Below are 91,327 nucleotides of genomic sequence, written 5' to 3'. Positions count from 1 at the left end.
TCCTCGCGGCACTGGTGGTGATCATGCTGCTGATGCCGCTGGTGCTGGGCAGCCACATCGGCGCCGCCATCGCCTTGCTGGTGTGGGGCATGTTCACTTTCGCCGTGGTACCGCCGCTGCAAATGCGGGTGATGATCGCCGCCATCGAAGCACCGGGGCTGGCCTCATCGATCAACGTCGGCGCGTTCAACCTGGGCAATGCCGTGGGCGCGGCGCTGGGTGGTGCGGTGATCAGCCTGGACCTGGGCTATGCGGCAGTGCCGATGGCAGGTGGCGTGCTGGCGGCTGCCGGGCTGCTGCTGGTGTGGCTGGGCGGGCGTAGCAAGGCCGCCGGGAAGACCGCAGCCGACGCAGCCTGATAAAGCCCCCCCTGTGGGAGCGGCCTTGTGTCGCGAAAGGGCCGCAACGCGGCCCCGGGATTTCAGCTGTGATGCATAGGTTGCCGGGGCTGCGATGCAGCCCTTTCGCGACACAAGGCCGCTCCCACAGGGATTGCGCAAGCCTTCAGATTTGAGCAAGACAGTTGCCTCATCTCGAGCGGTCTCTATTGTTCCACACACTGCAATTATGATGTGCCAGGCACACCCATTCTCTGTTCGGCCAGCGGCTACTACTCTCCTACAGGCCAATCGAACTGAGGAGTACCCCGATGTCCCGCCCACCCCTGCCGCCCTTCACCCGCGAAAGCGCCATCGAAAAGGTCCGCCTGGCCGAGGATGGCTGGAACGGCCGCGACCCGGCCAAGGTCGCGCTTGCCTATACCGTCGATACCGTCTGGCGTAACCGCGTCGAGTTCCCGCGCGGCCGTACCGAGGTCGAGGCGTTCCTGACCCGTAAATGGAACCATGAACTGGAGTACCGCCTGATCAAGGAACTGTGGGCTTTCACAGGCAACCGCATTGCCGTGCGCTATGCCTACGAGTACCACGACGACAGCGGCCAGTGGTACCGCGCCTATGGCAACGAGAACTGGGAATTTGCCGACGACGGGCTGATGCAGAACCGCCACTCGAGCATCAACGAGCACCCTATCAGCGAAGCGGAGCGCAAGTTCCACTGGCCGTTGGGCCGGCGCCCGGATGATCACCCCGGGCTCAGCGAACTGGGGCTGTGATCAGCCCGGCGGCAGCATGACCTTGACTTCCAGCCCGCCACCCGGGCGGTTGGCCAGGGTCACGCTGCCCCCCTGCTCCAGCACGATGGCCCGTGCTGCGGGCAGGCCCAGCCCCACGCCACCGGTATTGCGGTTGCGTGAACCTTCGATACGGTAGAACGGCGCGAATACCTGCTCATGCAGCTCCGGCGCGATGCCCGGCCCGCGGTCCTGCACGGTAATCTCGATCTGCCTGGCGCTTGCTGCCAACACAACCATGGGCTCACGGCCGTACTTCGCCGCATTGTCGATCAAGTTCACCAGCACACGCTTGATACCCACTGGCCGCCCCGTGTATACACAGCGGCGCGGCCCGCTGAGGCCGACCTCGACCCCCGCGTCCTTGAAGTCGTCCACCACGGTCAGCAGCAGCTCGCCCAGGTCGAATACGGTCGTCTGTTCCAGCCGTGCGTCATCACGGAAGAACTCCAACGCCGCGTCGACCATCGCCTGCATCTCGTCGACGTCCTTGAACAACTTGGCCTGTAGCTGGGCATCGTCGATGAATTCGGCGCGCAAGCGCATGCGCGTCAGCGGTGCACGCAAGTCGTGGGAAATGGCCGCAAGCATCTGGGTACGGTCGTTGAGAAAATGCTTGAGCTGCGCCTGGGTGGCATTGAACGCGAGAATGGCCTGGCGCAGGTCGTGCGGGCCGACCACGGGAATGGGCGGGGCGTTGAAGTCCTTGCCAAAACGCCGCGCACCTTCGGCAAAGCGCTGCAGCGGCTTGGCCAAGTAGCGCGTGGCCAGCAGCGCGACGACAAGGCTGGAAATCAGCATCAGCCCGAAGATGATCAGGTTGCGCGGCAGTTCATCCAGGCCCCAGCTACGGCTGGTGGCACGGAACAGCACCCAGGACTTGTCACTCAGCTCGATCATCAGCGCATAGCCACGTTCAGGTGCGTACTGCGGCATGTCGGACGGTTCGAAAGCCTCGACCCTGGCATCCGGGCGCTTGAGCAGTGCGCGCAGGATAGGCGTGCCCTGGCTGAATTCGGCATCGACCAGCACCGGCACGCCCGCTTCGTCATGGCGGCGCAACCATCGCACGGAGTATGAGCCGTCACCTGCCGCACTGGCGATGATGGCACGCTGCGCCACAGGCGCGGCGTCGAGGATGCGGGTGACCGCTGCAACCTTCTCGATCACCCCGCTCTCCAGCAGCGGTGGCTGCGCCCAAACGCTCAGCAACAGGCTGAACAGCACCTTTAGCAACAGCAAGAACAGCATCGCCGTCAGGGTGGTCAACGCGATCCAGCGGGCGATGGTGATTCTTGGCCGCGGCAGGGCCTGACCAACCCTGGCCAACAGCCTCATCGCTTCGCGACCGTGGGCGTGAACAGGTAACCGGCGTTGCGCAGGGTACGGATCAGGGGCTCGTTGCCGTTGTCGGTTTCAAGCTTGCGACGCAGCCGGCTTACCTGGACGTCGATGCTGCGGTCATAGGCGTCGTAGGCATCGCCACGGGCCATGTCCAGCAACTGCTGACGGCTGAGCACCCGCCGCGGATGTTCGGCGAACACCAGCAGCAGCTCGAACTCACCGTTGGACAAGGGAATCATGACGTTGTCCGGCGAACGCAGTTCGCGCCGCACCACATCCAGCCGCCACCCGGCAAACTCCAGGGTCGCGCAGGCATGGCCCGCCGTGCCACCGGCCGTTTCACCGGCACGGCGCAGCACTGCCCTCACCCGGGCCAGCAGTTCACGGGCGGCGAACGGTTTTGTCAGGTAGTCGTCTGCCCCCAGCTCCAGGCCAACCACCCGGTCACTCAACTCGCCCATGGCGGTGAGCATGATCACTGCCACCTTGTGCTCGGCCAGCAAGCGCTGGCACAACACCAGGCCACTGTCGCCTGGCAGCATCACATCCAGAATGACCAGGTCCGGCACCCGCCGCTCAACGGCCTGCCAGAGCGCCTTGCCATCCCTGGCCACATCAACCTCGTAGCCATGCTGGCAGAGAAACTTCTGCAGCAGGTCGAGCACCTCGACATCATCGTCGACTATCAGCAAATGGCTCACAAAAGCACCGCAAAACTAGGTCACCAAGCCGTACTTTAAGGCCATCCCCACGCAGCCGTCATATATTTCAACCCGGAAACAAAGTGTCGATGCCGAGACAATCCGGACATTCCCAGGCAAAGAAAACTGCGCAGCATCGCCGCCAGTTCTTGCCAGGAATGCATCCATGTCCCGTTCATCATCCGCCTCCCGTTCAGTGCGCTCTGCCGCGCTGGCCTTGTCGCTGCTTGCGGCGGGAGGCTGCAGCCAACGTGCGCCGGCCACGGCTGCCTGCGGCAATGTCGCCTATCAGGTCAGTGACCCGGCCGAGCCCGCCAACCGTGCCGTGTTCGCCTTCAACCGCAGGGTCGACGACTATCTGCTGGCCCCCGTCGCACGGGGCTACAGCGCGCTGCCCGGTTTTGCCCGACAGGGCATGCACAACTTTGCCAGCAACTTCGGTGAGCCCAAGGTGTTCGTCAACGACCTGCTGCAGGGCAATGGCGAACGGGCGATGACCAGCCTCAGCCGCTTCATCTTCAACACCACCCTGGGTGTGGCAGGGCTGGTCGACGTGTCTGGCAAGATGGGGCTGAGCCAGCATCGCTCGGACTTTGGCCAGACCTTCGGGGTGTGGAACATTGCCGCTGGCCCCATCGTCGAGCTGCCACTGCTGGGCACCCACAACCTGCGCGATGCCACCGGCACGCTGCTGGGCCTGGCACTGGACCCGTTTGGCGGCAACAGCGACACCGTCGAAACCATGGGCAACGTAGCCACGGCCGGCGGCATCGTCGATGCACGGGCCACAGCACTGCCATTGACCGACCTGCTGCGCACCTGGCCTGACTACTACCTTGCGCTGCGTGATTACACCGCGCAGCGGCGCAGCAACCGGGTGGCAGAAGGTAAGGCCGGCGAGCCGGGAGCGTGGCCAGTGGATTGTGCAGGGGGTGCCCGTGAAGAATGATGCCCAAGCCGCCATGCTACTGTTCAGGCGCCTGGAAGGCGCGGCCCGGCAACCCCTGTTGCTGCATGAACTGGAGGCCCGGGTTTCGGCCGATGGCCGGAACCTGGTGCTGAGCCGTTATCGCGAACGCTTTACCGCCGACGGCAAGCCTTACCGGCATGAGGCTCACCGCAGCGTACCGATTGCAGCATTGCTGCGCTGGGTGGCGCGGCAGGGTCAGTCGTTCTGAAAGGGACCGGCTTCCTGCTCCCCTGCGCGGCCCCTTGTGGGAGCGGCCTTGTGTCGCGAAAGGGCTGCGAAGCAGCCCCAGAGTTTCAGCGCAGATGCACAAATTGCTGGGGCTGCTTCGCAGCCCTTTCGCGACACAAGGCCGCTCCCACAAGGGATCGCGCAAGCTCCTCTGACAGATGTCCGAAACGCGACAGTAGCTGCCTGTTCGGCGTGAGACAGGCAACCCGGGTACTGGCTAACCTGCCCCCGCTATGCCTTGTTCCTTTCGCCAGAAGAAGATCGCCCATGACGACCTCCACCGCCTCCATGGCCGCCACCACACCTGCCGACCAACCCCAGGGCTTTCTGGTCCGCATCGTCGGCGCTGCCGCATTCGCCCACCTGCTCAATGACCTGATCCAGGCTGTGCTGCCATCCATCTACCCGATGCTCAAGAGCGATTTCGCGCTGAGCTTCGCCCAGGTAGGCTGGATCGCCCTCATCTACCAGGTGACCGCATCCCTGCTGCAACCCTGGGTCGGCCTGTACACCGACAAGCACCCGCAACCCTACCTGCTGCCGGCCGGCATGCTGGTGACCCTGGTGGGCATCGCCCTGCTCGCCTTCGCCAGCAGCTATGAAATGCTGCTGGTGGCCGCAGCGGTGGTCGGCGTGGGCTCGGCGACCTTCCACCCAGAAGCCTCGCGAGTGGCCAGGATGGCCTCCGGTGGGCGCTTCGGCACCGCGCAATCGACCTTCCAGGTCGGTGGCAACACCGGCTCGGCCCTCGGCCCGTTGCTGACCGCTGCCATCGTCATACCCTACGGCCAGCCGGCCATCGCCTGGTTCATGCTGGCGGCTGCGCTGGCGGTATTCGTGCTGTTGCGGGTGACCGGCTGGACCGTGCGCCACGGCCAGACCCGGCTCAAGACCTTCGCCGGCCAGCAGGCCCCCGGCCTGTCGCGTGGCGCCATGTGGCGTGCCGTGGCGGTCATTGCCGTGCTGATGTTCGCCAAGTTCGTCTACATCGCCTCGTTCACCAATTACTTCACCTTCTACCTGATCGAGCATTTCGGCCTGAGCGTGCAGCACAGCCAGTTGTACCTGTTCATATTCCTCGCGGCCGTGGCACTGGGTACCTTCGCCGGTGGCCCGGTGGGTGACCGTATCGGGCGCAAGGCGGTGATCTGGGTCTCGTTCCTCGGCGTGGCGCCCTTCGCCCTCGCCCTGCCCTACGCCAACCTGGCCTGGACGGCGGTACTGGCGGTGGCCATCGGCCTGGTGATGTCCTCGGCCTTCGCCGCCCTGGTGGTGTACGCCCAGGAGGCCGTGCCGGGCCGGGTGGGTATGGTGTCGGGGGTGATGTTCGGGTTGATGTTCGGTATCAGCGGTATCGGCGCCGCCGGGCTTGGCGAGCTGGCCGACCGGCATGGCATCGCTTGGGTGTACCAGATGATTTCCTTCCTGCCGCTGCTGGGGTTGGCCACCGCGCTGCTGCCGGCAACCCGCTCGCAAGCCCGCCCCAGCCGCTGCTGTTAAAGTGGGCGCGCCAGGCTGCCAGTACAAGGGGGGCGAAATGCTGAGGCCGCAACACGAATTGCTGGTGGAAGTGGATGAGTGGACCTGGGAGATTGGCAGCCGTGCGACGGACTACCCGACCGACTGGTTCATCGAGCCCCACAGCCATGCCAAGCATCAACTGATCTATGCCATCAAAGGCCTGATGATGGTCGAGTCCGGTAACGAACGCTGGACCGTGCCCCCCAGCCGCGGCGTATGGATGCCCTGCGGCCAGGTGCACGCGATCCGCTGCGTGGGCGATGTGAAGATGCGCAGTGTGTTCGTGCGCACCGACGCGGCAGTGCAGTTGCCTGCGCAGAGCAAGGCTATCAGCATCTCGCCGCTGCTCAGCGAATTGATCAAGGCTTCCGTGGGCTTTACCGCGCCGTTTGCCGAAGACTCGCGTGAAGCCCGGGTGATGCGCCTGATCCTCGACGAGATCTGCGTGCTGCCGACCTTGCCGCTGAAACTGTCGCAACCAAGCGACAAGCGCCTGCAGGCGATCTGTTCGGCGTTGCACGAGCGGCCTGACGATAACGCCACCGTGGCCGACTGGGGCCAGCAGCTGGGGGTGGACGAAAAGACCATCCAGCGCCTGTTTCGCAAGGAAACCGGCATGACCTTCGGCCAGTGGCGCCAGCAGGCGCGGCTGATGCAGGCACTGGAGCGGATCGCCCAGGGCGAGCGAATCATCGATGTGGCGGGGACGCTGGGGTATGACAGCCCTAGTGCCTTCGCCAGCATGTTCAAGCGCCAGTTCGGCATCACGCCGAGTCAGTTCTTCAAATAGCCTGTAGGAAACATATGAGATCGCCCCCGCGTCGCCTGATCTCGCGCAGCAACCCTGCCAAGCCGTGTACAGTACCCTCACAACAAAGCCCCCAGAAGGAGCCTGGCACATGAGCGTGACGCTGTCCCCCCTGCAGATCGACTGCGATTTCGATTCCGGCAACATCAAGGTGCTGGATGCCAGCAACCCGGCCCGGGTGCACCTGGCCATCCGCCCCGACACCAACAGCGGCCACTACCAGTGGTTCCACTTCAAGGTCAGCGGGCTGACGCCGGGCCAGGTCCATCGTTTCAGCCTCGACAATGCCTCCGGCTCCTCCTACAAGAACGCCTGGAGCGGCTACAACGCCGTGGCCTCCTACGACCAGCAAACCTGGTTCCGCGTCCCCAGCCAGTTCGACGGCACGGCGCTTTCGTTCGAGGTGAAGGCCGAACAGCCACACATCTGGTTCGCCTACTTCGAGCCCTACCCGCGCGCGCGCCACAACCAGCTGATCGAACGTGCACGGCAACTGCCGGGGGTCGAATTGCTCGCCAGTGGTCGCAGCGTACAGGGCCGCGACATTCCCCTGCTGCGTGCCGGTGATGGTGCTGCAGGCAAGCGCAAGCTGTGGTTGATTGCCCAGCAACACCCGGGCGAACACATGGCCGAATGGTTCATGGAGGGCGTGATCGACCGCCTGCAGGGCAACGACGCGGTGATCCAGCAGTTGCTGGCAAAGGCCGACCTGTACCTGATCCCCAACATGAACCCCGACGGTGCCTTCCTCGGCCACCTGCGCACCAATTTCAAGGGCAAGGACCTCAATCGCGCGTGGCAGGACGCCAGCGTCGAGCTCAGCCCCGAGGTGTTCTTCGCCCAGGCGCAGATGAAGCAGTACGGCGTGGATGCGTTCATCGATGTGCATGGCGACGAAGAGATTCCCCATGTGTTCACCGCGGCCTGCGAGGGCAACCCGGGCTACACGCCGCGGTTGGCCAAACTGGAGGAGCAGTTCCGCAGCACCCTGTGCAGCCTGACCCGCGACTTCCAGACCGTGCATGGCTACACCCGCGACGAACCGGGGCAAGCCAACACGACGCTGGCCTGCAATGCGGTGGGGATGGCGCATGACTGCCTGTCACTGACCCTGGAAATGCCGTTCAAGGACCATGACGACGCACCGGATGCCGTCACCGGGTGGTCGGGGGCGCGCTCGAAGGCGCTGGCCGGGGCGGTGCTGGAGACATTGGCGAAGATGGTTGGTGATTTGCGCTGAGTGAAACGGCCCATCGCCGGCAAGCCGGCTCTCACAGGACTGCACATGACTCATGGAATTAGCAGGGACCCTGTGGGAGCGGCTTTAGCCGCGAACACCGGCGTAGCCGGTGCCATGCACCGTGTTGGATTCTTCGCGGCTAAAGCCGCTCCCACAGGTAACGCGGACCGCCGCTCCCACAAGGTCCCTGCGTTCAGAACTGCACATCCAGAATCACACTGTCGGTATAGGTCGCCGCCGGTGGTGTAGCCTGGTCGGTGTAGACCTTGGCGTTGTAGTTGAACACCTGGCTACCGGTGCCGGTACCTGTGCCGGGGTTCACATCGGCATCGGCGCTGGCCCGTCGCGCAGCCCCTACCGAACCCCAGCGCACCGCACCGGCGCTCTTGAAAATGTCGTAGGCCAGGTAGTTGTTGGCCGCCGACTTCATCCGCCGCCGCCCATTGGCCACGTTCTGCCCGTCATCCAGGCCCACGGTGTAGTTGCTGCCCTTGGTGCACGACACGCTCAGGCTCTGGCTCACCGTGCCGAACCCCGCCACCACCGGGGCGCTGGCGAAGTTGATGCTGGGTGTGGTGATCTGGCAGTCGTTGGTCACGGTCATGCTTACCAGCAGGGTCCTGGTACCGGAACCCTGGTCTCGCCCTGCGCAAAGCCCGCCAACACCAATCCCGTCGCAATAGTCCCAATCCCACCGGACATCGAGGGTTTCCTGATACAGCCCCGCCGATACGTTGCTGCCTACCTGCGTGCGCATATAGATGGGCACGTTCTTCGGTGTACCGTTGAGCAACCCGAGCAAGTCGAGGATGCCGGTAGTCCTGAATTCGAAGGGGGTGCCACGGGTGATCGGATAGGTAGTTGTGGCGTCGGCATACAGCGTGTAGGGGATGATATCCCCGGTAGGCCCAACCAGGCCGCTGGTAGTAGCAGTGATCTTGATCTTGAAGGAGTCGCTGCTACTGAGCAGGCTGATCACCGAACCGTTGCATTGCAGGCCAGAGTTGGTGCTGGAAGCCGTCTGTACCGTGCCACGTACCTGGGTCGAGTTGAGCGATCCAAACGCCGCCGGCGCTGTCAGCACTGATGTGCACTTGGCCCAGGCCGAGCCCGCCCACAACAACAAGGCGCATGCCCACAAACCACGCCAGCAGGCGTTCATTTGCACACCAACGGGCCAATCAACGGGATCGAGCCTTGCGCTTCAGGCAGGTCGAACGCCACCTGGCAATGCCCGCCCCCTTCCAGCTCCACCTGCAGTCGGTTATGCGGCGCCAGGTTTTCCAGATACACCAGGCCATCCCAACCGACCACCGCCTGGCTGCCGCTTTCAGCATGGGTGACACGGCTGCCCAGCTTGAGTACCTGTCGGTCAGCGTCCACCAGTTCGACACTGGCCGCCAGCACGCGCCTGAGCGGGAACTCCAGCAGGTAACCGCTGCCCCGGCGCACCGCCACCCGCTGTTCCACTTCCGGCGCAAGGATGTCCGGCGGCAAGTCCATGGGGTCGATTTCGTACTTGCCGCGGTAGTAACCGCTGCTATACGGCACCAACAGGTGGCCATCGGCATCGGTACGGCCGACCTCCTGGTTTTCATAACGCACCGGCACATCGGCGTAACCACCGGTGCTGACCACCACGAAGGCATCGTCGATACGGTTGGCAGCGAACAGCCCGGCGTCCATCCACACCAGTGAGCCACTGGCGTCAGCCCAGCGGGTCATCTCGCCACTGCTGCCATACAAACCGGCCTGCAACTGCACCGACTGCAAGCGCCAGGTGACATCGGCCTGGCGGTAGGCGTCGCGCTCGCTACCGGCGGCGTAGCCCAGGTTGTAACCGACACCACCACCCACCGGCGTAGCGCGGCTGTAGTTGACCCGCTGCAGGGTTTCGCCTTGCTGGCTGCGCTCCATGCCCAGGGCCAGGGTGCCGTGCAGGTCGAACGGGATCACCAGTTGCGCCTGCACCGCCCACTGGCTGTCCCCCACTTCACGGTTGGCCGACAGATACACGCTGCTGTTGCCCCATAGCGGCCTGCTGTAGCTCAGGTTGATCAAGCGCGTACGTGTGCCGTCGCCGGCGCGCACATCGAAATATCCGGCGCCGATGTTGCCGTATTGGTTCAGGTTCAGGCTCAACGTGACCTGTTCGCTGCGCTGGCTCAGCTGAATGTCACGGCTGTCGACCCGGGTCAGGTCGGCATAGTCGCCGTAACGTTGCAGGCGCTGGTAGCTGAAGCCGATGCGCTGGCTGTTGTACTGGTAGCCGAGGGCGACCTGGTGGCCCTTGTCGCCATCGAACCGGCTCTGCGCCAAGGCCGCGTTGAGCACGCCGAAATTGCCCAACCGCATGTTGCCGCCCAGGCCGCCCAGCATCAGCGATTCGGCGCTTTCGGCATGAGTCTCCAGGGTGAAGACGTCGCTGACCCCGTAGCGCAGGCTTGCCGAAGCAACCCCGGGGCCGTAGGCAAAATCGCGCAGCCCGTAGTCACGGCGCAGGCTGCCGGCCGCCACCGAATAATCCGCCAGGCCCTGCTGCAGCAGGCTGCTGGTGACGTAGAACGGCAAGGTGGTGGACACCTGCCGGCCGAGGGCATCGGTGGTGACCACCACAGCTTCCCCGGCGCCGTTGATGAACGGCACGTTGGTCAATGTGTAGGGGCCCGGCTGCAATTCGGCGGTGCTGGACTTGTAGCCATTGATGAACAGGTCCAGCGAGGTGGGTACCGCCGCTTCACCGGAGAACGCCGGCAACGGATAGGTGACTAGGTCGGGACGTGCGGCGAAATCGCGCGACACCTGCAGGCCGCCGACCCGCACCGAGCTGGTCCAGGGCAAGGCCCCGGTCACCAGGTCACCGGTTTCGTAGGTCAGCAGGCGCTGTTCGTCGGTGAAGCGCCAGGTAGTGTCATAGCGCAAGAAGCCCTGGCGCACGTCGTCGGTCGGCGCACCATTGAACGACTGGCGCCACTGCCCGGTACTGGAGAACGTGCCCCAGCTGTCGAACAGGCGCAGTTCGTTCCAGGCCGCCAGGTAGCTGCCGCCATCATCGGTGTCGTTCAGGTACAGGTCGTAGTTGAACAAGGCGCCGAAACTGCTGCGCGCATCGCTGGCCGGGTACAGGTTGCGGTCACCCAGTTGCTGCTCGGGCAGCCAGGCCGGCGGCACTTGCAGCAACAGGCGCTGGTTCTGGCTGTCGTAGTCGGCATGCAGCCCCACGATGGCCTCCAGCGCCACCTCGCCCTGGGGGTTGCCAGGCAGCGCGATACCGGCCGCCCGCAACACCTCGCTGTCCAGATACAACAGCCCGGCGCGCTGCTGCACCGGCACCAGCTCAGCCCTGGGCATCTGGTTCACCAGCAGCTCGAGGTACAACGTGGCATCGGCGATGGCGGTCAACTCCGCAGGTGGTGGCGGCAGGTCGTCGGCCAGCACCAGGCCAGGGCCGACCAGGGCAAGCCCCAGGCACCAGCGGTGGGTACCCCCTGTTAGCCACCTCACACACGGTTTCCAACCATTGCCGGGTCCCCCATGGCCCCTGCGCGGCATTCAGGCGCAGGCTCATTGGCTTTGGCGGATGGCGTCCGCGCTGCTCTGGCCGTTTACCCTCCCCTTCAGCACGCTGCCGGCATTCGGTACCAGCGGTGCCGGCCAGCGCATGCTGGCCCCCGGCAGCACATAACCCAGCAGGCCATCGGCCAGTGGCTGGCTCTGGCTGCCCTGCTGCACCACCACATCGGTCAGGCGCGCATGCACCGCGCCGGTGTTGCGCAGTTCCACGTACGGCTTGCCCTGTACGGTCACCGCACGCCAGCTGAGTTGCGGCTTGCCGACGCCCTCGGCATTGCGCTTGCCCGCGGGATCGGCCTTGCCCCACAGGCCTTCGCCGTAGACGAACAGGGGTACCGAGTAGCGCATCTGCAGGCGGATCGCCGCGGTGGTGCCGGGCTCGGCCTTGTCGACGGGGATGGCGGCAGGGATTTCGTCGATGATGATGCGGTAGGCCTGCTCCTGGCCGACTGGCGAGGGGCCGGTGCGGGTCAGGCGGATCAGTTGCTTCTGTCCGGGGGCGATGCTGGCCACTGGCGGGCTGCCGATGATGTCGCGCTGTGCCTGGTACTGCTCCTGATAGTCACCCTGGCGCCAGGCGAATACCCGCACCTGCAGGTTGGCTGGTGCAGTACCGCGGTTTTCCAGCCACAGTGCGCCAGCCTTCTGGTCAGCCTCCAGCACCGGGTCGATCGGCCAGATCAGCACCGAGGTGGCCGCCCAGGCCGGCAGGCTCGCCAGCCACAATAGCCCTGTCAATCCACGCGCCCACTTCGCGCCTGCCCCCATGAAACTCTCCTTGGCTACTGGTCGTTGGTGCCGGTGCATTCACCAGGTCACCGTCACTTGCACCACATCGGTGTAGGTCCCGGCCGGCAACGTGCCGCTCAACTGGACCCGCCCGTACACCGGCAACTTGATCGCCGTCGGGTCGCTGTAGTTCACGGCCACGCTCTGGCCGATCCCCAGGCTCTGGCTGTAGGCCGCGTCCCGGTACAACTGATAGGCCAGCACTTGTGTGCCACCCGTGCGCTTGAGGTTGCGTGTGCCGCTGGCACTGTTCTGCCCACCATCCACGCTCATGCTCAAGGCCACCCCCGGGGTGCACTGAAAGGTCACCGTGGTACCGCCCAACGAGGTGCCGATGGCCCCGGTGGCGAGTGCCGATTGCGTACCGTAGTCGAGCGTCCCGTAGCTGCTCACACCACCAACCACCAGGCACCCGGCGACGATCTGCGCCGTCACCATGAAACTGCTGGTGGTCGCCGCATCCAGGGGCCCGGCCAGCAGTACGCCGAGGCCGCTCAGGCTGCCCGCCAGCCAGATGCGCATGGCTCAGAACGACAGCTCTACGGACACCGTGTCGGTGTACACCCCCGCTGGCAGGCCGGCCTTGCCGCGTGCCTGACCATACAGGTTGACGGTCTGGGCCGCACCGCTGCTGGTCGGCAAGGTGATGGTGCCGTTGATGGCCAACAGCTGCGTGCGCCCGGTATCGGTGTAGAAGTCGTACGGCACGAAGTTGCCGAGGCCATCCGCAAGCGCACGACTGCCCCCGGCCGACTGGCCATCGTGGGCACCGGCACCCACACGGATCACGGGGACCGTGCCGGCCGAACAGAGAATGCTGATCGCCCCTCCGCCGCCACCGATTACCTGGGCGTCGACGGTGGTGAACAGGGCATCCTTGGTACCGAAGTCCAAGGCACCGAAGTTCACCCCCGAGGTGCCCGAGCTGCCATTGACCTGGCACGCCGCGGTCAAGGTCAGCTTCGAGTCGATGGTTCCGGTCGTGGCGGCCTGGGCCTGGGAAGCCAGCGCCAGGCCCAGACCGGCGAGGATGCAGCGTGAAAGGTTCATTCGCATCGAAGTCTCCTTGCGTCGTTACCAGTCCAGGGTCACCCTGAGGGTGTCACGGTACAGCCCGGCCGGCAGTGCGCGCGGGTGCGCCACTACCACGCCGTAGATCGGGATCGGTATCTGCCGGGTACTGCTGATGGTGAAGGCACGTGCCTGGCCGATGCCGTAGCGGCTGTTACCGCCCGGATCAATCGCCAGTTGGTAGGGGATCAGCTCGCGGCCGTTGCTCAGTCGCCGTATGCCGTCGCTGCCATTCAGGCCGCCGTTGATGCGCACGTTGAACGCCCGCACCTCGGGCGTGCAACTGATCTGCAGGCTGCCCTCGCCGCTCACATCGTCAACCCGGCTGCGCAGCGGCTGGTCCCAGTTCGGTCCGCGCTCGCCGAAGTCCAGCACGCCGGGGTTACCCACCGTTGCCGGTTGCGTCTCGTTGCTGCTGATCTGGCATGCACTGCTGATCACCAGCCGCGCCTGGATGAAACCGGTGCTGGTGCCATGCGCAGCACCGCCTGGTACCAGCAGCGGGCCCAGGGAAAGCAGCAGGATCGAGGTGCGGTTCATGGCGTCGCGTCCTTGAGCATGGTGGCATCCCTACCAGGTGACGGTGACTTTGAGCAGGTCGGCATACAGGCCTGCAGGCGGTACCCAGGCCAGCTTGTCGATCCGTGCATGCAACGGCAGCTCGACCGAGCCGCTGTCCGGCACCCGCGCCGAATGCGCAACATTCACCGCCAGCGGTTCGCGCCAGGCAGCGTCGCGATAAAGGCGATACGGTATGGGCCGGGCCGTGTCATCGTCACTGGCCAGAAAACGCAGCTCGCCGACGCCGCCATGCTGACCACCGTCGACGCGGACCTGGTAGGGGGTGCCAGGGTTGCATTCCAGCCGTGGCAGGCGCTGGCTCGGCAGCACGCCGGTCAGCGGCGCGCCAGGGCCATCCAGCCGCGCAGCAGCACCCAGATCGATGCGCCCCAGCGCCTGTGCGCCGGCATCGGGGGCCTGGTTGACCAGCATGCAACCGCGCTGCACCAGCACCCGTACTTCCACCAGGAAGTCCGCGGCCATGGCACTGCTGTTCAACATAAGGCCCAACAGGGCGGCCAGGAAGCGCTCCGTCACCTTATTTTCCTTGTCGATGTCTGCTGGTCTGAGCGTAGCAGCGAGATGGTGTCACAGTACTGGCATGCAGCCATTTTTTTGTATTAGCCAAAAAGCGCTACCACTTGAAAAAAAAGCCGCACGCCACAGAACGCATTGCCAGCATTCCCCTCAAATGGCCAAAGGCCGTTATCCGGGTCGATATTCTGTTAGGGTGTACCCCTTTCATCCTGCCTAGACTCATGCGGCATGCATGGAAGGACACGACAGGAGCGTTTTCATAGATGATTGCAGACAGCACGCTCACCCAAGCCCTCGAGCGCTGCGCCCAGGAGCCGATCCAGCTGCCTGGCAGCATCCAGCCCCACGGCTTCCTGCTGGTGCTGGACGAAACCGACATGCGGGTACTCCAGGCCAGTGAAAACGTCGAGCACTGGCTGGGTTTACCGGCCAGTGAACTGATAGGTCGCGAGTTTGCCGAACTGGTCAGCGGTGCCTTCGACCTGCGCCTGCACCTGGCCCGCCTGCCGCAGGACGAGGTCTTTCCGTTCCACATCAGCGATGTGCAGCTGCGCCAGGACGCGCCTTGCCGCGGCAACCTGCACCTGCTGGTCCATCGTCACGACCAGGTGCTGATCACCGAATTCGAACCCCCTCGTCTGCCGGCGGACCTTGCCGGGCAAAGCGATTACTACCCGCTGGTGCGCAGCTTCGTAGGCCGCCTGCACCAGGCCGGCAGCCTCGAGGAATTGCTGCAGCAGGCAGTGCTGCAACTCAAGCGCATCACCGGCTTTGGCCGGGTAAAGGCCTATCGCTTCGATGCCGAAGGCAACGGCCAGGTGCTGGCCGAGGTGGCCGACCCGGGGTACCCGAGCTACCTGGGCCTGTGCTTCCCCGCTTCGGACATACCGCGCCAGGCGCGCGAGTTGTACCGAATCAACCGCATCCGCGTGATCGAGGACGCCAACTACCAGGCCTCGCCGTTGCTGCCCTCTGCCAACCCGCGCACCGGCAAGCCCCTGGACCTGAGCTTTGCCGCACTGCGCAGCGTGTCGCCAGTGCACCTGCAGTACATGCGCAACATGGGTACCCTGGCATCGATGTCGCTGTCGATCGTGGTCGACGGGCAACTCTGGGGGCTGGTGTCCTGTCACCACGAACAGCCACGCCCGGTGGACCTGCGCACCCGTACCGCCTGCGAGCTGCTGGCCAGTGTGCTGTCGCTGCAGATCGAGTCGCGCGAGTCCCACGCCAACACTCGCCAGTTGCTGGAGCTGCGCCAACACATCGTGCGCATGATCTCGTCCATGGCCGACCATGACAGTGTCGGTGACGGCCTGCGCGACTTGCCCGAAGTACTGCTGGCCTTCGCCGGCGCCCAAGGTGCCGCAGTCATTTCCGCCGAACGTTGCGACCTGATCGGCAAGACCCCGCCGGCCGCTCAGGTAACCGCCCTGGTGCACTGGCTATCCCAGCGTAGCGAAGACAGTGTGTTCCATAGCGACAACCTGCGTCGCGACATCGATGAACTGCCCGAGCTCGCGGCCCATGCTGGCGGTGTCCTGGCAGTAGCCATTTCACAGATCCACTCGCACTACCTGCTCTGGTTCCGCCCCGAGCAAGTGCGCACGGTGAACTGGGCCGGGCAGCCGAACAAACAGGTAGGGCCGCAGGGCAACCTCGACCCACGACACAGTTTCGAACGCTGGCAAGAAAAACTGCGCGGCTACTGCGAACCCTGGCACCCGCTGGTCATCGAAGGCGTGCAGGAGCTGCGCACGGCAGTGCTCGGCATCGTCCTGCGCAAGGCCGAGGAACTGGCGCAGCTGGCCGGCGAGCTGCGCCGCTCGAACAAGGAGCTCGAAGCGTTTTCCTACAGCGTGTCCCATGACCTGCGCGCGCCCCTGCGCCATATTGCCGGCTACTCCGAATTGCTCGGCGAAACCGAGGGCCAGAGCCTTGGCGAGCGCGGCAGGCGCTTTTTGCAACACATCGAGGAAGCTGCGCATTTTGCCGGGAGCCTGGTCGACAACCTGCTCAATTTCTCGCAAATGGGCCGCTCGGCCCTGCGCCTGTCCGAGGTCGACCTCAACGCCCTGGTCGAGGCCATTCGCAGCGAACTTGCGCCCGACTACCAAAACCGCGAAATTGTCTGGGATATCGCGCAATTGCCCAAGGTGATCGGTGACCCGGCGTTCATCAACATGGCCTTGCACAACCTGCTGGCCAACGCCATCAAGTACACACGTGGGCGCACCCCGGCGCGCATCGGCATCAGCGCCGTGCAACACCCGGGCGAAACCGAGATCTGCATTCGTGACAACGGCGTGGGCTTCGACATGGCCTACGCCAGCAAACTGTTCGGCGTTTTCCAGCGCCTGCACCGCATGGAAGACTTCGAAGGCACCGGCATCGGCCTGGCCAGTGTGCGTCGCATCATCGAACGCCATGACGGTCGAGTATGGGCCCATGGCAAGGTTGACCAGGGTGCTACCTTCCACTTCACCCTCCCGCGCCACCCCGCGACCACCTGAGGCACCGCTACCATCATGCTCAAACCCATCCTTCTGGTCGAAGACAACCCACGGGACCTGGAGCTGACGCTCCTGGCGCTGGAGCGCAGCCAGTTGGCCAACGAGGTCATCGTGCTGCGCGACGGCGCCGAGGCACTTGACTACCTGCTAAGGCGCAATACCTATGCCGAACGTGACGATGGCAACCCCGCCGTGTTGCTGCTGGACCTGAAACTGCCAAAAGTCGACGGCCTGGAGGTGCTCAAGGAAGTGCGCGCCACCGCCGAGCTGCGCAGCATCCCGACGGTGATGCTGACGTCCTCGCGCGAGGAGCCTGACCTGCTGCGCGCCTACGAGCTGGGGGTGAACGCATACGTGGTCAAACCGGTGGAGTTCAAGGAATTCGTCGCCGCCATTTCCGACCTGGGGGTGTTCTGGGCGGTACTCAACGAACCGCCACCCGGCTCGCTGCGCCTGAACCGGCGTGGCAGCATCTGAGGTGCCCGCGACGATGCAGCCAACACCGCTGAAACTGCTGATGGTCGAAGACAATTCGATGGACGCCGAGCTGACCCTGATGCGCCTGGAACGCAGCGGGCTACAGGTGCAGGCGCAACTGGTGTTCGACCATGCCGGTGTAGAGCAGGCCCTGCGCGAAGCCCGCTACGACCTGATCCTGTGCGACTGCGTGCTGCCGGGCTCGTCCGGCACTGAAGTGCTGGCCATCGCCCAGCGCCTGGCACCGGACACGCCGTTCATCTTCCTGTCTGGCATCTACGGCGAAGAACATGCGGTGGAAATGATCCGCCTGGGCGCCACCGACTATGTACTGAAGAAGAACCTGCCGCTGCTGCCCAAGGCCGTACGCCGGGCCCTGACCGAAGTGCAAGAGCGCCAGCGCCGACGCCGCGCCGAAGAGGCCCTGGCCGACGTCGAGGCACGTGCGCGCATTGCCATCGACGCTGCCGGCATGGGCACCTGGGACATGCGCCCGCAAGAAGGCCTGTTGCTGTGGGATGACCGCTGCAAGACCCTGTTCGGCCTGCCCGCCGATACCGAAATGAGCCTCGAGGTGTTTTACGCCGGCATCTACCCCGACGACCTGGCGCAGGTGCGCGAAGCGGTGGAACACGCCATGTGCCCGGAAAGTGGCGGCCACTATCGGGTCGAATTCCGCATCGCCCAACCCGCTGGCCTGGAACCGCGCTGGTTGCTCAGCAGCGGCCAGAGTCAGTTCGTCAACGACCGGTGCGTGCGCTTTTCCGGGGTGTTGCAGGACATCCACACCCAGCGCCTGGCCAACCAGGCACTGCGCCAGCTCAACGAGATGCTGGGTGAAAGGGTAGAACGCCGCACCCGCGAACGCGACCGTGCCTGGGAACTGTCGCAAGACTTGCTGGCCGTGCTCAACAAGGACCTGACCCCCGTCGCGCTGAACCCCGCCTGGGAAGCGAGCCTGGGCTTGTCCCGCGAACGCCTGAGCCAATCGTCCTTGCTGCACCTGCTGCCCGAGCACGACCAGGAACTGCTGCTCACCGAGCTGGCCGCCCTCGCCCATGGCCGCACCAGCGCCCGCTTTGTCGGGCGCATCCTGGATGCCGGTGGCCAGCAACGCTGGTTGTCGTGGGTGGTGGTGCCGGAAGACACCCTGCTATACGTGGTGGCGCGCGACATCACCAGCGAGCGCGAGGCCGCCCTCGGCCTGGCCGAAGCCAACGCCCGCCTGCGCGAGCAGATCGCCGAACGCGAACGCATCGAGGCTGCGCTGCAGCAGATGCAGCGGCTGGAAGCGGTCGGCCAGCTGACTGCCGGTGTGGCTCACGATTTCAACAACCTGCTGACGGTCATCCTCACCGGCGCCAGCTTCCTCGAACGGGACCTGGCCAAAGCCGACCTGGAAAAGGCCCGTGCGCGGCTCAAGCATATTCGCGAAGCCGGCGAGCGTGGTGCCAAGCTGACCTCGCAGTTGCTGGCTTTTTCCCGCCGCCAGCGCCTGGAGCCGGTGGCACTGAACCTCAACCGCACCCTGTCCGGCCTGGAAGAGTTGCTGCGCCGCACCTTGGGCGGCAACGTCTCGGTGCGGCTGGACCTGGAACCAACCCTGTGGCAGGCACTGACCGACCCGACCCAGACCGAAATGATCATTCTCAACCTGGCGATCAATGCCCGCGATGCAATGCCCGACGGCGGCCAGCTGACGCTGTCGACCCGCAACACCCGGATCGACGCCCGCCCGCAGCGTCCGGAAGACCCGGACCCCGGCGAATATGTGATGCTGAGCATCCGCGATACCGGCTGCGGCATGAGCGAAGAGGTGCTGGCCAAGGTGTTCGAGCCGTTCTTCACCACCAAGGATATCGGCAAGGGCTCCGGCCTGGGCCTGGCCCAGGTATTCGGCTTCGCCAAACAGTCCGGGGGTGGCGTGCGCATCGACACCACGCTTGGGCGTGGCACGCAGGTGGCCGTGTACCTGCCGGCAGTCAAGGGTGAAGCCGTCAGCGAACCGCTGCCATCGCTGCTCAGCCACTCAACAAGCGAAAGCGGCCATAACCGCACCGTGCTGCTGGTGGATGACGACCATCTGGTACGCGACATGCTCGGTGATGTGTTGCGCCAGTACGGCTATCAGGTGCGCCAGGCGCACAGTGGCGAACAGGCCTTGGCCTTGCTGGATGAGCAGATCGACCTGCTGCTGAGCGATTTCGCCATGCCCGAGTTCAATGGTGCACAACTGGCTCTGGCGGCACGCGAGCGATACCCGCACCTGCCGGTGGTACTTCTTACCGGTTATGCGGAGTTGCAGGGGCTGGAATTGCCGGGCAGCCTGGTGATCCAGAAGCCGGTACAGGCCGATGAACTGGCCCGCTTGCTGAACGAGATGCTTGGAACTGCCAGGTGACCTGACAGAGCCCTCGGAAAAACGTGCGGAAACGACAAAGCCCAGCGCTTGTCTTTCCAAGCACCGGACCGAGATACGTTTTAAGCAGGAAAATGGCAGGGGCGGCTGGATTCGAACCAACGCATGGCAGGATCAAAACCTGCTGCCTTACCGCTTGGCGACGCCCCTGTATCGGATGCAGCGTTAGCTGCTCTGACAATTCCAACTGAGTGACAACTGGGTTGTTGTCTTGGAATGCGCGGCACTTTAACAACAAACTTTCGGTCTGTGAACCCCCTGATGAAAAAAAATTACCAAAAAACAGCGAGTTAGTCATTTTCACCTTTCAGGCGGCGACCATCCGTCGCTTTCCCCCCGCCTCGCTTCAACACAATCGCATTCCTCCCTTCCAATCAGATGAGGCAACTGCATTGACCATGGAGGACTCCCATGCCTGTTTCGCACGATCTTTACCAGGACCTGCACTACCCGCGTGAAATCGTCCAGCAACGCCGCCAGCAGGACAAGGCGCTGGACCGGCTGCTCGACGAGTACATGGACATCGACAACCAGGTGCTTGCTGCCGAGTCGATCTCGGCTGGCAATTTCGAGGACGAAGACCTTCGTCACCTCAAGGAACGCCGCCTGGCCGTGAAGTACATGATCGAGCGCCAACTGGAGCGCAAGGCCTGAGCTAACCCGGCAACCTGGCCAGGGTCAGGGCGTCTGGCTCACCGTCGTAGAACTGCACCAGTGCCGCTTGGAACAACGGGTTGCCGGGCGCTGCCTGGGCGAACAGGGTCAGGCACGAGCGCAGCTTGAGGTGGTCGGGGCTGCCGAGCATTTCACGGGCGCTCTTGTCGCGGTGCTGCAGCAGCGCAGTCACGCAGGCTTGCAGGCGCGGGCCAAGCAGCGGATGGGCCAGGTAGGCACGGGCCTCCTCGATACCGGCCAGCGCATAGCGTTCGGCCATGGCGCTGTGGCCCAGGCCATCGAGCTGCGGGAATACGTACCACATCCAGTGGCTGCGCTTGCGCCCGGCCTGCAGTTCCTGCATCACCTGGTCATACATAGGGTTCTGCGCCTCGACGAAACGTTGCAGATCAACGTCGGCATGCATGCTCGCCCCCTCCTCGCTCTGGTTCAGCCTTTACTGTACGCCTGCATGGCAAACCTATCTCGTCAGGCGATCAATGCCGCACATTTTCTGTATTAGTCAAAACGGCCGCTGTCGGGCAAGCTGCACGCTACCCCGTCACGCTACCCCTTCACCCAAGGAGCTTTGCTTTTGCCTGCCTGGATCCCCACCCCGCTACGCCAGCTTGGCCAGCGCCTGCTCGGCGCCGCCGCCAACCAGAGTGAACTGCTCGGCTGGTTCGAGGACAAGGCGCACAGCCGCGGCTACCAGCTTAGCGACGGCCAACGCCGGGTGATCCACTGCATGGCCGAACAACTGGCGCAGCTCGAACAAGGCCAGCCGCGCAGTCTGTACCTGTACGGCTCGGTGGGCCGCGGCAAGAGCTGGCTGCTCGATGGCTTTTTCCAGGCCGTACCGGTGCAGGCCAAGCGGCGCCTGCACTTCCATGACTTCTTTGCCCGCCTGCACCAGGGCATGCACCGCCACCGGGCGCTGGACGACGCATTGGGCGCGGCCCTCGACGAGCTGGTGGGAGATTGTCGGGTGCTGTGCTTCGACGAGTTCCATGTGCACGACATTGGCGATGCCATGTTGCTCACCCGCTTGTTCAATGCTCTGTTCGCCCGTGGCGTGTTCTTGCTGGTGACCTCCAACTATGCGCCCGAAGGGTTGCTGCCCAATCCGCTGTACCACGAGCGCTTCCTGCCGGTGATCCGCCTGATCAACAGCTCGATGACAGTGCTCGAAGTGGGTGGTGACACCGATTTCCGCAGCCTCCCGGCCAACCGCGAGCATCAGCGCTTTACCCGGGGCCACTATGTATGGCCGGGGAATGCGGCGCAGCGCCAGGCACTCAAGGTGCCGGATGAACAGCCGGTGATGCTGGAAGTGAACAAGCGCCCGCTGCGCGCACTGGCCGTCGATGGCCGGCGGGTGATGCTGGGCTTTGACGACCTGTGTGAAAAGGCCACGGCAGTGATCGACTACTTGGTGCTGGCCGGGCAGTACGATGAGTGGATCATCGATGGGCTGGATGACTTGTCGGAATGTTCGCTGGCAGCGCAGCAGCGCTTCGTCAACCTGGTGGATGTACTGTATGACCAGGACCGGCAGGTGCTGGTGATCGGCAAGCGTCCGCTGGAAGAAAGCCTGGGTGGGCCGCTTGCCGACCTGATGCGTACTCGCAGCCGGCTGGGGCAGTTGCATCAGATAGTCCCCTAGAACTGCATTGGCTGGGCCGGCCTCTTCGCGGGTAAACCCGCTCCCACAGATGCTGCGCAGTTTTCAAGTCCTGCGACATCCCTGTGGGAGCGGGCATGCCCGCGAAGAGGCCAGCAAAGTCAAAACATCAACCCGCCCTGGGCAAATCCGCCAGCACCACCTCGATCTCGCCCAGCACCGCCGGGTCATCCAGGGTCGAAGGCGGCACATAGTCCTGCCCATCGGCAATCTTGCGCAGCACCGCCCGCAGAATCTTCCCCGAGCGGGTCTTGGGCAAGCGCTTGACCAGGCGCACCCGGTTGAAGCAGGCCAACGGACCAATCTCCTCACGCACGCTGCCCACCAGCTCCACCAGCAGCTGAGCCTCGGCAATGCCCTCGCCGTCCTTGAGCACCACCAGCGCCAACGGCACCTGCCCCTTGATCTCGTCATGCACGCCAATCACCGCGCACTCGGCCACCGCCGGGTGGCGCGCCACCAGGTCCTCCATCTCGCCGGTGGACAACCGGTGCCCGGACACGTTGATGACGTCATCGGTGCGCCCCATGATGTAGACGAAACCGTCATCGTCAAGGTAGCCACCATCGCCAGTGTGGTAATACCCCGGGTAGGTGCGCAGGTAAGCCTGCAGGTAACGCTCGTGGTCGCCCCACAGCGTCTGGCTGCACCCGGGCGGCAATGGCAGAGCGATGACGATCGAGCCCTGGTGGTTCGGCCCCAGCAGGTGCCCCTCGTCATCCAGCACGCGCACGTGATAGCCCGGCACCGCCCGGTTGCTCGACCCCGGCTTCGCCGCGCTGCCTTCCAGCCCCACACAGGGCGCGGTGACTGGCCAGCCGGTCTCGGTCTGCCACCAATGGTCGTGCACCGGCTTTCCACTGACCCGTTCCAGCCATTCGTGGGTGCTGGAATCGAGTTTTTCCCCGGCCAGGAACAGCTGGCGCAACGAGCTCAGGTCATGCTTGCGGATCAGCTCGCCCTCCGGGTCTTCCTTGCGAATGGCACGCATGGCGGTGGGTGCGCAGAACAGCGCGTTGACCTTGTATTGCTCCACGACCCGCCAGTAGGCCGAGGCGTCCGGGGTGCGGATCGGCTTGCCTTCGTAGAACACCGTGGTGCAGCCGCTCATCAACGGCCCGTAAACGATCAGCGAATGGCCAACCACCCAGCCAACGTCAGAAATGCCCCACCATACATCGCCGGCCTGCATGCCGTAGATATGGCGCATGGCATAGCACAGCGCCACGGCATTGCCGCCGTTTTCCCGCACGATGCCCTTGGGTTTGCCGGTGGTGCCCGAGGTGTACATGATGTACAGCGGGTCGCCCGCATCCAGCTCGACCGGGGCCACAGGTTCGACGCCGGTCAATGCCGCCTGCCAGTCCAGGTCGCGGCCCGCCTGCAGTTCGGCACGCGCCTGCGGGCGCTGCAGCACCAGCACGTTGCGCGGCTGGTGCCGGGCCAGTTGCAGGGCGCGGTCTACCAGCGGCTTGTATTCGATCACCCGGTCGAATTCCAGCCCGCACGATGCCGTCAGCAGCAGCGCCGGCCGGGCATCGTCGATGCGCAGGGCCAGCTCGTTGGCGGCAAAACCACCAAACACCACCGAGTGCACCGCGCCAATCCGTGCGCAGGCCAGCATGGCCATGGCCGCCTGCGGCACCATCGGCATGTAGATGATCACGCCATCGCCCTTGTTCACCCCCAGCTGGCGCAGCAAGCCGGCCAGGCGCGCCACCTCGTCACGCAATTGGTGGTAGGTGTAGGCCTGCTGCACGCCGGTCACCGGCGAATCGTAGATCAGCGCCAACTGCTCGCCACGGCCCTGCTCGATCTGGTGATCGAGGGCCAGGTAGCAGCTGTTCAGGCGGCCATCGGCGAACCAGCGGTGGGTGCCGTCGGCGTTGTCTTGCAGGGTGAGGGCAGGCTTGCGGTGCCAGGCCAGGTGCGCGGCCTGTTCCGCCCAGAAAGCGGCAGGGTCGGAAATGGAATGGGCGTAGCTGTGCTGGTAGCTCATATCGAAGGGAACCCGGTACTTGTTGTTATTGAAGGGCGAAACTTGAGTATGGACCGCTACGCCCGCGCCGCCATGGGACTAAAGTCACAACCGACCTGCAAATTTGCAGACAACGCAAAAACGCCCCACAACGGTGCAAAGCCTCTAGAATAGGCCACCCCTTCCGCCACCGAGCAGCTCATGGACATCGATCAGGCCCGTACCTTTCTGGAAATCGTGCGTTGCGGCAGCCTGGTCGCCGCCGCCGAACGCCTGTTCGTGTCACAGACAGCGATCACCGCGCGGGTGCAGCGCCTGGAGCAGCAACTGGGCTGCCAGCTGTTCGTGCGCAGCCGCAACGGTGCCAGCCTGACCAGCGACGGCGAAGCGTTCGTCAGTTATGCCAACCAGCTGGTGCAAACCTGGGAGGCGGCGCGCCGCGACCTGCCGCTGCCCGAAGGCTGCCAGCAGGTGCTGCACGTGGGTGGTGAAGTAAGCCTGGGCAACCCGATGATGCTCGACTGGGTCAGCGCCCTGCACCGCGAGCTGCCCAGCCATGCCATCCGCAGCGAGGTGAGCGATGGCGAATCGCTGCTGCGCAAGGTCGAGATGGGGCTGCTGGATGCCGCGCTGGTCTATCAACCTACCTATGGCCCGGGCCTGCAGGTGGAGCAGTTGATGGAGGAGAAGCTGATCCGTGTGCGGCGGGTCGACCAGCCGGACCCGTACATCTATATCGACTGGGGCGAGGCCTTCCGGCGCCAGCACGATGCCGCCCTGCCCGACTGCGCGCGCCCGGCGCTCAGCTTCAACCTGGGCCCGCTGGCCTTGCAGTTCATACTCGACCAGGGCGGCAGTGGCTACTTCCGCACGCGGGTGGTGCAGGCCTATCTGGACAGTGGTGTGTTCGAGCGGGTACCGCAGGCGCCGGAGTTCACCTACCCGACCTTCCTGGTGTACCCGCGCAAACGCGACAGCGAAGCCCTGCAACAGGCTTTTGCGATCCTGCGCCGGCTGGTGGCCGCTGGCGCCAGCGACTGGTCACAACGCTGGGACCCGGTTATCTGAAGCCTCGGCCTTGCTGAGCAGCTGGCGCTTGAGGCCGGCGATCAGGTCGGTCTGGGTGATCACCCCTACCAACTGGTCGCCATCGAGCACCGGCAGGCAATGCAGGCCCTGTTCGCACAGCAATGGCAGCAAACGCTCCAGCGGGTGCTGGCTGCTGACGCTTATTACCCGGCGGCTCATCACCTGCTCCATGCGCACCGCCTTGCGGCCGAACAACCCGCGCCAACTGAAGTGGCCACGCTGCATGGCCGGGCCGACCAGGTCGCTGAGGCTGACAATGCCCACCAGCTTGCCCTGCTGCAGCACCGGCAGGGTTTTCAGGTGGTGGCTGGTCAGCAGTTTCCAGGCCTGCTCCAGAGTGGTGTCGGGCGTGGCGAACTGCACGTCGCGGGACATGACCGAGGCCGCGGTGATGCCGCCGAGGCTGCGCTGCAGGGCGTGTTGCTCGGTGGCCAGGATGATGCGCTCCAGTTCGTCACGGGTGACGTCGACGAACTCGCCCAGTTCCTCCAGGGCCTGGTCCAGGTCTTCTCCGCGAATGCCGACCCGTTCGCTGGGCAGCGGGTCATGGGTGTGGTGCAGGTCCTTGCGCGGCACCGCGCCTTTCGGGTAACGCACGCCGGTGAGGCGGTTGTAGAAGATCGCCACAGTTACCAGAATCAGCGCGTTGAGCAGCACCGGCTCCAGCAGGTGGTCGCCCATGGCGCTCAGCCCCGGGTCGGCCAGTACTGCGCTTACCGCCACCCCACCACCGGGTGGATGCAGGCAGCGCAGCAGGCACATCACCAGGATCGAGATACCCAGGGCGGCAGCAGCCACCCACAGCTCCGGGCCGAAGCCCTGGCGCATGGCCAGGCCGACCGCACCGGCCAAGGCATAGCTGCCCAATACCGGCCAGGGCTGGGCCAGCGGGCCGGAGTGCACGGCGAACACCAGCACGGCCGATGCCGCAAGCGGGCCGAGCAGGTGCAAGGCAATGCTGGGGCCATAGGCCATGCTGGTCAGCCAGCCGGCTAGGAACAGGCCGAACAACGCGCCGATACCGGCACGCAACCATTCTTTGGGGGGAATATTCAAAGGCGCTGGCAACAGCCGCTGCAGACGACTTTCGGAACGCGAGGCAGACATGTAAGTAATCGAGATCTTTGGTTTTTTTGATTAAAAAGAAAGCCCTGCCGAGGTGGCCTGGGCCTCGTATTGCGAGTGCAATATCACAAGGGGCTCCGTCCATGGAGAGATGGAAACCGCAGGGTTTCGTGGGGGAATTTTGCCGGGTGGGGTGAGATTGGGCTAATTCAAAAAAATGCGGCTGTACTGCAATTTTTTTGCAGTGGTGATATGGCCAGCAAGTTCCTCAAGCGGGCCGCGCAACTTGTGGGAGCGGGTTCACCCGCGAAGAATGCGACACGGTGCATGGCACCGGCTTCGCCGGTGTTCGCGGGTAAACCCGCTCCCACAGGGACCCGGTATTACCGAGCCTTGCGCGGCAGGTCGATGCTCACCCGCAAGCCACCCAGGGGGCTATCCAGCAGTGCCAGGCGCCCGCCCCAGGCCTCGACGATATCGCGCACTATGCCCAACCCCAGGCCATGCCCTGCCACCTGCTCGTCCAGCCGCGAACCACGCTCCAGTACCTGTTGCCGCTGGCCCTCGGGGATACCGGGGCCATCATCATCGACCCACACCTGGTAGCCCTCGGCATTCGCCGCGATACCCAGCCGCACTTCGCTGTCGGCCCACTTGCAGGCGTTGTCCAGCAAGTTGCCGAGCAGCTCCAGGAAGTCCTCGCGGTCCCACGGCAGCAGCAGCCCGGGCGGCACATCCCTGGCCAGCAGCAGGCCCTCGCCATGAATCATGCCCAATGTCCCCAGCAACCCCGGCAGTTCGACGTCGCAGTCGAACTGCGCCCCCGGCAGCGCATCCCCCGCCAGGCGCGCACGGTTCAGCTCACGCGCCAGGCGTTGCTGAATCTGCTCCAGCTGCTCGCGCATCTGCGTGCGAACATCCGGCAGGTCCTTCAGGCGCTCGCTGGAGGCCAGGCTCAGCAACACCGCCAACGGCGTCTTCAGTGCATGGCCCAGGTTGCCCAAGGCATTGCGCGAGCGGCGCAGGCTGTCTTCGGTATGGCTCAGCAAGTGGTTGATCTGTCCCACCAGCGGCGCCAGTTCGCTGGGCACTTCGGCATCCAGTTGCGAGCGCTGGCCCTGCTGCAACTGGGCGATCTGCTGGCGTGCCCGCTCCAGTGGCCGCAACGAACGGGTCACAGTGATGCGCTGCAGCACCAGCACCAGGATCAGCGCCACCAGGCCCATGCCCAGGCCGATCTGCTGCAGGCGCCGAAAACCTTCGCGCACCGGCGAATAATCCTGTGCCACGCTGATCGAGATGTCCTGGCCCAGGCGCCGGTAGTCGGCACGCAGGGCAAGCAGTTGCTGGCCTTCCGGGCCGAGTTCGTGGCTGTCGGAAAGCCCCGGCGCAGCAGGCTTGGGCATGTCCAGATCCCACAGCGAACGGGAACGCCAGGTGCCTTTATCGAAATCGATGCGGAAGTAATAGCCAGAAAACGGCCGCTGGTAGGCAGCCGAGATACGCCGCTCATCCAGTTGCAGGCCCGAGGGCCCGCGCACCAGGGCCACCAGCAGGTTTTCGCTTTCCTTGCGCAGGCCGTTCTCCAGATAGCGCTGCAGGCCGACCTCGAACAACCACAGGGTCAGTTGCGCCAGCACCAGGCCGACTACCACCAGCACCGCCACCAGGCCCAGGCTCAGGCGTGCCTGGATCGACTTCACGCAGCGCTCCCGGCATAGATGTAGCCTTGCCCGCGGCGGGTCTCGATGACGCTGCGACCCAGCTTGCGCCGCAAGTGGTTGACGTGCACTTCCAGCACGTTGGAGTCGCGCTCGGTTTCACCGTCGTAGAGGTGTTCGGCCAGGTGGCTCTTGGACAGGATCTGCTGCGGATGCAGCATGAAATAGCGCAGCAGGCGGAACTCGGCGGCGGTCAGCTGGATGTCCACACCGTCACGGCTCACGCACTGGCGGCTTTCGTCAAGGTGCAGGCCGGCCGCTTCCAGCGTCGGCTGGTTGGCCAGGCCACGGGCACGGCGCAACAACGCCTGAATGCGCAACTGCAGTTCTTCGGGGTGGAAGGGTTTGCTCAGGTAGTCATCGGCCCCCGCCTTCAACCCTTCGATACGCTCGGCCCACGAGCCACGGGCAGTAAGGATCAGCACCGGCGTGGCAAGGCCGGCGGCCCGCCACTGGGCCAGTACCTCCAGGCCCGGCAGGCCCGGCAGGCCAAGGTCCAGGATGATCAGGTCGTAGGGTTCGCTCTGGCCCTGGTACACCGCGTCGCGGCCGTCGGCCAGCCAGTCCACGGCGTAGCCCTGGCGCTGCAGGGCGGCGGTCAGTTCATCGGCCAGCGGTACATTGTCCTCGACAAGCAACAGGCGCATTCAGTCGTCTTCCTCGTCTTTGAGCAGGGCACCGCTGCTGGCGTCGAGCTTGATCTCGCGCACCACGCCTTCAGCCGTCAGCAACTCGACTTCGTATTCGTAGCGATTGTCGTCTTCTTCCAGCTCGGCCTCCAGCAGGCGCGCCCCGGGGTGACGCCCCAGGGCGGTTTCCAGCAGATGCTCGAGCGGCAGGATGACGCCCTTCTGGCGTAGTTCCAGGGCCTCGTCCTGGTCGAGGTCGCGGGCAACGGCCAGGGAACACACGGCCAGCAGCGCCAGCGCGAGGTAGCGCGCCGGCCGCAGTAGGTGGATCATCAGTTGTCCCGCTCGTCCTTCAGCACTTCACCGGTCTTGGCGTCCAGCGCCACGTCCCATTCGACGTTCTGCGTGTCGCGCAGCTCGACCTTGTAGACATAACGGCCGTACTCGTCTTCAAGCTCCGAGTCGGTGACGGTGGCACCCGGGTGCTTGGCCACGGCGGCGGCCTTGAGCTCGTCCAGCGACTTGACGGTCTTGGCATTGACCAGCTTGACCACTTCGTCGGGCTGCACATCCTTGGCGATGGCGGAATGGGCGCCCAAGGCAAGGGCGGCGGCTACGGTGAACAGGGCAGTCATGTGTTTCATCGTTCTTCTCTCCTGAGAACTGTGCAAGTTGTCTACGGGGTTAAGATTAACCACCGGTCCTTAATTCAACCTGAAAACAACTGGCGGCATGATAGCGCAGCTCCCACAGGTTCATCACAGCCTTAGGCAATGGCGCAAATACCTGTAGGAGCAGCCTTGTGCTGCGAATGGGCCGGTAGGGCAACCGATTTTCTTCGCCAGTAATTGCCTCTTCGCAGCACAAGGCTGCTCCTACAGGCCCTGTGCGTGCTTGGAACCCTTTACCATGACTCGCCTGCCGCCGAAGAGACCCGCCATGAGCGCCATTCACATCAAATACCCCGCCCTCACCTTCAAGGCCGGCCAACGTGCCCTGCGGCAGGTCCGCGAGCGCGGCCTGCAGGCAGCCGATGTCGGTGTGCTGCCGGGTGCGGCCGGTGGGCCGAAGCCGCTGGGCATCCAGGGCCTGGACCTGGCGCTGTTCGGTGAGTGGCTGCCGTCGGCACCACGCCAGCGTGCGTTGATCGGAGCCTCGATCGGCGCCTGGCGCTTCGCCAGTGCCTGCCTCGACGACCCGGTCGCAGGCATCCGTCGCCTTGGCGAACTGTACACCGAGCAGGATTTCGCCAAAGGCGTCACCCCGGCCGAAATCAGCCGCAGCTGCCAGCACATGCTCGATGACCTGCTGCAAGGGCGCGACGGCCAGCTGCTGGCCAACCCGCACTATCGCCTGAACATCCTGGTGGTGAAGAGCCATGGCCAGCTCGCCCACGACCATCGCGGCCGCCTGGGCCTCGGCCTGGGCTCGGTGATCGCCAGCAACCTGCTAGGCCGTTCGCGCCTGGCTCGGCACTTCGAGCGCATCATCCTGCACGACGGCCGCGCCACGCCGCCGCTCGATGCACTGACCGACTTCCCCTCGCGCTGCCTGCCGCTGGACCTGGCCAACCTGCGCCATGCCCTGCTCGCCTCGGGTTCCATCCCAATGGTCATGACAGGTGTGAAAGACATCCCCGGCGCAGGTACGGGTACCTACCGCGACGGCGGCCTGCTCGACTACCACCTCGACCTGCCCTACCGCGGCGACGACCTGGTGCTGTACCCGCATTTCACCGACAAGGTGGTGCCAGGCTGGTTCGACAAGGCACTGCCCTGGCGCAGGGGCGATGCCACACGCCTGCAGAACGTGCTGTTGATGACGCCTTCGCCGCAGTACCTGGCGGCCCTGCCCTACGGCAAGCTGCCCGATCGCAACGATTTCAAGCGCTTCATGGGTGATGCACCAAGCCGTAAACGCTACTGGTACAAGGCCATTGCCGAGAGCCAGCGGCTGGGCGACGAGCTGCTGGAGCTGATCGCCACCGGGCGGTTGCATGAACGCCTGCAAGCCTTGTAGCGGCCATGCTGGTAGACTGCGCGCATTATCGATTCACACAGAGTCATGCCAGCGTGGAAATTTTCAAAGAGTTCACATTCGAATCGGCACACCGCCTGCCCAACGTCCCTGCCGGACACAAATGCGGCCGCCTGCACGGCCACTCGTTCAAGGTCGGCCTGCACCTGACCGGCCCGCTCGACCCGCATACCGGCTGGATCCGCGATTTCGCCGAGGTCAAGGCGATCTTCAAGCCGATCTACGAGCAGCTGGACCACAACTACCTGAACGATATCCCGGGCCTGGAAAACCCAACCAGCGAAGTGATCGCCAAGTGGATCTGGGACCAGGTCAAGCCGCTGATGCCTGAGCTGTCGAAGGTGCGCATCCACGAGACCTGCACCAGTGGCTGCGAGTACAGCGGCGACTGAGCCCCGGCAAGGGCGCTGTACCAGCGCCCTTGTGCTTCCCTAGAACCTGGCCGACGTTTCCACCACCTGCACAGTCAGCGATCCTTCTGCACCCAACGTCTCGGTACCCAGCCTGCGTTCGCTGCGATCTGCCAGCTTAACGACTCGGCCATTGCTGTGCCTGAGTTTCACGTTGGCCACTGTTGCCCCCGCCTGCAAGGCAACCGGGTCCAAGCCGTCCAGATGCCAGAGGAAATCCGCCTCCGCACGGTCCGACGCCCAACGCCGGGCCAGGCTCATGGTCCAGCCCTGCTGTTTGCGCAGGGTGAAATTCAGGCGCCGGCCACGTTGGTCAAGCGGCCAGATCTCATAGGCATACACCCCGTTATCGACGTAGGCGGCAAACCAGAAACGCTCGCATGCCGGACGGGTTTCATCGTCGCCCCAACGCATGCCCAAGGCATCTGTCTGCTCCACGCTCAACTTTGCCCTTGGGTGCCACTCCACGCCTTCGTCAAAACGCGCTGCAACCAAACCCGACACGCCATCCGCCTCGCCGGGCCGGGCGACTGGCGTCTCATCCGGCCGCCACCACGCGCGGGCGATGAAACTGTGCTCTGGTTTGAACACATAGCGGCTGCCCACACGCTGCAGGCCCGCCCCCCAGGCGACCTCACGTGCTTCATGGGCGTAATCCAGGACTTCCAGAGCCATCAGGCCTGGCTGGCCCGCCAGCGTGTTTATCAGCCACGCCCCCGACCTTTCATAGCGCCTGGCCCGTTGCCCGGCGGCATTGAACAGAAACACGTTGCATAACCGCGCCCCGCGCTGGAAATCCTTATGGTTGATGCCTTCCAGGTTCCACAGGTGCACCGGGTCGGTCAAACGCTGGCGCCCGGCCGCCGCTTCGGCCTGGTCCTTGATGCCCGCATAGCCTGACAACGCCCCGGGGTTACTGTGGACGATCCGGTTCAGCGGTTTCCAGTTTCTGTCATAAGGCCGCATTTCATAGCGCAACGTAGCCCCGGTCCGGTCCGAACCACTGATATAGGCGCCAAACCAGAACAGCTCGCCGTAAACATGACCAGGCCTGGTGAAGTCCTCTGCCTCCAGTCGCAATGGCCCGGAGCCTTCCGGTTCGGCCCGCAGGTACCGGTACCAGTCGTCGTTGTGAAACCCGGCCCCGCCATGATGCAGCCACATGGGGGCGAGCTTGGCGGTCGAAGCGTCCCACTGGTCGGGACGCAGGAGCTCATCGGTCAGCTGCCACCAGCAGCGGGCCAGAAAGGAGAATTCCGGGTGGTAGACATAGTCGGTCATGGGACGCTTCCTGAACAGGAGAAACGCCGGACACTACGCGAGCAAAGCCAACCAAGATCAGCGGGAAACTGCCTACTCCAAAGCCTGTTGCAGGAACGCCGGGGCGATATAGCGCTGGTAGTGCGCCTCTGAAAGCAGGAAGAACTCGCGGTCGATGGCATCGCGCAGTTGTGGCAGCTCCCATTCGCGGAATTCGGGGAGCAGCACCATGCCGTAGGCCTCCAGGTCGCGGATCATCCGCGCCCCGCGGGCAATCAGCTGGTACGCCCAGCAATACTCCGATTGCTGCTCGACAAAGCGGATGGAGCGCTGCTCCAGTTGCTGGCGCAGCAAGCCTTTGTCGAACACTTCCAGCTTGGCCATCATCACCTGCACCAGCAACTGCTCCAGGCGCAGCCACACCGCGCGCTTCTGCGCATCGTCGTAGCCGTTCCAGTTGATCACTTCGTGGTGGAAACGCTTGCAGCCACGGCACACCGTGTCTCCGTACACCGTGGAGCACAGGCCGACGCAAGGGGTCTTGATGGACTTGTTGGACATGAAAAACAACAGCTTGGCGGTGGAACACGGGCTCATGTTAGCCCTTTGTCTAACCAGGGTCACTCGTTAAAGTCATCATCGCCGCCTTACTTTCGGGCTTTTTTTGCCGTAGAATCATCCGGCCTTTTCAAAGGCAACAATGTCCGTTGGAAGCTGTTTTCAAAGCGTCACGAGCACAGTTCATCCGGTAGAACGGCGTTGGCCCGGGCCATGCAACCCTCGCATGCCCGTGCCAGCCCTCATCAGCTCCCCGTTCTGCTGGCGTAAAACTTTGAAAGCAGCTTCTGTAAGGATTCTTTGCGACTCTGGCTGGGCGGCCCACAAAGCCGTGGCAGCGCATGGGTGCATCGAATGCTGGATGAGCGTCCCGGACCCCCTTTAGGGACCACTGATGAGGGAAATAACTGTGCTTGAAGCCTACCGCAAACACATCGAAGAGCGTGCCGCCCTGGGCATCGTGCCCCAGCCGCTGAACGCCGAACAAACTGCAGGCCTGGTCGAGCTGCTGAAAAACCCGCCGGCCGGCGAAGAAGCCTTCCTCGTAGACCTGATCACCAACCGCGTACCGCCAGGGGTCGACGAAGCTGCCTACGTCAAGGCCGCTTTCCTCTCCGCCGTCGCCAAGGGCGAAGCCAAGTCGCCTCTGATCGACCGCAAGCACGCCACCGAACTGCTGGGCACCATGCAGGGCGGCTACAACATCGAAACGCTGGTCGCACTGCTGGATGACGCCGAACTGGGCGCCGTCGCGGCCGAACAGCTCAAGCACACCCTGCTGATGTTCGATGCCTTCCACGACGTGGCCGAAAAAGCCAAGGCCGGCAACGTTCACGCCAAGGCCGTGCTGGAATCCTGGGCTGCCGGCGAGTGGTTCACCTCGCGTCCGGCCATCGCCGACAAATACACCCTGACCGTGTTCAAGGTGCCTGGCGAAACCAACACCGACGACCTGTCCCCTGCCCCGGACGCCTGGTCGCGCCCTGACATCCCGCTGCACGCCCTGGCCATGCTGAAAATGGCCCGTGACGGTATCGAGCCGTCGCAGCCTGGTTCGGTCGGCCCGCTGGCCCAGATCGAAGCCGTCAAGGCCAAGGGCTTCCCGGTTGCCTACGTCGGTGACGTGGTCGGTACCGGTTCCTCGCGCAAATCCGCCACCAACTCGGTGCTGTGGTTCTTCGGCGACGACATCCCGTACGTACCGAACAAGCGCGCCGGTGGCTTCTGCTTCGGCACCAAGATCGCCCCGATCTTCTACAACACCATGGAAGACGCCGGCGCCCTGCCGATCGAATTCGACTGCACCAACCTGGCGATGGGCGACGTCATCGACGTTTACCCGTACAAAGGTGAAGTACGCCGTCACGGCAGCGACGAACTGGTTACCAGCTTCACCTTGAAGACCGAAGTTCTGCTGGATGAAGTCCGCGCTGGCGGCCGTATCCCGCTGATCGTCGGCCGTGGCCTGACCGAAAAAGCCCGCGCCGAGCTGGGCCAGGGCCCATCGGACCTGTTCAAGAAGCCAGAGCAGCCTGCCGACACCGGCAAAGGCTTCACCCTGGCGCAAAAAATGGTTGGTCGCGCTTGCGGCCTGCCTGAAGGCCAGGGCGTACGCCCAGGTGCCTACTGCGAGCCGAAGATGACCACTGTCGGTTCCCAGGACACCACTGGCCCGATGACCCGCGACGAGCTGAAGGACCTGGCGTGCCTGGGCTTCTCCGCTGACCTGGTAATGCAGTCGTTCTGCCACACCGCGGCGTATCCGAAGCCGATCGACGTCACCACCCACCACACCCTGCCAGACTTCATCCGCACCCGTGGCGGCGTGTCGCTGCGCCCGGGCGACGGCATCATCCACAGCTGGCTGAACCGCATGCTGATGCCTGACACCGTGGGCACCGGTGGCGACTCGCACACCCGCTTCCCGATCGGCATCTCGTTCCCGGCCGGTTCCGGCCTGGTAGCATTCGCCGCTGCCACCGGCGTCATGCCGCTGGACATGCCAGAGTCGATCCTGGTGCGCTTCAAGGGCAAACTGCAACCAGGCATCACCCTGCGTGACCTGGTCCACGCCATCCCTTACTACGCCATCAAGCAAGGCCTGCTGACCGTCGAGAAGAAGGGCAAGAAAAACGCCTTCTCCGGCCGCATCCTGGAAATCGAAGGCCTGGACGAACTGACTGTCGAGCAAGCCTTCGAGCTGTCCGACGCCTCGGCCGAGCGTTCCGCTGCCGGTTGCACCATCAAGCTGCCAGAGAAGGCCATCGCCGAGTACCTGCAGTCCAACATCACCCTGCTGCGCTGGATGATCGGCGAAGGCTACGGCGATGCCCGCACCCTGGAGCGCCGCGCCCAGGCCATGGAAGCCTGGCTGGCCAAGCCTGAGCTGCTGTCGGCCGACGCCGATGCCGAATACGCCGAAATCATCGAGATCGACCTGGCCGACGTCAAAGAGCCTGTGCTCTGCGCGCCGAACGACCCGGACGATGCCCGCCTGCTGTCTTCGGTACAGGGCGAGAAGATCGACGAAGTGTTCATCGGTTCGTGCATGACCAACATCGGCCACTTCCGCGCCGCCGGCAAGCTGCTGGACAAGGTCAAGGGCGGTATCCCGACCCGTCTGTGGCTGGCACCGCCAACCAAGATGGACGCTCACCAGCTGACCGAAGAAGGCTACTACGGCATCTACGGCAAGGCCGGCGCGCGCATGGAAATGCCAGGCTGCTCGCTGTGCATGGGTAACCAGGCACGTGTGCAGACCGGCTCGACCGTGGTCTCCACCTCGACCCGTAACTTCCCGAACCGTCTGGGCGACGCCACCAACGTGTACCTGGCATCGGCCGAACTGGCTGCTGTCGCTTCGATCATCGGCAAGCTGCCGACCGTCGAAGAGTACATGCAGTACGCGAAGGACATCGACAGCATGGCTGCCGACGTTTACCGCTACCTGAGCTTCGACCAGATCGCCGAGTTCCGCGAAGCCGCAGCCAACGCCAAGATCCCGGTGGTTCAGGCGTAAGCTGAGTTGTAGGATGTAACAGCAAGCCCCGGCAGAAATGCCGGGGCTTTCTTGTTTCAACCTGTACCGGCCTCTTCGCGGCTAAAGCCGCTCCCACAGGGACCCCACAGTTTTCGAGGGCTGCGCAGGACCTGGTGGGAGCGGGTTCACCCGCGAAGTGGCCAGCACAGGCAATCTCAGATCACGAACAGGTCGACGAACCTGTGCACCGCCATCCCCTCAAGCTTCTGCTGGTCCTTGCACACATCCACTATCTCCCTGCACCGCTGCCGCGCAAAGCGCGTCGCCAGGTTGTCCCTGAACTTCGCCTCCAGCAACGGTATGCCCTCCACTCGCCGCCGGCGATGCCCGATCGGGTACTCCACCACCACCTGCTCGGTACTGCTGCCATCCTTGAAGAACACCTGCAGCGCGTTGGCGATCGAGCGCTTGTCCGGCTCCAGGTACTCACGGCTGAAGCGCGGGTCTTCCACCACCTCCATCTTCTCGCGCAGGCGGTCGATGCTTGGGTGGTTGGCATGGAAGGCGTCTTCGTAATGCTCGGCCACCAGATGACCGAAAATCAGCGGTACCGCCACCATGTATTGCAGACAATGATCGCGGTCGGCGGCGTTGGCCAGCGCGCCGCTCTTGGAAATGATACGGATCGCCGACTCTTGGGTGGTGATGACGATACGGTCGACCTCATGCAGGCGGTTACGCACCAGTGGATGCAAGGTTATCGCCGCCTCGCAGGCGGTCTGGGCGTGGAACTCGGCAGGGAAACTGACCTTGAACAGCACGTTTTCCATCACGTAGCTACCCAGGGCTTGCGGCAGGCGCAGCTCTTGCTGCTCGGATGGCTTGAGCGCAAGGTCCTTGTTGGTGTGGCTGAACAACACATCGTAGAAGCCCCACTGTGGCGCAGTGAGCACGCCCGGCACGCCCATCTCGCCACGCAGGGCAATATCGGCCAGGCGCACGCCACGGCTGGAGGCATCACCGGCGGCCCACGATTTGCGCGAACCGGCGTTGGGCGCATGGCGGTAGGTACGCAGCGCCTGGCCATCGACAAAGGCATGGGACAAGGCGCTCAGCATTTGCTCACGGTTGGCCCCCATCAGCCTGGCGCACACCGCGGTGGAGGCCACCTTGACCAGTATCACGTGGTCGAGGCCAACGCGGTTGAAGGCGTTTTCCAGCGCCAGTACGCCCTGGATCTCATGAGCCATGACCATGGCTTCGAGCACATCGCGCATCAGCAGCGGTGCCTCGCCTGCGGCCACGCGCTTCTGCGACAGGTGATCGGCAACGGCCAGGATGCCGCCGAGGTTATCCGAAGGGTGGGCCCATTCGGCGGCCAGCCAGGTATCGTTGTAGTCCAGCCAGCGCACCGTGCAGCCGATGTCCCAGGCGGCCTTCACCGGGTCGAGGCGGTAGGCGGTGCCCGGGACGCGGGCGCCATTGGGCACCAGGGTGCCTTCCACTTGCGGGCCGAGCAGCTTGGTGCATTCGGGGAAGCGCAGGGCCAGCAAGCCGCAGCCGAGGGTATCCATCAGGCAGTTGCGCGCGGTATCCAGGGCTTCGGCGGAATCGACCCGGTACGTGAGGGCGTATTCGGCGAGGGTTTGCAGCACCCGGTCGTAGTCCGGGCGGGCGTTGAGGTCTACGTTGGCGCTCATATCCAGCTCCCTTCAGAATTGCCGGGGCTGCTTTGCAGCCCTTCGCGACACAAGGCCGCTCCTACAGGTACCGCGCAAACCGTGTAGGAGCGGGCAAGCCCGCGAAGGGGCGCAAAGCGGCCCCAACGAACTAAAGCCGAGCGCCAGTGGTGCGTTAGAAGCTATCGCCAGGCACGCGAACCCAGCCCTCCATCAGCACGCGAGCACTGCGGCTCATGATTGCCTTGGTCACTGTCCATTCACCATTCACCTGGCGCGCCTCGGCCCCGACCCGCAGGGTGCCCGAGGGGTGGCCGAAACGCACGGCGCTGCGCTCGCCCCCGCCTGCGGCGAGGTTGACCAGCGTGCCCGGAATGGCCGCCGCGGTACCAATGGCCACCGCGGCCGTACCCATCATTGCATGGTGCAGTTTGCCCATCGACAAGGCCCGAACCAGCAGGTCGATATCACCTGCCTGCACTGCTTTGCCACTGGACGCAGTGTAGGTGCTCGGCGGCGCGACGAAAGCCACTTTCGGCGTGTGCTGACGCCCGGCAGCCTGGTCGACGTTGTCGATCAGGCCCATGCGCACGGCGCCATAAGCGCGAATCGTCTCGAAGCGCAGCAGCGCCTGCGGATCGCCGTTGATGGCATCCTGCAGTTCGGTGCCGGTGTAGCCGATATCCGCCGCATTGACGAAGATGGTCGGGATGCCGGCATTGATCAAAGTCGCCTTGAACGTACCGACACCCGGCACCTCGAGGTCATCGACCAGGTTGCCGGTGGGGAACATCGCCCCGCCGTCGCCATCTTCATCCGCCGCCGGGTCGAGGAACTCCAGTTGCACCTCGGCGGCCGGGAAGGTCACCCCGTCCAGCTCGAAGTCGCCGGTTTCCTGCACTTCACCTTCGGTGATCGGCACATGGGCGATGATGGTCTTGCCGATGTTGGCCTGCCAGATGCGCACGGTGGCGATGCCGTTGCGCGGAATGCGCGCGGGGTCGACCAGGCCGCTACTGATGGCGAACGAACCAACCGCGGCGGAGAGGTTGCCGCAATTACCGCTCCAGTCAACGAAGGCCTTGTCGATGCTGACCTGGCCGAACAGGTAGTCGACATCGTGATCAGGCTTGATGCTTTGCGACAGGATCACGGTCTTGCTGGTGCTGGAGGTGGCGCCACCCATGCCGTCGATCTGCTTGCCATAAGGGTCGGGGCTGCCGATCACCCGCAGCAGCAGTGCGTCACGAGCCGGGCCAGGGACTTGCGCCCGCTCGGGCAGGTCTTGCAGGCGGAAGAACACGCCTTTGCTGGTGCCGCCACGGATGTAGGTGGCGGGGATTTTTATTTGCGGTACATGTGCCATGTTCAATTCCTGTCTTGCACAGCCCCTGTGGGAGCGGGTTCACCCGCGAAAGCGTCCGAACAGAAAACAATGTTGCATCTGCTGACGCATTCGCGGGTAAACCCGCTCCCACAGTGACCGCGCTGCTCTTGATTAGGCGCTCGCTTCGAGGAAGTCCTGGGCAAAGCGCTGCAGCACCCCACCAGCCTCGTAGATCGACACTTCCTCGGCGGTGTCCAGGCGGCAGGTCACCGGTACCTCCAGGCGCTCGCCGTTGGCGCGGGTAACCACCAGGGTCAGCGTCGCCCGTGGCGTACGCGCACCCAGTACGTCATAGGTCTCGCTGCCATCCAGGCCGAGGGTCTTGCGGTCAGTGCCCGGCTTGAACTCCAGCGGCAGTACGCCCATGCCCACCAGGTTGGTGCGGTGAATACGCTCGAAGCCTTCGGCGACGATCGCCTCGACACCGGCCAGGCGCACACCCTTGGCCGCCCAGTCGCGGGACGAGCCCTGGCCGTAGTCGGCGCCGGCGACGATGATCAGCGGCTGCTTGCGATCCATGTAGGTCTCGATCGCCTCCCACATGCGGGTCACCTTGCCTTCCGGCTCGATACGCGCCAGCGAGCCCTGCCTCACGCTGCCGTCTTCCTTGCGCACCATTTCGTTGAACAGCTTGGGGTTGGCGAAGGTGGCGCGCTGGGCGGTCAAGTGGTCGCCACGGTGGGTAGCGTAGGAGTTGAAGTCCTCCTCCGGCAGGCCCATCTTGGCCAGGTACTCGCCGGCAGCGCTGTCGAGCATGATGGCATTGGACGGTGACAGATGGTCGGTGGTGATGTTGTCCGGCAGCACTGCCAGCGGGCGCATGCCGCGCAGCGTACGTTCACCGGCCAAGGCGCCCTCCCAGTACGGCGGGCGGCGGATGTAGGTGCTCATCGGGCGCCAGTCGTACAACGGCGCCACCTTCGGCCCACGGTCTTCCTCAATGGCGAACATCGGGATGTACACCTTGCGGAACTGCTCCGGCTTGACCGCGGCGCGCACCACGGCGTCGATCTCTTCGTCGCTGGGCCAGATGTCCTTGAGGCGGATTTCCTTGCCATCGACCACGCCCAGCACATCCTTCTCGATATCGAAGCGGATGGTACCGGCGATGGCGTAGGCCACTACCAGTGGCGGCGAAGCGAGGAAGGCCTGCTTGGCATACGGGTGGATACGCCCGTCGAAGTTGCGGTTGCCCGACAGCACGGCAGTGGCATACAGGTCACGGTCGATGATCTCCTGCTGGATCACCGGGTCCAGGGCGCCGGACATACCGTTGCAGGTGGTGCAGGCGAAGGCGACGATGCCGAAGCCGAGCTGTTCCAGTTCTTTTTCCAGCCCCGCCTCTTCCAGGTACAGCTGCACGGCCTTGGAGCCAGGCGCCAGCGACGACTTGACCCACGGCTTGCGGGCCAGGCCCAGTTTGTTGGCATTGCGCGCCAGCAGGCCCGCGGCAATCACGTTGCGTGGGTTGCTGGTGTTGGTGCAGCTGGTGATGGCGGCAATGATCACTGCACCATCAGGCATCTGTCCCGGCACTTCTTCCCAGCTGCCGGCGATACCTTTGGCCGCCAGGTCGCTGGTGGCGACGCGGGCATGCGGGTTGGACGGGCCGGCCATGTTGCGCACCACGCTCGACAGATCGAAGCTCAGGGTGCGCTCGTAGACCGCGCCGCCCAGGCTGTCGGCCCACAGGCCGGTGGCCTTGGCATAGGTTTCAACCAGCTTGACCTGCTGCTCTTCGCGGCCGGTCAGGCGCAGGTAGTCGATGGTCTGCTGGTCGATGGCGAACATCGCCGCAGTGGCGCCATATTCCGGGGCCATGTTGGAGATGGTGGCGCGGTCGCCCAGGGTCAGGGCACGGGCACCTTCGCCGTGGAACTCCAGGTAGGCACCGACGACTTTCTGCTTGCGCAGGAATTCGGTCAGGGCCAGCACCAGGTCGGTGGCGGTGATGTTCGGTGCCAGCTTGCCGGTCAGCTCGACACCGACGATTTCCGGCAGGCGCATCCACGATGCACGGCCAAGCATCACGTTCTCGGCTTCCAGGCCACCCACGCCGATGGCGATCACGCCCAGGGCGTCGACATGCGGGGTGTGGCTGTCGGTGCCGACGCAGGTGTCCGGGTAGGCCACGCCACGATCGTTGTGAATCACCGGCGACATCTTCTCCAGGTTGATCTGGTGCATGATGCCGTTGCCCGGCTGGATCACGTCGACGTTCTTGAACGCCTTCTTGGTCCAGTTGATGAAGTGGAAGCGGTCTTCGTTGCGGCGGTCTTCGATGGCGCGGTTCTTTTCGAAGGCCTGCGGGTCGAAGCCGCCGCACTCGACGGCCAACGAGTGGTCGACGATCAGCTGCACCGGCACCACAGGGTTGACCTGGGCCGGGTCGCCGCCTTTGTCGGCGATGGCGTCACGCAGGCCGGCAAGGTCGACCAGAGCGGTCTGGCCGAGAATGTCGTGGCACACCACGCGGGCCGGGAACCACGGGAAGTCGAGGTCGCGCTTGCGCTCGATCAGCTGGCCCAGCGAGGCGTCGAGGGTAGCCGGATCGCAGCGGCGCACGAGGTTTTCGGCGAGTACCCGAGAGGTGTAAGGCAGGCCATCGTAGGCGCCGGGCTTGATGGCCTCGACCGCCGCGCGGGCATCGAAGTAGTCCAGGTCGGTGCCTGGCAGGTGCTTGCGGAATGCAGTGTTCATATCGTTATCAGGCTCGGTCACGGTATTCGGGGGCAGGTGCGGCTCAGGCCTCGGGGGCGCTACGCGCCCCTTTCGCGACACAAGGCCGCTCCCACAGGTACTGCGCCGTCCCTGTGGGAGCGGCCTTGTGTCGCGAAAGGGCTGCGCAGCAGCCCCAGCGATCTATGACTCAACGCTGTTCGATCGGCACGAACTGGCGCTGCTCGACGCCGACATACTCGGCGCTCGGGCGGATGATGCGGTTGTTGGCGCGCTGTTCGAAGACATGCGCCGCCCAGCCGGTCAGCCGCGAGCAGACGAAGATCGGGGTGAACAGCTTGGTCGGGATGCCCATGAAGTGATACGCCGAGGCATGGTAGAAGTCAGCGTTGGGGAACAGGCGCTTCTGCTCCCACATGGTCTTGTCGATGGCTTCGGAAACCGGGTACAGCACCTTGTCACCCACTTCGTCGGCGAGCTGCTTCGACCAGCCCTTGATCACCTCGTTGCGCGGGTCGGACTCTTTGTAGATGGCATGGCCAAAGCCCATGATCTTGTCCTTGCGTTCGAGCATGCGCAGCAGCTCGGCAGTGGCTTCCTGCGGGCTCTGGAAGCGCTCGATCAGTTCCATCGCCGCTTCGTTGGCACCGCCGTGCAGCGGGCCGCGCAGCGAACCGATGGCAGCGGTAACGCAGGAATACAGATCGGACAGGGTCGAGGCACAGACACGAGCGGTGAAGGTCGAGGCGTTGAACTCGTGCTCGGCGTAGAGGATCAGCGACACGTTCATGACCTTGACATGCAGCTCGCTCGGCTTCTTGCCGTGCAGCAGGTGCAGGAAGTGACCACCGAGGGTGTCTTCGTCGCTGGTACAGTCGATACGCACGCCGTCGTGGGTGAAGCGGTACCAGTAGCACATCACCGCCGGGAACAGCGCCAGCAGGCGGTCGGTCTTGTCGCGCTGCTGATCGAAGGTCAGTTCGGGCTCCAGGGTGCCCAACACCGAGCAACCGGTGCGCATCACGTCCATCGGGTGGGCGTCACGCGGGATGCGCTCGAGCACTTCCTTCAGGGCTTGCGGCAGGTCACGCAGGCCCTTGAGCTTGCGCTTGTAGTCGGCCAGATCGGCTTTGCTCGGCAGCTCGCCGTACAGCAGCAGGTAGGCGACTTCTTCGAACTCGGCACCGGCGGCAAGGTCACGCACATCGTAACCCCGGTAGGTCAGCCCGGCACCGGCCTGGCCCACGGTCGACAACGCGGTCTGGCCGGCCACCTGGCCGCGCAGGCCTGCGCCACTGAGTACTTTTGCTTCGGCCATGGTGTTTCTCCTTTCTTGAACTTGTTATGGAAATCTTGCTGGCTAATCGGGTTTTCCTGTGCCGTCCTCTTCGCGGGTAAACCCGCTCCCACAGGTATGTGGGATCCCTGTGGGAGCGGGTTTACCCGCGAAGAGGCCAGCCGCTCCAACGCAAATCTTTGACCTTCAGCCCTTCTTCTGGGCAAACAACGCATCGAGGCTCTGCTCGAAGGCGTGGTAACCAATGGCATCGTAGAGCTCCATGCGGGTCTGCATGGTGTCGATCACGTTTTTCTGCGTGCCGTCGCGGCGCAGCGCGGTGTACACGTTCTCGGCCGCCTTGTTCATGGCGCGGAACGCCGACAGCGGGTACAGCACCAGCGACACGTCGACCGAGGCCAGCTCTTCGGTGGTGTACAGCGGCGTGGCGCCGAACTCGGTGATGTTGGCCAGGATCGGTGCCTTCACCCGGTCGGCGAAGGTCTTGTACATCTGCAGTTCGGTGATGGCTTCCGGGAAGATCATGTCGGCACCGGCCTCGACGCAGGCAGCGGCGCGGTCCAGGGCGGCGTTCAGGCCCTCGACGGCCAGGGCGTCGGTACGTGCCATGATCACGAAGCTGTCATCGGTACGGGCGTCGACTGCGGCCTTGATGCGGTCGATCATTTCCTGCTGGCTGACGATTTCCTTGTTCGGGCGGTGGCCGCAGCGCTTGGCGCCAACCTGGTCCTCGATATGGATGGCGGCAGCGCCGAACTTGCTCATCGAGCGCACGGTACGGGCGACGTTGAAGGCAGAAGCACCGAACCCGGTGTCTACATCCACCAGCAGCGGCAGGTCGCACACGTCGGTGATGCGACGCACGTCGGTGAGTACATCGTCCAGGCCGCTGATACCCAGGTCCGGCAGGCCCAGCGAACCGGCGGCGACGCCGCCACCGGACAGGTAGATGGCCTTGAAGCCGGCGCGCTTGGCCAGCAGGGCATGGTTGGCGTTGATGGCGCCAACCACCTGCAGCGGATGTTCAGCGGCAACGGCGTCGCGGAAACGCTGACCGGGGGTGCTCTTCACAGTCATTTCTCACCTCGTGGGCTGTTGTTGTGGGCGTCCAGATAGTGACGCTCGATATTGCGCTTGGACGCGCCGATGTGGCGGCGCATCAGGAGTTCGGCCAGCTCGCCGTCTCGGTCGGCGATGGCATCGAGGATGCGGTGGTGTTCGGCAAAGGCCTGGCGCGGCCGGTTGGGCGTGGCCGAGAACTGGATGCGGTACATGCGCACCAGTTGGTACAGCTCGCCACACAGCATCTTGACCAAGGTCTGGTTACCGCTGCCCTGGATGATCCGGTAATGGAAGTCGTAGTCGCCTTCCTGCTGGTAATAGCCCAGGCCGGCCTGGAACGCGGCATCGCGCTCGTGGGTGTCGAGCACCCGGCGCAGTTCGTCGATGTCGGCCTGGCTCATGCGTTCGGCGGCCAGGCGGCAGGCCATGCCTTCCAGCGATTCGCGAATTTCGTACAGCTCGATCAGTTCGGCGTGATTGAGCGAAACCACCCGTGCCCCCACATGCGGCACGCGCACCAGCAGACGCTGGCCTTCGAGGCGGTGGATGGCCTCGCGCAGCGGCCCGCGGCTGATGCCGTAGGTGCGCGCCAGCTCCGGCTCGGAAATCTTGCTGCCGGGGGCGATATCGCCCTTGACGATGGCCGCCTGGATGCGCCGGAAGACGTTTTCGGACAAGGTTTCCGTTTCGTCTGCCAGCCCCGGGCTGGGGGCGGATAGGTCTTGCATATTGTCGACACCTTGCAAATCTCTTTGCCAGAAATTAGCTAATTCGACCGTTGCAGTCAAAGACAAAATGAATATTGTCGACAATCGTCTAAGAACGAACTAACGCCTGCCCGATGCTGTCTGAACGCGCACCGCTGGCGTCAAGGCGCCGGCGTGATAGAATGCCGCGCCTCCGTTGGAGTATGGATAGCCTGTCTGTCATCCATTCATGCTGTTGACAGATGAACGAGGAAGCTTGCGCAGTCGCTGCCAGTCGCCTTGCCCTGAACACGGCCCTGAACATGGCTTTGAAAACAGCCCCGAACCTTGCACTGCACCGCGCCAGGAATATGAGACTTACACCCGCATTATTGCTGCTCTGCCTCACCCTGCTGCCGGCCCTTGGCCAGGCCGCAGGCAAGACCGTGTACGGTCTCAACGAATATGCACGCCTGGGCGACCTGGACCTGGAAGTGGCCGCCAAGCTCGACACCGGCGCCAAGACCGCCTCGCTCAGCGCCCGCGACATCAAGCGTTTCAAGCGCAACGGCGAAAGCTGGGTGCGCTTCTACCTGGCCATCGACGCCGCCCATTCGCACCCTATCGAACGCCCGCTGGCACGCGTAAGCAAGATCAAGCGCCGGGCCGGCGACTATGATGCTGAGTCGGGCAAGGCCTACACCGCACGCCCGGTCATCGAACTTGAAATCTGCATGGGCCAGGCCGTGCGCACCATCGAAGTCAACCTCACCGACCGCAGCGCCTTCCAGTTCCCGCTGCTGATCGGCTCCGAGGCGCTCAAGCACTTCGACGCGCTGGTCGACCCAAGCCTTAAATACGCGGCCGGCAAACCTGCCTGTGCCACCGACGCTCCCAAAGCAGAGTAATCCCGATGCGCTCTCTTACCCTCCATCTGAAAGTCCTGATCACCGTGCTGGTGCTGTTGGGCGTGGCGGTCACGGCTTATCAGATCTTCGTACTCGGCATCCCGGTAACCGAGGATGAAACCGACGACCTGTGGAACATCGACGCCAAGGTCGAGTTCGTGGCCAGCACCAAGGACCCGGTCAAGGTGCAGATGTTCGTGCCACCGCTGAACCGCGACTACGTCAGCCTCAACGAGAGCTTCATCTCCAACAACTACGGGGTGAGCGTCAACCGTGCCGACGGCAACCGCAAGGTCACCTGGTCGGCCCGCCGCGCCAGCGGCAACCAGACCCTCTACTACCGCCTGGTGCTGACCAAGCGCTACAGCAACGAGAAGACCACGGTCAAAGGCCCGACCTTCCGTGACAGCCTGGCAGTGGAAGGCCCCGAGAAGATCGCCGCCGAGGCCCTGATGGCGCCGATCCGCCAGCATTCGGCCGACGTCGAGACCTTCGTCAGCGAGACCATCAAGCGGGTCAACAACCTCAACGACGACAACGTCAAGCTGCTGCTGGCCGGCGACACCACGGCCATGAAGAAAGCCCAGGTCATCGACCTGCTGCTGTCGATCGCCCACGTACCGATGGAGAAGGTGCACACCATCCGCCTGGTCGCCGACACCCCGCAAACCCCGGAACTGTGGCTGCGCAGCTTCAACGGCAGCGACTGGCTGTACTTCAACCCGGACACCGGCGAGCAGGGCCTGCCCAGCGATCGCCTGCTGTGGTGGACCGGTGACGACAACCTGATCACCGTCGATGGCGGCAAGAAGGCCAACGTTACCTTCAGCATGAACAACAGCGAGATGAACGCCATCCGCCTGGCCAAGCTGACCGACGAGAATACCGACGCCGACTTCCTCGAATATTCGCTGTACGGCCTGCCGCTGCAAACCCAGCAAACCTTCATGATCATGGTGATGATCCCGATCGGCGTGCTGGTGATCCTGGTGCTGCGCAACCTGATCGGCCTGCAGACCCTGGGTACCTTCACCCCGGTACTGATCGCCCTGGCCTTCCGCGAGACCCAGCTGGGCTTCGGCATCGTGCTGTTCACGGTCATCACCGCCCTGGGCCTGTCGCTGCGCTCGTACCTGGAACACCTGAAGCTGCAGATGCTGCCACGCCTGTCGGTGGTACTGACCTTCGTCGTGGTGCTGATTGCCGCCATCAGCCTGTTCAGCCACAAGCTGGGCCTGGAGCGCGGGCTGTCGGTAGCGCTGTTCCCGATGGTGATCCTGACCATGACCATCGAGCGCCTGTCCATTACCTGGGAAGAGCGTGGCGGCGGCCATGCCATGAAAGTGGCCATCGGCACCCTGTTCGCCGCTTCCCTGGCGCACCTGCTGATGATGGTGCCGGAGCTGGTGTACTTCGTGTTCACCTTCCCGGCCGTGCTGCTGATCCTGGTGGGCTTCATGCTGGCGATGGGTCGCTACCGCGGCTACCGCCTGACCGAGCTCGTGCGCTTCAAGGCATTCCTGAAGAAGGCTGACGCCTGATGTTTGGCCTGATCAAGACGTGGAAAGCCCTGGAGGCCCGGGGCATCATGGGTATCAACCGGCGCAACGCGGACTACGTGTTGAAGTACAACAAGCGCCACCTGTACCCGATCGTCGACGACAAGATCATCACCAAGGAGCGCGCCCTGGCGGCCGGTATCCATGTGCCGGAAATGTACGGCATCATCGAGACCGAGAAAGAGATCGACAAGCTCGACCAGATCATCGGCGGGCGCAGCGATTTCGTCATCAAGCCGGCGCAAGGCGCCGGCGGTGACGGCATCCTGGTGATCGCCGATCGCTTCGAGGACCGCTACCGCACGGTGTCGGGCAAGATCATCAGCCACGAGGAAATCGAGCACCAGATCTCGAGCATCCTCACCGGCCTGTACTCGCTGGGCGGCCATCGCGACCGTGCGCTGATCGAGTACCGGGTCACCCCCGACCAGATCTTCAAGAGCATCAGCTACGAAGGCGTGCCGGACATCCGCATCATCGTGCTGATGGGCTACCCGGTAATGGCCATGCTGCGCCTGCCGACCCGCCAGTCCGGCGGCAAGGCCAACCTGCACCAGGGCGCCATCGGCGTGGGTGTCGACCTGGCCACCGGCGTCACCCTGCGCGGCACCTGGCTGAACAACATCATCAGCAAGCACCCGGACACCACCAACGCGGTGGATGGCGTGCAACTGCCGAACTGGGACGGCTTCATGAAGCTGGCCGCCGGTTGCTACGAGCTGTGTGGCCTGGGCTACATCGGTGTCGACATGGTGCTGGACCAGGACAAGGGGCCGCTGATTCTCGAACTCAACGCCCGCCCCGGCCTGAACATCCAGATCGCCAACGACTGCGGCCTGACCCAGCGCACCCACGCCATCGAGGCGCACCTGGAGGCGCTGGCCAAGGATGGCATCAGCGAAAATGCCGAGCAGCGGGTTCGGGTATCGCAAGGGTTGTTCGGGCACGTGCATCCGCGTTGAAATCGCCAAGGGCTGCCCAGCAGCCCATTCGCAGCACAAGGCTGCTCCTACAGGATCACGCAATATCCTGTAGGAGCAGCCTTGTGCTGCGAACGAGCCGCGAGGCGGCCCCAAGGGCGAAACCCAGTGCTTGAATGTCGCCACAAAGCTAGGCGCATTTCCTGCACAGGTCTACAATCGCCCTCCTCGCTTTTACATCGCCGTCCACACTGATGCCGACCTGTACGCTCCACCCCCTGCCCTACCAGCCCGACCCTGCCGCCTATTTCGCTCGCCTGCGCCAGGCCCCCGGCGCGATCCTGCTGGACAGCGCCCGCCCCGGCGCCGAGCGCGGGCGCTTCGACCTGCTCAGCGCCTGGCCGCTGCAACACCTGCAGGCACAGCCCGACGAAGATGGCCGCACCTTCCTCCAGCGCCTGCGCGCCGGCCTGGCCCAACTAGGCCATGCCCAATTGCCCGCAGGCAGCGAACTGCCGTTTGCTGGCGGTCTGATCGGCTACCTGAGCTATGACTTCGGCCGCCGGCTTGAACACCTGCCCAGCCAGGCGGTGGACGACCTTGGCCTGCCAGATGCGCAACTGGGCCTGTATGCCTGGGCGCTGGTTACCGACCACCAGCGCGCGACCAGCCAACTGGTGCTCCACCCGAGCCTGCCGGGCAGCGAACGGGAACGCCTGATCGCCCTGTTCGAAGGTGTCGACAACGCGGAACACGGTAGCTTCCAGCTACTTGCGCCGATGGCCGGCGACCTTCAGCCCGAGCAGTACAAGGCCGCCTTTGACCGGGTGCAGCGCTACATTCAGGCCGGCGACTGCTACCAGATCAACCTTACCCAGCGCTTCCGCGCGCCCTGCCAGGGCGACCCGTGGCACGCTTACCAGGCCCTGCGCAAAGCCTGCCCCACCCCCTTCTCCGGCTACCAGCAACTGGCCGACGGCAGCGCCCTGCTGAGCTTTTCGCCCGAGCGCTTCATCCGCGTCAGCCAGCGCCAGGTGGAAACCCGGCCGATCAAGGGCACCCGCCCGCGCGCCAGCAACCCGGCCGAAGACATGCGCAATGCCGAGGAGCTGCTGCATAGCCCCAAGGATCGCTCGGAAAACCTGATGATTGTCGACCTGCTGCGCAACGACCTGGGGCGTACCTGCGAGATCGGCTCGGTAAAGGTGCCGGAGCTGTTCAGCCTGGAGAGCTACCCCAATGTGCACCACCTGGTCAGCAGCATCACCGGCCAGCTGGCCAGCGACAAGGATGCCCTTGACCTGATCGGCGACAGCTTCCCCGGCGGTTCGATCACCGGCGCGCCGAAGATCCGTGCCATGCAGATCATCGACGAACTGGAGCCGGCGCGCCGGGCGCTGTACTGCGGCTCACTGCTCTACGTGGATGTGCGCGGCGAGATGGACAGTTCGATTGCCATTCGCAGCCTGCTGGTCAAGGGTGGGCAGGTCAGCTGCTGGGGCGGCGGCGCGGTGGTGGCCGACTCCGAGTGGCAGGCCGAATATGAAGAGTCGATTGCCAAGGTGCGGGTGTTGATGGAGACCTTGCAAGGCTTGTGATCGGTGGCGGATTCTTCGCGGGTAAACCCGCTCCCACAGGTTCTGTGCATATCTGAAGGGCTGCATCATACCTGTGGGAGCGGGTTTACCCGCGAAGCAGGCGCCGCCGATATCGGCCCGTCTACCCCGCCATTTTTTGTTACCATCACCTCACTACGAGCGCACAGCGCCACAGCCAAGATGGAAACCGCCTGATGAGCCAACCCTTCGACGTCGCCGCCCTGGCCGCGACCTATGCCAACAAGTCCCCGCAGGATATCCTCAAGCTTGCCTTCGAGCACTTCGGTGATGACCTGTGGATCTCCTTCAGCGGCGCCGAGGACGTGGTGCTGGTGGACATGGCCTGGAAGCTGAACAAGCAGGTCAAGGTGTTCAGCCTCGACACCGGCCGCCTGCACCCGGAGACCTACCGGTTCATCGACCAGGTCCGCGAGCAGTACAACCTGCCGATCGAAATTCTCAGCCCCGACCGCGCCAAGCTTGACCCGTTCGTCAAGGAAAAGGGCCTGTTCAGCTTCTACAAGGACGGCCATGGCGAGTGCTGCGGCATCCGCAAGATCGAGCCGCTGCGTCGCAAGCTTGCCACCGTCAGCGCCTGGGCCACCGGTCAGCGCCGCGACCAGAGCCCGGGCACTCGTAGCCAGGTGGCGGCAGTGGAAATCGACAGCGCCTTCTCTACCCCCGAGCGCACCCTGTACAAGTTCAACCCGTTGGCGCAGATGACCAGCGAGGAAGTGTGGGGCTATATCCGTATGCTGGAACTGCCGTACAACAGCCTGCACGAGCGCGGCTTCATCAGCATTGGCTGCGAGCCCTGCACCCGGCCGGTGTTGCCAAACCAGCATGAACGTGAAGGGCGTTGGTGGTGGGAAGAGTCGACGCAGAAGGAATGCGGGCTGCACGCTGGCAACCTGATCAGCAAGGCTTGAGATAGCCGGGGCTGTTTCACAGCCCATCGCCGGCAAGCCAGCTCCCACAGGAGTGTCACAAGCCCACAGGCAACGCTAACCCTGTGGGAGCCGGCTTGCCGGCGATGGGCCGCGAAGCAGCCCCAGTATTCCAGGATCAGTGCACCGGCAGTTCGACACCTTCGAACAGCTCTTCCAGCTCTTGCTTGTTATGGCACTGAATGGCCTTGGCCATCACTTCACGGGTCAAGTGCGGGGCGAACCTCTCGATGAAGTCGCACATGAAGCCGCGCAGGAAGGTGCCACGGCGGAAGCCGATCTTGGTGATGCTGGCTTCGAACAGCTCGCTGGCATCCAGTGCTACCAGGTCGCTGTCGAGTTTGGCGTCCACGGCCATGCCGGCGACGATACCCACGCCCAACCCCAGGCGCACATAAGTCTTGATGACGTCGGCGTCTGCCGCAGTGAATACCACTTTTGGCGTGAGGCCACGGTGGTTGAACGCCTCGTCCAGCTTCGAGCGCCCGGTGAACCCGAATACATAGGTGACGATCGGGTATTCGGCGACTGCTTCCAGGGTCAGCTTCGGCAGCTTGGCCAGCGGGTGACCTTGCGGCACCACCACGCAACGGTTCCACTTGTAGCACGGCATCATGATCAGATCGCCGAACAGCTCCAGCGCCTCGGTGGCGATGGCGAAGTCGACGGTACCGTCCGCGGCCATTTCGGCAATCTGCATGGGCGAACCCTGGTGCATGTGCAAAGACACTTCAGGGTACTGCTTGATGAAGTTGCTGATCACCGGCGGCAAGGCGTAACGCGCCTGGGTGTGGGTGGTGGCGATGGACAGCGTGCCCTTCTTCTCGTTGGAAAACTCCTGGGCAATCTGCTTGATGCTTTCGACCTTGCGCAGGATTTCGCCGGCGGTATTGATGATGCGCTCACCGGCCGGGGTAACGCGGGTCAGGTGCTTGCCGCTGCGGGCAAAGACTTCAACACCCAGCTCATCCTCGAGCAGGCGGATCTGCTTGCTGATACCTGGCTGGGAGGTATACAGGCTCTGCGCCGTCGCGGAGACGTTGAGGTCATGGTGCGCCACTTCCCAGATGTAGCGCAGTTGTTGAAGCTTCATAGGTTCCCCTCGGTTCAGCGATGAGTCCGCGGCAGCAGGCAGCGACGATATATAACTATATTAGTGGTTCTGGAAATAAATCTAGAACTATTTTGTTACATGCCGCGCGAAATGGCCTACAGCCATCTTCATGCTTTCCTACGCCCCAAATGCTGTGCCAGCGGCACCATGTACACCGGTACCGGCGACAGCTGCAGCAGCCTTACCGCCGTGCGCCCCAATGGCACATCCACGCCGGCGCCAGCACTGTGGCTGCCGAAAATCAGCAGGTCGACGCTCAGCCGCTGCGCCTGGTCGAGGATCACCTGCGCCGGGTCACCCTGGCGCACCCGCACTGCCTTGATCACCGCCAGGTCGGCCTCCTCGCCCAGTTCGTCGCGAAAGTTTTCCAGCACACGCTGCTCGATATTGGCCATCACCGTGTTCACCCCCTGGCTGTGCAACTGATCGAGCGTCTGTTCATCGAGGTAGCTTTGCAGCAGAGATTCAGCGAACTGGCCCATGGGCTCTACCGCGTGGATCACATACAACTCGGCGCCGAAAGTGCGCGCCAGCGCCAGCGCGTGTTGCATGACAAAAGGGGCGTAGACACCGAGGTCGGTGGCGTACAGCATGGAGTGGATCATTCGACCTCCTCGACTGCCGCTGCGGCAGGGCAAGCTTCAGCTTAGCAGCGCGCCGGACGCACGCTTTGCCGTCCGGCGCGCTGCCGACGCGGGCTAGAGAGCCCCGGCAGGACCAAAGCCACGCTCAGCGAGGCTGTGCACCTCGGTCGATGAAAGCCAGCGCCTGGTACAGCATCTCCATGCGCGGCAAGCGGCAGCCTGCCGCGCGCGCCTGTGCCAACGGCTCGGCATAGATAGCCTGCAGTTCCAGCGGGCGCTTGTGGACATGGTCGTGGTACATGCTGGGCCAGTAGTCGGGCATGCGCTCGGTCACCTGGAACAGGTGCTCGGCATACCCCTCGGGTAACACATGGCCACACGCGGCCGCACCCTGCACCACCTCGGCCATCAAGGCCTGGATCAGGGCGCGAGCATGGCTGTCGGCCATCAGCGGCGTGGTGCTGGCACCGAGCAGCACCGACAGGCCGTTATAGGGCACGTTCCACACCAGCTTCTGCCAGCGTGCCTGGGCCAGGTCGGGCATGGCCTGCGAGTCGATACCTGCGGCCCGGAACAGCCCCACGCCTTCATTGACCAACGCGGCACCGCCATCGCTGGCCGGCCCGCTGTGGTAGCCGAGGTTGACCGCCCCCAGGGCCTGGTGGCGGACCACGCCGGGCGCCTGGCGGTTGACGCAGATGAAACACAGGCCGCCCAGCAGGTGCATATCGCTGCGCAAGGCCGGGCGCAACTGCTCCTCCACGCCCAGGCCGTTCTGCAGCAGCACCACCTTGGCACCCGGTGCGGCCGCCTGCACGATCAGCGGCGCCAACTGGTCATTGCTGGTGGCCTTGGCTCCCACCAGCAGCCAGTCGCAGGGCGGCATGTCGGCGGCACTGGCATAGGCCTGCACCTTTATCTGCAAGTTGCCATGCACGGCACTTTCCACGGTAACCCCCTGCTCGCGGACAACCTCGTACTCGCTGCGCAACAGAAAATGCACATCGAAGCCGGCTCGGGCCAGCATCAACCCATAGAAGCCGCCGATGGCGCCACTGCCGATGATGCCGATACGTGGTGTGTGCGGATGCATGCCGATCTCCAGGTATAAAGTCAGCCCTCTTTTTACACAGGTTGCGCAGCGCTGGGCAGCCCATGCATGGCAAACACCTGCCATCTCGGAAAAACCCCACACGGACTGGGCCCAGCCCATTGTCGCGCCACCTGTAACGCGCTAAGGTTCGGCTCCCCGCTGCGATTATTCTTGCTGCTGGGCCGCACGGGGATAGTTGGCGGCCGGCACCGTGACCTGACGAGTAACACGATGGCTGATTTACCGATCGATGACTTGAACGTTGCCTCCAACGAGACCCTGATCACCCCCGATCAGCTCAAGAAGGAAATCCCCCTCAGCGCCAAGGCCCTGCAGACCGTGACTGCCGGCCGTGAAGTGGTGCGCAATATTCTCGACGGCAAGGACCATCGCCTGTTCGTCGTGGTCGGCCCTTGCTCGATCCACGACATCAAGGCCGCCCACGAGTACGCCGAGCGCCTGAAGGTGCTGGCCGAGGAAGTGTCCGACACGCTGTACCTGGTCATGCGCGTGTATTTCGAAAAGCCGCGCACCACCGTCGGCTGGAAAGGCCTGATCAACGACCCGTACCTGGATGACTCGTTCAAGATCCAGGATGGCCTGCACATCGGCCGCAAGCTGCTGCTGGACCTGGCCGAAATGGGCCTGCCAACCGCCACCGAAGCGCTCGATCCGATTTCCCCGCAGTACCTGCAGGACCTGATCAGCTGGTCGGCCATCGGCGCCCGCACCACCGAATCGCAGACCCACCGCGAAATGGCTTCGGGCCTGTCCTCGGCGGTCGGCTTCAAGAACGGCACCGACGGCGGCCTGACCGTCGCCATCAACGCCCTGCAGTCGGTTTCCAAGCCGCACCGCTTCCTCGGCATCAACCAGGAAGGCGGTGTCTCGATCGTCACCACCAAGGGCAACCCGTACGGCCACGTGGTGCTGCGCGGTGGCAACGGCAAGCCGAACTACGACTCGGTCAGCGTCGCCCTTTGCGAGCAGGACCTGGCCAAGGCCAAGATTAAGGCCAACATCATGGTCGACTGCAGCCACGCCAACTCCAACAAGGACCCGGCCCTGCAACCGCTGGTGATGGAGAACGTCGCCAACCAGATCCTCGAAGGCAACCAGTCGATCATCGGCCTGATGGTCGAGAGCCACCTGAACTGGGGCTGCCAATCGATTCCGAAGAACCTGGACGAGCTGCAGTACGGCGTGTCGATCACCGATGCCTGCATCGACTGGTCGGCTACCGAGAAGACCCTGCGCAGCATGCGGGCCAAGCTGAAGGATGTGCTGCCGCAGCGTAAGCGCGGCTGATGCGATAAAGAGCGGGGCCGCTTCGCGCCCCATCGCGACACAAGGCCGCTCCTACAGGGTTATGCGATTTCCTGTAGGAGCGGCCTTGTGTCGCGATGGGGCGCGAAGCGGCCCCGCTTTTTTTTACAGAATCAGACCTTGCTCGAATGCCGCTGCTGGCGCTCCATGTAGCGCTCCACGTACGAGCAGGACGGAATCACCGTGTAGCCCATCTGTTCAGCATACTCCAGGGCCCGTTCGGTCAGGGCGGCAGCAATCCCGCGGCCGCGCAGGGCGTTGGGTACGAAGGTGCGATAGATGTCCAGCGTCTGCTTGCCCAGGTCCATGTACGTCAGATAGGCACGATGTCCGTCCACATTGGTCTCGAACTGATGACCGGCCTGGTCATGGTGGATGGTCAGCGCTTCGCTCATCACTACTCCTCGCAGGTCTTCTCGGCAGACCCATACCTTAACCGATGGTGGTTTATCCGGCACAGAATCCTCTACGCCACCTGTTGCCCCTTCGACCACTGGACGATTGCAATCGTTCGGATCCCCTGGCACTCACAAGATAGTAGGCGCCGCAGGCGGGATTGCTCAAGGTGGTGGCGGTTAAAAATGGCGAAAATGCAGCCAAGTGCCATTCTTGCCTGCCTGCCCGGCAGCCACCGGATGTACTAGGGCTTAAGACGCTGAAGGACAGTTAAAGTCACCCTTAGTTCAACAAAAAAGTTCCTGTACTACAGTCGCTTGCGAACCCTGGACGTTTTTTTCACAAGCGTGTCGCAAATCTTGTCGGAAGGGCGTCAAGCAACATTTTTTTTGCAGTTCTTGCGCTTAGTCAGTTTACTTACTACAAGTAATGGGTACTATGTACGCCGGCCAGTTTCTCTTTTCCGAGAGATGGCTATTTAATAGAAAGTCCTTGAAGGGGAACACGATGAACAACGTTCTGAAATTCTCTGCTCTGGCTCTGGCCGCAGTTCTGGCTACCGGTTGCAGCAGCGTATCCAAAGAAACCGAAGCTCGTCTGACTGCGACTGAAGACGCAGCAGCTCGCGCTCAAGCTCGTGCAGACGAAGCCTACCGTAAGGCTGACGACGCACTGGCAGCCGCTCAGAAGGCTCAGCAGACCGCTGACGAAGCCAACGAGCGCGCTCTGCGTATGCTGGACAAAGCCAGCCGCAAGTAATAATCCTCACGGATTGTTATGGAGCCGACCCACTTGTGGGTCGGCTTTTTTATTGCCCGCGCACAAGGCAAACGCGCCAGGCAGAAACGAAAAGGCCTGCACTAAGGCAGGCCCGGGTGTGTCGCAATTACCTTACTGCAGTTCGGGCGGAATGCTCGAAACCATCGGTGCGCCACCCTGGTTTTCAGTCGGCACGGCAATTTCCACCGGCATGCCATCTTCCGCGGCCACCACGTCACGCACCATGTCCCAGTTCATGCGCAGGTTATTGGCCAGATCCTCACGCTTGAGCAAGGCGTTGATAACAGCAGTGTGTTTATCGACCACCGACGGATTACCCTGGTCGTCCAGCGGCGTGTGCGCCTCCAGATAGACCTTGCCGCCACTGATACCGAACTTGTAGGGCTCGTTGATGATGCGCACCGGCGTACCCACCGGGACCATCTTCGACAACTCCAGCACGTTGTTGTTGAGCATGCGGAAGCAACCGTGGCTGGTACGCATGCCAATGCCGAACTTCTTGTTCGAACCATGGATCAGGTAGCCCGGCACGCCGAGGGTGAACTTGAACGGCCCCAGCGGGTTGTCCGGGCCGGCCGGCACCACGCTCGGCAGGATGTCGCCGTCAGCCGCGTGCTCGGCACGGATCGACGCTGGCGGGGTCCAGGTCGGGTTCGGCGTCTTGGCGGTGATCTTGGTATTGGCGATCGGCGACCCCCAACCTTCACGGCCGATCCCCAGCGGGAAGGTATGCACCACGTTCTGCCCTTTCGGGAAGTAGTACAGGCGGTACTCGGCCAGGTTGATGACGATGCCCTCACGCGGGCCAGGCGGCAGGATGTAGCGGGTCGGCAGAATGATCTCGGTGCCGGCACCTGGCAGCCATGGGTCCACCCCCGGGTTGGCGGCGATCATTTCCAGGTAGCCGAGGTCGTTGGCAGTGCCGATATCGGCGAACGTGTCCTCGTACTTTGCCTTGATCACCTGCACCTGGCCGATGATGTCTTCACCGGGTGGTGGCAGTGGCAGCTCCAGCGCAGCAGCGGGGCCTGCTACCAGCAGGGCGGCCAGGGACAGGCTACGGGTGACGGCAGGAAAGCGCGGCAACATCCGGTAAATCCTTCGAAAGGTGGGTCAAGAGGATCGATTGTACACCCGCGCCGATGCAAGCGGGAGGCATTGGCGCCATGCAAGCGTTTCAGATGATGAAAGGTGCGGTGTTCAGCTACCCTGCAGCTCCGGCCACACCGGGCGCATGCCGCGCCGCTGGGCATCGAGGATGGCGCGGCACAGGTCGCACAGGCGGCCGTCGCGGTAGATCGAGCGCGGCACCCCCGACCACCGCGGTTGCGCCGGCAGCAGGCCACCGCACAGCGTGCGATCGGCCGGTACGCCCAGCTCGAGCTGACGGGCCACGAGGTGAACGCGGATTTCCTGGCAGGCAAACAGGTCGAGCTGCTCATCAGGCTCGATCAGTTGGTAGGCATACAGGGACCAGGCAGGGCGCGGCATCGGTGGCACTCGAAACGGGGGGCGCAACATTAGCCGAAAGCCGGCGCCGTTTAAAGCGTCACAGCAAGGGTTTTATCGCCGGCCAGGCATTTTCCAGCAGGCGCTGCTGGGCGGCCTGTGCCGGGTGAATGCCATCCGCCTGCATCAACTCAGGCACGCCCCCTACCCCCTCGAGAAAAAAAGGCACCAGCGGAACCTGTTTTTCTGTCGCCAGCTGTTCATACACCTGGGCGAAGGCGGTGGTGTAGCGCACGCCATAATTGGGTGGCAGGCGCATGCCAAGCAGTACTACCTTGGCACCGGCCTTTTGCGAACTCTCGATCATCGAGGCAAGATTTTGTTGCAATTGCGCTGGCGGCTGCCCGCGCAGGCCATCGTTGCCACCAAGCTCCAGCACCACCAGGCTCGGCTTGTGTGCTGCAAGCAGCGCCGGCAGCCGCGCCTGGCCACCTGCACTGGTGTCGCCGCTGATCGATGCATTGACCACTCTGTCGTCGAAACCTTCATCCTTCAGGCGGGCCTGCAACAGGGAAACCCAGCCCTGGCGGGTATCCAGGCCAAAACCGGCGCTGATACTATCGCCGACAACCAGCAGTGTTCCCGCCGCCGCGCTCTGGGCCAGGCAATACAAGGCCAGACCGGCACTCAACCACCACACTCGCATCGGATTCTCCATGGGCCCCAGCATTCTCGTTGCGCAGAACCTTAGCAAAGTGGTCCCCAGCGCGGAAGGTGACCTGACTATCTTGCACGCGCTGTCGCTCGACTTGGCTCAAGGCGACAGCCTGGCCATCGTCGGCGCCTCGGGCTCGGGCAAGTCGACCCTGCTCGGCCTGCTTGCCGGCCTCGACCAGCCCAGTGCCGGCAAGGTCATCCTCGCTGGCCACGACCTGGGGCCGCTGGATGAAGACCAACGCGCGCGGGTGCGCGCCGAACATGTGGGCTTCGTGTTCCAGTCGTTCCAGCTGCTCGACAGCCTCAACGCCCTGGAAAACGTCATGCTGCCGCTGGAGCTGGACGGCCGCCGCGATGCCCGCGAACACGCACGCACCCTGCTCGAACGGGTCGGCCTGGGCAAGCGTCTGAGCCACACCCCGCGCCAGCTTTCGGGCGGCGAACAGCAACGGGTAGCCATCGCCCGCGCCTTCGCCGCGCAACCGGCAGTGCTGTTCGCCGACGAACCCACCGGCAACCTCGACAGCCACACCGGCGAGCGCATCAGCGACCTGCTGTTCGAACTGAACAAGGAGCGCGGCACCACCCTGGTGCTGGTTACCCATGACGAACGCCTGGCCCGGCGCTGCCGTCGCCAGATCCGCCTGGATGCGGGCCGCCTGGTGGCCCCGGTGGAGGCCTGATGAACCACATGCCGCTGTCCCGCCTGTGCGGCCTGGCCCTGCGCCAGCTGCTGCGCGACATTCGCGCCAGCGAGGTGCGCGTGCTGTTCTTCGCCCTGGTGGTGGCGGTGGCGGCGAGTACTGCCATCGGCTATTTCGGTGCCCGTCTCAACGGTGCCATGCAACTGCGCGCCAGCGAGTTCCTCGGTGCCGACCTGGTGCTGCAGGGCAGCGCCCCGGCCCGCGACCAGCAGATCGAGGCTGGCAAGGCGCTAGGCCTGCGCCACGCCCAGGTGGTCGAGTTCACCAGCGTGGTCGGCGGCGACAACGGCATCCAGCTGTCCAGCGTCAAGGCTGCCGATGGTGCCTACCCGTTGCGCGGGCAAGTGCGCAGCGCCGCGGCGCCGTATGCCGCAGAAACCCCGGGAGGCGGCCCGGCACCTGGGGAAGCATGGGTTGAACCACGCCTGCTGGCGGCGCTGGGGCTGAAGGTTGGCGACAGCATCGATGTGGGCATGAAGACGCTGCGAATGAGCCGCGTGCTGACCTACGAACCGGACCGCGCCAACAATTTCTACAGCCTTACCCCACGGGTAATGATGAACCTGGCCGACCTGCAAGCCACCGGCGTGATCCAGCCGGGCAGCCGGGTCACCTACCGCGACCTGTGGCGCGGCGATGCCGAAGCATTGGCCCGGTACCGCGAGGCACTGAAAAAGGACCTGGCCGCCAACCAGCGCCTGCGCGACACCCGCGACGGCAACCAGCAGGTCGGCGGCGCACTGGGCAAGGCCGAGCGCTACCTGAACATGGCCAGCCTGGTGGCAGTGCTGCTGGCAGGCGTCGCCGTGGCGCTGTCGGCCAGCCGCTATGCCGCACGCCGCCTGGACGCCAGCGCCCTGCTGCGCTGCCTCGGCCTTTCGCGCCGCCAGGCACTGGGCCTGTACTGCCTGCAATTGGCCATGCTTGGCCTGGTCGCCGCGCTGGCCGGCGCCCTGCTCGGCTGGCTGGCCCAACTGGGCCTGTTCCGCCTGCTGCATGGCCTGCTGCCAAGCGTAGTGCCTGCAGGCGGCATCGTCCCGGCCATGGCCGGTATCGCTACCGGGCTGGTGGCCCTGGCTGGTTTCGCCCTGCCGCCAATCGCCGCGCTGGGCCAGGTGCCACCGCTGCGCGTGCTACGCCGCGACCTGCTGCCGATACCGCCCAGCAGCTGGCTGGTGTACGGCGCGGCCCTGTTTGCCCTGGGCTTGATCATGTGGCGCCTGAGCCTCGACCTGCTGCTCACCTTCGCCCTGCTCGGTGGCGGCCTGGTCGCCGCGCTGCTGCTCGGTGGCCTGCTGCTGCTCGGTTTGCGCAGCCTGCGCCAATTGCTGGCTGGGGCCCCTCTGACCTGGCGCCTGGGGCTGGGCCAACTGCTGCGCCACCCAATGGCCGCTGCGGGCCAGGCTCTGGCCTTTGGCCTGATCCTGCTGGCCATGGCCCTGGTCGCGCTGCTGCGCGCGGAACTGCTCGACACCTGGCAAGCGCAGTTGCCCAAGGATGCACCCAACCATTTCGCCCTGAACATCCTGCCGGATGATCGTGAGCCCTTCGCCCAACACCTGCAGCAGGTCAACGCCACCTCGGCGCCGCTGTACCCGGTGACACCTGGCCGCCTGGTGCGTATCAACGAGCAACCGGTGCAGCAGGTGGTCAGCAAGGACTCGGCAGGCGAGCGCGCCGTGCAGCGCGACCTCAGCCTGACCTGGGCGGCCGAACTGCCCGAAGGCAACACACTGGCGAGCGGCAATTGGTGGCAGGCGTTGCCAGCCGAAGATGAAACCCCCGGTGTGTCGGTAGAGGCGGAACTGGCCAGCAGCCTGAAACTGCAACTGGGCGACCTGCTGACCTTCGACATCGGCGGCCAGCAGCGCCAGGCCCGGGTCAGCAGCCTGCGCAGCGTGCACTGGGACAGCTTCCAGCCGAACTTCTACATGATCTTCCAACCCGGCACGCTGCAGGGATTGCCGACCACCTACCTGACCAGCTTCTATCTGGCTCCGGGCCATGACCTGGATGTGGTGGCGCTGTCACGCGCATTCCCGGCGGTGACCATCCTGCAGGTGGACGCCTTGCTCGATCAGCTGCGCAGCATCCTCGCCCAGGTGACCCTGGCGGTGGAGTATGTGTTGCTGTTCGTGCTGGCAGCCGGGCTGGCGGTGTTGTTCGCTGGTTTGCAGGCGACGCTGGACGAGCGCATTCGCCAGGGTGCCTTGCTACGTGCGTTGGGCGCGGCGCGGCCATTGCTGGTCAAGGCACGGCGGATCGAGTTCGGCTTGCTGGGGGCGGCCAGCGGCTTGCTGGCAGCGGTCGGGTGCGAACTGATTACCCTGGTGCTGTACCGCTATGCCTTCGACCTGCAATGGAGCCCGCATGTGTGGTTGCTGGTGTTGCCGCTGGCAGGGGCGCTATTGGTGGGTGGTGCGGGGGTGCTGGGAACGCGGCGGGCGTTGAATGCCAGCCCGTTGGCGGTTTTGCGCGAGAGTTGATGGCTTCCTGTGCCGGCCTCTTCGCGGGTAAACCCGCTCCCACAGGTTCGCCACAATACTTGAAACCTGTGTCGGACCTGTGGGAGCGGGTTTACTCGCGAAGAGGCCGGCACAGGCAACACCAGATCACTGGCCGTAGCTGATGCGGTTCACATACCAAGTCGCTTCACCAGTAGGCGTGTGCACCACCACCTCATCACCCTCCTCCTTCTTCAGCAGGGCACGCGCCATGGGCGAGTCGATCGAGATGTAGTCATTGCGCCCATAGATCTCGTCATAACCGACAATGCGAAACTTCATCGTCTCGCCCTCATCGTTCTCGATCTCCACCCAGGCCCCGAAAAACACCTTGCCCTCCTGCTGCGGCGAGTAGGCCACTACCTTTACATCCTCAAGGCGCTTGCGCAGGTAACGCACCCGACGGTCGATCTCGCGCAGCAGCTTCTTGTTGTACTGGTAGTCGGCGTTCTCGCTGCGGTCGCCCAGCGATGCCGCCCAGGTAACCTTCTGGGTAATTTCCGGGCGGTACACTCGCCACAGGTGGTCCAGCTCTTTCTTCAGCGCCTCATGGCCTTCCGTGGTGATGATGTTGGTACTCAACAGCGCGCTCCTCAGCGGCGGGTAATCAGGCCCTGGCGCGCGATACGGGTGAGGTGGCCTATGATTTCGGCGGCCTCGTCCGGTGCCGGAGCCTGGATCACGGCCAGGTCGAAACGGTCATTGCCATACTGCGCGAGGTGGCAGCCGGTATCGGCGAACTGGATCAGAAATGCACGCGCCTGGCCCTTGCGCCGGGACAGGCCTTCGAGATGACGTAAAAGCGTGGGTTGATGCTGGCCGCCGAGCAGGATGCGCGGTGTGCGAGACGCCTGGCTGGCAGGCAAGGGGCTCAAACAGACACTGGTACGTGGGCAACTCATGGAGCTTCTCTCCGCCTCGCGAAACCCGCTGGGCAGCGGTGGGAGGCGTCACCGAACCAGCGCTTTAGCGGTATTTCGGATGACCCGGAGGTGGGCTTCCTGCGCCCCGCAAGTAGCTGTTTAAATCGGCGCAGGCGGTATGCTAGAGCTACAAGCGCCAAGATACAAGCCTCAAGCCGAAAGTGATCGGCCTGAGGCTTGTATCTTGGCGTTCACGGTGTATCAGCGAGCGATCAGGCGGTCCAGCGAGAAGCGGCCAGCGCCTTCGATCAGCACCGCGACGGTACCGGCCAGCAGGGCCAGGCCGAACTCATAGCCGTTGTTGGACATGAACAGGCCGTTGCCAATGTGCACCGAGAGGATCGCCACCACCAGGGTCACGGCCAGCACCAGGGCTGCTGGACGGGCCAACAGGCCGATCACCAGGGCCAGGCCACCGAAGAACTCGGCACTACCGGACAGCAGCGCCATCAGGTAACCCGGGGCCAGGCCGATGCTCTCCATCCACTGGCCGGTGCCTTCCAGGCCATAGCCACCGAACATGCCGAACAGTTTTTGCGCACCGTGCGCGATGAAGATGATGCCGACCAGGATACGGATGACGCTCAGGCCAGCACCGGCGCGGGTAGAGAACAGAGCGTTGAGGGTAGCGTTGTTCATGTCGAAGACTCCTTGAAGCGGGAAAGTTGTGTTGGGATGGGCGTCATCATAATCGATTCAATAGATATGAAAATCGCAAAAAACCCAACATAACAATCGACAAAATCGATTTGTCAGCGCTTCGCCACCCGCTCCAGCGCAGCACGCTCCCGATTGAACGCTACAAAGTACTTGTTGACGCTATTGACGAAGTTGACGGGCCCCATGCCCACCTGCTCCATGGCGATGCGCTCGGTCTGAAAGAACCACTGGTCGCCATTCAGCCCGCGCCGCCGCGCTTCGGCGCGCATGGCCTGGACCCGTTCGGGGCCCAGGTTGTAGGCCGCCAGCACGAAAGCCATGCGCTCGCGTTCGTTGATTTTGGCGCTGGCAAAGAATTTGCGCCGGATCAGCGCCAGGTAGCGGGCACTGGCCTGGACATTGCCATCCACCGTGGCGGTGTTGCTCACTCCCACGCGCTGCGCTGCCGACGGGGTGATCTGCATCAGGCCATGTGCCCCGCCGGTGCCGCGCGCTGCCGGGTTGAGCGTCGATTCCTTGAAGGCCAGCGCGGCCAGGTTGAGCCAGTCGATCTGCTGCGCCTCGCCGTGCTTCTGCAGCACGGCACGCAGCGCGGTCAGGCGCTGGCGATTCTTGCTGACCAGCGGGTCGTGCACCCGGTACTGGCGGCGGTAGATGCGCTCGAACGCGGCGTCCTGGTTGTCGGGCGCGCGGTAGCCCTGCAGAAAGCGATCGACCGTGGCCAGCAACTGCGGTGCATCGTGCCCCACATACCAACGCATGGCTTGCGGCGCCCCCAGCTGCACGCGGCTGTCCAGGCGCAGGCGCGGCATCACCCGGGCCCAGCGCCGGGCGATCGGCTGCTCGACCATGGTCAGGTGATAGATGCCGGCCTGGACCATTTCCAGCACGTCCTCCACCGCCAGGGTCGAGTCGACCCACTCAACCTTGATCGGCGCACGCTTGCGCAGCGCCAGCTGTTGGTTGACCTGCTGGATCAACGGGCCGGCGGCACTGGCGCTGGTCAGGGCCACGGTACGCCCGGACAACTGCTCGACATGGCTGAAGCTGCGCTCGCCCTTGCGCCCGACCAGCAGCAGCTGCACACGGTCGAGCACCGGTGCGCTGCTGCTGACCCCGCGCACTACAGCGGGGTCCAGCAGCTCGCCCGGCGCGGCCAGGTCACCCTCGCCACGGGCCAAGGCGCCCAGCAGCTGCTCCTTGGCCCGCGGGATCAGCTTGAGCTGTATCTCCTGGCCGTCGGCGGCGCGGGCATTGAGATAATGTTCCAGGGCACGCAGGCGATAGTATTCGATGCCGACCGGCTCACCCTTGACCTCACCGGAGCTGTTGCGGCTCTGGTTGACCAGCACCCGCAACACCTGGCTGGTGCGTATCTGTTGCAGGTCACGGACCTTGGCCGGCGCGATGTTCTGCTGCGGGCCTGGCGCGCGCGCGTGGGCAGGTCCGGTCAAGGTCAGCCCAAGCGTCAGCAGGAAAATGAGCCAGCATCGCTGCATGCGAAACGTGTCCGTGGTCGGTGGGCGGCATCCATGGGGTTGCACCGCCAGGAGAGAAATGACGGTAAAAGACCACGGCAACAGCATGAAGTTCTTGGTTTTTTCAGAAAAACACGGTTTTTGCTATGCTGGCCGCCCCGCGGCACGAGGTAGCACCATGCAACTGATCGATATCGGCGTCAACCTGACCAACAGTAGTTTCCACGACCAGCAGGCGGCAATCGTCGAGCGCGCCCTCGAAGCTGGGGTCATGCAGATGGTGCTCACGGGCACCAGCCTGGCGGTCAGCGAACAGGCGCTGGAGCTTTGCCAGCAACTGGATGCCAGCGGTGCGCACCTGTTCGCCACGGCTGGGGTGCACCCTCACGATGCCAAGGCCTGGGATGCCGGCAGCGAGCGCCAGTTGCGCCAGCTGTTGAGTGAACCACGGGTACGCGCCGTGGGTGAATGCGGCCTGGATTTCAACCGCGACTTCTCCCCTCGCCCACTCCAGGAAAAAGCCCTGGAGGCACAGCTGGCGCTGGCTGCCGAACTGCGCCTGCCGGTGTTCCTGCACGAACGCGACGCCAGCGAACGCCTGCTGGCGATCCTCAAGGATTACCGCGACCACCTGACCGGCGCAGTAGTGCACTGCTTTACCGGCGAGCGCGAAGCCCTGTTCGCCTACCTGGACATGGACTTGCACATCGGTATTACCGGCTGGATCTGCGACGAACGCCGTGGCACCCACCTGCACCCGCTCGTGGGCAACATTGCCGAGGGGCGGCTGATGCTGGAGAGCGATGCGCCTTACCTGCTGCCGCGCAGCCTGCGACCCAAGCCGAAGAACGGGCGCAACGAACCGGCGTTCCTGCCGGAGGTACTGCGCGAAGTGGCCTTGCACCGGGGTGAGTCTGCCGAGCATACGGCGGCGCATACCACAGCGACGGCGCGGGCGTTTTTCCAACTCCCCTGAACCCGACGCGACCCTTTGTAGGAGCAGCCTTGTGCTGCGAAGAGACCATAACAGCTACTACATCGGTTGGCCTTACCTGCCCCTTCGCAGCACAAGGCTGCTCCTACAGGGGGCTGACGCTTGGAGTTGATATGCGTCAACAAACTCCTTGGGGCACGCAGGCACAATGATGGCACCTTGCCAATATTGTTTCCGCTCAACTCAGAGAAGACCTGCCCATGGGTGCCTGGCTTAGCAATGTTTCCCTGAAGTACAAGTTCTGGGCCGTCAACGCGGTGGCCTTTGTCACGACCTTGCTGCTGGTGCTCTATGCCGTACACCTGGAGCAGCGCGCTCGCGCCGAGGCCGCGCAGGCCCAGGCAGCTGCACAGGCACAACTGCTGGCTGCATGGCCGGCCGGCCAGCCGCTGCCCCGCCCGGCCAACGTCATCAGCTGGTCCGCCGGGCAGACGCCCACCTTCGCGGGCGAACCCCTCGAGGCCCTGCGCGATGCCCAAGGCTGGGTCGAGCTGCCCGCCGCCCGGCTCTTGGGCGACAACCCGCTACAAGGCGCGCAGGTACTGCGCAACGGCGATCAGCAAATGGCCGTGCTGGCCCAGTCGCCAAGCCTGCGCCAGGTGTTCTTCGACCGCTTCAGCAACTACGCGGTATGCGTACTGATCCTGATGCTGGCCATGCTCGGCGCCTCGCAGCTACTGATCCGCTTTCTGCTCAGCCAGCTCAACACCCTCAAGGACGTGATGCTGCACGTGGAAAAAACCGGCGACCTTTCGGCCCGAGTGCCGCTGGCCTGTGGCGACGAGGTCGGCCAGATGGCCGGGGCCTTCAATGCCATGCAGGCGACCTACCATCGCGTGGTCAGTACCGTCGCCCACACCGCTGCGCAACTGGACTCCGGCGCCGCTCGCCTGGCCGCGAGCATGAGCGATGTGCGCCACGGCATGCTCGGCCAGCAGAGCGAGACCGACCAGGCCGCTACCGCCATCAACGAAATGTCGGCTACGGTGCACCACATCGCCCAGCATGCTGGCGCTACCCGTGATCTGTCACAAACAGCCGACACCTTGGCCGGTAGCGGTCAGGAGGTGGTCAGCCGAGTGCAGGACTCGATCTCCGGATTGTCCAGCGGCGTGCAGCAAACTGCCGAGATGATTCGTCAACTGGCCGAAGACAGTCAGAAGATCAATGGCGTGGTCAGTGTGATCCACAGCATCGCCGAGCAGACCAACCTGCTGGCCCTCAATGCCGCCATCGAAGCAGCGCGCGCCGGCGACCTGGGCCGCGGCTTTGCCGTGGTGGCCGATGAAGTGCGCAACCTGGCCAAGCGCGTGCAAACCTCCACCGACGAGATCACCACCATGGTCTCGGCCCTGCAGTCAGGCACCCGCGATGCAGTGGAGTTCATGCAGGAAAGCTCGTACAAGGCCGACGACTGCGTCCGGCAGGCCCAGGAAGCCGGCGAAGCACTGGCCGAGATCACTGGTGCCGTGGCACAGATGCGCGAAAGCAATACCCAGATTGCCGTGGCAGCCGAGCAGCAAAGCCAGGTGGCCGAGGAAATGAACCGCGCCGTGGTGAGCATTCGCGATGTCACCGAACAGACCGTGCAACAGACCGTGGGCTCCGCGACCACCAGCAGCGAACTGGCAACCCTGGCCGGTGAACTGAACAAGGCCATTGGCCAGCTCAAGCTATAGTCACCATAGCCAGCCTCGATTGGCTCCCGCCTTGGGGGCGCACTAAGCTTTGGGCATGACCGAGAGGAAATGCCCATGAGCAAACGCCTGCCCAACCTGCCCGCCTGGCAATGGCGCGGCTACCATCACAACCACCGCCACCCGGCCAACCTAGTGCTGCACCTGATCGCCGTGCCGTTGTTCATCCTTGGCGCGTTGCTGATTCTGTCCGGGCTGTTCGGCCTGGATCTGGGCCAGATTGCCGTTGGCATCATTGCCTTGATCGCTGGCCTGGGCCTGCAGCGCCAGGGCCATCGCCTGGAAGCAGAGCAACCCGAGCCCTTCGCGAACCGCAAGGATGCCGTGCAACGCCTGCTGACCGAGCAGTTCATCACCTTTCCGCGCTTCTTGCTGAGCGGGGCCTGGTGGAAGGCCTGGCGGGAACGACACAAGCATCGGCATTGATGCTATTGGGGCTGCTCTGCAGCCCAATCGCGACGCAAGGCCGCTCCCACAAGATCGCGCATCTCCTGAGATTCACGCGATCCTGTGGGAGCGGCCTTGTGTCGCGATAGGAGCGCAACGCGCTCCCAGGCTCGGTCAGGCAAACACGGTAACCGTCTGCCGGCTCAAGGCCAGCAACTCGCCCTGCGCCGTCCTCAACGTTGCGGCGGCATGCCCGTAACCATCCCGCGCATGTTCGGTCTCCACGCAATAGCGGCACCAGTCCAGGGTCGATAGCTGCGCCGTGGGCTGCATGAATTCGATGGTCCAGGTCAACGTGCTGCCGGCAGCAGGCTGCTTGAGAAACGGCATCAGGCTCGGCGGCCAGGCATCGACCAACGCCAGCAGGTGCGCCTCGTTGACCGGCTCTTCTGCCACTCCGCGCAAACGTACCCAGCCGCCCATCTGGCGCGACTGATTGCCACTGAACGGTAACCCGCCCACCGCCCAGCGCAAGGCGACATGCTGCATGAACTCCGGGGTAACGCCTTTGATATGGGGTAGCTCGGGAGCGGCGTCGTCGAGCGCTTTCATTTCCGCGGCCGGCAACGCCGGCACATCGACCACCGACGGCCGCCCTGCACCGAAATTGCCCTGCACCAGGGTCACCACCTGGCCGTCCTGAACGGCACGGCCCAGCAAGGTGCTGACAGCCTTGCCTTCCCGCAGCACCTCCACGTCGAAGCGGATTGGCACATCCGCCGCAGCCGGCGCCACAAAGCTGATGGCCAACGAACGCACGGGGCGGCCATCGGAGATTTTCTGGCGCATGGCTTCATAAACCATGGCCGCCATCAGCCCGCCAAAGGCGGCGCGCCCCTGGGCCCAGCTTGGCGGGATGCTCACAGCATCGGGGTTGGCCCGCACGGCGTCGAGCAGTTGGTTGAAATTCATTGGCCGGCTCCTGCCTGCAGCGAAAAAGGTCTGCCCATCCTAGCCAGCAAACCCTTGCCGATCAGCCCGCATATCGGTCATTTTTCGGGCTTTCGCCGCGCCAACGCCTGCTGCAGTGCATCCAGCGTTACATCCGAATGGCGCTCGGCCTCGTGCAATTCCTGCTCCCAGGCGGCCTTGCAGGGTGCCAGGTCGGCATGGTCGCGAGCTTGCAGCAGCCATTGCAGGCGATCATGCCAGTCACCCAGGTCACCCTGAGCCTGCTTCAGCAAGCGCCGCAACTGTTTGCTCGCATGGTCGAGCTGCGGATAGGCCTCATCGCCATAACGCGCACGCTTGATCAACAAACGCAGGCGGTGGCGGTCGTGGGCCGGGTCCTGCAGTGCTTTGTGCAACTTGCGCCACTGTTTGCCCAGGCGTTTGTCGATACGCTTTTCCAGCCCCTTGACCAGCCCTTCGCGGCCAGCTGCCCGCAGGAACAGCGGAAACGCGTCGACAATCGCCAGCACCCGGGTCAGCTGCGGGCTGGCGGCAACACTGGCGAAGGTCCTGTCACGCCCTTCCAGACGCCGCTGCCCGGCCTCGGCAAAACCACACCCGATCAGTTCGGCCGCCAGCACCTCACGGTCACGCAACGGCGTGGTGAGGGTGCCCAACGACCTGGCGGCGTCCTCCAGCTGCTCCACCCCTGGTAACCCACGCAGTGGCCGCAGCAGGCTGCGCAGGCGCCGCAGGGTGGTGCGCAGGTCATGCAAGGCCTCGCTGTCCGTATCGGCAGCCAGGCGCTCGCGACAGGCCAGCAGGCGCACCTGCAAGGCCACTACCTGGGCAACCACATGGTCGAGCATCGCAGACATTGAAAGACGCTCCTTGGTCAGCGCCCGGCGCGAGACTCACGAATGTAGAAACGGGCCTTCTCGGCTTTTCTGGTGCAACTTTCATAACCTTCGAACTGCTGCTGGGTCTTGGCCCCGGTCAGCAGCGACAAGGCCTTGGAGTAGCTCACGGCACCGGCAAAGCCTTCGGCCTTGGCCAGGTCCAGCTCCTTCCAGGCGGCATCCAGTTGGGTCGCGCAACTCTCGCGGTAGGCCGTCTTGCCCGCGCAGCCAGCGAGGGCCAAGGCAATCAGTGGAAGGCAGATCCAGGCTTTCATTGGTAATACCTCAATGGAAAAAAACGTTGGCTGTTCGACGCCCTGGCAGCTGAAAAGTGCCCTGCCCGGCCGGCTTGGCCCAGCCAGATTTATTACAGTAGCTCAGCGCGATGCACATTGAAGCACAGGTGGCGATGGGTGCATTGTAGGACCATGGTTGCACTGGCCGGGGAATGTTCATGAGCAAACGCGTGGCACTGGTACTGGGATCGGGTGGAGCCCGGGGGTATGCACACATCGGCGTGATCGAGGAAATCGAGCGCCGCGGCTACGACATTGCCTGTATCGCCGGCTGCTCCATGGGCGCGGTGATCGGCGGCATCTATTCCGCCGGCAAGCTGGAAGAGTACCGCAACTGGATCGAGAGCCTCGACTACCTGGATGTGTTGCGCCTGGTCGATGTCAGTTTTCGTCTCGGCGCAATTCGCGGCGACAAGGTGTTCGGGCAAATCCGCAAGATCGTCGGCGAGATCAACATCGAGCAATTGCGCATCCCCTACACAGCGGTTGCAGCCGACCTCACCAACCAGCAGGAGATCTGGTTCCAGGAGGGCTGCCTGCACCAGGCCATGCGTGCCTCGGCAGCCATCCCCAGCCTGTTCACCCCGGTGATGCAAGGCAACCGCATGCTGGTCGACGGCGGCATTCTCAACCCGCTACCGATCGTGCCGGTGGTGTCCAGCCACTGCGACCTGATCATCGCGGTCAACCTCAACGCCACCAACCAGAAGCAGTACCAGTTACCGGTGATCGAGCGCCCGGCGGCGTTCAAGATGCGTTTCGATGCACTGCTCAGCTCGCTGGGCTCGCGCTTGCCGTTCCGGCGCAAACCGGCGGAGGAGCTGATCCGCATCGAGCAGGAAATCGTCGCCGAAGGGCTGGCGCCGCCAAGCCCGTGGTTGGCCGATGCCGCCGACCCGGAGGGCCAGCAACCGGCGGCGGCGCCGGAGCGCGAGGGCGCGCCGAAGTCGGCGACCGGTTCGTTCATCATCGACAACGTGGGGCCCGCTTCACTGCTGGACCTGATCAACCAGAGCTTCGAGGTCATGCAGACCTCGTTGGCGCAATACAAGATTGCCGGCTATCCACCGGATGTGCTGATCAACGTGCCCAAACGCGTGTGCCGGTTCTTCGAGTTCTACAAGGCGCCGGAGCTGATTGCCCTGGGGCGGGAGATTGCGCGGGATACGCTGGATAGCTATGAAGGGACGAAGCGCTAGGCCTTGTGCTGCTTGTGCTGGCCTCTTCGCGGGTAAACCCGCTCCCACAGGTTCACCACAGTACATGAAACCTGTGTTGGACCTGTGGGAGCGGGTTTACCCGCGAAGAGGCCAGCACAGGCAACAGAAACGAAACAGGCCGCACTGGGCGGCCTGTTCGTTCATGCTTCCATCACCTTAGTAACGGGTGATGTCCGCCTTGGCTTCCAGCTGCTTGCGGTACGCCGCGAAGTCCTGCTGGCCAGCACGCGACGCGAGGTAGCGGCGGATCTGCTGCTTCTCTTCGTCGGTGGCAGCAGCGCCTTCGTTGACACCTTTGAGCTGCAGTACCACCAGGCTACCGTCACGCAGCACGACGCTGCCATATACCGGCTTGTCCTTGGCTTGCGGCTTGCCCAGGCGGAACAGCGCCTGCAGCTCGGCCGGGTCGATACCGTCCTCGCCGCGGGTAACTGCTTCATAGGCCTTCCAGCCCTGCCCTTCGTGCACACTGCCCGCTGCGATGGAACCGTCACGCAGGCCGGCAATCAGCTTGTCCGCCTTGGCCTTGAGCTCGGCAGTCGCCTTCTCCTTGGCCAGGTGTTCGCTGATGTTCTTGGCCACGGCTTCCAGCGGCAGCTGCTCAGGCTTGCGGTGCTCCTTGACGCGCAGCACCACGGTGGTTTCCGGGTCGAGCTCGATGGCGGTGCTGTTGGCACCCTCCTCCAGCACTTCTTCGGAGAATGCGGCCTGCACAACCGAACGGTTGGCAGTGATGCCTTCGCCACCCTCGCGGCCGAAGGCTGCGGAGGTTTGCACCTTCAGGTTCAGGTCCTGGGCCGGCTGGGCCAAGTCGGAAGCCTCGTAGGCGGCATCCTGCAGCTGCTTGCTGGCATCTACGTAACGCTGCTCGACCAGCGGGATCTTCAAGTCACGGGTCAGCTTGTCCTTCAGGCTGGCGAAGCTCGGCACTTCCGGCGCCTGCACGCCCAGCAGCTTGATCAGGTGGTAGCCGAACTCGGTGCGCACCGGCGCCGAGACCTGGCCATCCTGCAACTTGTACAGCGCATCCTCGAACGCCGGGTCGTAAACGCCCGGGCCGGCAAAGCCAAGGTCACCGCCGCTGTTGGCCGAACCCGGGTCCTGGGAGAACTCCTTGGCCAGCGCGGCAAAGTCTTCACCCTTGGCCAGACGCTGCTCGATCTCTTCGGCGCGGGCCTTGGCCTGGGCGTCGGTGACCTTGTCGTTGACCTCGATGAGGATGTGCGCGGCATGGCGCTGCTCGGCGAGGTTGGCGATTTCCTTCTCGTACTGGGCCTTGAGCTCTTCGTCGGTTACCTTGACCTGATCGAAGAACGCCGCCTTCTTCAGTTCGATGTAGTCGATCACTACCTGATCTGGCGACATGAACTCCTTGGCGTGCTTGTCGTAATGCGCCTTGACCTCTTCATCGCTGACCTTGACCGCGGCCGGGTCGGCCTTGAAGGTCAGGGAAGCGAAGTCGCGAGTCTGCTTCTCGAGGCGAGCAAAGGCATCGACCTGCTGGTCGGTGACGAAGCTGCTGCCGGCCAGGCCGGTGCGCAGCTGGCCGATGAGCATTTCCTCGGCGAGCATGTCGCGGAACTGCATGCGGCCATAGCCCATCTGGCGAATGACCTGGTCGAAACGGTCCGCACTGAACTTGCCGTCCACCTGGAACTCCGGCGTCTGCAGGATCACCTGATCCAGTGCGGCCTCGGAGAAGGCGAACTTGGCATCTTCGGCGCCCTGCAGCAGCAGCTTGCGGCTGATCAGGCCCTTCAGTGCCTCTTCGCGCAGCAATTTGTCATCCAGCAGCGCCGGGTCGAAATCCTTGCCCAACTGTTGCATCAGCTGACGGCGCTGCATGTCGGCCGCCTGGCTCAGCTCGTTCTGGCTGATGGTCTGGCCGTTCACCTTGGCGGCGTCCTGGCTATGGGTGGCGGCCTGGAAAATGGCTTCGAAGCCGGTCAACGCCATCAACACGACGATAAGGCCGATGATGGTCTTGGCAATCCAACCTTGTGAATTGTCCCTGATATTTTGCAGCATGCGTCCCCCAGAAACGGCTGTACCACTGCGTCGACAACCGCGGAGCGTGGGTAGAAACCTGATAAAAGAAAGGCGCATCCGAGGATGCGCCTTTGCTTAGCAAACGTGTCAGGCGGGAACGTTTGCGCCCCGCCGTCACCGTACTCGGACCTGGCCAGGGCCGGGTCCGGCTGAAAGACGACTTAGTTGACGGCGTCTTTCAGGCCTTTGCCGGCCTTGAAACCTGGAACCTTGGCGGCTTCGATCTTGATCGCCTTGCCGGTTTGCGGGTTGCGGCCGGTGCGCTCTGCGCGCTCCTTGACCGAGAAGGTACCGAAGCCAACCAGTACCACATCGTCACCTTGCTTCAGGGCGCCGGTGACGGATTCGATGACTGCGTCCAGCGCACGGCCGGCTACAGCTTTCGGGATGTCAGCAGATGCGGCGATAGCGTCAATCAGTTCCGACTTGTTCACTCTAAGTCCCCTTATTCTCTATTGAGTTTGTTTCTAAGTATGTAATGAAAAGCTTATGAAACGTGCGCTGGGTGGCCTGATGACAATAGCGTGCCGCTTTATAGCAAGGCCCCGAAAAAACTGTCAAGGAAAGCCCCCCAGCAAAAAACTACTAGTGCGTGCTGATTCTTTCCTTAGCATCGCCGTCGCGCTTTTCATCTTTCGCGACAATCTCCGGAGCCACATCTGGCAAGGGCTCCGGGGCGTATTGCAGCGCAATTTGCAGGACTTCGTCAATCCATTTGACCGGTTTGATCTGCAGATCCTGTTTGATATTTTCCGGAATCTCCTTCAGATCGCGAACATTCTCCTCGGGAATGATCACCGTCTTGATGCCGCCACGGTGTGCCGCCAGCAGTTTTTCCTTCAGCCCGCCAATCGCCAGCACCTGGCCACGCAGGGTGATTTCGCCGGTCATGGCCACATCGGCACGCACCGGAATCTGCGTCAGCGCCGACACCAGCGCGGTGCACATGCCGATACCGGCACTTGGGCCGTCCTTCGGCGTGGCGCCTTCAGGCATGTGGATATGCACGTCATGCTTCTCGTGGAAGTCGGCGGCGATACCCAGGCTGCGGGCACGGCTACGCACCACGGTCTGCGCGGCGGTGATCGACTCGACCATGACGTCGCCCAGCGAGCCGGTCTTGATCAGTTGGCCCTTGCCGGGGATGACCACGGCTTCGATGGTCAGCAGTTCGCCGCCCACCTGGGTCCAGGCCAGGCCGGTAACCTGGCCGATCTGGTCCTGTTGCTCGGCCAGGCCGTAGCGGAACTTGCGCACGCCCAGCAGGTGTTCCAGCTGCTCGCTGGCCACCTTGACCTTGACCTGCTTCTGCCCGGTATGTTCCTTGACCACCTTGCGGCAGACCTTGGCAATTTGCCGCTCCAGGCCACGCACACCGGCTTCGCGGGTGTAGTAGCGGATGATGTCGCGGATCGCCGAAACGTCGACCTCCAGCTCTTCCTTCTTCAGGCCGTTGGCCTTGACCTGCTTGGGCACCAGGTACTTGACGGCGATGTTGATCTTCTCGTCTTCGGTGTAACCCGGCAGGCGGATGACTTCCATCCGGTCGAGCAATGCCGGCGGGATGTTCATCGAGTTCGAGGTGCACAGGAACATCACATCCGAGAGATCGTAGTCGACCTCCAGGTAGTGGTCGTTGAAGTTGTGGTTCTGCTCCGGGTCGAGCACTTCGAGCAGTGCCGAGGCCGGGTCGCCACGCATGTCGCTGCCCATCTTGTCGATTTCGTCCAGCAGGAACAGCGGGTTGCGCACCCCTACCTTGGTCATCTTCTGGATCAGGCGGCCAGGCATGGAACCGATGTAGGTACGGCGGTGGCCACGGATCTCGGCCTCGTCACGCACACCACCCAGGGCCATGCGCACGAACTTGCGGTTGGTGGCAGCGGCGATCGACTCGGCCAGCGAGGTCTTGCCGACGCCAGGCGGGCCGACCAGGCACAGTACCGGGCCGCGGATCTTCTTGACGCGCTTTTGCACGGCAAGGTATTCGAGGATGCGTTCCTTGACCTCTTCCAGGCCATAGTGGTCGGCATCGAGGATTTCCTCGGCCTTGGCCAGGTCCAGGCGCACCTTGCTCTGGGCCTTCCACGGCACCTGCACCAGCCAGTCGAGGTAAGAGCGCACCACAGTGGCCTCGGCCGACATCGGCGACATCTGCTTGAGCTTGTTCAGCTCGGCCTGGGCCTTGGCCAGTGCGTCCTTGGGCAGGCCAGCGGCTTCGATGCGCTTTTTCAGCTCTTCGACTTCGTTGTGGCCTTCGTCGCCGTCACCGAGTTCTTTCTGAATGGCCTTCATCTGCTCATTCAGGTAGTACTCGCGCTGACTGCGCTCCATCTGCTTCTTGACCCGACCGCGAATGCGCTTTTCGACCTGCAGCAGGTCGATTTCGGCATCCAGCAGCGCCAATACATGCTCGACACGGGTCGGCAGGTCGACGATTTCGAGGATTTCCTGCTTCTGCTCGATTTTCAGCGCCATGTGCGCGGCCATGGTGTCGACCAGGCGCCCCGGCTCTTCGATGCTGTTCAGCGACGACAGCACTTCGGCAGGGACTTTCTTGCCCAGCTGCACGTACTGCTCGAACTGCGACAGCAGCGTACGCACGAACACTTCCGATTCGCGCTCGGCGGCGTCGACTTCATCGATCAGGGAAACTTCGGCACGGATGTGCCCTTCAACTTCGCTGAAACGCTCCACGGCGCCGCGCTGCTCGCCCTCGACCAGCACCTTGACGGTGCCATCGGGCAGTTTCAGCAATTGCAGCACGGTGGCAACGGTACCGACGCGGTACAGGGCGTCTTCGCCCGGATCATCGTCGGCCGGGTTTTTCTGGGCCAGCAGGAGAATCTGCTTTTCGCCCGTCATCGCCGCCTCGAGGGCTTCGATGGACTTTTCGCGCCCCACGAACAGCGGGATGACCATGTGCGGGTAAACAACGACATCGCGCAATGGCAAAAGAGGCAAGTCGAGGGTGGTCTTCATGATTTCGCCTCTACAGCGGCCTTATGGCCGGAAACCGGTGGAAATGATGCTTGGACCTAATGTGGGGGCACGCTTGGGAAATTACAAGCGCTAGCGCAGGAAAAGCAGAAAGGGGCCCGTAGGCCCCCTCCATGCTTGCAACCATCAACCCGCCATTGCCTGGATCAGGCGTCCGGCGCGGCCTTGGCTTGCGGCTCGCTGTTCTCGTAGATCATCAGCGGCTGCGAGGTGCCATCGATGACGCTCTCGTCGATCACCACCTTGCTGACATCCTTCTTCGAAGGAATCTCGTACATGGTGTCGAGCAGCACGCCCTCGAGGATCGAACGCAGGCCACGGGCGCCGGTCTTGCGCTCCAGGGCCTTGCGTGCCACGGCCTTGAGCGCATCGCTGCGGAACTCGAGGTCGACGCTTTCCATCTCGAACAGCTTGGCATACTGCTTGGTCAGGGCGTTCTTCGGCTCGGTGAGGATCTGCATCAGCGCAGCCTCATCCAGCTCGTCGAGAGTTGCCAGTACCGGCAGGCGACCGACGAATTCCGGGATCAGGCCAAACTTGACCAGATCGTCCGGCTCGACCTCGCGCAGGGACTCGCCAACCTTCTTGCCCTCTTCCTTGCTGCGTACTTCGGCGCCAAAACCGATACCACCCTTGGTGGAGCGGTTCTGGATGACCTTTTCCAGGCCCGAGAAGGCGCCACCGCAGATGAACAGGATATTGCGGGTATCGACCTGCAGGAATTCCTGTTGCGGGTGCTTGCGGCCGCCCTGCGGCGGAACCGAAGCCACGGTGCCCTCGATCAGCTTCAGCAGTGCCTGCTGCACGCCCTCGCCCGAGACGTCACGGGTGATGGACGGGTTGTCCGACTTGCGCGAGATCTTGTCGATCTCGTCGATGTAGACAATGCCCATCTGGGCCTTTTCCACATCGTAGTCGCACTTCTGCAACAGCTTCTGGATGATGTTCTCGACGTCCTCACCCACGTAACCGGCTTCGGTCAGGGTGGTGGCGTCAGCAATGGTGAACGGTACGTTCAACAGACGTGCAAGGGTTTCGGCGAGCAGGGTCTTGCCCGAGCCGGTCGGCCCGATGAGCAGGATGTTGCTCTTGCCGAGTTCGACTTCATCACCCTTCTTGTCACGCTGGTTCAGGCGCTTGTAGTGGTTGTACACCGCTACGGCAAGCACCTTCTTCGCGCGTTCCTGGCCAATGACGTACTGGTCCAGGATACCGCTGATTTCTTTCGGCGAAGGCAATTTGTGCGCGCTGCTCTCGGCCTGGGCTTCCTGCACCTCCTCACGGATGATGTCGTTGCACAGGTCGACGCACTCGTCGCAGATAAATACCGAGGGCCCGGCAATCAGTTTGCGCACTTCGTGCTGGCTTTTGCCGCAGAAGGAGCAATAAAGCAATTTGCCGCTGTCCTCGCCGTTACGGGTGTCAGTCATTCGATCGATCCAATCCGGTAGGCTTGCAACACAAGATGAAGGCAATTGCGGGCTTTTTCAAGTCCGCAGGTAGGCGCTTTCCGCGCCCACCTGCTCTGACACCCCGGTTCAGGAGGCCAGTTGCCGCTTGTCGTAGACCGAGTCGATCAGGCCGTACTCGGCCGCGCGCGAGGCGCTCATGAAGTTGTCACGTTCGGTGTCGCGCTTGATGGTCTCGAGATCCTGGCCGGTGTGGTAAGCCAGCAGCTCGTTCAGGCGTGCCTTGATATTGAGGATTTCCTGGGCGTGGATCTCGATATCGGTGGCCTGACCCTGGAAGCCGCCCAGCGGCTGGTGGATCATCACGCGCGAGTTCGGCAGGCAGTGACGCTTGCCCTTGGCACCTGCAGCCAGCAGGAAGGCGCCCATGCTGCAGGCCTGGCCGATGCAGATGGTCGAGACGTCCGGCTTGATGAACTGCATGGTGTCGTAGATCGACATGCCGGCGGTGACGGAACCGCCCGGCGAGTTGATGTACAGATGGATATCCTTGTCCGGGTTTTCCGCCTCAAGGAACAGCAGTTGCGCGACGACGAGGTTGGCCATGTAGTCCTCTACCGGGCCAACCAGGAAGATCACACGCTCCTTCAACAGGCGCGAGTAGATGTCGTAAGCGCGTTCGCCACGGGCGGACTGCTCGATAACCATCGGGACCAGGCCGCCTGCGGCCTGGATGTCAGAGCTCTGCTGAATATAAGAATTGCGGGACATGTCCTGCGCTCACTCCCAAATAGTCATGGCTTGAATACGCACAAGCCAGCTCGAAGGCTGGCTTGTGGGGGTTTCCTACGAGAGAAGCCTGTTACTCAGCGGCGGCTGGAGCCTGTGCTGGTTTAACGGCATCTTCGTACGAGACCGACTTGTCGGTCACAGTCGCTTTCTGCAGAACAGTATCTACAACTTGTTCTTCCAGCACAACCGAACGGACTTCGTTCAGCTGCTGGTCGTTCTTGTAGTACCAGGCGATGACCTGCTCAGGCTCCTGGTAAGCCGAAGCCATTTCTTCGATCATTTCGCGAACCTTGCCTTCGTCCGGCTTCAGTTCGAACTGCTTGACCACTTCGGCAACGATCAGGCCCAGGACCACACGGCGCTTGGCTTGTTCTTCGAACAGCTCGGCTGGCAGTTGCTCAGGCTTGATGTTGCCACCGAACTGCTGAACAGCCTGCACGCGCAGACGGTTGACTTCGTTTTCCAGCAGGGCTTTCGGTACTTCGATCGGGTTGGCTGCCAGCAGACCATCCATTACCTGGTTCTTCACCTTGGCCTTGATGGCCTGGCGCAGCTCACGCTCCATGTTCTTGCGAACTTCGGTGCGGAAGCCTTCCAGAGTGGTTTCCTTGATGCCGAACTGGGCGAAGAATTCTTCGTTCAGTTCTGGCAGCACAGGGGCGGCAACGCTGTTGACGGTGATGGTGAACTCGGCGGCTTTGCCAGCCAGGTCCAGGTTCTGGTAGTCCTCAGGGAAGGTCACGTTGACAACGCGCTCTTCACCAGCCTTGGCGCCAACCAGGCCGTCTTCGAAGCCCGGGATCATGCGGCCGGAGCCCAGCACCAGCTGGGTGCCCTTGGCCGAACCACCGGCGAACACTTCACCGTCGACCTTGCCGACGAAGTCGATGTTGACCTGGTCGTCGTTCTGCGCGGCGCGCTCGACGGCCTCGAAGCGGGTGTTCTGCTTGCGCAGCACTTCCAGCATGTTGTCCAGGTCGGCGTCAGCCACTTCGGCGCTCAGGCGCTCGACGCTGATCGACTCGAGGCCGCCAACGGTGAACTCCGGGAACACTTCGAAGATGGCGACGAATTCCAGGTCCTTGCCCTTTTCGAAGGACTTCGGCTCTACCGCAGGGGCGCCAGCCGGGTTCAGCTTCTGCTCGACGATGGCTTCGTAGAAGGAAGCCTGGACCAGGTCACCGAAAGCCTCTTGACGGGCATCGGCTTCGAAACGCTGACGGATCACGCTCATCGGCACTTTGCCTGGGCGGAAGCCGGCAACCTTGGCGCGCTTGGCAGTCTGTTGCAGACGCTTGTTGACTTCGTTCTCGACGCGCTCGGCCGGAACGGCGATGGTCATGCGGCGCTCGAGAGCGGAAGTGTTTTCAACAGAAACTTGCATGGATATTCCTCGTTGCACAGACGTTAGCCGGCGTTAGCCCGACTCCAGAATCAAGGGCAAGCATTCTAGTGAGTCGCGCAGCAGAAGTCACCCCACTCGGGACGACGGGAAACCACGCCGGTCGATTAACTTTCAAGGCCCGCACGACATGACGCCGAGCCTGCTTCAATGGGGGCCGCACGACGCCCGGGGCGACCTGCAGCCGAAATACCTTGTCAAACAACTGCCACGAACGAATTCGCTTCCTTTATTCAGGGTCGATTTCGTTGAACTGGCAGTACTCCTCCCACTCCATCCCCAGCGCCTCGGCTACCTCGCGGTGCGTCTCCAGGCGCATGGCCTGCAGCTGCTCGGGGGTGTCGGCGATCAGTTGCAGGGCCAACTCCCAAGGCTGGACACCCTGCTCCTCGGCTGCATCCTCGAACGCCCACTCGATCTGCTGGGCCTGCTCGCGCGCATCCAGCTCACGGATCTCTTCGAGCAGCTGCGGGTTGGCCTCGGCAAAGCGCTGTAGCGCCAGGGCCTGACGGGCTTCTTTTGCGATCATCGGGCTGTTCCTCTGCCGGCCAAATCGGGCCGGTGTTTCAACCGGCTGAAATCTAACAGCTTTTATTGGGATGTCACCAGAGGATTGCAAGGGCCGGGATCGATTGATTTGCAACCCGGCGAACACTCCTACAGCACTGCGGGAAACACGCTATCGCACAAGCGATTGCCCTGCGCTTGAATGGAGCACCTTTTTTGGTACACTTCCATGGACAGGAACACGACAATACTAGATGTCCGCTTCTTTCGCACCGAAGCCGGCAATGAGCCTGTACGCGAATGGTTGACCTCACTCCCCTGCCCCCACAAATACCTGATTGGAACCGAGATCAAGACAATACAAATTGGATGGCCGCTAGGCATGCCCATTGTCAGGAAGCTCGGGAAAGGCCTATGGGAGGCCAGGGTCAACCTAGAGAACATGATCGCACGGGTTCTTTTTACCGTGGATGGAAACACCATGGTCCTGCTTCACGGCTTCATCAAGAAGAGCCAGAAAACACCAGCGCCGGACCTGGCCGCCGCGAGGCAGCGCCAAGCCGCCATAAAGAGGCACAAGCAATGACCACACATATCGGCTCCGACTTCGACGACTTCCTGGCAGGCGAGGACCTTGCAGAGGAGGTATCCGCAGCCGCCCTGAAGCGCGTGATCGCCTGGCAGATCGCCGAGGCCATGAAAGCGCAGAAGATCAGCAAGAAGGCATTGGCCGAGCGCATGCACACCAGCCGCACCGCGGTTGACCGGGCGCTCGACCAGAACGACCCAGGCATGACACTGGCAACCCTGGCCAGCGCAGCGCGAGCCCTCGGGCATCGCGTAGAGGTGCGCCTGATACCGGAAAACAGCCCTGCCCTCGCCTGAGCGCAGCGCCGCCAGATCAGGGCGCAAAACAAAAAGGCGCCCGATCTCACGATCAAGGCGCCTTCCAAGAATATGGGGTGGACGATGGGAATCGAACCCACGACAACTGGAATCACAATCCAGCGCTCTACCAACTGAGCTACGCCCACCATATTGCAGTGTTGCGGTACAGCCTTACAGAAGCATGGTGCGGACGAAGAGACTCGAACTCTTACAGCTTGCGCCGCTGGAACCTAAATCCAGTGTGTCTACCAATTTCACCACGTCCGCGTAACGCTTAAAACAAAGGCGCCAGATGCTATCGAGGCGCCTTTGAAGAATATGGGGTGGACGATGGGAATCGAACCCACGACAACTGGAATCACAATCCAGCGCTCTACCAACTGAGCTACGCCCACCATATTGCATTACAACCTACTTGCTTGCCAAAGCTGCCTAATGGCGCACCCGGCAGGACTCGAACCTGCGACCATCCGCTTAGAAGGCGGATGCTCTATCCAGCTGAGCTACGGGCGCTTAAGCTTGAAGCCTAACCGAACGAGACCTTAACAGGTAACTGTTAAACCACTCATTCTGCCCGACTTCGCCAACCAGTGCTAGGCTGTGCCCGACAAGTGCGGCGAATCTTATAGGCGAGCCTGAAAGTCGTCAACACCTTTCTCAAAAAAATTTAAATTATTTAAGGGCTTAGGGGATTTGCCCGACCACCCGCCTTTGCCCTTGGCCCGTGTCGTGCGAGAATACGCCCTCTTTAATTGTTTCCTTCTCGATGGTTAATCACGCGTCTATGACTGCACACCTAATCGATGGCAAGGCGATCGCCGCCAGCCTGCGCCAGCAGATCGCTCAACGTGTCGTGGAGCGTCGCCAGCAAGGCCTGCGTACGCCGGGCCTGGCGGTGATCCTGGTCGGCACCGACCCCGCCTCCCAAGTCTATGTCTCGCACAAGCGCAAGGACTGCGAAGAGGTCGGCTTCATTTCGCAGGCGTTCGACCTGCCCAGCGAAACCACGCAGCAAGCACTGACCGAGCTGATCGACCGCCTCAATGAAGATCCGGCCGTCGACGGCATCCTGCTGCAATTGCCATTGCCGGCGCACCTGGACGCCTCGCTGCTGCTCGAGCGCATCCGCCCGGACAAGGACGTGGACGGCTTCCACCCATACAACATCGGCCGCCTGGCCCAGCGTATCCCGCTGCTGCGCCCGTGCACGCCGAAGGGCATCATGACCCTGCTGGAAAGCACCGGCCAGGACCTGTACGGCATGAACGCGGTCATCGTCGGCGCCTCCAACATCGTTGGCCGCCCGATGGCCATGGAGCTGCTGCTGGCCGGCTGCACCGTGACCGTCTGCCACCGCTTCACCAAGGACCTCGCCGGCCATGTCGGCCGCGCCGACCTGGTGGTAGTGGCCGCAGGCAAGCCAGGCCTGGTCAAGGGTGAGTGGATCAAGGAAGGTGCCATCGTCATTGACGTGGGCATCAACCGCCAGGAAGACGGCAAGCTTGTCGGCGACGTGGTCTACGAGACCGCCCTGCCGCGCGCCGGCTGGATCACGCCGGTGCCGGGCGGCGTCGGGCCGATGACCCGGGCGTGCCTGCTGGAGAACACGCTGTATGCGGCGGAAGAGCTGCACAAGTAATACCGCGTGACATGAAAACGGCACCTCTGGCAGGTGCCGTTTTTTTGCCTGTGATTTATTTACTGGCTTTGCCGGCCTCTTCGCGGGTAAACCCGCTCCCACAGGTTGCGCGCCGCCCCAGAAGGTGGCGATCTCTCTGTGGGAGCGGGTTTACCCGCGAAGAAGCCGGCGCGGTCTTCAGCCCATCACTTCCTGGCCGCCTCCCACGACTTCAGCAGCTCGCTGTAGCTGACCGTCTCGCCCTTTGGCTTTTCGTTGGCCAGTTTCGGCTTCGGCGCACCGGGCTGGTCGAACCAGTACTGGGCGTCTTTCTCCGGGTTCAGCTTCGGTGCGCAGGTCGCCTGGGCGTTGGACCGCTGCAAGCGCTCCATCATCCGGTCCTGGTCGCGGGCCAGGCCGTCCAGGGCTTCCTGCGGTGTCTTCTCGCCGCTGGCCACTTCGGCGATGTGGCTCCACCACAACTGCGCCAACCGCGGGTAGTCCGGCACGTTGGTACCGGTTGGCGTCCACTGTACCCGCGCCGGGCTGCGATAGAACTCCACCAGCCCGCCCAGCTTGGGCGCCAGCTCGGTCATGGCCTGGGAGTTGATGTCCGACTCACGAATTGGCGTGAGGCCGACGATGGTCTTTTTCAGCGACACGGTCTTGGAGGTGACGAACTGGGCGTACAGCCAGGCAGCCAGGCGTTGCTTCTCGGGGGTGGACTTGAAGAAGGTCCACGAACCGGTGTCCTGGTAGCCCAACTTCATCCCCTCTTCCCAGTATGGCCCCTTCGGCGAAGGCGCCATGCGCCACTTCGGCGTGCCGTCGGCATTGACCACTGGCAAACCCGGCTTGGTCATGTCGGCGGTAAACGCGGTGTACCAGAAGATCTGCTGGGCGATGTTGCCCTGGGCCGGCACCGGCCCGGCTTCGGAGAAGGTCATGCCCTGGGCTTCCTTGGGCGCATAGGCTCGCATCCAGTCCACGTACTTCTGCGTGGCATACACGGCAGCCGGGCCGTTGGTGTCGCCGCCACGGGTCACGCTGGACCCCACCGGGTGGCAGTCCTCCACGCGAATGCCCCATTCGTCCACAGGCAAGCCATTGGGCAAACCTTTGTCGCCGCCACCGGCCATGGAGAACCAGGCATCGGTGAAGCGCCAGCCCAGCGACGGGTCTTTCTTGCCATAGTCCATGTGGCCATAGACGCGTTTGCCGTCGATTTCCTTGACGTCTTCGGTAAAGAATTTGGCGATGTCCTCGTAGGCTGACCAGTTCACCGGCACACCCAGCTCGTAGCCGTACTTCTCCTTGAACCTGGCCTTCAGTTCAGGCCGCTCGAACCAGTCGGCGCGGAACCAGTACAGGTTGGCAAACTGCTGGTCGGGCAACTGGTAGACCTTGCCGTCCGGCGCAGTGGTGAAGGAAATGCCGATGAAGTCCTTCAGGTCCAGGGTCGGCGAGGTGTAGTCCTTGCCTTCGTTGGCCATCAGGTCGGTGATCGATTCCACCTTGCCGTAGCGAAAGTGCGTGCCGATCAGGTCGGAGTCGTTGACCCAGCCGTCATAGATATTCTTGTCCGATTGCATCTGTGTCTGCAGCTTTTCCACCACGTCGCCTTCCTGCAGCAGGTCGTGGGTCAGCTGGATACCGGTGATCTCGCTAAAGGCCTTGGCCAGCACCTTGGACTCGTATTCATGGGTGGTGATGGTTTCCGACACCACGTTGATCTTCATGCCACGGAACGGCTCGGCAGCCTTGATGAACCACTTCAACTCGGCCAACTGCTGCTCAGGAGTGAGGGTCGAAGGCTTGAACTCACTGCCGAGCCACTTCTTTGCCGCGTCCTCGTACTGGTCGGCCCAGGCCGTGCCCTGCGCACTGGCCAGTACCAGCAACGCGGCCAGGGTCAAATGTCGCCTGTTGTACTTGTTGTCGAACATTGTGATCTCCCGTTTCAGTTATCCCACAGGGCCGCTCGCTCAGCCCCAGCGCAGCACCACCACCAGCCACGCCAGCGACAGCAGCGAGGCCACCCACAATGGCCACTCGCTGACGCCAACCACCAGCAAATGCAGGTAGGCGCTGGCCAGCAGGCCGATGAACAAGCGGTCGCCACGGCTGGTGACCAGCGGCAGGAAACCGCGTCGCTCCACGCAGGGGCGGCGCAGTTCGAGCAGGGTCATGCCCAGCAGCAGCACACCAACGGCGGCGAAGAACAGCGCCGTCGGCAAGGTCCAGGCCATCCACTCCATGCCTTGCCCTCCTCACACCCGGCCAAGGGCAAAGCCCTTGGCCACATGGTTGCGCACGAACCAGATCACCAGCATGCCCGGCAGGATGGTCAGTACCCCTGCCGCTGCCAGTACCCCCCAATCGATGCCCGAGGCCGACACGGTACGGGTCATCACCGCGGCGATCGGCTTGGCGTTCACCGAGGTCAGGGTGCGCGCCAGCAGCAGCTCGACCCAGGAGAACATGAAACAGAAAAACGCCGTCACGCCGATGCCGGAGCCAATCAGCGGGACGAAGATCTTCACGAAGAAGCGCGGGAAGCTGTAGCCGTCGATGTAGGCCGTTTCGTCGATTTCCTTCGGCACACCAGACATGAACCCCTCGAGGATCCACACCGCCAGCGGCACGTTGAACAGGCAGTGCGCCAGGGCCACGGCGATATGGGTATCGAACAGGCCAATCGACGAATACAGCTGGAAGAACGGCAGCAGGAACACCGCCGGTGGCGCCATGCGATTGGTCAGCAACCAGAAGAACAGGTGCCGGTCACCGAGGAAGCGGTAACGCGAGAAGGCATATGCCGCTGGCAGCGCCACCAGCAGCGAAATCAGCGTGTTCAGGCACACGTAGTACAGCGAATTGATGTAGCCGCTGTACCAGCTGGCATCGGTGAAGATCACCCGGTAGTTGTCGAGGGTGAACGCCTGCGGCCACAGGGTCAGGCCGCCGAGGATCTCGGTGTTGCTCTTGAACGACATGTTCAGCAGCCAGTAGATCGGCACCAGCAGGAAGAAGAAGTACAGCAGCAGGGCCAGCGATTTGCGCGTGCTCATGGCCTAGTCCTTGTCGGCATGGGTCATGGCTGTGTAGAACAGCCACGAAACCAGCAGGATGATCAGGAAGTAAACCAGCGAGAATGCCGCCGCCGGGCCCAGGTCGAACTGCCCCACGGCCATGCGCGTGAGGGTCTGGCTGAGGAAGGTGGTGGCGTTGCCGGGCCCGCCACCGGTGAGCACGAAGGGCTCGGTGTAGATCATGAAGCTGTCCATGAAGCGCAGCATCACCGCGATCAGCAGAACGTTCTTCAGCTTGGGCAACTGGATATGGCGGAACACCGCCCAGCCCGAGGCGCGGTCGATGCGCGCAGCCTGGTAGTAAACGTCGGGGATGGCGCGCAGCCCCGAATAACAGAGCAACGCCACCAGCGATGTCCAGTGCCACACGTCCATCACCAGCACGGTCAGCCAAGCGTCGAACGGGTCGCCGGCGTAGTTGTAGCTGACCCCGAGACTGGCCAGGGTGGCGCCGAGCAGGCCGATGTCGGCCCGGCCGAAAATCTGCCAGATGGTGCCGACCACGTTCCACGGGATCAGCAGCGGGATGGCCATGACGATCAGGCACACCGAAGCCATGCGCCCCTTGGTCGGCATGGTCAGGGCAATGGCAATGCCCAGCGGGATCTCGATCAGTAGCACGCAGGCGGAATAGATGAACTGGCGCAGCAGCGCATCGTGCAGTGCCGGGTCGCGCAGCACCTGGCGGTACCAGTCGGCGCCGACGAAGTAGCGGTTGGTCTGGTCGAAGATGTCCTGCACCGAGTAGTTGACCACCGTCATCATCGGCACTACCGCACTGAACGCCACCAGCAGGAACACCGGCAGCACCAGCCACCAGGCCTTGTTGTTCGGCACCTTGTTCATGGCCCGGCCTCCAGCAGCTCATCGTCCAGGTACAGCATCAGCCACTGCGCCGGCAGGCTGACCCAGGCTTGGGCCACCGGCAGCGGGCGGTCCTCGCCCAAGCGTGCCTTGAGTGCGACACCGCCCAGTTCGAGGGTGACGATGCGGTAGGTGCCCAGGTCCTCGACGTCCAGCACCCGGGCCGGGTAAGCGTCATCGAACGGGCTGTCCCACAGCTGCACGAATTCCGGGCGAATGCCCACCTGCAGGCGGCCACCGCCTGTTGCCGCCAGGCGCTCATGCAGGTGCTCTTGCAGATGCCCGGGCAGCACCAGGTGAATATCGCCAAACATCACCCCGTCCGCTTCGGCGTGCACCTCGACAAGGTTCATGCCCGGGCTGCCGATGAAGTAACCGACAAAGGTATGCCGCGGCCGCTCGAACAGTTCGCGCGGGGTACCGAACTGGACGATGCGCCCGCCATGCATCACCGCGATCTTGTCGGCGAACGTCGAGGCCTCCAGCTGGTCGTGGGTAACGTAGATCATGGTGATGTTGAACTGCTCGTGGATCTGCTTGAGCTTGCGCCGCAGCTTCCACTTCAGGTGCGGGTCGATCACCGTCAGCGGCTCGTCGAAGAGAATCGCCGAGACGTCATCGCGCACCAGGCCACGCCCCATGGAGACCTTCTGCTTTTCGTCGGCGCTGAGGTTGCGCGCCTTCTTGCGCAGCACGGCCGACAGGTCGAGTACCTCGGCAATCTCCTCCACCCGGGCCTGCACCCGGGCTTCGTCCAGCCCTTGGTTGCGCAAGGGAAAGGCCAGGTTGTCGAACACCGTCATGGTGTCGTACACCACCGGGAACTGGAACACCTGGGCGATGTTGCGGGCCTGCGGTGACAGCTGGTTGACCGGCTTGCCGTCGAACAGCACCTCGCCGTGGGATGGTGTCAGCAGCCCGGAGATGATGTTGAGCAAGGTCGACTTGCCGCAGCCGGACGGCCCGAGCAAGGCGTAGGCCCCGCCCTGCTCCCACACATGTTCCAGCGCGTGCAGGGCATAGTCCGCCTCGCTGGCGGGCTGGCGGTTGTAGCTGTGCGCCAGTTGGCGCAGGCGGATCTCGGCCATCACCCTCTCCTTGCCTGGCGCAGCCCAGGAGCCTGCACCAGCGCCCCGGCACTGTCGAACACGAACAGCTTGTGGGTGGGGATGAACACGCGGATCGGCGTGTCCACCTGGTATTCGTGCACCCCTGGCAGGTGCAGGATCATGCGCCAGTGTTCGTTGCGCACATGCAGGAAGGTCTCTGAACCACTGATCTCGGCCAGTTCCACCAGCACCGCCAGTTCCAGGTCGTCGTCGTGGGCCGGCACCAGGCTGATGTGGCTGGGCCGCACGCCAAAGCGGTAGTCACCCTCGGCAAGCGGCTGCAAGTCGGCATTGCGGGCAAAGTGCACGGCCTGAGCCAGGCTCACGTCATTGCCGCTGATACGGCCAGGCACCAGGTTGATCGGTGGCTCGGAAAACAGCTCGGCAGCCAGCACGCTGCACGGGCGCTGGTAGACCTCGGCAGTAGGCCCGCTCTGGACGATACGGCCCTCATGCACGAGGGTGGTGGTGCCGCCCAGAGCCAGCGCCTCGTTGGGCTCGGTGGTGGCATACACGGCAATGCAGTGGCGCGCCGCAAACAGCTCGCGCAGCTCCTGGCGCAGGCCCTCGCGCAGCTTGTAGTCGAGGTTGACCAGTGGCTCGTCGAACAGGATCAGCGAGGCATCCTTGACCAGCGCCCGGGCCATTGCCGTGCGTTGCTGCTGGCCACCGGACAGCTCCAGCGGCAGGCGCTGCAGGTAGTGTTCGATGCGCAGCATCTCGGCGGTTTCCTGAACCCGCCGGCGAATCTGCGGCTCGGCCATGCGTGCCTGGCGCAGTGGTGACGCAATATTCTCGTACACGCTGAGAGTCGGATAATTGATGAACTGCTGATACACCATCGACACATTGCGCTGGCGCACCGGCACCCCAGTCACATCCTGGCCATCCATCAGCACCCGCCCCCGGTCCGGGCGGTCAAGCCCGGCCATCAGGCGCATCAGGCTGGTCTTGCCGGCCAGGGTGCGGCCCAGCAGCACGTTGAACGAGCCGGGTTCGAAACGCAGTGAGGCATCGACGATCCAGGGCTGGTTGTCGACGCTGCGGCTGACCTGTTCCAGCACCAGAGACATGGCGTGGCCTTCTTGTGGTTCTTGTCTGCCGGGCACAGCCAGTTTCGTGCCAGCTGCGCCGCGATCGTCTGGCCCGGGGCCTGGCCGGCGACAGCGGTCAATCTTAGGTTCGCAAGTGAACACAAGCACTGAACAACTGAACACTTTCCGGTTTGACATTGAACAACTGTGCACGACACTGAACAGCGGTCGGCCCCATGACAACAATCACACAGGACAGGCCCATGGCCGTATCCGCTTCGACCCATGCCCAACTGATCCAGGCCTCCTGGGCGCGCTGCCGCGACCATGGCCTGCAGCCCCAGCAAGCCCCGGACTTCGACTGCCTGACCCGCGCCGAGCTGAGCGCGCTGCTGGAGCGGCGCCAGGCCCTGCTGCGCCTGACCCGCGAAGCAGTGCTGCCGCAATATGCGCACCTGCTGGGCAATGCCAGCTACCTGGTGATGCTGGCCGATGCCAGCGGCTGCCTGCTCGACAGCTGGGGCTCGCGGCGTTTCATCGAGCCGCGCCAGCAGCACGGCTTCAGCGCCGGCGCCCACTGGCACGAGCGCGGTGTCGGTACCAATGCGCTGGGCACCGCGCTGGTCTGCGCCGAGGCGATCCATGTGGGTCAGGACGAGCACTTCCTGCGCCAGAACCGTTATATGTCCAGCGCCGCCGCGCCGCTGTTCGATGCCGAGCGGCAGCTGGTCGGGGTGCTCGATGTGGCCAGTGACGGCTACTTGCCAGCCAGCCAGACCCTGGGCCTGGTACGCATGATGGGCCAGAGCCTGGAAAACCGCATGATCCTCGCCGCGCATGCCGGCCAGCACGCGCAACTGATCTTCAACAGCGCCTCCGACAACCTCGACAGCCCCTGGGCCGGCCTGCTGGTGTTCGATGAGCACGGGCGGGTTCTGGCCGCCAATCACCGGGCCGACACCCTGCTCGGGGGCAACCCGCTGCAGCAGAACATCGCGCAACTGTTCCAGTTGCCTCTGCAACAGCTGCTCAGCCATCCCCAGCAACAGCCCTTCGCCCTGCAAGCCATTGGGCGCAACCGCTTTCATTGCCAGTGGCAGCTGCCGCGCGAAGCCGCCAGCCGCCCCGCCGCCAGCAGCGCCGAGCCACGCCTGGAGAAGGCCTTGGCGCAGGCCGGCCTGCTGCTGGAAAAGGACATTCCGGTACTGGTGCAGGGTGAAACCGGCGTAGGCAAGGAGGTATTCGTCGAGACCCTGCACCGGGCCAGCAGCCGCGCCAGCCAGCCGCTGATCGCCGTCAACTGCGCGGCGATCCCGGCCGAGCTGGTGGAGTCGGAGCTGTTTGGCTACGACAAGGGCGCATTCACCGGCGCCCACCAGAAAGGCAACCCGGGGCTGATCCGCAAGGCCCACCACGGCATCCTGTTCCTCGACGAAATCGGCGACATGCCGTTACCCACCCAGGCCCGCCTGTTGCGCGTGCTGCAGACGCGCAGTATCCAGCCATTGGGCAGCGGCGAACCGGTGGCGGTGGATATCCGCGTGGTGTCGGCAAGCAACCGCGACCTGGCCGAAGAAGTGCGCGCCGGGCGTTTTCGCCAGGACCTGTTTTACCGCATCGCCGGGCTGGCAGTGGTGTTGCCGCCGCTGCGCGAGCGCAGTGACCGACGGCAGCTGATCGAACAAGTGCATGCGCGCTACCGCGACCCCGGGCAACCAGCCCGGCTACCTGCGGCTGTTATCGAGCTGCTCGATCGGCACCCATGGCCGGGGAACATGCGTGAACTGGTGAGTGTGCTGCAGGTGGCGCTGGCCTTGGCGGGTAACGGGGCTGTCGGCCTGGAACACCTGCCTGCGGGTTTTCTTGCCGAGTCGCAGGTGCCTTTGCAGGTCGCGACCGAAGAGGCGGACCTGCACGCGCTGGTGGAGCAAGCCAACGGCAACCTCTCGGCGGTGGCGCGCGGACTCGGGATCAGCCGCACCACGCTGTACAAGCGGTTGCGTGAGCGATGATTGACTTGGCCTGCACTGGCCTCATCGCCGGCAAGCCAGCTCTCATAGAACTGCACACAAGCCATTGAATTAGCAGGGACCCTGTGGGAGCGGCTTTAGCCGCGAACACCGGCGCAGCCGGTGCCATGCACCGCGTTGGATACTTCGCGGCTAAAGCCGCTCCCACAGGGTACGAGGATCGCTTGCGAATTCAGTTATCTGTGCGACAGCGCGGCCCAAAGGGCTGGGCTATCTCCTACAGCGCGCTCTCAAGGCCGGTGATATCCCTGTGGGAGCCGGCTTGCCGGCGATAGGGCCGGTACAGATAGCCACAGCCGATTCGGCTGCCAGCGCAGCGTAATCAGCCAAAGCCGCTGCTGCCACAGCCCATTACAGCCAGCTTTACCTCCCCTCCCGCCGCACAATGAAACCAGAGCCCACTCTGGAAGCGTCGCCGCAGGGAGACCCCTCATGACCCGCTATATCGATGTGCAAGACCTGGCCCGCCTGGTCAACCGCAAAGGCCTGCCCACCTGCCTGCTGGAAATGGCCGACTACATCCGCCAGGACTACCTGAGCTGGCATGCCTTCGAAAAACGGGCACGGGTGGCCAACCATTGAGAGGACGGCGTGATCGAGCTGATGCCAACCCCGGACGCCAGCCGCTACGCGTTAAAGTACGACAACGGCCATCCGAAGAACNTTCGCCATGGCCTGCCCACGGTGATG

Annotated in this window: 85 protein-coding genes, 5 tRNA genes and 1 pseudogene; 35 read left to right on the top strand and 56 right to left on the bottom strand. The window is 63.6% G+C overall.

Features of this window, described 5'->3' with window-relative positions; translation table 11 throughout:
* Together JV551A3_RS12260 and JV551A3_RS12255 are read left to right on the top strand one after the other, a co-directional pair.
* Positions 1-359, top strand: a pseudogene (locus JV551A3_RS12260) (MFS transporter); the annotation flags it as partial.
* 290 nt (positions 360-649) lie between these two features.
* Entirely contained in the window at positions 650-1,114 is a 465-nt protein-coding gene (locus JV551A3_RS12255; protein ID WP_133971065.1) for a nuclear transport factor 2 family protein, read from the top strand.
* On the opposite strand, the gene JV551A3_RS12250 is transcribed toward JV551A3_RS12255, so the two are convergent.
* Both JV551A3_RS12250 and JV551A3_RS12245 read right to left on the bottom strand, forming a co-directional pair.
* Positions 1,115-2,470, bottom strand: a complete 1,356-nt coding sequence (locus JV551A3_RS12250) for an ATP-binding protein (RefSeq protein WP_133971063.1) — start codon at positions 2,468-2,470, stop codon at positions 1,115-1,117.
* Positions 2,467-3,177: a response regulator gene (locus tag JV551A3_RS12245; RefSeq protein ID WP_133971061.1), complete on the bottom strand. Its 711-nt coding sequence runs from the start codon at positions 3,175-3,177 to the stop codon at positions 2,467-2,469. The genes JV551A3_RS12250 and JV551A3_RS12245 overlap by 4 nt, the downstream gene beginning before the upstream one ends.
* Before the next feature lie 166 nt (positions 3,178-3,343).
* Here JV551A3_RS12245 and JV551A3_RS12240 point away from each other — a divergent pair, with 166 nt between their 5' ends.
* From JV551A3_RS12240 to JV551A3_RS12220, 5 genes are all read left to right on the top strand, one after another.
* Positions 3,344-4,126: an MlaA family lipoprotein gene (locus JV551A3_RS12240; RefSeq protein WP_133971059.1), complete on the top strand. Its 783-nt coding sequence runs from the start codon at positions 3,344-3,346 to the stop codon at positions 4,124-4,126.
* 13 nt (positions 4,127-4,139) lie between these two features.
* Positions 4,140-4,355, top strand: a complete 216-nt coding sequence (locus JV551A3_RS12235) for a hypothetical protein (RefSeq protein WP_133971405.1) — start codon at positions 4,140-4,142, stop codon at positions 4,353-4,355.
* A 287-nt stretch (positions 4,356-4,642) separates the two neighbouring features.
* Positions 4,643-5,875, top strand: coding sequence for an MFS transporter (locus JV551A3_RS12230; protein ID WP_133971057.1), 1,233 nt, complete (start codon positions 4,643-4,645; stop codon positions 5,873-5,875).
* A gap of 37 nt (positions 5,876-5,912) precedes the next feature.
* Positions 5,913-6,686 (top strand): AraC family transcriptional regulator, encoded by a 774-nt coding sequence (locus JV551A3_RS12225; protein ID WP_133971055.1) that lies wholly within the window; start codon positions 5,913-5,915, stop codon positions 6,684-6,686.
* Positions 6,687-6,795: 109 nt separating this feature from the next.
* The gene (locus JV551A3_RS12220) at positions 6,796-7,944 is read left to right on the top strand and encodes a M14 family metallopeptidase (protein ID WP_133971053.1); all 1,149 of its coding nucleotides are present in this window, start codon (positions 6,796-6,798) and stop codon (positions 7,942-7,944) included.
* Between the two features lie 193 nt (positions 7,945-8,137).
* Here the strand turns inward: JV551A3_RS12220 and JV551A3_RS12210 are convergent, their stop codons facing one another.
* From JV551A3_RS12210 to JV551A3_RS12180, 7 genes are all read right to left on the bottom strand, one after another.
* On the bottom strand, positions 8,138-9,106 hold the full coding sequence (locus JV551A3_RS12210; RefSeq protein ID WP_133971051.1) for a Csu type fimbrial protein: 969 nt from the start codon (positions 9,104-9,106) through the stop codon (positions 8,138-8,140).
* Positions 9,103-11,400, bottom strand: coding sequence for a fimbria/pilus outer membrane usher protein (locus JV551A3_RS12205; RefSeq protein ID WP_133971403.1), 2,298 nt, complete (start codon positions 11,398-11,400; stop codon positions 9,103-9,105). Before JV551A3_RS12205 ends, JV551A3_RS12210 begins: the two co-directional genes overlap by 4 nt.
* 108 nt (positions 11,401-11,508) lie before the next feature.
* Positions 11,509-12,285 carry a fimbrial biogenesis chaperone gene (locus JV551A3_RS12200; RefSeq protein ID WP_133971049.1) on the bottom strand — a complete coding sequence of 259 codons (777 nt, stop codon included), beginning with the start codon at positions 12,283-12,285 and terminating at the stop codon, positions 11,509-11,511.
* Positions 12,286-12,324: 39 nt separating this feature from the next.
* Positions 12,325-12,828 (bottom strand): Csu type fimbrial protein, encoded by a 504-nt coding sequence (locus JV551A3_RS12195; protein ID WP_112252351.1) that lies wholly within the window; start codon positions 12,826-12,828, stop codon positions 12,325-12,327.
* A 3-nt stretch (positions 12,829-12,831) separates the two neighbouring features.
* Positions 12,832-13,362, bottom strand: a complete 531-nt coding sequence (locus JV551A3_RS12190; RefSeq protein WP_133971047.1) for a Csu type fimbrial protein — start codon at positions 13,360-13,362, stop codon at positions 12,832-12,834.
* Positions 13,363-13,380: 18 nt separating this feature from the next.
* Complete coding sequence (locus JV551A3_RS12185) at positions 13,381-13,917, bottom strand: Csu type fimbrial protein (protein ID WP_133971044.1); 537 nt, start codon at positions 13,915-13,917, stop codon at positions 13,381-13,383.
* Between the two features lie 30 nt (positions 13,918-13,947).
* Positions 13,948-14,475, bottom strand: coding sequence for a Csu type fimbrial protein (locus JV551A3_RS12180; protein WP_133971043.1), 528 nt, complete (start codon positions 14,473-14,475; stop codon positions 13,948-13,950).
* A gap of 263 nt (positions 14,476-14,738) precedes the next feature.
* Between JV551A3_RS12180 and JV551A3_RS12175 the strand changes: the two genes are divergently transcribed.
* From JV551A3_RS12175 to JV551A3_RS12165, 3 genes are read left to right on the top strand one after another with little or no spacing between them, the layout of a single operon-like run.
* Positions 14,739-16,988, top strand: a complete 2,250-nt coding sequence (locus JV551A3_RS12175) for an ATP-binding protein (protein ID WP_133971041.1) — start codon at positions 14,739-14,741, stop codon at positions 16,986-16,988.
* A gap of 15 nt (positions 16,989-17,003) precedes the next feature.
* A complete protein-coding gene (locus JV551A3_RS12170) occupies positions 17,004-17,465 on the top strand; it encodes a response regulator (protein ID WP_013971927.1) in 462 nt (153 codons plus the stop codon).
* A 13-nt stretch (positions 17,466-17,478) separates the two neighbouring features.
* Positions 17,479-19,866 carry a hybrid sensor histidine kinase/response regulator gene (locus JV551A3_RS12165; RefSeq protein WP_133971039.1) on the top strand — a complete coding sequence of 796 codons (2,388 nt, stop codon included), beginning with the start codon at positions 17,479-17,481 and terminating at the stop codon, positions 19,864-19,866.
* A gap of 93 nt (positions 19,867-19,959) precedes the next feature.
* Here JV551A3_RS12165 and JV551A3_RS12160 read toward each other — a convergent pair.
* A tRNA-Gln gene (locus tag JV551A3_RS12160) sits at positions 19,960-20,034 on the bottom strand.
* Between the two features lie 261 nt (positions 20,035-20,295).
* On the opposite strand from JV551A3_RS12160, the gene JV551A3_RS12155 reads away from it, so the two are divergent.
* Positions 20,296-20,538, top strand: coding sequence for a hypothetical protein (locus tag JV551A3_RS12155; RefSeq protein WP_085624636.1), 243 nt, complete (start codon positions 20,296-20,298; stop codon positions 20,536-20,538).
* Position 20,539: 1 nt separating this feature from the next.
* On the opposite strand, the gene JV551A3_RS12150 is transcribed toward JV551A3_RS12155, so the two are convergent.
* A complete protein-coding gene (locus tag JV551A3_RS12150) occupies positions 20,540-20,965 on the bottom strand; it encodes a DUF1810 domain-containing protein (RefSeq protein ID WP_133978726.1) in 426 nt (141 codons plus the stop codon).
* Between the two features lie 168 nt (positions 20,966-21,133).
* Between JV551A3_RS12150 and zapE the strand changes: the two genes are divergently transcribed.
* Positions 21,134-22,204: a cell division protein ZapE gene (gene zapE / locus JV551A3_RS12145; protein WP_133978724.1), complete on the top strand. Its 1,071-nt coding sequence runs from the start codon at positions 21,134-21,136 to the stop codon at positions 22,202-22,204.
* A gap of 127 nt (positions 22,205-22,331) precedes the next feature.
* On the opposite strand, the gene JV551A3_RS12140 is transcribed toward zapE, so the two are convergent.
* Positions 22,332-24,221, bottom strand: a complete 1,890-nt coding sequence (locus tag JV551A3_RS12140; RefSeq protein ID WP_133978722.1) for a propionyl-CoA synthetase — start codon at positions 24,219-24,221, stop codon at positions 22,332-22,334.
* A 180-nt stretch (positions 24,222-24,401) separates the two neighbouring features.
* Here JV551A3_RS12140 and JV551A3_RS12135 point away from each other — a divergent pair, with 180 nt between their 5' ends.
* Positions 24,402-25,268 (top strand): LysR family transcriptional regulator, encoded by an 867-nt coding sequence (locus JV551A3_RS12135; protein WP_112252341.1) that lies wholly within the window; start codon positions 24,402-24,404, stop codon positions 25,266-25,268.
* Here the strand turns inward: JV551A3_RS12135 and JV551A3_RS12130 are convergent.
* The 5 genes from JV551A3_RS12130 to JV551A3_RS12105 all read right to left on the bottom strand — a co-directional run bounded on the left by JV551A3_RS12130 (position 25,242) and on the right by JV551A3_RS12105 (position 29,348).
* Positions 25,242-26,396 carry an HPP family protein gene (locus JV551A3_RS12130; protein ID WP_133971031.1) on the bottom strand — a complete coding sequence of 385 codons (1,155 nt, stop codon included), beginning with the start codon at positions 26,394-26,396 and terminating at the stop codon, positions 25,242-25,244. The genes JV551A3_RS12135 and JV551A3_RS12130 overlap by 27 nt on opposite strands.
* Positions 26,397-26,737: 341 nt before the next feature.
* Positions 26,738-28,057, bottom strand: coding sequence for an ATP-binding protein (locus JV551A3_RS12120; protein ID WP_133971029.1), 1,320 nt, complete (start codon positions 28,055-28,057; stop codon positions 26,738-26,740).
* Positions 28,054-28,722, bottom strand: a complete 669-nt coding sequence (locus JV551A3_RS12115) for a response regulator transcription factor (protein ID WP_112252338.1) — start codon at positions 28,720-28,722, stop codon at positions 28,054-28,056. The genes JV551A3_RS12120 and JV551A3_RS12115 overlap by 4 nt, the downstream gene beginning before the upstream one ends.
* Positions 28,723-29,037, bottom strand: a complete 315-nt coding sequence (locus tag JV551A3_RS12110; protein WP_133971027.1) for a PepSY domain-containing protein — start codon at positions 29,035-29,037, stop codon at positions 28,723-28,725. It abuts the gene before it with no gap.
* Positions 29,037-29,348, bottom strand: coding sequence for a PepSY domain-containing protein (locus tag JV551A3_RS12105; protein WP_133971026.1), 312 nt, complete (start codon positions 29,346-29,348; stop codon positions 29,037-29,039). The genes JV551A3_RS12110 and JV551A3_RS12105 overlap by 1 nt, the downstream gene beginning before the upstream one ends.
* A gap of 295 nt (positions 29,349-29,643) precedes the next feature.
* On the opposite strand from JV551A3_RS12105, the gene JV551A3_RS12100 reads away from it, so the two are divergent.
* Positions 29,644-30,723: a patatin-like phospholipase domain-containing protein gene (locus JV551A3_RS12100; RefSeq protein ID WP_133971025.1), complete on the top strand. Its 1,080-nt coding sequence runs from the start codon at positions 29,644-29,646 to the stop codon at positions 30,721-30,723.
* Positions 30,724-30,776: 53 nt separating this feature from the next.
* Positions 30,777-31,133, top strand: coding sequence for a 6-carboxytetrahydropterin synthase QueD (gene queD / locus JV551A3_RS12095; RefSeq protein ID WP_133971024.1), 357 nt, complete (start codon positions 30,777-30,779; stop codon positions 31,131-31,133).
* A gap of 39 nt (positions 31,134-31,172) precedes the next feature.
* Here the strand turns inward: queD and JV551A3_RS12090 are convergent, their stop codons facing one another.
* On the bottom strand, positions 31,173-32,432 hold the full coding sequence (locus JV551A3_RS12090) for a hypothetical protein (protein WP_133971023.1): 1,260 nt from the start codon (positions 32,430-32,432) through the stop codon (positions 31,173-31,175).
* A 72-nt stretch (positions 32,433-32,504) separates the two neighbouring features.
* Positions 32,505-32,972, bottom strand: coding sequence for a DUF1289 domain-containing protein (locus JV551A3_RS12085; protein ID WP_166674243.1), 468 nt, complete (start codon positions 32,970-32,972; stop codon positions 32,505-32,507).
* Between the two features lie 406 nt (positions 32,973-33,378).
* On the opposite strand from JV551A3_RS12085, the gene acnB reads away from it, so the two are divergent.
* Positions 33,379-35,988 (top strand): bifunctional aconitate hydratase 2/2-methylisocitrate dehydratase, encoded by a 2,610-nt coding sequence (acnB, locus tag JV551A3_RS12080; RefSeq protein ID WP_133971401.1) that lies wholly within the window; start codon positions 33,379-33,381, stop codon positions 35,986-35,988.
* 176 nt (positions 35,989-36,164) lie between these two features.
* Here acnB and prpD read toward each other — a convergent pair whose 3' ends face one another.
* The 6 genes from prpD to JV551A3_RS12050 form a co-directional block, all read right to left on the bottom strand.
* On the bottom strand, positions 36,165-37,649 hold the full coding sequence (prpD, locus tag JV551A3_RS12075) for a 2-methylcitrate dehydratase (RefSeq protein ID WP_133971021.1): 1,485 nt from the start codon (positions 37,647-37,649) through the stop codon (positions 36,165-36,167).
* A gap of 154 nt (positions 37,650-37,803) precedes the next feature.
* Positions 37,804-38,994, bottom strand: coding sequence for a 2-methylaconitate cis-trans isomerase PrpF (gene prpF / locus JV551A3_RS12070; RefSeq protein ID WP_133971020.1), 1,191 nt, complete (start codon positions 38,992-38,994; stop codon positions 37,804-37,806).
* A 132-nt stretch (positions 38,995-39,126) separates the two neighbouring features.
* The gene (gene acnD / locus JV551A3_RS12065; RefSeq protein WP_133971019.1) at positions 39,127-41,715 is read right to left on the bottom strand and encodes a Fe/S-dependent 2-methylisocitrate dehydratase AcnD; all 2,589 of its coding nucleotides are present in this window, start codon (positions 41,713-41,715) and stop codon (positions 39,127-39,129) included.
* Between the two features lie 169 nt (positions 41,716-41,884).
* Positions 41,885-43,012, bottom strand: coding sequence for a bifunctional 2-methylcitrate synthase/citrate synthase (prpC, locus tag JV551A3_RS12060; RefSeq protein ID WP_133971018.1), 1,128 nt, complete (start codon positions 43,010-43,012; stop codon positions 41,885-41,887).
* Between the two features lie 165 nt (positions 43,013-43,177).
* Positions 43,178-44,068 carry a methylisocitrate lyase gene (gene prpB / locus JV551A3_RS12055; protein ID WP_112252326.1) on the bottom strand — a complete coding sequence of 297 codons (891 nt, stop codon included), beginning with the start codon at positions 44,066-44,068 and terminating at the stop codon, positions 43,178-43,180.
* On the bottom strand, positions 44,065-44,781 hold the full coding sequence (locus JV551A3_RS12050; RefSeq protein ID WP_133971017.1) for a GntR family transcriptional regulator: 717 nt from the start codon (positions 44,779-44,781) through the stop codon (positions 44,065-44,067). Before JV551A3_RS12050 ends, prpB begins: the two co-directional genes overlap by 4 nt.
* A gap of 329 nt (positions 44,782-45,110) precedes the next feature.
* Here JV551A3_RS12050 and rloA point away from each other — a divergent pair, with 329 nt between their 5' ends.
* From rloA to JV551A3_RS12025, 5 genes are all read left to right on the top strand, one after another.
* Positions 45,111-45,647 (top strand): retropepsin-like aspartic peptidase RloA, encoded by a 537-nt coding sequence (gene rloA / locus JV551A3_RS12045; RefSeq protein WP_046615736.1) that lies wholly within the window; start codon positions 45,111-45,113, stop codon positions 45,645-45,647.
* 5 nt (positions 45,648-45,652) lie between these two features.
* On the top strand, positions 45,653-47,188 hold the full coding sequence (gene rloB, locus JV551A3_RS12040) for an osmotic stress tolerance membrane protein RloB (RefSeq protein ID WP_114169803.1): 1,536 nt from the start codon (positions 45,653-45,655) through the stop codon (positions 47,186-47,188).
* Complete coding sequence (locus tag JV551A3_RS12035) at positions 47,188-48,168, top strand: alpha-L-glutamate ligase-like protein (RefSeq protein ID WP_133971016.1); 981 nt, start codon at positions 47,188-47,190, stop codon at positions 48,166-48,168. Before rloB ends, JV551A3_RS12035 begins: the two co-directional genes overlap by 1 nt.
* A gap of 212 nt (positions 48,169-48,380) precedes the next feature.
* Positions 48,381-49,724, top strand: coding sequence for an aminodeoxychorismate synthase component I (gene pabB / locus JV551A3_RS12030; protein WP_133971015.1), 1,344 nt, complete (start codon positions 48,381-48,383; stop codon positions 49,722-49,724).
* Positions 49,725-49,918: 194 nt separating this feature from the next.
* A complete protein-coding gene (locus JV551A3_RS12025) occupies positions 49,919-50,653 on the top strand; it encodes a phosphoadenylyl-sulfate reductase (protein ID WP_015269712.1) in 735 nt (244 codons plus the stop codon).
* 136 nt (positions 50,654-50,789) lie between these two features.
* Here the strand turns inward: JV551A3_RS12025 and cysB are convergent, their stop codons facing one another.
* From cysB to JV551A3_RS12010, 3 genes are all read right to left on the bottom strand, one after another.
* Entirely contained in the window at positions 50,790-51,764 is a 975-nt protein-coding gene (gene cysB / locus JV551A3_RS12020; protein ID WP_133971014.1) for an HTH-type transcriptional regulator CysB, read from the bottom strand.
* Between the two features lie 128 nt (positions 51,765-51,892).
* The gene (locus tag JV551A3_RS12015) at positions 51,893-52,390 is read right to left on the bottom strand and encodes a universal stress protein (protein ID WP_015269711.1); all 498 of its coding nucleotides are present in this window, start codon (positions 52,388-52,390) and stop codon (positions 51,893-51,895) included.
* A gap of 124 nt (positions 52,391-52,514) precedes the next feature.
* Positions 52,515-53,462 carry a putative 2-dehydropantoate 2-reductase gene (locus JV551A3_RS12010; protein WP_133971013.1) on the bottom strand — a complete coding sequence of 316 codons (948 nt, stop codon included), beginning with the start codon at positions 53,460-53,462 and terminating at the stop codon, positions 52,515-52,517.
* A gap of 231 nt (positions 53,463-53,693) precedes the next feature.
* Here JV551A3_RS12010 and JV551A3_RS12005 point away from each other — a divergent pair, with 231 nt between their 5' ends.
* The gene (locus JV551A3_RS12005) at positions 53,694-54,770 is read left to right on the top strand and encodes a 3-deoxy-7-phosphoheptulonate synthase (RefSeq protein WP_013971901.1); all 1,077 of its coding nucleotides are present in this window, start codon (positions 53,694-53,696) and stop codon (positions 54,768-54,770) included.
* 131 nt (positions 54,771-54,901) lie between these two features.
* Here the strand turns inward: JV551A3_RS12005 and JV551A3_RS12000 are convergent, their stop codons facing one another.
* Positions 54,902-55,183, bottom strand: coding sequence for a GNAT family N-acetyltransferase (locus JV551A3_RS12000; protein ID WP_025338432.1), 282 nt, complete (start codon positions 55,181-55,183; stop codon positions 54,902-54,904).
* Positions 55,184-55,691: 508 nt separating this feature from the next.
* Here JV551A3_RS12000 and oprI point away from each other — a divergent pair.
* On the top strand, positions 55,692-55,943 hold the full coding sequence (gene oprI / locus JV551A3_RS11995) for an outer membrane lipoprotei OprI (RefSeq protein WP_003259780.1): 252 nt from the start codon (positions 55,692-55,694) through the stop codon (positions 55,941-55,943).
* Between the two features lie 132 nt (positions 55,944-56,075).
* On the opposite strand, the gene JV551A3_RS11990 is transcribed toward oprI, so the two are convergent.
* The 3 genes from JV551A3_RS11990 to JV551A3_RS11980 all read right to left on the bottom strand — a co-directional run bounded on the left by JV551A3_RS11990 (position 56,076) and on the right by JV551A3_RS11980 (position 58,119).
* A complete protein-coding gene (locus JV551A3_RS11990) occupies positions 56,076-57,053 on the bottom strand; it encodes a L,D-transpeptidase family protein (RefSeq protein WP_114169811.1) in 978 nt (325 codons plus the stop codon).
* Between the two features lie 111 nt (positions 57,054-57,164).
* Positions 57,165-57,455, bottom strand: coding sequence for a hypothetical protein (locus JV551A3_RS11985; protein WP_133971012.1), 291 nt, complete (start codon positions 57,453-57,455; stop codon positions 57,165-57,167).
* A 58-nt stretch (positions 57,456-57,513) separates the two neighbouring features.
* Positions 57,514-58,119 carry an arylesterase gene (locus JV551A3_RS11980; protein ID WP_133971011.1) on the bottom strand — a complete coding sequence of 202 codons (606 nt, stop codon included), beginning with the start codon at positions 58,117-58,119 and terminating at the stop codon, positions 57,514-57,516.
* A 10-nt stretch (positions 58,120-58,129) separates the two neighbouring features.
* On the opposite strand from JV551A3_RS11980, the gene JV551A3_RS11975 reads away from it, so the two are divergent.
* On the top strand, positions 58,130-58,813 hold the full coding sequence (locus JV551A3_RS11975; protein ID WP_016714756.1) for an ABC transporter ATP-binding protein: 684 nt from the start codon (positions 58,130-58,132) through the stop codon (positions 58,811-58,813).
* The gene (locus JV551A3_RS11970) at positions 58,813-61,320 is read left to right on the top strand and encodes an ABC transporter permease (protein ID WP_133971010.1); all 2,508 of its coding nucleotides are present in this window, start codon (positions 58,813-58,815) and stop codon (positions 61,318-61,320) included. Before JV551A3_RS11975 ends, JV551A3_RS11970 begins: the two co-directional genes overlap by 1 nt.
* 126 nt (positions 61,321-61,446) lie before the next feature.
* Here the strand turns inward: JV551A3_RS11970 and greB are convergent, their stop codons facing one another.
* The 4 genes from greB to JV551A3_RS11950 all read right to left on the bottom strand — a co-directional run bounded on the left by greB (position 61,447) and on the right by JV551A3_RS11950 (position 64,420).
* The gene (greB, locus tag JV551A3_RS11965; RefSeq protein ID WP_133971009.1) at positions 61,447-61,920 is read right to left on the bottom strand and encodes a transcription elongation factor GreB; all 474 of its coding nucleotides are present in this window, start codon (positions 61,918-61,920) and stop codon (positions 61,447-61,449) included.
* Positions 61,921-61,931: 11 nt separating this feature from the next.
* Positions 61,932-62,240, bottom strand: coding sequence for a hypothetical protein (locus JV551A3_RS11960; protein WP_025338428.1), 309 nt, complete (start codon positions 62,238-62,240; stop codon positions 61,932-61,934).
* Between the two features lie 222 nt (positions 62,241-62,462).
* On the bottom strand, positions 62,463-62,900 hold the full coding sequence (locus tag JV551A3_RS11955; RefSeq protein WP_015269705.1) for a DoxX family protein: 438 nt from the start codon (positions 62,898-62,900) through the stop codon (positions 62,463-62,465).
* 113 nt (positions 62,901-63,013) lie between these two features.
* On the bottom strand, positions 63,014-64,420 hold the full coding sequence (locus tag JV551A3_RS11950) for an MltF family protein (RefSeq protein WP_133971008.1): 1,407 nt from the start codon (positions 64,418-64,420) through the stop codon (positions 63,014-63,016).
* A gap of 157 nt (positions 64,421-64,577) precedes the next feature.
* On the opposite strand from JV551A3_RS11950, the gene JV551A3_RS11945 reads away from it, so the two are divergent.
* The 3 genes from JV551A3_RS11945 (at position 64,578) to JV551A3_RS11935 (ending at position 67,516) form a co-directional block, all read left to right on the top strand.
* Positions 64,578-65,375 carry a TatD family hydrolase gene (locus tag JV551A3_RS11945; RefSeq protein ID WP_133971007.1) on the top strand — a complete coding sequence of 266 codons (798 nt, stop codon included), beginning with the start codon at positions 64,578-64,580 and terminating at the stop codon, positions 65,373-65,375.
* Positions 65,376-65,593: 218 nt separating this feature from the next.
* Entirely contained in the window at positions 65,594-67,072 is a 1,479-nt protein-coding gene (locus JV551A3_RS11940) for a methyl-accepting chemotaxis protein (protein WP_085624706.1), read from the top strand.
* 75 nt (positions 67,073-67,147) lie between these two features.
* Positions 67,148-67,516: an Mpo1-like protein gene (locus JV551A3_RS11935; protein WP_085600188.1), complete on the top strand. Its 369-nt coding sequence runs from the start codon at positions 67,148-67,150 to the stop codon at positions 67,514-67,516.
* 135 nt (positions 67,517-67,651) lie between these two features.
* On the opposite strand, the gene JV551A3_RS11930 is transcribed toward JV551A3_RS11935, so the two are convergent.
* The 3 genes from JV551A3_RS11930 to JV551A3_RS11920 form a co-directional block, all read right to left on the bottom strand.
* Positions 67,652-68,449 carry an acyl-CoA thioesterase gene (locus JV551A3_RS11930; protein WP_133971006.1) on the bottom strand — a complete coding sequence of 266 codons (798 nt, stop codon included), beginning with the start codon at positions 68,447-68,449 and terminating at the stop codon, positions 67,652-67,654.
* Between the two features lie 77 nt (positions 68,450-68,526).
* On the bottom strand, positions 68,527-69,306 hold the full coding sequence (locus JV551A3_RS11925; protein ID WP_133971005.1) for a CHAD domain-containing protein: 780 nt from the start codon (positions 69,304-69,306) through the stop codon (positions 68,527-68,529).
* A gap of 17 nt (positions 69,307-69,323) precedes the next feature.
* Complete coding sequence (locus JV551A3_RS11920; protein WP_003259403.1) at positions 69,324-69,602, bottom strand: hypothetical protein; 279 nt, start codon at positions 69,600-69,602, stop codon at positions 69,324-69,326.
* Between the two features lie 179 nt (positions 69,603-69,781).
* Between JV551A3_RS11920 and JV551A3_RS11915 the strand changes: the two genes are divergently transcribed.
* Positions 69,782-70,822 carry a patatin-like phospholipase family protein gene (locus tag JV551A3_RS11915; RefSeq protein WP_133971004.1) on the top strand — a complete coding sequence of 347 codons (1,041 nt, stop codon included), beginning with the start codon at positions 69,782-69,784 and terminating at the stop codon, positions 70,820-70,822.
* A 177-nt stretch (positions 70,823-70,999) separates the two neighbouring features.
* On the opposite strand, the gene JV551A3_RS11905 is transcribed toward JV551A3_RS11915, so the two are convergent.
* The 7 genes from JV551A3_RS11905 to JV551A3_RS11875 form a co-directional block, all read right to left on the bottom strand.
* On the bottom strand, positions 71,000-72,871 hold the full coding sequence (locus JV551A3_RS11905) for a SurA N-terminal domain-containing protein (protein WP_133971003.1): 1,872 nt from the start codon (positions 72,869-72,871) through the stop codon (positions 71,000-71,002).
* Positions 72,872-73,053: 182 nt separating this feature from the next.
* Positions 73,054-73,326, bottom strand: coding sequence for a nucleoid-associated protein HU-beta (gene hupB / locus JV551A3_RS11900; protein WP_003250246.1), 273 nt, complete (start codon positions 73,324-73,326; stop codon positions 73,054-73,056).
* 151 nt (positions 73,327-73,477) lie between these two features.
* Entirely contained in the window at positions 73,478-75,874 is a 2,397-nt protein-coding gene (lon, locus tag JV551A3_RS11895; protein ID WP_087501118.1) for an endopeptidase La, read from the bottom strand.
* Between the two features lie 164 nt (positions 75,875-76,038).
* On the bottom strand, positions 76,039-77,322 hold the full coding sequence (clpX, locus tag JV551A3_RS11890) for an ATP-dependent Clp protease ATP-binding subunit ClpX (RefSeq protein ID WP_025338419.1): 1,284 nt from the start codon (positions 77,320-77,322) through the stop codon (positions 76,039-76,041).
* 108 nt (positions 77,323-77,430) lie between these two features.
* Positions 77,431-78,072, bottom strand: coding sequence for an ATP-dependent Clp endopeptidase proteolytic subunit ClpP (gene clpP / locus JV551A3_RS11885; RefSeq protein ID WP_003259400.1), 642 nt, complete (start codon positions 78,070-78,072; stop codon positions 77,431-77,433).
* Positions 78,073-78,163: 91 nt separating this feature from the next.
* Complete coding sequence (gene tig, locus JV551A3_RS11880; RefSeq protein WP_112252312.1) at positions 78,164-79,477, bottom strand: trigger factor; 1,314 nt, start codon at positions 79,475-79,477, stop codon at positions 78,164-78,166.
* Between the two features lie 247 nt (positions 79,478-79,724).
* The gene (locus JV551A3_RS11875) at positions 79,725-80,024 is read right to left on the bottom strand and encodes a DUF6388 family protein (RefSeq protein WP_133971002.1); all 300 of its coding nucleotides are present in this window, start codon (positions 80,022-80,024) and stop codon (positions 79,725-79,727) included.
* Positions 80,025-80,231: 207 nt separating this feature from the next.
* Between JV551A3_RS11875 and JV551A3_RS11870 the strand changes: the two genes are divergently transcribed.
* Together JV551A3_RS11870 and JV551A3_RS11865 are read left to right on the top strand one after the other, a co-directional pair.
* Complete coding sequence (locus JV551A3_RS11870; RefSeq protein WP_133971001.1) at positions 80,232-80,588, top strand: type II toxin-antitoxin system RelE/ParE family toxin; 357 nt, start codon at positions 80,232-80,234, stop codon at positions 80,586-80,588.
* Positions 80,585-80,887 (top strand): XRE family transcriptional regulator, encoded by a 303-nt coding sequence (locus JV551A3_RS11865; RefSeq protein WP_133971000.1) that lies wholly within the window; start codon positions 80,585-80,587, stop codon positions 80,885-80,887. Before JV551A3_RS11870 ends, JV551A3_RS11865 begins: the two co-directional genes overlap by 4 nt.
* Before the next feature lie 73 nt (positions 80,888-80,960).
* On the opposite strand, the gene JV551A3_RS11860 is transcribed toward JV551A3_RS11865, so the two are convergent.
* The 4 genes from JV551A3_RS11860 to JV551A3_RS11845 all read right to left on the bottom strand — a co-directional run bounded on the left by JV551A3_RS11860 (position 80,961) and on the right by JV551A3_RS11845 (position 81,403).
* Positions 80,961-81,036: transfer RNA gene (locus JV551A3_RS11860), tRNA-His, on the bottom strand.
* 36 nt (positions 81,037-81,072) lie between these two features.
* Positions 81,073-81,157: transfer RNA gene (locus tag JV551A3_RS11855), tRNA-Leu, on the bottom strand.
* Positions 81,158-81,209: 52 nt separating this feature from the next.
* Positions 81,210-81,285, bottom strand: a tRNA-His gene (locus JV551A3_RS11850).
* Between the two features lie 41 nt (positions 81,286-81,326).
* A tRNA-Arg gene (locus JV551A3_RS11845) sits at positions 81,327-81,403 on the bottom strand.
* Positions 81,404-81,674: 271 nt separating this feature from the next.
* Here JV551A3_RS11845 and folD point away from each other — a divergent pair.
* Positions 81,675-82,529, top strand: coding sequence for a bifunctional methylenetetrahydrofolate dehydrogenase/methenyltetrahydrofolate cyclohydrolase FolD (gene folD, locus JV551A3_RS11840; protein ID WP_133970999.1), 855 nt, complete (start codon positions 81,675-81,677; stop codon positions 82,527-82,529).
* A 185-nt stretch (positions 82,530-82,714) separates the two neighbouring features.
* On the opposite strand, the gene JV551A3_RS11835 is transcribed toward folD, so the two are convergent.
* Genes JV551A3_RS11835 through JV551A3_RS11810 form a run of 6 tightly spaced genes read right to left on the bottom strand, consistent with a single transcriptional unit; the run spans position 82,715 to position 88,646 of the window.
* Positions 82,715-84,454: an ABC transporter substrate-binding protein gene (locus tag JV551A3_RS11835; protein WP_133970998.1), complete on the bottom strand. Its 1,740-nt coding sequence runs from the start codon at positions 84,452-84,454 to the stop codon at positions 82,715-82,717.
* Between the two features lie 39 nt (positions 84,455-84,493).
* The gene (locus JV551A3_RS11830; protein ID WP_013971877.1) at positions 84,494-84,766 is read right to left on the bottom strand and encodes a DUF2160 domain-containing protein; all 273 of its coding nucleotides are present in this window, start codon (positions 84,764-84,766) and stop codon (positions 84,494-84,496) included.
* 12 nt (positions 84,767-84,778) lie between these two features.
* A complete protein-coding gene (locus JV551A3_RS11825; RefSeq protein WP_112252308.1) occupies positions 84,779-85,579 on the bottom strand; it encodes a carbohydrate ABC transporter permease in 801 nt (266 codons plus the stop codon).
* 3 nt (positions 85,580-85,582) lie between these two features.
* Entirely contained in the window at positions 85,583-86,446 is an 864-nt protein-coding gene (locus tag JV551A3_RS11820; protein WP_133970997.1) for a carbohydrate ABC transporter permease, read from the bottom strand.
* Entirely contained in the window at positions 86,443-87,552 is a 1,110-nt protein-coding gene (locus tag JV551A3_RS11815; protein ID WP_133970996.1) for an ABC transporter ATP-binding protein, read from the bottom strand. Before JV551A3_RS11815 ends, JV551A3_RS11820 begins: the two co-directional genes overlap by 4 nt.
* A complete protein-coding gene (locus tag JV551A3_RS11810) occupies positions 87,552-88,646 on the bottom strand; it encodes an ABC transporter ATP-binding protein (RefSeq protein ID WP_133970995.1) in 1,095 nt (364 codons plus the stop codon). The genes JV551A3_RS11815 and JV551A3_RS11810 overlap by 1 nt, the downstream gene beginning before the upstream one ends.
* A 224-nt stretch (positions 88,647-88,870) precedes the next feature.
* Here JV551A3_RS11810 and JV551A3_RS11805 point away from each other — a divergent pair, with 224 nt between their 5' ends.
* The 3 genes from JV551A3_RS11805 to JV551A3_RS31390 all read left to right on the top strand — a co-directional run.
* On the top strand, positions 88,871-90,619 hold the full coding sequence (locus JV551A3_RS11805; RefSeq protein WP_133970994.1) for a sigma-54-dependent Fis family transcriptional regulator: 1,749 nt from the start codon (positions 88,871-88,873) through the stop codon (positions 90,617-90,619).
* Positions 90,620-91,069: 450 nt separating this feature from the next.
* Positions 91,070-91,219 carry a hypothetical protein gene (locus JV551A3_RS31395; protein ID WP_413038293.1) on the top strand — a complete coding sequence of 50 codons (150 nt, stop codon included), beginning with the start codon at positions 91,070-91,072 and terminating at the stop codon, positions 91,217-91,219.
* A 9-nt stretch (positions 91,220-91,228) separates the two neighbouring features.
* The coding region (locus JV551A3_RS31390; protein ID WP_413038294.1) for a hypothetical protein at positions 91,229-91,327 on the top strand (99 nt) is incomplete at its 3' end.

This window comes from Pseudomonas inefficax, from assembly GCF_900277125.1.
Classification (GTDB): Bacteria; Pseudomonadota; Gammaproteobacteria; order Pseudomonadales; family Pseudomonadaceae; genus Aquipseudomonas; species Aquipseudomonas inefficax.
Note: the sequence above shows the minus strand (reverse complement) of the source record. Positions and strands in the feature narration are given on the sequence as shown.

Coding starts and splice junctions, on each gene's coding strand:
- clpX (WP_025338419.1), bottom strand. CDS start 77,322: ATGACTGACACCCGTAACGGCGAGGACAGCGGCAAATTGCTTTATTGC.
- JV551A3_RS11920 (WP_003259403.1), bottom strand. CDS start 69,602: ATGAAAGCCTGGATCTGCCTTCCACTGATTGCCTTGGCCCTCGCTGGC.
- JV551A3_RS12200 (WP_133971049.1), bottom strand. CDS start 12,285: ATGGGGGCAGGCGCGAAGTGGGCGCGTGGATTGACAGGGCTATTGTGG.
- JV551A3_RS12250 (WP_133971063.1), bottom strand. CDS start 2,470: ATGAGGCTGTTGGCCAGGGTTGGTCAGGCCCTGCCGCGGCCAAGAATC.
- JV551A3_RS11975 (WP_016714756.1), top strand. CDS start 58,130: ATGGGCCCCAGCATTCTCGTTGCGCAGAACCTTAGCAAAGTGGTCCCC.
- folD (WP_133970999.1), top strand. CDS start 81,675: ATGACTGCACACCTAATCGATGGCAAGGCGATCGCCGCCAGCCTGCGC.
- JV551A3_RS12000 (WP_025338432.1), bottom strand. CDS start 55,183: ATGAGCGAAGCGCTGACCATCCACCATGACCAGGCCGGTCATCAGTTC.
- rloA (WP_046615736.1), top strand. CDS start 45,111: ATGAGACTTACACCCGCATTATTGCTGCTCTGCCTCACCCTGCTGCCG.
- JV551A3_RS11820 (WP_133970997.1), bottom strand. CDS start 86,446: ATGAACAAGGTGCCGAACAACAAGGCCTGGTGGCTGGTGCTGCCGGTG.
- JV551A3_RS11870 (WP_133971001.1), top strand. CDS start 80,232: ATGGACAGGAACACGACAATACTAGATGTCCGCTTCTTTCGCACCGAA.
- JV551A3_RS12190 (WP_133971047.1), bottom strand. CDS start 13,362: ATGCGAATGAACCTTTCACGCTGCATCCTCGCCGGTCTGGGCCTGGCG.
- JV551A3_RS11830 (WP_013971877.1), bottom strand. CDS start 84,766: ATGGAGTGGATGGCCTGGACCTTGCCGACGGCGCTGTTCTTCGCCGCC.
- prpC (WP_133971018.1), bottom strand. CDS start 43,012: ATGGCCGAAGCAAAAGTACTCAGTGGCGCAGGCCTGCGCGGCCAGGTG.
- JV551A3_RS12150 (WP_133978726.1), bottom strand. CDS start 20,965: ATGCATGCCGACGTTGATCTGCAACGTTTCGTCGAGGCGCAGAACCCT.
- JV551A3_RS11835 (WP_133970998.1), bottom strand. CDS start 84,454: ATGTTCGACAACAAGTACAACAGGCGACATTTGACCCTGGCCGCGTTG.
- cysB (WP_133971014.1), bottom strand. CDS start 51,764: ATGAAGCTTCAACAACTGCGCTACATCTGGGAAGTGGCGCACCATGAC.
- JV551A3_RS11805 (WP_133970994.1), top strand. CDS start 88,871: ATGGCCGTATCCGCTTCGACCCATGCCCAACTGATCCAGGCCTCCTGG.
- JV551A3_RS12230 (WP_133971057.1), top strand. CDS start 4,643: ATGACGACCTCCACCGCCTCCATGGCCGCCACCACACCTGCCGACCAA.
- JV551A3_RS11930 (WP_133971006.1), bottom strand. CDS start 68,449: ATGAATTTCAACCAACTGCTCGACGCCGTGCGGGCCAACCCCGATGCT.
- JV551A3_RS12165 (WP_133971039.1), top strand. CDS start 17,479: ATGCAGCCAACACCGCTGAAACTGCTGATGGTCGAAGACAATTCGATG.
- JV551A3_RS11915 (WP_133971004.1), top strand. CDS start 69,782: ATGAGCAAACGCGTGGCACTGGTACTGGGATCGGGTGGAGCCCGGGGG.
- JV551A3_RS12085 (WP_166674243.1), bottom strand. CDS start 32,972: ATGTCCAACAAGTCCATCAAGACCCCTTGCGTCGGCCTGTGCTCCACG.
- JV551A3_RS12100 (WP_133971025.1), top strand. CDS start 29,644: ATGAGCGCCATTCACATCAAATACCCCGCCCTCACCTTCAAGGCCGGC.
- JV551A3_RS12140 (WP_133978722.1), bottom strand. CDS start 24,221: ATGAGCTACCAGCACAGCTACGCCCATTCCATTTCCGACCCTGCCGCT.
- clpP (WP_003259400.1), bottom strand. CDS start 78,072: ATGTCCCGCAATTCTTATATTCAGCAGAGCTCTGACATCCAGGCCGCA.
- lon (WP_087501118.1), bottom strand. CDS start 75,874: ATGAAGACCACCCTCGACTTGCCTCTTTTGCCATTGCGCGATGTCGTT.
- JV551A3_RS12105 (WP_133971026.1), bottom strand. CDS start 29,348: ATGAAACACATGACTGCCCTGTTCACCGTAGCCGCCGCCCTTGCCTTG.
- JV551A3_RS11905 (WP_133971003.1), bottom strand. CDS start 72,871: ATGCTGCAAAATATCAGGGACAATTCACAAGGTTGGATTGCCAAGACC.
- JV551A3_RS11990 (WP_114169811.1), bottom strand. CDS start 57,053: ATGTTGCCGCGCTTTCCTGCCGTCACCCGTAGCCTGTCCCTGGCCGCC.
- JV551A3_RS12015 (WP_015269711.1), bottom strand. CDS start 52,390: ATGATCCACTCCATGCTGTACGCCACCGACCTCGGTGTCTACGCCCCT.
- JV551A3_RS12195 (WP_112252351.1), bottom strand. CDS start 12,828: ATGCGCATCTGGCTGGCGGGCAGCCTGAGCGGCCTCGGCGTACTGCTG.
- JV551A3_RS12240 (WP_133971059.1), top strand. CDS start 3,344: ATGTCCCGTTCATCATCCGCCTCCCGTTCAGTGCGCTCTGCCGCGCTG.
- JV551A3_RS12210 (WP_133971051.1), bottom strand. CDS start 9,106: ATGAACGCCTGCTGGCGTGGTTTGTGGGCATGCGCCTTGTTGTTGTGG.
- JV551A3_RS12090 (WP_133971023.1), bottom strand. CDS start 32,432: ATGACCGACTATGTCTACCACCCGGAATTCTCCTTTCTGGCCCGCTGC.
- JV551A3_RS12235 (WP_133971405.1), top strand. CDS start 4,140: ATGCTACTGTTCAGGCGCCTGGAAGGCGCGGCCCGGCAACCCCTGTTG.
- JV551A3_RS11955 (WP_015269705.1), bottom strand. CDS start 62,900: ATGAACAACGCTACCCTCAACGCTCTGTTCTCTACCCGCGCCGGTGCT.
- JV551A3_RS11960 (WP_025338428.1), bottom strand. CDS start 62,240: ATGAGTTGCCCACGTACCAGTGTCTGTTTGAGCCCCTTGCCTGCCAGC.
- oprI (WP_003259780.1), top strand. CDS start 55,692: ATGAACAACGTTCTGAAATTCTCTGCTCTGGCTCTGGCCGCAGTTCTG.
- JV551A3_RS11825 (WP_112252308.1), bottom strand. CDS start 85,579: ATGAGCACGCGCAAATCGCTGGCCCTGCTGCTGTACTTCTTCTTCCTG.
- JV551A3_RS11935 (WP_085600188.1), top strand. CDS start 67,148: ATGAGCAAACGCCTGCCCAACCTGCCCGCCTGGCAATGGCGCGGCTAC.
- JV551A3_RS11940 (WP_085624706.1), top strand. CDS start 65,594: ATGGGTGCCTGGCTTAGCAATGTTTCCCTGAAGTACAAGTTCTGGGCC.
- prpB (WP_112252326.1), bottom strand. CDS start 44,068: ATGACTGTGAAGAGCACCCCCGGTCAGCGTTTCCGCGACGCCGTTGCC.
- JV551A3_RS12255 (WP_133971065.1), top strand. CDS start 650: ATGTCCCGCCCACCCCTGCCGCCCTTCACCCGCGAAAGCGCCATCGAA.
- JV551A3_RS12130 (WP_133971031.1), bottom strand. CDS start 26,396: ATGTCTGCCTCGCGTTCCGAAAGTCGTCTGCAGCGGCTGTTGCCAGCG.
- JV551A3_RS12115 (WP_112252338.1), bottom strand. CDS start 28,722: ATGCGCCTGTTGCTTGTCGAGGACAATGTACCGCTGGCCGATGAACTG.
- JV551A3_RS11875 (WP_133971002.1), bottom strand. CDS start 80,024: ATGATCGCAAAAGAAGCCCGTCAGGCCCTGGCGCTACAGCGCTTTGCC.
- JV551A3_RS11815 (WP_133970996.1), bottom strand. CDS start 87,552: ATGGCCGAGATCCGCCTGCGCCAACTGGCGCACAGCTACAACCGCCAG.
- JV551A3_RS11980 (WP_133971011.1), bottom strand. CDS start 58,119: ATGCGAGTGTGGTGGTTGAGTGCCGGTCTGGCCTTGTATTGCCTGGCC.
- JV551A3_RS12110 (WP_133971027.1), bottom strand. CDS start 29,037: ATGATCCACCTACTGCGGCCGGCGCGCTACCTCGCGCTGGCGCTGCTG.
- JV551A3_RS11865 (WP_133971000.1), top strand. CDS start 80,585: ATGACCACACATATCGGCTCCGACTTCGACGACTTCCTGGCAGGCGAG.
- JV551A3_RS12035 (WP_133971016.1), top strand. CDS start 47,188: ATGTTTGGCCTGATCAAGACGTGGAAAGCCCTGGAGGCCCGGGGCATC.
- JV551A3_RS12175 (WP_133971041.1), top strand. CDS start 14,739: ATGATTGCAGACAGCACGCTCACCCAAGCCCTCGAGCGCTGCGCCCAG.
- JV551A3_RS12050 (WP_133971017.1), bottom strand. CDS start 44,781: ATGCAAGACCTATCCGCCCCCAGCCCGGGGCTGGCAGACGAAACGGAA.
- JV551A3_RS11810 (WP_133970995.1), bottom strand. CDS start 88,646: ATGTCTCTGGTGCTGGAACAGGTCAGCCGCAGCGTCGACAACCAGCCC.
- JV551A3_RS12135 (WP_112252341.1), top strand. CDS start 24,402: ATGGACATCGATCAGGCCCGTACCTTTCTGGAAATCGTGCGTTGCGGC.
- JV551A3_RS11970 (WP_133971010.1), top strand. CDS start 58,813: ATGAACCACATGCCGCTGTCCCGCCTGTGCGGCCTGGCCCTGCGCCAG.
- JV551A3_RS11950 (WP_133971008.1), bottom strand. CDS start 64,420: ATGCAGCGATGCTGGCTCATTTTCCTGCTGACGCTTGGGCTGACCTTG.
- pabB (WP_133971015.1), top strand. CDS start 48,381: ATGCCGACCTGTACGCTCCACCCCCTGCCCTACCAGCCCGACCCTGCC.
- JV551A3_RS12185 (WP_133971044.1), bottom strand. CDS start 13,917: ATGAACCGCACCTCGATCCTGCTGCTTTCCCTGGGCCCGCTGCTGGTA.
- JV551A3_RS12025 (WP_015269712.1), top strand. CDS start 49,919: ATGAGCCAACCCTTCGACGTCGCCGCCCTGGCCGCGACCTATGCCAAC.
- JV551A3_RS12010 (WP_133971013.1), bottom strand. CDS start 53,462: ATGCATCCGCACACACCACGTATCGGCATCATCGGCAGTGGCGCCATC.
- tig (WP_112252312.1), bottom strand. CDS start 79,477: ATGCAAGTTTCTGTTGAAAACACTTCCGCTCTCGAGCGCCGCATGACC.
- JV551A3_RS12155 (WP_085624636.1), top strand. CDS start 20,296: ATGCCTGTTTCGCACGATCTTTACCAGGACCTGCACTACCCGCGTGAA.
- prpF (WP_133971020.1), bottom strand. CDS start 38,994: ATGGCACATGTACCGCAAATAAAAATCCCCGCCACCTACATCCGTGGC.
- JV551A3_RS12170 (WP_013971927.1), top strand. CDS start 17,004: ATGCTCAAACCCATCCTTCTGGTCGAAGACAACCCACGGGACCTGGAG.
- prpD (WP_133971021.1), bottom strand. CDS start 37,649: ATGAGCGCCAACGTAGACCTCAACGCCCGCCCGGACTACGACCGGGTG.
- JV551A3_RS31395 (WP_413038293.1), top strand. CDS start 91,070: ATGACCCGCTATATCGATGTGCAAGACCTGGCCCGCCTGGTCAACCGC.
- JV551A3_RS11925 (WP_133971005.1), bottom strand. CDS start 69,306: ATGTCTGCGATGCTCGACCATGTGGTTGCCCAGGTAGTGGCCTTGCAG.
- JV551A3_RS12225 (WP_133971055.1), top strand. CDS start 5,913: ATGCTGAGGCCGCAACACGAATTGCTGGTGGAAGTGGATGAGTGGACC.
- rloB (WP_114169803.1), top strand. CDS start 45,653: ATGCGCTCTCTTACCCTCCATCTGAAAGTCCTGATCACCGTGCTGGTG.
- JV551A3_RS11945 (WP_133971007.1), top strand. CDS start 64,578: ATGCAACTGATCGATATCGGCGTCAACCTGACCAACAGTAGTTTCCAC.
- JV551A3_RS12005 (WP_013971901.1), top strand. CDS start 53,694: ATGGCTGATTTACCGATCGATGACTTGAACGTTGCCTCCAACGAGACC.
- JV551A3_RS11985 (WP_133971012.1), bottom strand. CDS start 57,455: ATGCCGCGCCCTGCCTGGTCCCTGTATGCCTACCAACTGATCGAGCCT.
- acnD (WP_133971019.1), bottom strand. CDS start 41,715: ATGAACACTGCATTCCGCAAGCACCTGCCAGGCACCGACCTGGACTAC.
- JV551A3_RS12220 (WP_133971053.1), top strand. CDS start 6,796: ATGAGCGTGACGCTGTCCCCCCTGCAGATCGACTGCGATTTCGATTCC.